We start from the raw sequence: 98,999 nt of genomic DNA, 5'->3' as shown, positions 1-98,999 counted from the left end.
AGGCCCAACTGGCCGCTGCCCAGGCCGACGTCAGCGTCGCCCGGGCCGCGATGCTGCCGACCGTGACGCTCACCGCCGAAGTCGGCTCCGGTGCCGACCGGGCCGACGATATCCTGCGCAGCCCCTTCTATAACCTCACCGCCGGGCTGCTCGCGCCGGTGTTCAACAACGGCCGCCTCGGTGCCCAGCGCGACAAGGCCACGGCGCGCCAGGAAGAACTGCTGGAGACCTATCGCGGCGCAATCATCAACGGCTTCGCCGACGTCGAAAAAGCCCTCAACAGCATTCGCGGACTGGATGAACAGCGCCAGTGGCAGAGTGAAGAACTGAGCCAGGCGCAGACCGCGTTCAACATCGCGCAAAGCCGCTACCGGGCCGGGGCCGAGGACTTGCTGACGGTACTGGAAACCCAGCGCACGCTGTATGCGGCACAGGATTTGAACGTGCAACTGCGGTTGTCGCGGATGCAGGCCAGTATTGCGTTGTACAAAGCGTTGGGTGGGGGGTGGCAGGTTCTGTAATTTCTGTTGTCAGTGAGTACGCCTTCGCGAGCAAGTCGGATCGCCGCACCGCCGCTCCCACACTGGATCTTCAGTGAACACAAAACCTGTGTACGACCAAGATCCAGTGTGGGAGCGGGCTTGCTCGCGAAGAACGATAACGCGGTATCAAGCCAGGCTCTGTTTAGCCTTAAGATTGCGCGCATACCAAGGCCGCTGTGGCACCTTGCGCAACAGCCCCGCCAGTTTTTTCTCGTCCTCACCAAAGGTAATGCGCAACGCCAGCTTCATGGTTTCCGGGTCCATTTCCACTGACTTGCCCGCCTGCAACCCCGGGGTGGTGCTGCAGCCGTGAGTGACCGGGCCGAGCCAAGGGTCATCGATCTCCACCCAGCGCCCAGGCGCAAACCATTGCACACCGTTGACCCGGAGCCGGCTGACCTGCCCCGGATGGAAGCGCTCGTGGGCGCGGAACCAGTCCTCCAGGCGGTCGTCGATCCAGCCGTGGAAATGCCAGAAAACCGGGTTCACATGGGAGGAAAACGGGTCGCCGAGGAAGTCGTTTTCCGCGGCGAACCAACGTGCGGAAAAGTCCGCCGGATCACGGGCAAACGGCACTGGCTGACCGTTCGACGGATCACGCGGCACCGAAGCCCAGCGCATGTGCAGCCAGTCGTGCAGGCCCAGTTCGACCTCCGAGCCGAACTGGCCGAGGGTCAGCGTCGACAGGTAGCGTGGATCACGGTAGCGCGATTCCCAGACCTGGAAATTGCTGTGATACGTCTCAGCGGTCTTGATGTCGCTGACCCACTGCGTGTACTCGTCATCGTCCTCGGCCAGCCAGGTCGGTGGCAGCGCGGTGCCGTCGTGGTTGTCGAAATAACGTGCAAAGCCGGACCGGTCCCGGGCCAGTTCCGGCTGCGGCAACGGGAAATGCGTCCAGGAGGGCAAGTCCTGCATCGAACGTGCAGTGCCGAGCATGTGCCGGTGCATGAAGAAAAAGTCCACGCCCGAACCGTTGCGATCCTTGCGCGCCCCTCGGGCGTCGCGCTCCTTGTCCCGTGGGCCGGGCTGCCAGCCAAGCCCGCGCAAGGCGCCGCGCTGGTCTTCGGACAGCTTGTGCCATTTGTCCCGGGAGGCATGCCAGAGCTGGTGGAACAACCGGTGCTCCGGCGATACCAGCCAGGCGAGCAGGGCCGGATTCAGGCCGGTGCGCTCGCGGGCTTCGGGGAATACCCGTTTGACGGCAATGAAGCGATTGTCCTGGGCAGGCAGCATCAGTGGCCGCTTCAGGTCCAGCACGCGCCCGCTGAGACTGCCGCTGCCAGCGTTGCCGAAACCGGCCCAGACCTCGTCCAGGGTCATGTCGAACTCGTACTCACAGCAGCCGCTGGCACCCAGCAGTCGCCAGGCAAGTTGCTTCGGGTTGGCCCCGGACAGATCGCCCAGCACCCGGTAACGGGGCTCTTGCGTGGAGCGCAAACGCTCGGCGGTGTCGAGATAACCACTGACTCCGCGGCCCTTGTGCCCGATATCGAGGAACACTTCCAGCCCCTCCAGCGGCAAGCCTTCGATACCGGCGTCACGACCTTCGAAGCGAATCTGCCAGACCCCGCGCAAGGTATCCGCCAACCGCTGGCCGGCAACATCCGCCACGTCGAACGAGGCTTCGCCGGGGGTGATCGTCGGGTCCGGCCTGGTCAGTTCGCGATGCCCGTAATACACCGCCGGCACGGCGGCACCGGTCAGCGCCAGACCCGCGAGGAACCATCGTCGAGAAATCGTCATTGCCCTACCTGTGTCAGCCATGGAGCAGGCTTTATCCAAGCTAGAACGGTCAGTACTGCTGAAAATTTAAGAGCTTCGCTGGCAAGCCAGCTCCTACAGGGATTGTGTGATCCCCTGTAGGAGCTGGCTTGCCAGCGAAGAGGCCGGCACAAACAACTAAATTCTCAGCCCAGCCACTCGTTCCCCCCAGATAGCAAAGGCCCCTGCGCCTGATCCCCGACGGCGAACCTGACTGAGACGGCAATGACAAAACCACGTTCGAAAAAGGCTCTTTTCATCGGCCTGCCGCTGGCCCTGGCGATCAGCGCGGGTGCAGGCCTTGCCGCCTGGGATTACTGGTTCAAGGACAATCCCGGCTACCCGGTCAAGGTGATGAAACAGGCCGATCAATTGCAGGAGCGCATCCTCTCGTTCGACAGCCACATCACCGTGCCCATGGACTTCGGCACCGCCGGCAACGAAGTCGACAAGGACGGCGAAGGCCAGTTCGACCTGGTCAAGACCGGCCGCGGGCGCCTGTCCGGTGCGGCGCTGACGATCTTCGGCTGGCCGGAAATATGGAACGGCGCCAACGCGCCCCATCGGCCTACTGCCGGCTTCGTCGACGAGGCCCGGCACAAGCAGGAAACCCGCTACAGGATCATCAGCGCGATGGTGCGTGACTTCCCCAATCAGGTGGCCATCGCCTACACCCCCGACGACTTCCGGCGCCTGCATGGCGAAGGCAAGTTTGCGATCTTCATCAGCATGCTCAACGCCTACCCGCTGGGCAATGACCTCAACGCCCTGGACAAGTGGGCAGCGCGAGGCATGCGCATGTTCGGCTTCAGCTACGTGGGCAACAACGCCTGGGCCGATTCGTCGCGGCCGTTGCCGTTCTTCAATGATTCGCGCGATGCCCTCGGCGGGCTGTCGGACATTGGCAAGCAGGCGGTCCATCGCCTCAATGACCTGGGCGTGATCATCGATGTGTCGCAGATGTCGACCAAGGCCCTGGAGCAAGTCGCGCAACTGAGCCGCACGCCGATGGTCGCCTCCCACTCGGCACCCCGAGCGCTGGTGGACATCCCGCGTAACCTCAGCGATCCGGAAATGCAGTTGATCAAGAACAGCGGCGGTGTGGTGCAGATTGTCGGCTTCCCGACCTACATCCGCCCGCTGAGCCAGGCCACTCTGGACAAGCTCAACGCCCTGCGCGCGCGCTTCGACCTGCAACCGTTGCAAGGCCTGGAGATGGCCCTGATGCCCGGCGATCCGGTGATCACCGTCTGGCCCGAGCAGCGTTTCGGCGAATACGCCAGCCAGCTCTATTCGATCCTCGACGAAGAACCCAAGGCCTCCCTCAAGGACTACGGCGATGCGATCGATTATGCCGTGAAGAAAATCGGCATCGACCACGTCGGCATCAGTTCCGACTTCAACGACGGCGGCGGCCTCGACGGCTGGAAAGACGTCAGCGAGGCCCGCAACGTGACCGCCGAACTGATCAGCCGCGGCTACAGTGAAGCCGACATCGCCAAGCTCTGGGGCGGCAACTTCCTGCGGGTCTGGGACCAGGTGCAGAAGTCTTCCCGGCCTGTGGTGCAGAACTGATTTTTCCTTTTGCCAAAGCGAACCGAACCCATGACCAACCGTCGTTCATTCCTCAAGCAGGCCGGCATTCTGGCGGCCGGCATTCCCCTGGCCTCGGCCGTCAACCTGCCCGCACAGGCCGCAAGCCCAGCGCTGTTGCCCGGGGACAAATGGGACCAGCTGCGCCAACTGTTCACACAGGACCCGAACTACCTGCACTTCGCCAACTTCCTGGTGACCTCGCACCCGCGCCCGGTACGTGAAGCCATCGAGATGCACCGCGCCAACCTCGATCGCAACCCCGGCCTGGCCATGGACTGGCATCGCGGCGAAACCGAACGCCGTGAAGAAGACGTGCGCGTGTGGGCCGGTCGCTACCTTAAAGCCAAGCCGTCGCAGATCGCCCTGACCGGCAGCACCACCGAAGGCCTGGCGATGATCTACGCTGGCATCCACGTGCGCCCGGACCAGGAAATCCTCACCAGCGAACACGAGCACTACGCCGCCAACAGCGTGTTCGAATACCGCACCCAGAAGGACGGCACCAAGGTTCGCAAGATCAGATTGTTCGAAGACCCGTACAAGGTCTCGACCGCCGAAGTGCTGGCCGCGATCGAACGCAACATCCGCCCCGAGACCCGCGTACTGGGCATGACCTGGGTACATTCCGGCAGCGGCGTGAAGCTGCCCATCGGCGAGATCGGCAAACTGGTGGCCGAGAAAAACCGTGGCCGCGCCGACAAGGACCGCATCCTCTACGTGATCGATGGCGTACACGGCTTCGGCGTGGAGAACGTCGATTTCCCGGACATGCACTGCGACTTCTTCATCGCCGGCACCCACAAATGGATGTTCGGCCCACGGGGCACCGGGATCATCTGCGCCCGTTCCGACGAGCTAAAGGACGTGACCCCGACCATCCCGACCTTCTCCGAAGCCACCCAGTTTTCCACCGTGATGACCTACGGCGGCTACCACTCGTTCGAACACCGCTGGGCGCTGACCGAAGCCTTCAAGCTGCATCTGGAACTGGGCAAGGCCGAGGTCGCGACGCGCATTCACGACATCAACAGCTACCTGAAGAAACGCTTGCAGGCACACCCGTCGGTGGAACTGGTCACGCCGCTGTCACCGGAGCATTCCGCCGGTTTCACCTTCTTCCGCATCAAGCACCAGGACTGCGAGGAAGTCGCCAATTTCCTGATGGATCGTCGTGTCGTGTGCGATGCCGTGGACCGTGATGTCGGGCCGATCATTCGTGTATCGCCGGGGCTGCTCAATACCGAAGCGCACATCGACCAGTTGATGGAGCTGATGGCCAGCAAGCTCTGAACCGCCGATTCCCTTTAGCGAGAACCCTCATGAAAAACACCCTGTACAGGCTGCCCCTTCAACGCCTCGGTGCCCTGATGCTGCTGGCATTGCTCGGCAGTGCCGTACCGAGCCTCGCCCAGGCGTACACGGCACCGCTGCCGGGCAAGGTCTTCAAGGATTGCCGCAACTGTCCGGAAATGGTGGTGCTGCCCGCCGGCACCTTCACCATGGGCACCCCGGAAGGCGAAGTCGGCCGCGAGCCGGATGAAGGCCCGATGCATGAGGTGACATTCGACAAACCCTTCGCCATGAGCCGTTACCAGATCACTGCCGGCGAATGGGCCCAATACATGAAGGAAACCGGGATCACCCTGCCCGATGGCGATACCCGTCCCGGCCGGGCATGCACCAATGGCAAACCGAGTTACCCCCAAGGCCCGCGTCAGCCGGCGGTGTGCATGAACTTCGCCGAAGTCACGGCGTATGTCGCCTGGCTGTCGCGCAAAACCGGCCAGCATTACCACATCGTCAGCGAGGCCCAGCGCGAGTACGCGGCCCGTGCCGGGTCAACGGGACCGTTCCCCTTCCCGTTCGACCCCGGCACCGAGTACAGCATCGCCACCCACGCCAACACCTACGGGCCCGCCGATGGCTACAGCCATACCTCTCCGGTCGGTAGCTATCCAGCGAATGCCTTTGGCATGTACGACATGCATGGCAACGTCTACGAATGGATCGCCGATTGCTACCACCCGGACTATGTCGGCGCGCCCACCGACGGCAGCGCCTGGACCGAACCCGATTGCGACACCCTGCGCATCCGCGGCAACGACTGGGGCGAAGCACCGGTGTTTTCCCGCTCGGGCAACCGCAATGACATCGACCCGCAAACCCGTGGCGACTGGATTGGTTTCCGCGTAGTACGCAATCTCTGACTACCCCCTGCCCTTGTGGGAGCGGGCTTGCTCGCGAAGGCGTCGTGTCAGCCAACATCAACTTTGCTGATCCACCGCTTTCGCGAGCAAGTCGGATCGCCGCACCGCCGCTCCCACAGGTTTTGTGTCGCCCATCCTTTAAATAAACCCCCTCACCAGACGTTCTACTGGGTATCTGCCTCAAGACCCAAGGAACCCTCTGCTCATGACCCAGCCATCGCGCGGTGCAATTCATGAATTGTTCACCCTCCTGAAACCGTTCCGGCTCGTCGTCAGTCTGTCGATCCTTCTGGGCATGGTCGGCGGCCTGAGCGTGACGGTGCTGCTGGCGACCATCAACAACGCGCTGCACTCGCCGGACGGTCTGACCCAAGGCGTGGTTGCCCTGTTCGGCGGTCTGTGCCTGCTCGCCCTGGGCAGTTCGATCTGCTCGGATATCGGCACCAATTACGTCGGCCAGCACATCATCGCCAGGCTGCGCAAAACGCTTGGGGAGAAAGTCCTTTCGGCGCCCATCGAGCAGATCGAGCGCTACCGCAGCCACCGGCTGATCCCGGTACTGACCCACGACGTCGACACCATCAGCGACTTCGCCTTCGCCTTCGCGCCGCTGGCGATTTCCCTGACCGTGACCCTCGGCTGCATGGGTTATCTGGCGCTGTTGTCGTGGCCGATGTTCCTGATGATGGTCCTGGCGATTGTCATCGGCACCGGCATCCAGTTCTACGCGCAGGGCAAGGGCATCCAGGGTTTCATGGCCGCCCGCGACGCCGAAGACGATTTGCAAAAGCACTACAACGCCATTGCCGGCGGCGCCAAGGAATTGCGCATCCACCGCCCGCGCCGCCAGCGCATGTTCGTCAAGGGCATCCAGGGCACTGCCGATTTCATCTGCGACACCCAGGTGCGTTCGATCAACACCTTCGTGATCGCCAAGACCCTGGGTTCGATGCTGTTTTTCGTGGTCATCGGCCTGGCACTGGCCCTGCAATCCCTCTGGCCCAGCGCCGACAAGGCGGTGATGAGCGGCTTCGTGCTGGTGCTGCTGTACATGAAAGGCCCGATCGAACATCTGGTCAGCACGTTGCCGATCGTGAGCCGCGCACGGATTGCCTTCCGCCGTATCGCCGAGCTGTCGAGCCAGTTCTCCTCGCCCGAGCCACACCTGCTACTCAACGACAACGGCATCCGGCCAACCGTGGTCGACAGCCTGCAGTTGAACAACGTCAGCTACGCCTTCCCCGCCGCACCCGGCAGCGATGCGTTTCGCCTGGGGCCGGTGAACCTGACCATCGAGCAAGGCGACATCATTTTCATCGTCGGCGAAAACGGCTGCGGCAAGACCACGCTGATCAAGTTGCTGCTGGGGCTCTACGCGCCACAGCAGGGTTCGATCCTGCTCAACGGCCAAGGCATCGATGCGCAGAATCGCGACGACTACCGCCAGTTGTTCACCACGATTTTTGCCGACTACTACCTGTTCGATGACGTGGTACAGGGCGACCGCCACATTCCCGAAGATGCCAACGCCTACCTGCAACGGCTGGAGATCGCACACAAGGTCAGCGTCAGGGACGGCAGTTTCACCACCACCGACCTGTCCACCGGCCAGCGCAAGCGCCTGGCGCTGGTCAATGCCTGGCTGGAAGAACGCCCGGTGCTGGTGTTCGACGAATGGGCTGCCGACCAGGACCCGACCTTCCGCCGCATCTTCTACACCGAGCTGCTGCCGGACCTGAAACGCCTGGGCAAGACCATCATCGTCATCTCCCACGACGACCGCTATTTCGACATGGCCGATCAACTGGTGCGCATGGAATCGGGCCGGGTCGTCACCGAGCGCGCAACGGCCTGACGGTCAGTGCCGCGCGCAGATCATTGTTTTTTTGAAGTTTGTTTTCCGGTTTAGCCAAAGCGGTCCGTCTAATAATAATTATCATTAACTAAAAAACTGCACACACCATTCTGGAGCGATTCGAGCAATGCAAAGCCCTACCCTGTCCCGCGCGCCGTTGGCATTAGCCATCGAACGGCAAAAGAAATTCCGAACGGTCGTGCCGGGCGCGCTGTTGACCCTGTTGCTGCTGGGAACTACCCAGGTCGAGGCTGCTCCGGTGAACGTCAATGTGCCGTCCCAGTCGCTGGCCAGTGCATTGCGCCAGCTGGGCCAGCAGACCAATCTGCAGATTCTCTACAGCCAGGACCTGGTCAACGGCATCAAGTCCACGGCGGTGTCCGGCAACATGGAACCGGAACAGGCACTGAAAACCTTGCTGCTGGGGAGCGGCATCAATTTTCAGTTGAATGGCAACACCGTGTCGCTGGTGCCGTCGGCCGGAGACTCCAGTGCATTGCAGTTGGGTGCGACGTCCATTACCGGCCTGGCGCTGGGGCCGACCACCGAAGGCTCGCACTCCTATACCACCAATGAAGTCAGCATCGGCAAGGGCAACATCAAGCTCAAGGACATCCCGCAGTCGGTGTCCGTCGTCACGCGCCAGCGCATGGACGACCAGAATTTGAACAGCCTGCAGGACGCCCTGCGCCAGGTCACCGGCGTGACCGTCAAGACCTACAACTCCGGCTCCAGCCTCAACGACATCTTCATGCGCGGCTTCCTCGTTGACCAGGTGCAGGTCGACGGCGTCTCGCAGCCGACCGGCCAGGGCGACATGGGCACCAGTTTCGACCTGGCGATGTACGACCGTATCGAAGTACTGCGTGGCCCGGCGGGCCTGTACCAGGGCGCTGGCGAACCCGGCGGCACGATCAACGTGGTGCGCAAGCGCGCCCTGAGCAAATTCGCCCTCGGGGGTGAACTGGCCGCCGGCTCCTATGATCGCTACCGTTCTTCGGTGGACGTCACCGGCCCGTTGAACGACGAGGGCACCGTGCGCGGTCGCTTCATCACCGCCTACGAGAACAACAAGTCCTTCGTCGACTACGCGAAGAACGAACGCCCGATGGTCTACGGCCGCCTGGAATTCGACCTCGACCCGGTCACCACCCTGTCGGTTGGCGGCGCCTACCAGAAGAACAACTCCACCCCGGCGTTCGGTTTGCCGGCCTACGCCGACGGCAAACTGCTCGACGTTCCTCGCTCGACCTTCGTCGATGCCAAGTGGAACACCCTCAACGAAAAAGTCTGGGAAACCTTCGCCGAACTCGACCACGAACTGGACAACGGCGGTCAGTTCAAGACCACCCTGACCTACCGCGATGCCGAAACCCCGCAGCGTAACTTCACCTGGGCCGACGGCGCGGTCGACCCGGCCACCGGTGACAGCTGGGCCGTGGCCTACGACTACTACACCCACATCAAGACCATCGGCGTCGACAGCTTCGTGACCACGCCGTTCGAGTTCGCCAATCGCCGGCACGAGTTCACCCTGGGCGCCGAGTACCAGCACCTGGACAAGGACTTCACCTACGGCGGCGGCGAGTACTTCCCGATCAACGTGTTCGATCCGGGCAGCATCGACATTCCCCGCAAAGACTATGCGCACGTCAACGGCAACTGGTCCAAGTCCGATCAGTATGGCGTCTACACCCGCGCCAAGTTCGACGTCACCGACTGGCTCGATGTCATCGGCGGCAGCCGTGTGACCTGGTACGAAAGCGACGCGAAGAACGCCAACGCCTTCTTCAACAACTTCGGCCAGGCCCACACCAGCATCAACCGCAAGGTCGTGCCGTACGGCGCCGTCATCGGCAAGATCACCCCGGAACTGTCGACCTACTTCAGCTACACCGGCGTGTTCAAACCGCAGAGCGAAATCGGAACGAACGGCGAGCCGGTCGGCCCGCGCGAAGGCAAGCAGTACGAGATCGGCCTCAAGCGCGAGTTCTACGACGGCCGCCTGAACGCCAGCATCGCCGCCTTCCGCATCTACGATGAAAACCGCGCCGAATACGACAACAACTCCGGTGCCTACATGACCGAAGGCAAGGCACGCAGCGAGGGTTGGGAAACCGAGCTGAGCGGCAACCTGACCGATAACTGGAGCATCGTCACCGGTTACGCCTACACCTCCACCAAGTTCCTGGACGGCGACCAGGCCAACAAAGGCAAGACCTTCAGCACCATCACGCCCAAGCACAACTACAACCTGTGGACCAAGTACGAGTTCACCGACGGTCCGCTCAAGGACTTCAGCGTCGGCGGTGGCGTGCGTGTGGTCAGCGAAACCTACTTCCAGCGTGACGTGAAGTTCCGGCAAGGCGGTTTTGCCGTCACCACGGCGCAGGTCGGCTACAAGTTCAACGAAAACCTGTCGTCGACACTGACCGCCAACAACCTGTTCGATCGCAAGTACTACGACCGCGTCGATGCCTCCTGGGGCACCAACTTCTACGGCGACCCGCGCACCGTAACCCTGAGCCTGCGCGCGCAGTACTGATAACTGAGTGCCCCCACCTGTAGGAGCGAGCTCGCTCGCGATGGTCGTTAACGATTACGCGTATTTACTGGTTAAACGCGGCGCCTGTGAGTTCATCGCGAGCGGGCTCGCTCCTACAGTGGCTGCGCGGCGGCCCCGGGTTGTCCGGTATCGACGGCTGACTGCTTCCACCTGTAGGAGCGAGCATGCTCGCGATGGTCGTTAACGATAACGCGTGCTCACTGGTTAAACGCTGCGCCTGTGAGTCCATCGCGAGCGAGCTCGCTCCTACAGTGGCTGGCGCGGCGAACCCGATGGCTGACTGCTTCCACCTGTAGGAGCGAGCATGCTCGCGATGGTCGTTAACAATAACGCGTGCTTACTGGTAAAACGCTGCACCTGTGAGTCCATCGCGAGCGGGCTCGCTCCTACAGTGGCCCGGTTCCGTTTTCTGCTTGCGCGGCGGCCCTGAGTTGTTCGGTATCGGCGCGGACAAAGATGGAGTCCCCGACAGCGGTCAGGACATCCCCGGCGAAAACTTCGCAAATGACCCGGCTTTTGCGTCCGACATCGCCCTCGACTTTTGCACGCAGCGTCAGGCGTACCCCCATCGGGGTGGGCTTGATGAACTTGATGCCCAGGTTACCGGTGACGCAGGTGATGTGGGGCAAACTGCCTACCTCGCGCTGTTCTGCCCGATAGTGATAAGCCATTGCCGCCCAGTTGGAGTGGCAATCGACCAGCATCGCGATCAAACCGCCGTAGACCAGGTCCGGCCAGCCGCAGTACTTGTCATCGGGCATATGCTCCGCCATGACATGCACCCCGTCTTCATGCCAGAAGCTCTTGATGTGCAGCCCGTGCGGATTCTGGCTGCCGCAGCCATAACAAACACCCTCTGGCGCGGCGATGTCTTGTAGTGAAGTGTTCTGCGTGGTCATACCGTGTCCATCCTTAATACTGGCGGCGAATCGTCGTGGTTCAAAGCGGCTGATCAATAAGGAGGAGATGCTTTCACCTTTCCCAGCGGGACCGAGCGGCGGGCAGCATCGGGCCGTAATGATCATACACAGCGGTTACCGGGCGAAAAAGTAGGTCAGGCACTTCAAAAGCGATGTCCCATTTTCTATGGGACATCCACCAACGACTTCATATGCGTCGCAAAATCATCCTGTATCGGCCGGAACCCGCAGCGGAGGTAAAAGGCAGCGCCCTCGGGTGTGTCCGTGGACAGTCGCACAATGCGAAAATACTCAGACGCCACTTCCAGCAGGTGCTGCACCAACGCTTTACCCACGTTCTGGCCCCTTGATGCACGTGCGACGTAGACCCGCCGTAATCGCCCTACATCCGGTTCGGCAAATGGGTCTGATGAAAGACCTCCCACGGCAATCAGCCGCCCGTTCCGGAACACTCCGAAAAGACACTCACCCTGCTGATCGAATCGATTGGCACCGCTTTCCCATTCCTCGATCAATCGGGAGAGGAACCTGAAGCCTTCGGCAACGGCCTGCGTTTCCAGCTCCCGGATTTGCGGTGTAATCCCTGAGATTTTAATAATTGCCAATGGGTCCGTTGACGTGACCACTTGCAGGTTACTGCCAGACTTGTCTGTGAGGTTCGCTCCGCACCCGGCTTTCAAGACTCACTCTCGGTAGCGTTTACGGGCGTGCACAGCTCAACCAGCGTTCCGTCAGGGCATCGAACGTAAGACACGGTTTGCCCCCAGGGCTTGGTAGTCGGAGCAGCGATTTCGCTGGCGCCTGCTTGAATCGCTTTGGCATGGGCCGCCGGGACATCCCCGGTCACCAGCCCGACTTCGATGCCTAACGGTTTGAGGGATGAGTGCGCCGGGACATGACCGGTGCTGAAGTTCGATGCGGCCAGTTCATCGGCGGCGAATGCCAGCGCAGTTTCGCCGGTTTCCAGTTCGCCATAGGTGCCAGACTCATGGATGAACCGAACGCTGAGCCCGAAGGCCGATGAGAAGAACTTGAGAGAGGCTTCTACATCCTTGACGTAGATGATCAGGTAGCCAAATTTCATGAACGAACATTCCTTGTCGTGCCAATCGAGCGGTGAATCTAGCAGTTTTGAGTGAAGTGTCGAGGGACATCAATCCGAAAATCCCATCAGACGTTTCCCGTTTATTTGTTCGAAACACAATCGGTGCAGAAATCAGATCGTCGCTGACAAACACCAGTCAGTAGCACTTGTTTAAGCGCCCTACAGGTTGCTTCGTGAAAGCCACAACACCTTGCGTCGTTGCCTACAGGTACGCCAGAATCCGCCGGCTTGTGCGCCTTGGGGGTCGTCGGTAACTTGATTCGGGTCACTGATTGTCAGTGATCGGGTTTAGTAGCCCGTGGTCTTATCAGCAAGGTGTAGAAGCGCTATCAGTCAGGCCTGACTGAATTTGATGGTGGCTGTACGCAGGGCGCTTCGGCGCGCCGGTAAATGCTGATCTCCCCGGTCTACTAACCTGCGTCCAGCCGCCACCCTTCTTTTAGTAGAGAAGAATGAGCGGCTCCATTCAGGAGTAATCAGCTTATGTTCAAGGTCACACCCAATCCGCCGGATTCCGACCCGGCCTCCCCGCACGAAAGCCTCGATCACCACCTCAACCCGGGCCCCAACATCATGGCCACACCGCGCGCACCCTGCACGATGTTCATCGTCAATCCCGAACTCAGTACCGAAACCCTGCTGGTGCATGCGTGCGAATCGCTAGCGTCGGCCAATGTCATGGCCAACGATCTGGTGGATCATCTGCAGGGGACAAGCCGCAATGCGCTGTTGGGGATTGCGCAGGTGATCATGCTGGGGGAACTGGCGGTGAATCGGGCGCTGGATCGGCTTGATCCGCCCTAGTTATCTGAGTCGGCGCAAAACAAACTGTAGGAGCGAGCTTGCTCGCGATGGATTCAAAGGCGCTGCGTTTAGCCAGTAAACACGCGTTATCGTTAACGACCATCGCGAGCAAGCTCGCTCCTACAGGGGGACGGCGTGGCTGATCACCACGCCACGCGTCAGGCCAGACTCTCGCCGATCTGCGCCGCCAGTTGCGCCAGCATCCCCGGCACTTCCTGGACCATTTCGCCCATGCGCGCAAAGTCGTGGGTCATGCCGGTCTTCACGTCCAGCACCACGGGTTGCCCCGCGGTACGCAGTTTCTCGGCCCAGGCCAGGCCTTCATCGAGCAACGGGTCGTACTCGGCCAGCCACAGGACGGTGGGTGTCAGACTATGCAAACGCTCGGCGTACAGCGGTGAAAAACGCCAGTCGCTGCGGTCGGCTTCGCTGCGTTGGTATTGCTGGTAGAACCACTCCAGCGTCGTGGCCTCCAGCAGATAGCCTTCGGCGAATCGCGCAAGAGACGGGCGTTTTTTTACCGCGTCGATCACCGGATACAGCAGCACTTGCAGACGCGGCACAAGCGGCCATCCCAATGGGTCATGGGCGATGGCGATACACAGCGATGCCACCAGACTGCCGCCGACGCTGTCCCCGGCCAGTGCGATCCGTCTCGCGTCCAGGCCCAACGCTTTGGCGCCGGTAATCGCCAGCCAACGGGCGATGTCTTCGGCGTCGTTGAAAGCCGTTGGAAAACGGTGTTCAGGTGCCAGCCGATAATCTGCCGACAACACGGCAAACTCCCCTGCCAGCGCCAGACGCCGGCACAGGGTGTCGTGGGAATCGAGGCTGCCCACCACGTACCCGCCGCCATGGAAGTACAACAGCACCGGGCGCGGCTCGTTGCCCGGTTGCGGTCTGGCGTACAGCCGCGCGTTGAGCATATGCCCGTCCCGCGCCGTAATGCTGAGCGCAGATACCGTCAGCGCCCCTGCCGGAGCCGCATCGAGAAGCTGTGACGTCTGTTCGAATTGCTGCCGCGCTTCGCTCGGGCTCAGCTCATGCATGGGTTGGCTTTTGCCGCTGAGGCGGCCGAACTCGGCCAGCTCTAGAAATCCCTCGATGTCCGGGTGCAGTGCCATGGGCGGTAGTCTCCAAAAATAAACAGGCTCGCCCAATAAACGAACCGTGAGGACCGTTCATTAGGGCGAGCCTGTTTTTGTCGCGGGCAAGCCCTAGAGCTGCGGTACCACCTCCCGGCCAAGCAGCGCCACCACGGCGTCCAGGCATTCGTCCTGTTGCAGGATATCGAAGTGGCCCGCCGTTACAGTCTGCACCTTGCGCAGCCGTGGTTGCTGACGCTCCAGGGTCGCGCGTTCGGCCGTCGGGTTGCCATCGGCCCACCAGCAATGCAGCTCGGCCTGTGGTATCGGCAAGGTCTCGACCTGCCGCGACAGCGCCTTCAAGCGCGTGCTGACCATGAACGTCTGGGCCAACTCATCGGCACCGAGCAGCGCGTACCCGCTGGCCTGATCACTTTCGCTGTCGATCACCGCGCGAATGATCCGCGCCACCGCGTCGTGGTCGCCCGCCGACTCGCTACTCAACGCCTGGTCAATCACCTCGCCATCCATGCCCAACGTTGCACCCAAGAACTCGGCCAGATCCACACGCCACTCATCCGGGCTGGCGACGGCATTGGCCTGGGTTGGCACAAAACTGTCCACCAGGCCGACGAATGCCACCCGCTGGCCTTGCTGTTCGAACAAATCACTCACCAGCAACGCCAACGCCCCGCCCAGCGACCAGCCCAGCACGTGGTACGGCCCCTGAGGTTGCCGGGCGCGGATCGCCTCGACGTAGTCGGCGGCCATCTGCGCAAGCGAGGTGTCGTGCCACTGCCGGTCGAGCAGCATCCGGCATTGCACGCCGTACACCGTGCGCTCGCCATCCAGGCGCCGGGCCAATGGCTCGTAATCGAACACCGTGCCGAAACCGGCGTGCAGGCAGAACAGCGGCGGCTGATCATCGACCACCTGATTGAGCAACAGCAGCGGTTGCGGGCGCTGCCGCAGCGGCTGCTCATCGACACCGGACAGCCCGGCAATCGTCGGCCTGGCCATCATGTCGCGCAGTTTCAACTGGAAGCCCGGCTGATTCAGGGCACGGACTTTCGAGATCACCTTGAGGGTGCGCAGCGAATCGCCACCCAACTCGAAGAAGTTGTCGGTGATACCGACCTTGTCGATGCCCAGCACCTGTTGCCAGATGTCCGCCAACGCCCATTCCAGTGGCGTGCGCGGTGCCACGTAGTCACGGCCGGTGAAGGCCGGATCCGGCAAGGCCTTGCGGTCGAGCTTGCCGTTGGGGGTCAACGGGAAGCACGGCAGCACCACGACCTGGGTCGGCACCATGTAGTCGGGTAGGCTCTCGCGCAATGCCGCCTGGCAACGCGGGCCGAGGCCCTCGTCCTCAGCCGCCACCACATAGCCCACCAGTTGCGGCCCCTGGCCGTTGTCACGCACCACCACCAGCGCATCGTTGACCCCGGCGTGCTCGCGCAAGCGCGCTTCGATTTCGCCCAGCTCGATGCGGAAGCCGCGTACCTTGACCTGATGGTCGATACGCCCGACGTAATCGAACACGCCATCCTCGCGGCGGCGCACCAGGTCGCCGGTGCGGTACAGGCGCCCGCCTTCGGTGCTGAAAGGATCGGCGACGAAGCGCTCGGCGCTCAGCCACGGGTGACGATGGTAGCCGCGCGCGACACCCCGTCCGCCAATGTACAGCTCACCGACCATGCCCACCGGCAGCGGGTTGAGGTCCATGTCCAGCACGTGCAGGCTGCGGCTGCCGACGCGTTGGCCAATCGGCGCGTACATCGCCTGGCAATGGCCGTCGGCGGCGATTTTCCACAGCAGCGGCGTGACCACGGTTTCAGTCGGCCCGTAGCCGTTGACCAGGTATTGCGGCTTGAGCCTGTGTTTGACCCGCTCGAACGTCGCGTCCGGCACCGCATCGCCACCGAAGCAATAGATGCGCACCGGCGGCGGCTCACCGCCCTGCAATTCGGCGTGCTCGGCCAGTTGCAGCAGGTACGCCGGCGGGAAGCAGGCGACGCTGATGCGCTGGCGGTGCAGCACGGCCAGGGTCTGTTCGGCGGTCCACAAGGTGTTGTCGCGGATCACCAGGGTGGAACCGCTGATCAGCGCGGTGATCCAGCGTTCATGGGCGCCATCGAAGGCGAACGACATGAAATGCAGTTCGCGATTGTCCGGGTCCATTTCGTACAGCTCGGCGATGGCTTGCACGTGCATGCTCAATGGCCCGTGGGCCACGGCGACGCTTTTCGGTTTGCCGGTCGAACCGGAGGTGTAGATCAGGTAGGCCAATTGCTCGGCGTGCACAGTGCGTTGCGGCGTCGGCACGTCGATGTCGAGGTCCAGGCGGTCCACCGCGACCATGGCCGTGCCGGGATCAAGCTGCGCCGAATCGCGCAGCCGTTCCTGGGTCAGCAGCAAGCGCATGTCGCTGTCGGCCATCATGTAGCGCAGGCGTTCCTGCGGGTATTGCGGGTCCAGCGGCACATAGGCGGCACCGCACTTCATCACCGCCAACAGCGACACCACCAGCTCCAGCGAACGCTCCATGAACACGCCGATCACGTCTTCGGCCTGCACGCCTTGTTCCAGCAGATGCACCGCCAAAGCATCGGAGCGCCGGTCCAGCTCGGCGTAGCTCAAGTGTTCGGCATCGCGGTCGGCATGGCTCAGGACCAGCGCCGTGTGATCCGGTTGTCGGCGCGCACGCTGACGGATCAGCTCGTGCACCGGCGTCTCGTCACCGTCGGCCACTACCGGCCGTTCGCCGTCCAGCGCCCGGCCTTCGTCCAGGGTCAACAGGCCCAGCTCGCCGACGGCGCGTCCGGCGTTGTCACACAGGCGCTGCAGCAGGCTTTCCATGTGGCTGCGCAGGATTTCGACGGTCGCCAGATCGAACTGATCGCGCTGGTGCATGTACTCGATGCGCAGCCCCTCGTCGAGGCTGACCATCAGGTCCATGGCAAAGCTGGTCAGGCCGAAGTCGCTGACGTCTTCGAAGCGCAGCGAGTCGCCGTTCCATTCGCGCAGGGTGCGGTCCACCGGCTGGTTTTCGAAGACGATGATGCTGTCGAACAACGCCTGCCCGCCCTGCCCGGCCCAGCGCTGGATATCGCTGAGCGGTGTTTGCTGGAAGTCGCGGATGTCGAGGTTATAGGCCTGGATCTCGCGCAGCCAGTCACCGACGTTCATGTCGGTCGGCACCGTGTTGACCACCGGCAAGGTGTTGATGAACAACCCGAGCATGTTTTCCGAGCCGTTGAGGGTTTCCGGACGTCCGGACACGGTGGCGCCGAACGTCACCGTGCGCTGGCCGGTGTAGCGCTGCAACAGCAACAGCCACGCGGCTTGCACCAGGGTGTTGAGCGTCACTTGCTGTTGCTGGGCAAAGGCCTGCAATCCTGCGGTCTGCCCGGCACTCAGATGCGTATAGATCGCGTGGTAACCCGCTTGCGGCGCCTTGACCGGCAAGGCGCGGGCCAGATGCGTGGCGCCTTCGAGGTTACTGAGTTTGCCTTTCCAGAACGCCTCGCTGGCCTCCGCTGCTTGCTGACCGAGCCAGTCGATGTAGTCGCGATAAGCGGCCACCGGCTCGTGCTCATCACCACGGTAATGGCGCAGCACTTCACCGATCAGGCGCGACACGCTCCAGCCGTCCATGAGGATGTGGTGGTAGGTCCAGATCAGGCGATAGCGGTCGTCTTCCATACGCACCAGCAACAGGCGCAGCAAGGGTGCACGGTTCAGCGAGAAGCCGCGTTCGCGTTCCTCCCGGGCCAGTTGGCGGACGCGCCCAGGCTGATCATCCAGCCCGCGCCAGTCCAGTTCGGTCAACAGCGAAGGCGCATCGCGCCGCACCACTTGCAGCGGCTCCTTATCGCCTTCCCAGAGGAATGCGGTGCGCAGAATTGCATGACGGCGGGCGGCATCGGCCCAGGCTTCACGGAAGCGCGTACCGTCAACGCCGCGCACGCCCACTTCGATCTGGTTGACGTAGAGCCCCGATTCGCCGTCCTGCACCGAGTGAAACAGCATGCCTTGCTGCATCGGCGACAGCGGATAGACGTCTTCGACTTCGTCCGCCGTCAAATCCAGCGCTTGATACTGCGCGTCACTCAGCTCGATTTTCGCTGCCGGTGCAACCAACGCCAGCCCGGTTTCATCCGCCACGACCGGTTGGGCCACCGTAGCCAGCTCGGCCAGGGTCGGATGGCTGAACACGTCCTTGGGGGAAATGCTCAAACCGGCCTTGCGTGCGCGGCTGACGGCCTGGATCGAGACGATAGAGTCGCCGCCCAGTTCGAAGAAGTTGTCGTGCATGCCCACCTGCGGCACTTCGAACAACGCTTGCCACACCCCTTGCAACGTCGATTCCACGGTATTGCGCGGCGCGACGTACTCGCGCACTTGCTGGTCCGGTTGTGGCAGCGCGCGGCGGTCAAGCTTGCCGTTGGGCGTGACCGGCAACTGATCGAGCAGCAGCACGTGGCTCGGCTGCATGTGTTCGGGCAGCGCCTGACGCAGATGTTGTTTGAGTGGCTCGATGGCGGCATCACCTACGACATAGGCCACCAACTGTTTGGATTTGCCGACATCGAGGGCGATCACCACCGCTTCGCGCACCGACGGATGCTCCAGCAGGCAGGCTTCGATTTCCCCCAGCTCGATACGCAAGCCGCGGATCTTCACTTGATGGTCGATGCGCCCGACGTATTCGATCACGCCGTCTTTGCGGTAACGCGCCAGGTCGCCGGTGCGATACAGGCGCCCACCCTGCTCGCCAAACGGGCTGGCGACGAAACGCTCGGCGGTCAGGTCCGGACGGCGATGGTAACCACGAGCCAGGCCGATGCCACCCAGGTACAGCTCACCTACGCAACCCGCCACTTGCGGTTGCAGGCTGTCGTCGAGGATGTAGGTCACCAGGTTGGCAATCGGCTGGCCGATCGGCACGCTGATGCCGCCGTCGTCGACGCAGGTCCAATGGGTCACGTCGATGGCCGCTTCGGTCGGGCCATACAGGTTGTACAGGCCAACGTTCGGCAGCACTTGGAACAGGCTGCGCTGCAAATCCGCCGACAACGCTTCGCCGCTGCACAGGATCTGGCGCAGGCTGACGCACCGTTCGAAAGCTTCGCCCTGGACAAACGCCTGCAACATCGACGGCACGAAATGCAGGGTGCTGACCCGGTACTGCTCGATCAGGCTGACCAGTTGCGCCGGATCGCGATGGGCACCCGGTTCGGCCACGGCCAGGCGCGCGCCGGTCATCAACGGCCAGAAGAACTCCCAGACCGACACGTCGAAACTGAACGGGGTTTTCTGCAGCACGGTGTCGCGTCCGTCCAGCGGATAGGCGCCCTGCATCCACGCCAGACGGTTGTACAAGGCATCGTGACGGTTGGCCGCGCCCTTGGGTTTCCCCGTGGAGCCAGAGGTGTAGATCATGTAGGCCAGCGATTGCAACTCGACCACGCAGGGCAGGTTTTCTTCGCTCAGGCCATCGAGCAATCCGCCCAGGTCGTCGAGACAAATCGCCGTGGTGGCGGCCGGAATCGGCAACTGCGCAAGCAGATGACGCTGGGTCAACAGCAAGTGCACGCCACTGTCGTCGAACATGTGCTCCAGGCGTTCGCGTGGGTAGTCCGGGTCCAGCGGCACGTAGGCGCCACCGGCCTTCATGATTGCCAGCAGACCGATGACCAGCTCCAGCGAACGTTCGGCCGCGATACCCACCAACACCTCGGCGCCCACACCCTGGCTGCGCAGCAGGTGCGCCAGGCGGTTGGCCCGTTGGTTGAGCTCGCGATAACTCAGGGGCTGGCCGGCAAACACCAGGGCCGGGGCCTCGGGGGTTTGCAGTACCTGGGCTTCGAAGCACTGGTAGACCGGGCGCACATCCGCCCAGCTCCGCGCAGTGCGGTTGAAGCCTTCGACCTGCTGCGCGGTTTGCGCGGCATCGAGCAGGCTCAAGCGCCCCAATGGCTGTTGCGGTGCACTGACCATGGCATCGAGCAACGCAACCAAACGTGTGCCCAGACCTTCGATTGCCTCGGCGCTGAACAGCGCCGTGTCGTAGTTGAAACGCAGGTCCAGGCAGTCGCCCAGCTCGGCGGCAATCGCCAAGGGGAAACTGGTCTGGTCGTGATGAGTGATCCCGGAGAATTTCAACGCGCTACTGTTGCCCTCCTCCAGCGCTTGCGCCACCGGGTAGTTTTCGAACACCAGAAGGGTGTCGAACAGCGCCTCGCCGGAGTGACCGGCCCAGCGCTGCACGTCCGCCAGCGGTGTGAATTCGACTTCGCGCAACCGCAGGTTGAGCGCCTGGACTTCATCGATCCATTGGCTGACCGTGCGCTCGGGGTGCGGTGTGGCGATCACCGGCAAGGTGTTGATGAACAGACCGATCTGCTGCTCGATGCCTTGCAATTCGCTCGGGCGCCCCGACACCGTGGCGCCGAACGCCACGGTTGGCTGCCCGGTGTGGCGCTGCAATATCAACAGCCATGCCGCTTGCAGCAGGGTGTTGGGCGTGACGCGGGCCTGGCGGGCAAACCCGTTCAGACGCTCGGTGGCCGCGCGGCCCAGGCTCAGGTGCAGGGTGCGATGACCACCCTGCCCTGCAACCGACCCCGGCAAGGCACCGGCCAATCGCGTTGGCTCGGTGAACGACTGCAATTGCTCCAGCCAGAAGGCTTCGCACGCGGCACGGTCGCGAGTCCCCAGCCACGCCATGTAATCGCGGTAACGGCCAACACCCGGCGCGGGCAGGACGCCGGAGTAGCGCTGCAGCACTTCACCGAACAACTGCGAGGTGCTCCAGCCGTCCAGCAGGATGTGGTGGTTGGTGAAGATCAGGTGATGGTTGTCACCGGCAGTCTGCACCAGGGTCAGGCGCAGCAACGGCGCCGCCGTCAGGTCGAAACCGCGCAGGCGGTCATCCTCGGCCAGACGCTCCAGCGCCTGGGGCAGATCAGGCCGGTCGCGCCAGTCGAGCACGGTCAGCGGCAACGTGGCGTCGGCCAGGATCACTTGCAGCGGTCGCGAGCCATTGCTCTCGCTGAAGAACGCCGCGCGCAGCACTTCATGGCGCTCCAGCGTCTGCTGCCAGGCATTGCGGAAGGCCTCGACGTCCAGCCCCTGCACATCCACGCGCATCTGCGGGACGTAGGCACCGGCATCCGGGGCGAACAGGCTGTGGAACAACATGCCCTGTTGCATAGGCGACAACGGCAGGATGTCTTCGATCTGGCTGGCCGCCAGCGGCAAGGCATCCAGTTGCACCTGATCGACGTGCACCAGCGGCACGTCGCTCGGGGTCAACCCGCCGGCACCGCTGAGGCAATGTTCGATCAGCTGTTGCAGTTCAGCGGTGTAGGCATCGGCCAGGCGCTGCACCGTTTGCGGTTTGAACACTTCGCTGCTGAAGGTCCAGCTCAGGCGCAGTTGCCCGGCATACACCTGGCCGTTGATGCTCAGGCCCCGGTCCAGTTCGGCCGACGCGCCCTGCTCGGCGCCACCGCTTTCCCTGGCCGGACGCCACGGCGCCTGCTCGTCGAAGCTGGCGTCGAACTGGCCCATGTAGTTGAAGGTGACTTGGGGTGACGGCAAATCCTCAAGGCCGGCATCGGCCAGATAACGCAGTATGCCGAAGCCGATGCCTTTGTCGGGCACGGCGCGCAGCTGTTCCTTGACGGCCTTGATGCTGCCGGCCAGATCGCCAGCCGGGGTGAGTTTCACCGGAAAAATCGAGGTGAACCAGCCCAGGGTGCGGGTCAGGTCGATGTCGTCGAACAGGTCTTCGCGGCCGTGGCCTTCGAGCTTCACCAGCGTCGACGACTGGCCGGTCCATTGGCCCAGCACCCGCGCCAGGGCGGTCAACAACAGGTCGTTGACCTGGGTGCGGTAAGCCGCCGGAGCATCTTGCAGCAGTTGGCGGGTGAAGGTGCTGTCGAGCACGGTTTCCACACTCACCGCATGCTGGCTGGCCAGGCTGCCGTCGGGGTTGTCGGCGGGCAGCTCCAGTGCGACTTCGTGGTATTGGGCTTGCCAGTAAGCGGCTTGCGCCTCCAGTTCCGGGCTGCGGGCATGCCGTTGCAAATGTGCGGCCCAGGCCTGGTAGGCGCTGGTCTTGGCCGGCAGGCGCAACGGCTCGGCCTGACGTGCTTGAGCGTAAGCGGTTTGCAGGTCTTCAAGCAGCAGACGCCAGGACACGCCGTCCACCGCCAGGTGGTGCACCACCAGCAGCAGGCGTTGGCCTGCGGCGCCCATGTCCACCAGCAAGGCACGCAACAGCGGGCCGTCCTGCAAGCTCAGGCTGGCTTGCGCGTCGTTGCACAGGTCAAGCAGCTCATCGGCGTTTGCCGCCTGACGCTGCCACAGCACCTCGGCGCTGCTCCAGTGCTCGGCTTGTGCCTGATGCCACACGCCATTTACCTGATGCCAGCGCAAACGCAGGGCATCGTGATGTTCCAGCAACGCCGCCAGCGCTTGTTGCAGGCAGCCGCTGTCCAATGGCTCGTGCAGTTCCAGCAATACCGACTGGTTCCAGTGATGACGGGCCTCGATGGCTTGCTCGAAGAACCAGTGCTGGATCGGCGTCAGCAGCACTTCGCCGCGCACCGGACCCTGATCGATGACCAGCCCGGCACTGCGTACCGCGACCTTTGCCAGGCTCTGTACGGTCTGGTGCTGGAACAGATCGCGCGGGGTGATGCGGATCCCGGCCTGACGGGCGCGGCTGACCACCTGGATCGAGATGATCGAGTCGCCGCCCAGTTCGAAGAAGTTGTCGTCGATGCCGACGCGCTCGAGCCTGAGCACGTCTTGCCAGATCGCCGCCAACCCGGTTTGCAGTTCATCCATCGGCGCCGTGTAAGCCTGCTGCAGCAGCACCGCGTCGGGCTTGGGCAATGCACCGCGATCGAGTTTGCCGTTGCTGGTCAGCGGCCAGTGATCGAGTTTGATCAGGTGCGCCGGCACCATGTAGTCCGGCAAACCGGCCTGCAAATGTTCGCGCAGGGACTGGCGCAGATCGCTGTCGTTGTGGCTAACCGTGAACCACGCGACCAGTTGCGGGCTGCCATTGACCTCAGGTGCCAACACCAATGCTTGCTCGATGGCCGGATGGCTTTGCAGGCGGTCCTGGATTTCCCCCAGCTCGATGCGAAAGCCACGGATCTTCACCTGATGGTCGATACGCCCGGCGTACTCGATGCTGCCATCGGCGCAGTAACGCGCCAGATCGCCGGTTCGATACAGACGCGCGCCCGACTCGGCGGCGAACAGGTCCGGCACAAACCGCGTGGCGGTCAGATCGGCACGCTGGTGATAACCCCGGGCCAGGCCGGCGCCGCCAACGTAAAGCTCACCAACGCAGCCCTTGGCCACCGGGTTCAGGCGCGGGTCGAGCACGTACCAGCGCAGGTCGCCGATCGGTTCCCCCAGCGGCGAGCTGTTGGCGCCATCAAGGTCAGCGCGGGACAGCGGTCGCCAGGTCACGTGCACCGTGGTTTCGGTGATGCCATACATGTTGATCAGCAACGGCTGCCGGTCGTCGAAGGCGTCGTACCACGGACGCAGGCTGGCCACGTCCAGCGCCTCGCCCCCAAACACCACATAACGCAGGGCCATGTGTGGCGCGTTGGCGCAGGCGAACGGCATCAGTTGACGGAAGGCCGAAGGGGTCTGGTTGAGTACCGTGACACCCTCATCACTGAGTAAACGCGCGAAGTCCTCCGGGGAGCGGCTGACCGCGTGGGGCACCACCACCAGCTTGCCGCCGTAGAACAACGCGCCAAAGATTTCCCACACGGAAAAGTCGAAGGCATAGGAGTGGAACAGGCTCCAGACATCGTCCGCGTTGAAACCGAACCAGTGCTCGGTGGCGCTGAACAGGCGCGTCAGGTTGCTGTGGGGCAGCAGCGTGCCTTTGGGTTTGCCGGTGGAACCGGAGGTGTAGATGACGTAGGCCAGGTTCGCGGGAACGGTGAGGTTGGGCAGGTTGTCGGCACTGGCTTCCAACAGCCAGTCGCTGGCGTGATCGAGGCAGATCACCTCAACGCCCTGGTTCAACGGCAGGCGCGGCATCAGTGCCGAATCGGTCAGCAACAGGCGCGTGCCGCTGTCGGCGAGCATCCAGGCCAGGCGATCCTGCGGGTACTCTGGGTCCAGCGGCACATAGGCGCCACCGGCCTTGAGAATCGCCAGCAGGCTGACAATCATCTCCAGCGAACGCTCCAGAGCGATGCCCACCAACACGTCCGGGCCGACGCCGCGCTCGCGCAGACGATGGGCGATGCGGTTGGCGCGGCTGTTCAGTTCGGCGTAAGTGAGGGTGATGCCGAAGCAGGTCACGGCAATGTTGTGCGGGTGCGCGGCGGCCTGGGCTTCGATCAGTTGATGGGCACACAACAGGTTCGCCTGATCGCCGCTCAACACCGCACTGCGATTCCAGTCCAGCAAGGTGGCCTGCTGCTCGGCGGCGTCGAGCATGGACAGGTCCGCGAGGGCAACCGTGCTGTCAGTGCAAATCGCCTGCAACAGGTTCAGCCAGTGCCGGCCGAGACGCTCGATGGTCGAGGCGTCGAACAGTTCGGTGGCGTAGACGAATGACGCATGGATGCCCGCGTCACCCTCGACGGTGTCGAGCATCAGGTCGAACTTGGTGGTTTTCTCATCCCAGATCAGCGGTTCGACGCTCAGCCCCGGCAAGTCCCAGCGTTGCACACCGCCGCTGTCGCGCAGGTGGTTGAACATCACCTGGAACAGCGGCGTGTGGCTCAGGCTGCGTTCGACGCCCAAGCCATCGACCAGTTGCTCGAACGGCAGGTCCTGATGGGCCTGCGCGCCGAGTGCCGCGGCCTTGATCTCGGCCAGCAATTGCACGAATGGCTGGTCGGCCCGGGGCTGGCTGCGCAGCACTTGGGTGTTGACGAAAAAGCCCAGCAGATTTTCCACGTCCTGGCGGGTGCGGTTGGCAATCGGCACGCCGACGCGAATGTCCTGTTCACCGCTGTAACGATGCAACAACGCCTGCAACGCGGCCATCAGCACCATGAACAGGGTGCAGCCTTCACGGCGGGCGAGCTCACGCAGTCGAGCGGTCAGTGCGGCAGAGATGTCCAGCTCGACGCTGGCACCCTGCTGGCTCGGGATCGCCGGGCGACGACGGTCGGTCGGCAGGTTCAGTGGCGGGTGTTCGTTACCCAGCTGCCGGCGCCAATAGTCGAGCTGGCGCTCAGCCTCGCCCGCCTCCAGCCACAGGCGCTGCCAGCGGGCGAAGTCAGCGTATTGAATGCCCGGCTCCGGTAGCTGCGCGTTCTGCCCGGCGCTCAATTGCCCGTAGAGTTGGGTGAATTCCTGCAACAGGATCGGCAGCGAGCCGCCATCGGTGACGATGTGGTGCAAGGTCAGCACCAGTACATGTTGCTGCGCATCGAGGCGAATCAAGCGGCAACGCATCAACGGGCCGTGCTGCAGGTCGAATGGCTGCCCGGCGTTGAGGGCGATCTGGCGTTGCAGTTCGACCTCGTTGGCCGCCGTGGCCTCGACCAGCGGGGTGTCCATCTGCGGGTGGATGTGTTGCAGCACTTGCCGGTCATCGAAGACAAAGGTGGTGCGCAACACTTCATGACGTTGCACCAGAGTCACCAGGGTTTGCGCCAGCGCATCGCGGTCCAGCTCACCGCTCAGGCGGAAGGCTCCGGTCAGGTTGTAAGCGGTGGCCTGGGGTTGCATCTGCCAGAGGAACCACAAGCGCTGCTGCGCGTAGGACGCTGGCAACGTGTCGACGATGCGGTCCCGTGGCGGAATCGGCAGCAATTCAAGGGTCAGCCCCTGAGCGTGCATCTTCTGTTGCAACGCACGCCGGGCGTCCGTGCTCAAGCCGCAGAAACGCTGGGCCAGGGTCATCATTCTGTCCGGTGCGGCACTCATTGCGCGTGTTCCTCATCCACTTCGTCGAACAACGCTTCGAGGGCGTCTACATCGTTTTCCTGGTGTTCACTTTGCTGGCGGAACTGCTCGATTTCCGCCGCCAGACGTTCCAGGGTGTCACCGTCGAAAAACAGCTTGAGCGGGATCGCCAGGTTCAGTTCCTCCTGAATCCGCGCACGAATGCGCGTGACCAACAGCGAGTGCCCGCCGAGTTCGAAGAAGCTGTCGTGTACGCCGACGCGCTCCACGTGCAACGCTTCGGCCCAAATCGCCGCCAGGGTTTTTTCCAGGTCGTTGCGCGGTGCAACGAAGGCGCTGCGACGCACGTCGAGATCGAGCAGGGCCTGGCGATTGAGTTTGCCGTTGGGCATCAGCGGGAAACGCTCCAGCACCTGCAAGCGCGCCGGCTGCATGTGCTCGGGCAGAGCCTCGGCCAGGTGGCTGCGCAACTCGTTGAGGCGGATGTCGGCGGTGTCGGCCGGGGACACCGCAAAGCCCAACAGCTGCGGGCCGGTCGGGGTTTGGTCGGCAATCACGGCGGCGTCCTCGATACCCGGCGCACTGCGCATGGCCGCTTCGATCTCGCCCAACTCGATGCGGAAACCACGGATTTTCACCTGGTGGTCGACCCGGCCCAGATACTCCAGCACGCCATCGGCGCGATAGCGCGCCAGGTCGCCGGTGCGGTACAGGCGCTGGCCCGTGCTCGCGGTGAATGAGTCCGGAACAAAGCGCTCGGCCGTCAGCGTGGCGCGCTGCAGATAACCCCGGGCAATGCCGGTACCACCGACATACAACTCGCCTTCGACGCCCACGGCCACCGGTTGCAGGTCCGGGCCGAGCACGTGGATGCGCATGCCGGCAATCGGCTGGCCGATGGGAATGCTGTCGTCGTCATTGCCCAGGGGCAGTTCCCAGGCCGAACACCACACGGTGCCTTCGGTCGGGCCGTATTCGTTGACCAGCGCCACCCCTGGCAGTGCCTCGCGATGTCGCTGCAGCAGCGCGTTGCTGCAGGCTTCGCCGGCGACAATCACACAGGCCAGGGCGTGGCGGTCGAGGTGTTCGAGTATCTGCGCGTGATAGGAGGGCAAGGTCAGGTAGTGGGAAATCTCTTCCTGCTTGATCAGCGCCGCCAGTCTGGCCGGATCCTTGTAGCTGTCTTCGTCCGGCAGGCACAGGGTCGCGCCCTGCCCCAGCGCCCAGAAAACCCCGGCCACCGAGCTGTCGAAGGAGAACGACGAGAGCATCAGGAATGCGCGCAGCGGCTGGCGGTAAAAAGCATTGCGCGCCAGGGTCGAGGCCAGGGCGTTGGCATGACTGATCATCACGCCCTTGGGTTTGCCGGTGGAACCGGAGGTGTAGATGACGTAGGCCAGATTGGCGCTGTCGCCCTGAGGCGAAGGTTCGGTTTGTGCGGCGGACCAGACTTCGGCCCCCGGCATCAGGGAAATGGTCCGCTCACTGTGCAACGCTTCGGGCAACGGCTGACAGGCCAGCACCTGGCGCGCGCCGGTGTCGGCGAGCATGAACGCCAGACGCTCGATCGGGTAGTTCGGGTCCAGCGGCAAGTACGCCGCACCGGCCTTGAGCGTGCCCAACAACGCAATGACCATTTCCAGCGAGCGTTGGCCGTAGACCGCAACGATTTCATCCGGGGTCACGCCTTGGGTGCGCAAGGTATTGGCCACCTGGTTGGAGCGTGCATCCAGTTCGGCATAAGTCAGGCGTTGGCCGTTGACGCTCAGGGCAATGCGTTGCGGATGCAGGCGCGCCTGTTCGCTGAACAACTCTTGCAGGAAACGGCACGGCAATGCCTGCTCGGTGGCGTTCGGGTTGAAGCCTTCGATCAGACGGGTTCGTTGCGCCGCACTGACCAGATCCGCCTGAGCCAGGGTCAATTCGGACGACGTCAACAACTGGCGACTGAACTCGGCAAACTGCTCTAGCCACTCGGTCAGCATCGATTCTGGCAACGCTCCGTCAAGACACGACAACTGCAACTGATCGCCCTGCACGCGCAGGCGCAGGACTTCGGGGTTGGCGTCGTCCACCTCGATACCGCTCTCGATACTGGCCTGATAGACGAAGCCGTAGCGCAATGGCGCGGTGCCTTCGGCGCTCAACTCGAACTCGTTGAGGCAGTCGAGCCAGGACAGCGACTGCTCGACGTTGGCCACAAAGGTTGCCGATGCTTGTGCCAGTGTCTGCTGGCTACGGTGCTCGAACGCCACCGGCAAACGTCGGGCGAAACGGCCGAGGGTGGCGGCGGTTTGCTCGTTGCGACCGTCCACCTGCCAGCCCATCAGCAACTTTTCCTGTTGGCCGATGCGCGCGACGAACGCGGTCCACAGCCATAACGCCAATTGCTCTGCCTCTACGCCAGTTTCACCAGCAGCCCGTTGCACTGCGGTGCACCAGTTGGCGTCGGTGAGTGCAGCCTGATGGCGAGCCAGGGATACTTCGGCAGCCTTTTCGAACGGCAAACGATGGGCCACGGCGAACTGCTGTTGCAGGTTGCGCCAGAACGCCGCGCCCTGGTGGCCGATGTCTTCTTCACGCAGCTCTTCCTGCCACGCGCTGTAGTCCAGGTATTGCAGTGCATCCTCGTCGTCGGCCAGGGTTTCGCCGCGCAACAGGCTGGCCAGTTCGGCCGACAGCACCCGCAGAGAGGCCTCGTCGAAGCTGCATGCCGGGGTCAGCAGGGTGATGAAATGCTGCCCTGCTTCGCCTTCGACCGGCGCCACCACCAGCCCTTGATTCGAATCTTCAACCATGACTTCACGGCTGCGGCTCAAGGCCTCGGCCACCGAAGGCTGGTTGCCCAGCAGCGTGACCGGCAGCGCATCGCACAGGCTCTGCACCGGCCATTTCATGCCCGGCAGACGGCGGTACACCGTACGCAGAATTTCATGGCGCCGGCCGAGTGTTTCCACGGCTCTGCACAACACCTGAGCTTCCACCGGCCTGGCGAGCGGCAATGTCAGTGCGGCGAACAGCGGCCGGGCACCCAGCTCCTGGGCACGCAAATAAAAGGCCTGCTGGGCCGAAGTCTGGAATACGTCTACCGAGGGTTCGAGGGCGGTGGTGTTCATGTCGGGTGTCCTTATTCCTGATCCAGGTCGGCGCTTTTCTGCGCGATGGCCATGGCCGTGAGGATTTTTCTGTAGCCGGTGAATTCGTTGCGCGCATGCACGCTGAGGATGTTGTCGAGCAGGACCACGTCGCCTTTCTCCCAGGCGAACTCCACCATCACCTCGCGGTAGATGCCTTGCAGGTGGCGGATCACCTCGTCGGGAATCGGCGAGCCGTCGCCGAAGAAGGTGTTCTGCGGCAAATCCTGCGGGCCGAACTCACGCAGCAGGTTGTCGCGGATACTGTCCGGCAGGGTCAGTGCATTGAAGAAGGTGCCGTGGTTGAACCAGATGCGCTCGCCGCTCAGCGGGTGGCGCACGATGGCCGGACCGTTCTGCCGGGTGCGCAGGCGGTTGCCGGATTTCCACTCGGCCAGGATGCCGATTTTGGCGCAGTAGGCTTCGACCTCGGCGCGATCCTCGCTCTGGAACACGGTCTGCCACGGCAGCCCCATGCCGTCGCCGTAGTTGCGCACGTACATGATGCGTTTACGGGCAAACTCTTCGCGCACCGCCGGGTCGATCCGCGCCAGGATCTGGCGGGTATCACCGAACGGCGTTTCACCGCCGGTGGTCGACGGGGTGTCGCAGTAGAAGTACAGGTGACGCGGGAACACCGGCGAATACGAGTGTTCGTTGTGCGGGAAGATCTTCTCCGGCGCCGGGTAATCGGTGGAGCTGTAGATCTTGAACTGACCGCTGATCTGGGTCCGTGGCGAGGCGCGGAACAGGTACTCCAGGGCACCGCCGGAAATCGCGTCGACGCAGCGGTTGAACTCACCGATATCGGCCACCTGGAAACCACGGAACAGGATCACCGCATGTTCCAGCAGCTTGCTTTCGATCAGCGCGCGATTCTGGCTCGCCCATTCCACCAGGCTCACGCCAGACACGGCCGGACGGCACACCAGCGGCATGCTGTGGCCTTCGAACATCGGCGCAAAACTCACCAGTCGCGTCGGATCGGTGGACAGGCTTTTGCGGGCACCACGACCCATCTTGGGAATGGACTTGGTCGTTGAAACGGTCATAAACCCCTCCAGAAAATGATGACGGCGGCGCGCAAAGGCGCCGCCGGCTGAATCAGTCCGCTGCGATTTGTGGTGCCGGCGCGCTACGGTTCGCCGAGCGACGCTTGATCGCCATGGCGCCGCCGAGCAAGGCCTTGCGTTGCTCGCTCAAGCGCGCATCGGCGCGGCGTTGCACGTCGCTGGCCAGGTTCAGCAATTCGCCCACCTGCAACTGATCACTGCGCAACAGCGTCTCCAGTACCGCCTGAATCTGCTCGAACAGACTTTCCAGCGTGCTCGGCAGGTACTGGCCGGCCGGTGTCTCGAAGCTCAGGTGGATGTGCTGTGCGTCGTTGTAGAACGCAGCGACCATGCCGATCTCGGCGGCCTGTCGCCCGGACGGGAAGTCCTCGACTTGCAGGCCCTCCATCGACGGCAGGCGACCAACGCCTTCCTGGTAAATCAGCTTGATGTCGAACAGCGGCGAACGTCCGGCGCGGCGCGGCAGGCGCAAGGCCTCCACCAGACGCTCGAACGGCAGGTCCTGATGGTCCGAAGCCTCCAGTACCGCCCGGCGACAGGCGTCCAGCAACTGCGCCGCCGACTGTTCGGCATCGACCTCCACTTGCAGTACTAGTTGGTTAACGAAGAAGCCGACCATTTCTTCAAGCCCGGCTTGATTTCGGTTGGCGATATCGGTGCCGATGCGCACACGACTGACCTCGGTACGCTGGCGCAGGACCAGGGTAAAACCGCTCAGCAGCAGCATGAACAGCGACACATCGCGCTGCTGGGCAAAGTCGCGCAACTGCTGGCTCAGTTCGGCACTGAAGGTGAAATGCGCGCCGGCACCTGCTTGCGCGGTGCGCTGGTCACCATCGGCGGGCAACGCCAACACCGCTTGTGGCTCAGCGAGGCGCTGCTGCCAGTAATCGAGCTGGCGCTGCAGTTCACCGCCCTGCTCCAGCCACTGGCGCTGCCATTTGGCGAAATCAGCGTACTGCACGCTGTGCGCCGGCAGTTGCGGAGTTTCGCCACGGCAGAGGGTTGGATACAGCGTGACGAATTCATTGATCAGGACACGGAACGACCAGTCATCGGCGACGATGTGATGCACCGTCAGCAACAGCACATGCTCATCCTCCGCGACCCGCAGCACTCGCACCCGCAGCAACGGACCGTGGCGCAGGTCGAATGGCCGGGCGACTTCTTCGCCGGCCAGCTGTTGTGCTTCGGCGTCCGGCGCCGGCAGGTGCCGCAGGTCGCTGTCGACAAAGCTCAACGGCAGTTGCGGATGCACCCGTTGCCAGGTCTGGCCGTCTTCTTCGTAGAACGTGGTGCGCAATACCGAGTGACGCTGCACCAGGGTTTCGAAGGTCTGGCGCAGGGCGTCGAGGTTCAACTCGCCCCGCAGGCGCAAGGCACCCGGCATGTTGTACATCGAACTGTCCGGTTCCAGGTTCCACAGGAACCACAAGCGCTGCTGGGCAAAGGACAACGGCTGGCGTTCGCCAGAGGTGTCGGCCACCAGCGCCGGGCGCTCACAGGTGTGTTGCAGCGCCTGCACCTGTGCGGCGAAATCCACAAGGCGCGGATGTTCGAACAGGCTGCGCAGGCTCACCGCCAGCCCCAGGCGCTGGCGGATCTGCGAGACGATTTGCGTCGCCAGCAACGAATGCCCGCCCAGTTCGAAGAAGCTGTTTTCGCGATCGACGCGAGTGACCTGGAGCACCTGCTGCCAGATCAGCGCCAGTTCGACTTCCAGTGCACCCTGCGGCGCGCTGCCGGCTTCGGCTTCCCAGACCTGTGGGGCCGGCAACGCGGCGCGGTCGAGCTTGCCGTTGCGGTTGAGCGGCAACGCGGCCAGCAACACCAGTTGCGCCGGGAGCATGTAGTCCGGCAGGCGCTCGCCCAGGGCGCGACGCACGGTGTCGGTGAGTTGCCGCGCATCCGCGTCCAGCAGTTCATCTGAAGCTGGCACCACATAGCCGATCAACTGCTTGCCGCCGACGCCCTCGTGCACCAGCACCGCGGCTTCGCTGATCATCGGCAGGCCTTGCAGGTGCGCTTCCAGCTCACCCAGCTCGACCCGGAAACCACGAATTTTCACCTGATGATCGATACGCCCCAGGTATTCCAGCGCACCGTCTTCGCGATAACGCGCCAGGTCGCCGCTGCGGTACAACCGCGCACCCGGTGTGGCGGAAAACGGATCGGCAATGAAACGCTCGGCGCTCAACCCAGGACGCTGGTGATAGCGCTGGGCGAGGCCGGCGTCGCCGCCGATGCACAATTCGCCGACGCAACCGCTCGGCAGCAGGTGCCCTTCGCTGTCCATCACATACAGCGCACGCCCCGGCAGTGCTTTGCCGATGGGCACGCCGATGTGATTGCGGGTATCGGCCAGCGTGCATTCGTGGGTACTGGACACCACCGTGGCTTCGGTCGGTCCATAGGTGTTGAGCAGTCGCACATCGCCCAGACCCGCGGCGTGCCACAGTTTCAAACCTTCCAGCGACATGGCCTCGCCACCGACGTGGACCTGACGCAGACGGCCCTTGTCACGCTGCGGTTGCGCCGCCCACTCCTGAGACAACAGGAACCAGTAGGCCGCCGGCAAATCCGCCAGGGTCACGCCATGCTCGATGATCTGGCGATAGAGGGTGTGGGTGTCCCATAGCTCATCGCCGCGCATCACCAGTGCCGCGCCCACGCACAGCGGCGGATAGCACTGTTCGACAAAGCCGTCGAAGCTGAACGTGGCGAATTGCAGTACGCGGTCTTCAGGGACCAGTTGTGAATAGTCCGCCGCGATCACGCAAAACTCGCGCAGCGCGGCGTGGGCCAGGCATACGCCTTTCGGGCGTCCGGTGGAGCCGGAGGTGTAGATCAGGTAGGCGAGGTCTTCGGCGCTGGCGAGGTTTTCCGGGTTTTCCGTGGAGTACCCATCGGCGCTCGCCTCCAGTGCCAGGCGCGGCAAGCCTGGCGGCAGCGCTACATCGGTCAGCAGCCCCGATTGCGCCAGCAGCAGGTCCATGCCGCTGTCTTCGATCATGTAGGCCAGGCGCTCGGCCGGGTAATCCGGATCGAGCGGCACGTAACCGGCGCCGGCCTTGAGGATGGCCATCAGGCTGACGATCATCTGCGCATTGCGCCGCACCGCCAGGCCCACCCGCTGCCCCGGCGCCACACCTTGGGCGCGCAGGCGATGGGCGAGCTGGTTGGCTTGCGCATTGAGTCCGGCATAGGTCAGGCGTTCGTCACCGACGATCACGGCCAGCGCGTCAGGGGTGCGTGCCGCTTGTTGCTCGAAACGCTGATGGGCCAGCAACGGGCTGTCGATTGCCGGCGCAGGCGGACGGGCACACGCCAGCATCTTGGCCCGGGCGTCAGGGTCCAGCAGGCTGACCGCACCCAGTGCCTGTTGTGGCTGCGTGACGAACTGCTCCAGCACCTGCAACAGGCTGGCGCCCAACTGGCTGATCTGCGCGGCACTGAACAGGGTTCGGTCGAAACTGAAGTCCAGGCGCAGGGTGGCGCCGACTTCGATGCCGAGGGTCAGCGGATAGCTGGTGATTTCGTGATTGTGCAGCGCGCCGAAGGTCAGCCCCGCCGGCGCCCCTTGCTTGAGGGCTGCGGCCACCGGGAAGTTCTCGAACACCAGCAGGCTGTCGAACAGCGCCCCCTGCTGTCCGGCCCAGCCCTGAATGTCGTACAGCGGCACGTGTTCGAATTCACGCAGGCTCAGGTTCAGGGCTTGCAGGTCGTTGAGCCACTGGGCCACGGTCTGGCCCGCTGACGGACTGGCGATGATCGGCAAGGTGTTGATGAACAGCCCCAACTGCTGCTCGATGCCCGGCAGCGGCGCGGAACGTCCGGCAATGGTGGCGCCGAACGCCACACAGGACTGGCCGGTGTAGCGCTGCAACAACAGGCCCCAGGCGCCTTGCAGCAGCGTATTGAGGGTGACTTTCTGATGGCGGGCGAAATCGCTCAGGCGTTGCAGCGCGGCGCTCTCAAGGGTCAGTTGATGTTCGCCCATGCCCCGCCCTTCGGCGGGCGTCGGCAAGGCTTGCGCCAGCCGCGTCGGCGTTTCCAGCGGCGCCAACGCTTGTTTCCAGAACTGCTCGGCGGCCAGCAGCGGCTGCTGTTGAATCCAGCCCAGATAATCGCGGTATTGCCCCAACGGCTTGGCCAACGTCTGGCCGGCATAATGCTGGAGCACTTCGCCGAGCAACTGGGCGTTGCTCCAGCCGTCCATGAGGATGTGATGGCTGGTGTAGATCAGGTGCCAGTCTTGCGCACCCTGACGCACCAGCATCAGACGGAACAACGGCGCGGCACCGAGCTCGAAGCCACAGCTGCGCTCCTCGGCGGCCAACGCATCGAGGTCAACGTCGGCCGCTTCGATCACTTGCAGTTGCAGGTCGACCTGGCGATGAATCACCTGGTGCGCAGACTCCAGTCCCAGCCAGTGGAAGCTGCTGCGCAGGATGTCGTGACGGTTGATCGCCGCCTGCCAGGCCCGGCCGAATGCCGCCAGTTCCAGCCCCTGGATATCCAGGCGCAATTGATTGATGTAGGCCTCGGCCTGGGGTTCGTACAGGGTGTGGAACAGCATGCCCTGTTGCATCGGCGTCAGCGGGTAAACGTCCTCGATAGCCGGTGCCGGGACAGGCAAGGCATCGAGCTGGGCCTGAGTGATGCGCGCCAGCGGGAAGTCCGACGGTGTGACCTGGCCTGCCGCTGTCGTGCAGCAATGTTCGATCAGCGCCTTGAGCTCTTCGGTGTAAGCGTCGGCCAGTTGCTGCACCGTGGATTCGGCAAACATGTCGCGGCTGAAACCCCATTGCAGCGAGAGCTGCCCGCCATACACCTGGCCTTCCACCGTCAACCAGTTGGCCAACGGTGCATCGTCGCCCTGAGCCTGGCCGCCGCTTTCCGCGGCCGGTACGAACAGCGCAGCGTCATCGAACTGACGGTCGAACTGCCCCAGGTAGTTGAAGGTGATGCGCGGTGCCGGCAAATGTTGCAAGGCTTCGCGCTGCGCCGGTTCACCGAGGTAACGCAGCACGCCGTACCCCAGGCCTTTACCGGGAATGGCGCGCAGCTGCTCCTTGATCGACTTGATTGAACTGGCCGCCCCGGCCTCGGGTTGCAGGCGCACCGGAAACAGGCTGGTGAACCAGCCGACGGTGCGGCTCAGGTCGAGGTCGTCGGACAGGTCTTCGCGGCCGTGGCCTTCAAGCTGGATCAGCGTCGAGCCCTGCCCGCTCCAGCGGCAGATGACCCGCGCCAACGCTGTGAGCAACAGATCATTGACCTGGGTGCGATAGGCCGCTGGTGCCTGTTGCAGCAACTGGCGGGTCAGTTCGGCGTCCAGTTGCGATTCGATCCTGTGCCCGTGGCGATACTGCAAACTGCCCTGCGGGTTGTCACACGGCAGGTCCCGGGCATCCGCCAATTGCGCCTGCCAGTACGGCATTTGCGCACCGACTGTGCCGGCATGTTGTTGCAGATGAACGGCCCAGGCTTGATAAGCGCTGGTTTTCTCGGGCAACGCCACTTGCCGGTAAGCCTGTTGCAAATCTTCGAGCAACACCCGCCACGACACCCCGTCCACCGCCAGGTGATGGACCACCAGCAGCAGTCGTTGGCTGCCATCGTCGAGGCTGACCAGCAAGGCGCGCAGCAGCGGCCCGCTTGCCAGATCGAGGCTGCGTTGCGCCTCATCGCACAGGGCGGTCAAGGCTTCGCTCGAAGACGCCCGACGCAGCCACAATCCAGCGCACTCGACCGGCGCTGCATGGCGTTGCTGCCAGCCTTCGGTACCGTCGATGAAGCGCAGGCGCAAGGCATCGTGGTGGTTGATGACGGCGACCAACGCCCGTTCCAGTACTTGCGGATTCAGCACTTGCCGGGGTGTCAGCAGTAGCGACTGGTTCCAGTGCTGATGCTGGGCGATGGCCTGTTCGAAGAAGTAATGCTGCGCCGGGGTCAGGATCACCTCGCCACTGACCGGGCCTTGATCGATGGTGCTGCGGCTGTCGAACGCCGCGACCAGCGCCAGGCTGCGTACGGTCTGGTACTGGAACAGGTCACGCGGACTGAGGCGAATGCCAACCTGGCGGGCGCGGCTGACCACCTGGATGGAAATGATCGAGTCGCCGCCGAGCTCGAAGAAATTGTCTTCAAGGCCCACACGTTCTGCGCCCAGTACGTCCTGCCAGATCTGCGCCAGCGCGGACTGCATCGCATCTTGCGGCGCGACGAATGCCTGCTGTGGCGCGGCGTCGGGTTGCGGCAAAGTCTTGCGGTCGAGCTTGCCGTTGGCGGTCACCGGCAAGGCGTCCAGCGGCATCAGGTAGGTAGGCACCATGTATTCCGGCAGGCTGCCGAGCAGCCAGGCCTTGAGGGTTTGTGGCCACTGCGGGTCGGCACTGGCGTTGTCCAGCACCAGATACGCCACCAGATGCTTGCCGCCCTGCACCAGCACCACGGCCTCGCGCACCAGCGCATGCTGCATCAGCCGAGTCTCGATTTCCCCCAGCTCGATGCGCAGGCCGCGCATTTTGACTTGATGGTCGAGACGCCCGAGGTATTCGATCACCCCATCGGCGCGCTGCCGAACTCGGTCGCCGGTGCGGTACAAGCGCGCGCCGTCATGGAACGGGCACGGCACGAAACGCTCGGCGGTGAGCGCCGGACGCCGGTGATAACTGCGCGCCAGGCCGGCGCCGCCAAGGAACAACTCACCCGCCACGCCGGCCGGAACCGGCAGCAATTGCGCATCCAGCACATGGGTGCGCAGGTTGGCGATGGGCCGGCCGATGGGCACGCTGGCGGCACCCTCGTCGATGCAGGTCCAGTGGGTGACGTCGATGGCCGCCTCGGTCGGCCCGTACAGGTTGTACAAGCCGGCGCCCGGCAGCTTCTTGAAGACCTGCAACTGGGCATCCAGCGGCAAGGCTTCGCCGCTGCACACGATGCGCTTGAGGCCAGTGCAAGCCTCGACACCCGGCTCGTGGATGAACGCCTGGAGCATCGACGGCACGAAGTGCAGCGTACTGATGTCGCAGCCACCGATGAGGCGGATCAACTGCGCCGGTTCACGGTGCGCCCCCGGCGGCGCCACCACCAGGCGTGCGCCGGTCATCAGCGGCCAGAAAAACTCCCAGACCGAAACGTCGAAACTGAACGGGGTTTTCTGCAGCACCGAGTCGCTGCCGTCGATTGAATAAGCCTGTTGCATCCAGCACAAGCGGTTGACCAGCGCCGCGTGACTGTTGCCGGCACCTTTGGGCTTGCCGGTGGAACCAGAGGTGTAGATCACATAGGCCAGGTTCAACGGATGCACGTCAACCTGCGGGCAAGTCTCGCTGTAGCCATCGAGCCAGTCTTGCGCCTGGTCCAGAGTGATAACCTTGACGCCGTCGGTGGGCAGTGCGCCGAGCAAGGTACTTTGCGTGAGCAGCAAGCCAATCGAGCTGTCGTCGATCATGTAGGCCAGGCGTTCGGCCGGGTACTCCGGATCCAGCGGGACGTAAGCACCACCGGCCTTGTGAATCGCCAGCAGGCCGATGACCATGTCCAGCGAACGCTCGACACAGATGCCCACCAGCACATCCGGGCCGACGCCCTGCTCGCGCAGGCCGTTTGCCAGTTGACTGGTGCGGGCATCGAGTTGCGCGTAGCTGAGCTGACGCTCGCCGAATACCAGCGCCGGCGCGTCAGGGGTGCGTCGGGCCTGGGCCTGGATCAACTGATGCAGGCACTGATCGACCGGATACACCTCGGCGGTGCGGTTCCAGTCTTGCACCAGTACTTGCTGCTCATCCGTCGTCAGCATCGGCAACTCGCCGATTTTTTGCGTCGAGTCGTCGACTATCGCCTGCAACAGGCGCGTCCAGTGCCGGGCCATGTGCGCGATCGTCTCGGCCTTGAACAGGTCGCTGGCATACGTCAGCGCGGCGTGCAGCTTGCCGCCCTTCTCCCAGGTGTCGAGGGTCAGGTCGAACTGGGTGGTACGGCTTTGCCAGTCGATGCTGCCCAGCACCAGGCCGGACGCGGTGCTGACCGAGGCCATGTCGGCCACGTGCGGCTGGTGGTTGTACATCACCTGGAACAAAGGCGTGTGGCTAAGGCTGCGCTCCAGTTTCAGCGCTTCGACCAGGCGCTCGAACGGCAGGTCCTGATGGGCCTGGGCACCGAGGGCGGTTTCCTTGATGGCGCGCAGCAGGTCGTCGACCCGAGTCTGGCCGTCCAGTTGGGTACGCAGCACCTGGGTGTTGACGAAGAAACCGATCAGGCCTTCGATTTCCGCGCGGTTGCGGTTGGCGATGGGCACGCCGACGCGGATGTCGGTTTGCCCGGTGTAGCGATGCAGCAAAGCGTTGAAGGCACCGAGCAACAGCATGAACAGGGTGATGTTGTGCTTCTGCGCGGTGCTGCGCAGTTGCTCGGCCAGTTGCGCCTCGACCGCGAACTCGTAACGGGTGCCGCGATAGCTCGGCATCGCCGGGCGCGAATGGTCCAGCGGCAATTCCAGCACCGGATGTTCATCACCCAATTGCGCCTGCCAGTACGCCAGTTGCCGCGCCTGCTCGCCCGCCTCCAGCCAGCGGCGCTGCCACAGGGCATAGTCGCTGTACTGGATCGGCAACGGTGGCAGATGCGGCTGAGTGCCGGCATCGAAGGCGTCGTAACAGCGGATGAATTCGTCGATCAGCACGTTCATCGACCAGCCGTCGGAGACGATGTGGTGCAGGGTCAGCAACAGGACGTGCTCTTGTTCGGCGAGCTTGAGCAAGGTGACCCGCAGCAGCGGACCGGTCGACAGATCGAACGGCAGCAGCGATTGCTGTTCGGCGGTTTGCACCACGGCCCGTTCGCGTTCCTCGGCAGGCAGTGCGCTGAAATCTACCTGTTCGATCAGCAGCGGCGCCGTGGCAGGCACTTGCTGCAAGCGGTCATCGGCCTGACGCTGGAACACCGTGCACAGGGTTTCATGCCGCGCCACCAGGCTGGCGAACGCCTGTTCCAGCGCCGGCAGGTTCAAGCGCCCGGTCAGCCGTACCGCGCCCGGCAGGTTGTAGGCGCCGCTGTGCGGGTCCAGTTGCCAGAGAAACCACATGCGTTGCTGGGCGTACGACAGCGCCTGGCGATTCTCGGCCTCGATGCCGGCCGGAATCGGAAAACGGGCGAAATCCACGCCCTCCTTGTGCAAGGCCGCAAGGAACAGCTGGCGCTTTTCCAGGGGCAACCCGATAAACCGGCGAGCAAGTTTCAAGGAGTCTTCAGCATTCATCTATCAGCATCCGCATCAGTAGGCAGGAGGCGCAAAGGCGCGTCGTCCCTATAAAACGAATGCAGGCGGGAAAAATTAGCGGAGGGGAACAAGTATCAGGAGGGCTGTAGAACGCGGGTTACAAGAACACCACCCCCCCTTGTGGGAGCGGGCTTGCTCGCGAAGGCGGTTCATCATTCAACATGGATGTTGGCTGAACCACCGCTTTCGCGAGCAAGCCCGCTCCCACAGGAATCAGGTTAAATTTGCGAGCGGTGTCAACCAACAGCTGCCATGGAATGCCGCCGATGATGCACCTCCAGCTGATCCTTGATCACCCGCAGCACCCTGGCCTCTTGCTCATGGATGAAGAAGTGTCCGCCAGCCAGCATGTCCACCGAAAAGCTGCCACGGGTTTCCTGGCTCCAGCCGATCAACTGCTCGGTGGTGGCGCGATCGGCCTTGCCGCCCAGCACGTGCACCGGGCACTTGAGCAACGGGCGCCGGACCGGTTCGAAACGTCCGCACAACAGGAAATCCGCACGCAATACCGGCAGGGTCAGGCTCATCAACTCTGCATTGGCCAGGATCTCTTCGCTGGTGCCGTTGAGGGTGCGCAATTGCTCGATCAGTTCGGCGTCGGTCCTGGGCTGGGCAAAGCCCCGATCGTAGTCGGCGCGCATCGTCGGTGCGGCGGTGCCCGAGGCGAACAGCGCTACCGGTTCCGGGCAACCCAGCGAGCGGAACGCGTGGGCCATCTCGCAGGCCAGCAGCGCCCCCATGCTGTGCCCGAACAATGCGTACGGCGCCTTGAGCGTGGCCTTCTGTTCGTGGGCCAATTGCAGCGCCAGACGGCGCATGTCGGTGTGCAAGGGCTCGCCGTACCGTGCGCCACGACCCGGAAGCTCCACCGGTTGCAGCGTGAGCCACTCCGGCAGCTTGCGCCGCCAGCGGCTATAGACCATGGCACTCGCGCCCGAATAGGGCAGGCACAGCAATGTCAGCGGGGTCACCGGGCTTTCCTCGAAGTTTGTCTGTCTGGAAAACGGATGGGGTGCCCAAAGAATTAGCCATATGAATAACTCTGTAGGAGCGAGCTTGCTCGCGAAAGCGCTATGTCAGGCACTGATGATGTCGACTGACACACCGCTTTCGCGAGCAAGCCCGCTCCCACATTTGATTGGTGCAGGTAGTCCTTTGTGGGAGCGAGCCTCCCTCGGAATACCTTGTTGCCAGCCATGACATCCCCACCTAACATCCTTGATGAACGGGTACAGCGGAGCTGTGCAGAACCACCCGAATTCAAGGAACCAGAATGACCCAACGCATCCATCGCAGCATCGACGCCCCTCTCCGAACCGGTTTGAACCGCGAAGAACTCTGGGAGGCCGACGACAAGGGCCTGATCAAATGCTGGGAAGTCGGCCGCCAGCGTGCCGCCCGCTTCCCCGACCTCGCCCGACAGTGCCTCGCCGGCGAGTTGCCGGTACTGGGCTGGAAAGGTGGCGTCAGCCGCAGCCTGAAGAAACTCGAAAAATATGGCTCCCTCAAATACCTCGCGCAGTGGCAAGGGCTGCGCGGGGAAGATCTGGATGTTGATTTGAACCAGGAGCGGGCGCTGACTTGCTCGCGTACCGGGATGGTGGTGACGTTTACACCGGATCGGGCGAAGTATTTCAATCAAATAGCGGAAGTTGAATCCTAGGAGCAGGGACGATGGTCGATTTGCATCAGGAATTTCAAAACAGTGGATTCTTCCACGAAGCACGCATTGATAGACGTTCAGCCGACGCGTTGGTCGGCATTACGGCTGGACTCGCTGCCGATGGCCAGATCAACCAGCAGGAAGCGGAGTTTCTCAAGAGCTGGATTGAAGTTCATTTGTGTCATTTGGGTGATCCGGTCGTGAACATCCTCTACAAACGCCTCTCCGATATGCTGAGTGATGGTGTGCTGGACTCCGAAGAATCGGCTGAGCTACTGGATATGCTGCACCAGTTTGCAGGTCTGCCGGTTGGCTCTGACCAGATCTTCACAACACCTTGCAGCCTTCCACTCGACAACCCTGCCCCCACACTGGACTGGATTGATCGGGTTTTCCTGTTCACCGGAGTCATGGCTTACGGTCCGCGCAAGGAATGTGAATCGCTGATCGTCGAACGCGGTGGCCTGATCGGTGGTTCGGTCAGCAGAAAAATCAACTATCTCGTGGTGGGCAGCATCGGAAACGATCAGTGGCTTCATAGCACTTATGGAACCAAGATCAAAAAAGCCGTTGAGCTACGAGAGAGCGGTGTTCCTATCGCGATCATCAGTGAAGAACACTGGCAAAGGATGCTGTTCGGGTGACCGTGGGGTAACTGCATCAGGCTCAGGCTAAAAGATGCTCAACGCTCCACTGGATCTGCACCAACACTGACCGAAAACCGCTCCCGATAAGCCTGCGGCGTCACGCCCATGGCCCGCAGGAAGCTGCGGCGCAGGGTTTCTTCGCTGCCGAAGCCGCATTGCACTGCCACCCGCTTGATCGGCACGCCGGTATCGCTGAGCAGACGCCGTGCGGTTTCGACGCGGATCAGTTCGATGGCCCGGGCCGGGGTCTGGCCGGTGTCGGCGCGGTAGTGGCGTACGAAACTGCGTTCGCTCATGCCGGCCTGCAAGGCCAGGGTCGGGATGCCAAGGTCCTGGGTCAGGTTTTCGCTGATCCAGGCGTGAAGTTCGTCGAAACGGTTGCCTTCCTGTTGCAGTGACAGGGTAACGCTGAATTGCGACTGGCCACCCGGGCGCTTGAGAAACACCACCAGTTGCCGGGCGACTTCGAGGGCCATGGTGCGCCCGAGGTCTTCTTCGACCATGGCCAACGCCAGGTCGATGCCGGCCGTCACCCCGGCCGAGGTCCAGACCGGGCCGTCATTGATGAAGATCGGGTTGGGCTCGACGTGCAGTTGCGGGTGCTGCTGCGCCAATTGTTCGCAGCGGGTCCAGTGGGTGACCACGCGCCGGCCATCGAGCCAGCCGCTGGCCGCCAGCAGAAACGCACCGGTGCACACCGAGGAAACCCGCCGGCAGCCACGGGCATGTTCGCGCACCCAGGCGACCAACGGCGCATCTTGCGCCGCTGCGTAAACCCCCCAGCCACCGGCGATGATCAGGGTATCGGTGCCCTCATCCGGCAACGGCTCGGCCAACAGCGCCAACCCCGCCGACGACATCACCGCCCCGCCGCCGCTGGTAATCACAGTCGGTGCGTAGGGTGGCGGCAGGCCTTGCTGACGGGCTATGTCGTTGGCCGAAGCGAAAACCTGCAACGGCCCGGTGACGTCGAGTATTTGCACGTTGGCGAAAGCGAGTACATGGATGGTTTTCGACATTTGGCGTAATTCGTGGGGATATTGGCGTATACGCCAAAGCCTACGGGCCTACAGTCAAACCGTCCACCCACTTCACGAGAAAAACACCATGACGCTGCAGATCGGTTTTCTGTTGTTTCCACAGGTTCAGCAACTGGACCTGACCGGCCCTTATGACGTACTGGCCTCTCTGCCGGATGTGAAAGTGCATCTGGTCTGGAAAGACCTGGTGCCGGTCACCGCCAGCACCGGCCTGCTGTTGAAACCGACCACCACCTTTGAAGACTGCCCGGCGCTGGACGTGATCTGCGTGCCCGGCGGCAGTGGCGTCGGGCCGTTGATGGAGGATGACCAGACCCTTGGCTTTCTCAAGGCCCAGGCGGCCAACGCCCGATACATCACTTCGGTGTGCACCGGCTCGCTGGTGCTGGGCGCGGCGGGATTGCTCAAAGGCAAACGCGCCACCACTCACTGGGCGTATCACCCATTGCTCAAGCCGCTGGGCGCAATCGCTGTGAACGATCGGGTGGTTCGTGACGGCAATCTGTTGACTGGTGGCGGCATCACCGCCGGTATCGACTTCGCCCTGACCCTGGCCGCAGAGCTGTTCGACCAGGCCACCGCCGAACTGGTGCAGTTGCAACTGGAATACGCCCCGGCCCCACCGTTTACCGCGGGCAGCCCCGAGACGGCCCCGGCCAGTGTGCTGGATGAGGCTCGCCGGCGGGCTGCCGGCTCATTGAAGCTGCGGGCGGAGATCACCGAGCGCGCGGCGGCGAAACTCGACCGACAGTGAAAAATGGCGGCAAGAACAGGGTTCCTGCCGCCACGACTTTTCCTGCGCCCACAAAAAAACCCGCCGAAGCGGGTTTTTCCAAGACCATGACGACTCCTTGTCGCAGCGTTCCTTGCATATGGTCGATCATCCATGATCCTGAGCACATCCTGTGCTTCAGTGGGTGAGGCCAGAATACGCATCGGATCCAATTTGTAACAGGCGATATCGCTACCATCGCGTGTAAGACATTGGCTATAAACCACCTTCCGAAAACCCTTGGACGCCTCAGGCCAGGAGGCCGCGAGTTTCGCTCAAACACCCTGATGTTCGTGTGCCTTGGCCAGTAGAAACTGTTCGATATTGCTCATTTGTTCATCCCAGCCGCGACTGTCCATACGGAATGCCTTGAGGCGGCGATGCTGGGGAACATGGTCGAAACCGGACTCGGAGACGTGGAGCAACGTGCCGTCGTCCATATCCTCAAGTTCGAATTTCACCAGTGTGGTGGGCTCCTGGGAGTAATCGAAATCAGGCTCTACCGCATACGGATGCCAGCGAAACGAAAACAGCCGTTCCGGTTCGACCCGCTCTACCAGTACATTCCAAAGCAAATGCTCATAACCGGGATAGGTAATCTGCCCCTGGGTCCACTCGCCTGCCACAAAGCGCTTGCCTTCCAGCGCCACGCCAAACCACTGTCCGAACATTTCGGCATTGGCCAGCGCACGCCAGACCTGTGAACGCTTGGCTTTAAGCAGGACTTTCCTTTCAATGCGATCAGATGCTGGGTTCATAAGTCACCTCCTGTACTTGAACAGTAGGTCAGTAAGACCACAAGACCAACCCTAAAGTTGTACCAATCGGGATGAGCAATCAACCATACCTGAGATATTCGGTTGCATTTGCGGTGATAAGTTCTGGGGCAATCACAAAGTCAGAGGGACGAAGCTGCTAACGTTCTCCCTCGAAACAGCATCGAAAAGGATAGCTACATGACAAAACTGCGCGGCAGTTGCCTGTGCAAGGCCATCGAATACCAACTTGATAGCCTCGACATGCCCATCAGCCACTGCCATTGCCAAACCTGCCGCAAGGCACACGCAGCGGCTTTTGCATCGACTGCCGGGGTGATGCGCGAGCACTTTCGCTGGATCAAGGGGCAAGACCGGCTGACGAGCTACGAATCGTCACCGGGCAAGTTTCGGCATTTCTGTTCGGCCTGCGGTTCACACCTGATGGCGGAGCGTTCGACCCAGCCCCATGTGATTGTTCGGGTGGCGACACTGGACGATGACCCGAAACTGACGCCACAGGCGCATATCTGGACATCCCATGAGCAGCCTTGGCTTGAATATGAGTCGGTAAAAAAGTACCCGCAATGGCAGACGTAGATGACTGAACTTTCCACAGCGCTACACTGCACCCCCAAACTTCCCCTGTCACAGCGAGTTTCTGCCATGCACGCACGTTTTCTCCTGGCACTGACGCCTTTGTTGTTCACCTCCCTGGCCCATGCTGCCGTGAACTGCGACAACGCCACCGACCAGACCACGATGAACCAGTGCGCGGCGCAACAGCATGCGGCGGCGGACAAGGAATTGAATGCGCTTTACCAGCAAATCACTTCGCGCCTGAAGGGCAATCCCGACAGCAAGAAGTTGCTGGTGGGAGCGCAGCGGTCGTGGATTGCGTTTCGCGATGCCGAGTGCAGGTTCTCGGCGTCAGGGGTGGAAGGCGGGAGTGTGTATCCGCTGATCTACGGCAATTGCGTGACTGAGTTGACCAAGGCGCGGGTGGAGACGTTCAAGACTTACCTGAAGTGTCAGGAGGGAGATTTGGCGTGTCCGGTGCCGGGGGTTTGATTCTCTAGCGTCTGTCAGGGCCTCTTCGCGAGCAAGCCCGCTCCCACAGTTGACCGGGTTCTTTCAGCAAGAAAGCGATCAAAATGTGGGAGCGGGCTTGCTCGCGAAGGCATCAGCTCAGTCGCTGCAAATTACCGGACAAACACCTGCGCCGTGGTAATCGCCATGTCCCCGCCCGGCATCTTGATGCTGCCGATCTGCTTGAGGCTGTCGGCATCGAAGATCGCCACGTCGTTGAACGTCCCGGCCAGGTAGATTTTGCTGCCGTCCTTGTTGAAGGAAATGCAGTAGTAGGAATGATCGAGCGTGGCGGACTGAAGCATTTTCTTCTGCTTGATGTCGTACTTGGCCAGTCGGTTGAGCACGCCAAACATCAGGTTCGGGTCCTTGGGCGAGCGCATGCCGCTGAAGTAGATTTCCGTCAGGGGCCCGAAATCGGTGGTTTCGGTCTTGCCGGTCTTCAGATCGACGCTGAACAGGCCGTACAGGTATTCAGCGGTGGCCGGATCCTGCTTCTTGTCCTTGAACTTCGCCGCGGTGTACAGCAGCGAGAAGTCATGCCGGTACGTCTGCTGGTTCCACACGTAGAGCACGTCCGGCGCGCTGTAGTTCGGGCGTTTCCAGTGCCGGCTGGGGATCAGCACGTCGAACTTGCCGGTCTGCACGTTGACCTTGTAGACATCCGCCCCCGCCACGTACAGCGTGCCGTCGTCACCGCTCTGCATGATGGTCAGCTGCCGCGGCGCCGGGAAACTGCGCACGGGTTTGGCGTCCATGCCACCGTCGGTCTTGTACACATCGAGTCGAGGCTGCTGCACTTCATAGTGATCGTTCATCATCAGCGTCGGATTGGCGATGGTGAACAGTTCCTTGCCGTCATGGCTGAGGGTGAAGGCGAACATGGACCGCGCTTTCTCACCGGGCTTCTGGGTGATGCTGGCGTGGAACACCTGTTTGCAGTTGTCCAGTTCGACACCGTAGACATCCGCATAGTGATTGTTCAGCACGTAGGCGGTCTTGCGGTCCGGCGACAGTTGCACGGTGCCGGGGCCGAAGGCGTCGGGCATCTTGCAAGTCTTGAACAGGGTGTCGGTGGCCAGGTCGATCACGTGCAGGTTGTTCGGGTAATTGGTGGTCAACATGTACTCGTGACCATCCTGAAGAGCAGTGTTTTCGTCAGCCAGAGCATTGACCGAACAGGTGCTCAGGACGGCGAACGCGGCCAGGCCGCAGGCTTTGATGCTGTGCATGCTGGAATCCTTCTTCTTATCTGATCACTTGTCTTTGGGGAAGACAGTGCCGAGGTTGCGCCAGTTGTCGTTGGAGGCTTGCGCATCCTTGTTCCAGTCCGGGTAGGTGCTCATCATGTCGGGCACCTGGGCCGGCCACCAGCACGGGTCGGAGCAGCCATACAGGTCGGCCTCCATCGGCTGGCACAACGACGACACACCGCCAAACGCATCGATTTCCCAGCCCGGGTCGGTGGTCGACGCACAGCCCGCCACGGAGCTCATCGCCACCACTTCTTCAATGCGGTTCTCGTCCGCAGCCTGATCCAGCTTCAACGCTTTGTTATTGATTGCCTTGAGATGTTTCATATCAGTGAGCCTTGCGCGGAGTGATGTAGCTGCTGATGAACGCAGGGTTATTGGCCATGATCCGGGTGTAGACCTCGATGCCGAAGTCGACCCAGTCACGCATCAGTTCGCAGTAGTGATAGGTCGGGTGCGTCGGATCGCCGTAGCGGGCGTAGCTTTCGTGGTAACAGCCTCCGGAGCACAGGTTGCGGATCTGACAGTCTTCGCAGCCAGTGTTGGTGCGGTCCAGGCGCTGGGACAGGAAGTCGTTCAACTCCACCTGCTTCACACCGCTGTGCACGTTGCCGAAGGTCGGCAGGCTCGAACCGGTAAAGCGGTGGCACAGGTTCAGCTCGCCCTTGTGATCCACGGCCAGCATTTTCAGGCCAGCACCGCAGGGCAGGGCTTTCTTGTGCCCTTCGTGGATGTCGGTGATCAACTGGTGCAGGTTGGAGAAGCCGATGTTGCGGTGCTCCAGCGCCGCCTCCAGGTAACGCTTGCCGAGTTTTTTCATGTTGGCGAACACCTGCACCAGTTCATCGCTGGTGAGGTTGAAGCTGCTGATGTCGCCGGAGGTCACCGGGGCGAAGCCGACTTCGGCGAAACCCAGTTCGTTGAACAGGTGATCCCAGATGGTTTCGACGTCGGTCACGCCGGTGGTCAGGGTCACCCGCGCACCCACCGGACGGCTGTTGTAGCGCGACAGCAGCATTTCGGCCTTGCGCCGCACCACGTCATAGGTGCCCTGCCCGCCCACGGTGATGCGGTTGCGGTCGTGCACGGTTTTCGGACCGTCGATGCTCACTGACAAGCCAAAGCGGTGGGCGTTGAGGTAGTCCACGGTTTCTTCGGTGAGCAGCGTGGCATTGGTGGTCATCACGAATTCGACGAACTTGCCGGCCTCGCGAAAACGCTTCTCACAGTAATCGACCATGTACTCGATCAGCTTGCGGTTGCTCAGCGGTTCGCCGCCGAAGAACACCACGGTGAAACGCTCTTCGTCCGGGGATTCGCGCAGCAGCATTTCCACCGAAGCAATCGCCGTTTCGACATCCATCTTCTTGCCCGCCGACGGCTTGTCGAGGTCTTCCTTGTAGCAATACGTGCAGCTCAGGTTGCAGCCCGTGTTGACGTTGAGCACCACGGTGTTGATCGCCGTGCGCTCGACCCGCTTGGTGGCGATGTCCGGGGTCAGTGGCGAGCCGTCGCTGACCAGTTCCAGAGCCATCAGCTCGCGCAGGGTCTCGGTGATTTCCTCGCCGTTGAAACGCGCGGCCAGGCGCTGGATCAGGTCGTCCGAGGAGCAGCCGGGGCCGCGCAGGGTATCGATGATGGTGCCCGTCAGTTCATCGCTGGCGAACAGCGAACTGCTGGGAATGTGAAACAGCATGCGGTCGGCATCGACCTGCACTTCGTGCAGGTTGCGTTCGACCAGATTCAAGATAGCGCCCATGGCAAACCTCCTGTGCAGGCCCCGTTTTGCGGGGCTTGCGATCATTCCGAAAAGTGTCTGATGCGATTGACGTTCAGCCAACTCATGGAATGGGTGGATTGTTCCAGCGTTGCACGGTCACGATCATATGGCCCTCGCCGGTCAGGGATTTTCCTGCGTCGTCAACGGCGGCGATCACCTTGAGGTTGCCGGCATTGTTGGTGGACATCTTGCGTGCCGGGTTCGGCCCGGCATCGCCCGGGGTGAACACGCCAGCGTCGGCCTGCATGGTGCCGGCGAACTTGACGTCTTCGTCTTCCTTGGCGCGGTCGTCGAAGGCCTCGACCTTCCACTGCGCCGGGAACACGCCGATGCGATACGGTTTGCCATCGGTGCCCTTGCCCCAGGCTTCCGCGTCAAAACGGCCCTGGACTTTCGGTGTCGAGCCACCGCCCTCGCCAATCCGCGCCACCGAGAACTCAGGCACGACCTTGACCGCATCGATCTTGCTGTAGACCGAGAGCTGCGGGCCTTTCAGCGTACCGATAGTGACCGCGCGCGCGCCCGGTTGGGCATTGGCCGCAGCCTTGAGTTTGACTTTGATCTGCTCCGGACTCTGCGAGACGACTTCGAGCACTTCCACGCCTTTGCCGAAGTTCGGTTTGCCGGTCAGGCCACTGCCGATCAGGGTCACTTCGGTTTCGCTGCCGGCCTTCACGTAGCCCGGTTGCACCGCCAGCAAACGCTGGGAACCCTGTTTGGCGGCGACGAAGTCCAGGCCGCGCTCGTCGTGCTCGGCCTCGAACATCCGGCCCTGCATCGCATTGCCCTGGGCGGCGAACACCTGGCGCATGGTCACGCCATCGATGGTCACGTTGCCGCGCCATTCATAGCCGGTGTAGAGAATCGCGCTACCGTCGCCATTGAACGGGCTGCCGTCGGCGTACTGGCCTTTGACGCTGACCTTGAAGGTGTCGTTGCCATCGGCACTCACAGTCATGACACCGGCCAGTTCACCCTTGCCCGGCAAGTGACCGCTGAAACTCCAGTCGCCCACCAGCGCATCGGCCTTGGGCGCCACGCTCTGCCATTTTTTCCAGGCCGGGTTGTCCAGCGGATAACGCTTGGCCAGCAACGGCACCATGTCTTTGCGGGCGATGTCGAACCAGTCGCGGTCGCGAGCCAGCGCCTGATACTCCAGGGACGGCCACTGACCGAGGTGGAAGTTCACCAGGCGTTCCCACTCCTGCGCCGGGCGCCGTTGCAGGGCCACCCGCGCACCGGAGTGGCAGCGGCCGCACATCTGGCTGTGCTGGTCGTCAAATTTCTCGACCGTGTTGAGCCGCCGTTCCAGCGCATAGCGCACGCCATCGGTTTCGCTCGGCGCCAGGCCCTGGGTATCGGCCAGGTACTTGACCAGCGTGCGCCGGTCGTCATCGCTGACCTGCAAACCGTGCATGGTCTGCATCCGGGCAATGCTCATCAGCCAGCCTTCCGGCGTCTTGCGCTGATGGCTGATGCGACTGAGGGCGTTATCGGCTTCGGGGGTGTGACAGCCCTGACAGGTTTCCTTGAGGATGGTCTGGGCGTCGCGGGCTGCCAGGCTATGAGGCGAATGCAGCGCTACACAAGCGGCTACGGCCAGCAGGCTGGCGCTCATGCCTGATCGGAGTTTTCTCTTCATCAACGTCGAACCTCGCACGGTGCGTTCTTATTGTTGTGGCTTATCGTTTTTATGGTTTCTGCCGTCGGCTTTGATTCGCCGACGGAGGCAAGAGAAACGTCTGAGATGTGCAATACACAGAGCGTGCCAGCTTGCTGATAAGCTTTTTTATCAATCACTTGCGTTGATTTGACCGCATTGGGCCATGCCTGGACGCGATGAACGGCGTCTAGTTTCGCGACAGCTGTTGCAGTCTGAGACAGCATAGTTGCCCGGCCAGAATCGGCTCGGCGCCCGCCGATTGACGGGGCTTGTCCAGCCAGCAGGGAAAGGATGCAGGGCGAATGCCGGGGAGGATTTTTCAAAAGCGGGCGCCGCACCACGTGCGTGGTGCGGCCTGACCCCGGTTCAACTGTAAAACGTCGGGTGCACGCCTTTGTGCGCGTTGATTTCCTGTTGCATCTGCACCACCAGCGTTGCAATCGCGTGGGGCGTGTCCAGCTCCCACAGCGGAACGCGGGTCGCCACCAGGTCCACTTTGCCGGTCATGCAATCGCACACGCGAATGGTCAGGGACTGATCCGGCGCCACGCTGCAGGTGCATATCGATGGCAGGAAACTGTGTTCAATGATGTTTTGGATTTCCAGGGTTGAAAGGATCATCGCTGTCTCCCTCACGCCAGAGGTACTGCCGGGAAAATGCTCCGTCATTTCACCCGCCTAACCAGAAAATTCTAATCCTCGCCAGGGGTGCTCTCAAGATCGCGAACCGGTTGCTCGTCGTCTCACCGGGTGTCGCGAATTGCGACAAATACCCCCACACGCCCGCCTTCACCGGCAGCCGAAAAAACCCGCCCGGCAACGGCCGACCGGCGCTTTGGAGGACTTGGCACAGCCATTGCGAAAGCCCGGTTCTCACGAACAACAAGAGGCCTCGCCAATGTCGCTCCCAAACGTGCTTCCCGCCACTTCGGCGTTCATCCAACGCGCTCCGCGCATGCTGATCGGCGGTGACTGGGTCGAGGCCACCGACGGCCAGACCATGCCCCTGCACAACCCGGCCACCGGTGAGGTGCTGTGCGTGGTGCCACGGGCAACGCCAGAAGATGTCGACCGTGCGGTACTCGCCGCCCGCCAGGCGTTCGACGATTCGGCCTGGACCCGCACCCGTCCCCGGGAGCGGCAGAACCTGCTGTGGAAACTCGCCGACCTGATGCAGCGCGACGCCGAACTGCTGGCGCAACTTGAATGCCTGAACAACGGCAAAAGCGCGGCGGTGGCCCAGGTGATGGACGTGCAACTGGCCATCGACTTCCTGCGCTACATGGCCGGTTGGGCGACCAAGATCGAAGGTTCCACGGTTGACGTATCGGCACCGCTGATGCCCAACGACCAGTTCCACAGCTTCATCCGTCGCGAAGCGGTGGGCGTGGTCGGCGCCATCGTCGCCTGGAACTTCCCGCTGTTGCTGGCCTGCTGGAAACTCGGTCCGGCCCTGGCCACCGGTTGTACCGTGGTGCTCAAACCCGCCGACGAAACCCCGCTGACCGCGCTGAAACTTGCCGAACTGGTGTTGGAAGCCGGGTATCCCGAAGGCGTGTTCAACGTGGTCACCGGCACCGGCATCACCGCAGGTTCCGCCCTGACCCACAACCCGCTGGTGGACAAGCTGACCTTCACCGGCTCCACCGCCGTGGGCAAGCAGATCGGCAAGATCGCCATGGACTCCATGACCCGGGTCACCCTGGAACTGGGCGGCAAATCGCCGACCATCGTCATGGCCGACGCCGACCTGAAAACCGCCGCGGCCGGGGCTGCCAGCGCGATTTTCTTCAATCAGGGCCAGGTCTGCTGCGCGGGCTCGCGGCTGTATGTACAGCGCAAGCATTTCGACAATGTGGTGGCGGACATCAGCGATATCGCCAACGCCATGAAACTCGGCAACGGCCTGGATCCTAGCGTCGAAATGGGGCCGTTGATCTCGGCACGACAACAGGAGCGCGTCTATGGGTACATCGAAAAGGGCCGGGACAGCGGCGCGACCATCGCCTGCGGCGGTGAGCAGTTCGGCCCGGGGTTCTTCGTCAAGCCGACGGTGATTGTCGACGTCGATCAGAAGCACTCTCTGGTGCAGGAAGAAATCTTCGGTCCGGTGCTGGTGGCCATCCCGTTCGACGACGAAGCCGATGCCCTGCGCATGGCCAACGACAGCCCCTACGGTCTGGGGGCGAGCATCTGGTCCAATGACCTGGCAGCGGTGCACCGGATGATTCCGCGCATCAAGTCAGGCTCGGTGTGGGTCAACTGCCACAGCGCCCTGGACCCGGCGCTGCCGTTCGGCGGCTACAAAATGTCCGGGGTCGGGCGTGAGATGGGGTATGCGGCGATCGAGCATTACACTGAGTTGAAGTCAGTGTTGATCAAGCTGTGATTTGCGCCGTTCTTTAGGCCGCCTTCGCGGGCGGCAATTCCAGCCACTACGCCGCTGTTTCGCGGTCCAGTGGGTGACCCACCCGATTTTTTGCGCCGGTCCGGAGCGCGTGACGAAGCTTCAGGGCCGGCCGTTCGACGCAATAGTACGAAACGCCGCTGAGCAGCAACGACAAGGCCAGCACTGTTGCAACAATGATCTCATCGTAGGCAACCGACCAGATAGCGTGCAGGAAGTACATCACCACATAGTGATTCAGGAACACGCCGTAGCTGATATTGCCGAGGAACTCGTCAATCCGGTGAAACTTGAGCTTTGTCAGCAGGTACACGGCGGGCACGCCCAGCGCTATGCCGGCGGTCACTTCGGCATTGAACGGTCGGCGCTCTATCCATCCCGCCATGATGGCCGCGAACATCAGAGCCGCAGCCACGGCGGTGCCGGCAGCGATCGCCAGATCCTTCGGCTGCGCTTTGTACAGGTAGCTGCCGCACAGGAACATGAACAGCACACCCGGCAATAGACGGTAGCCATACAGGTCGGTGTTGATGAACCCCAGGCACGCGGCCATGAAGACGACGACGGATAGAGCAAACGCAACGCCCCGCGCCCTGTAGATGATCAGGAAAGGGATCACCAGGTAAAAGCACATTTCAAGCCCCAAAGACCAGGCCGGCGGCAAGATCCACGATCCCGCCGCTCCGAACATGTAGAAGCCGAGTGGCACAATAGTCAGGCTTGCGGCGATGTTGCGCAGCGTCAGCTCGGCGGCTTGAGGCGTGCCGGGCAGCAGGAAATAGATCACCGCACAGGAAACTGCGAAGTAGAGCAGGAATTGAGGATAGAGCCGCAGGGCGCGGTCCAGGTAGAACAGGCCGACTTTCTCCGGCGCCGTGTAGTTGCGCTCGATCAGCGAGGTCATCACGAAACCGCTGATGATCAGGAAGGAAATCACGGCGATCACGCCGGGGTTTAGCCCCATGAACGTCTTGCCCATATGAGAAACGGCCACCAGAACGGCCAATAGCAGACGATAGACTCCCACTTACACCCCAAAAAACCTTGTCGTTATGGCGCGTAAATTACGATGCTTTGCGCTGGGAGAACAGGCTTTTTCGCCGGATCCAGACGTTCTTCATTCAGGGTTTGAAACCCTGCCCCAGTAACCAGCTGCGAACCATACGCCCCTGCTCCACCGTCAAACCGGCCAACGCCTGCTCCGCCGGCTCGCTACGCAATCGCCGCACCAACGGCGCCACCTCAACCCCCTGTACATGCCAGATGCCCAACGGCTGATCCGCCGTGATCACCACCTCGGCCTCGTCGACCAGACCATCACGCAACACCGGCGCCCGTTCGATCCTCAGCGTGTTGAAATCCGCCTCGGCATGGGCCACCTCGGCATCCGGCCAGCGCCGTCGTGCCTGCCAGAATGGCTGGTCCGGCCAGCGCTGCTCATCGGCATAGAAATCCCGGCCGACCCGCGCAAAACGCAAAAACAACTGTTCCACCCGCTGTTGGTGGAAACGATGGGCCAGGGCTGCTCGTTCGGGCTTGCAGAGCAGTGTGTTGATCACCACCGGCGCCTGCAATGCCGAAGACAGGGATTGAAAGATGCCATTGCCCGACAGCGGGTCGACGGCCATCGCCGCATCGCCGACCCGAATCCAGTTTTCACCACACACCTGCGGGCTCAGAATCGCCGTGCTGCTGCGGGCGTTCAGTTGCAGATCAGATTCCGCCAGGCCTGCAAAAAATGCGGCGGCCAGTGTCGAACCCTGGCGCCGCTGTCGGCAGTAGTCGAGCAACTGCGTCTTGCCCGGCAATCCGGCACTGGCCACGTCCACCGTCCATTGCCAGTAACACTGGCCGTCGGCGCGCCGCGCCATCCACGCCCAGCCGTCCTCGAGGCTTTCCACGGCGCTGGCGGTGCTGCCCGGCAAACCCTGCCAGCGATTGAGCAAGCTGACCGTCTCAGGTCCGCGCAAGCCTTTGCCGGTAGCCGGAGCCTGACGTCCGCGGGCTTCGACGAGAAACGCTGCAAGCAACGGTTCGCGGCCGTCGATTTCGATTCGATGGCCATTGGCCGATGACTGAACCGCCAGCACCCGGCCTTCGATCAGCTCAACCCCCGCCAGGCGCAGATCCTCGCGCAGGCCCCGGTCAAAAACCGGACGGTCGAGCAGGTATTCGACGTTCTGCGCATGCTGCTGGCCATTCCACGAGACCTGGCGTTGTGACGGCAACGCCGCATCCGCCAATGCGTGCTGCAGGCCAGCGCTGCGCAAGGCTTCCAGCACCCGTACGGACACGCCTTCGAGTGCCGCAAACCGGCGCCACTCACTGATCAGCGTGACGCCATGGCCCAGCCGTCGCAACCCCAGCGCGACAGCGGCGCCCGCCGGCCCGGCACCCAGAACGACGATGTCGGTCATGGCCCGAATCGCCGTTCAGGGCCACGGTAACGGGCATGTTCGCGCAACCACTCGATGACTTGCTCATTGCTGGCGCCGGGCTGTTCGGCGAGGAACCCGGCAATGTGCCCGCTCAACGCGGCGCAACCGAGGCTCGCCCCGGATTGCCCCGGATAGGTGCCCTGCACACACGCGGCGAAATCCGCCTGGGCGCTGTTGAGCCACGACCATTCCTGCTCGGCGCACCGCGCATCGCCGGTCACCCGCAATACTTGTGGATAGTTGGCCGGAAACACCCCTTCGCCCTGGGCCGGACTCGACGCACACAGCAGCACACCCCGTGCCACCGCCGTTGCGCAAGCCGCGCGTAACAGGCTGCGATCCTGACGCAAGCCAAGGCTCAAATTGATCAGTCGCACGTCCTGCGTCAGCAACCAGTCAATGGCCGTGGCGATCTGCAAGGCGCTGGTAACTCCCCGCTGGTCGAACACCTGGGCCACGCAAAACAGTGCCGAGGGTGCACGCCGGCCGATGGCCTCGATCACCGCACTGCCATGCCCTAGCGGATCGTCGCGCAAGTCGCCTTCGGCCAGGCCACCTTCAAGCAATGAAAAGCGCCGACCGGCGACCACTTGCAGCCGTTGTGCCGCCGAATGGCCGCTGTCCACCACACCAATGCGCAACTCAGGTTTCATGCAGCACCGTTTTCGAGGTCAGCACGCCGTCGAGCAACTCGAAACGCAGATCGGCATCGGCCAGCGTTGAAGGACGATGGCTGATGAGGATGCGCGTGCGTCCGGCAAACAAGCGGTCGATGGCGTCGATGACTTCGCGCTCGGTGGCTTCGTCCACTGCGGATGTGGCTTCATCGAGTACCAGAATCAAAGGGTCCTGCAACAGCGCCCGGGCAATCGCGATACGCTGCTTCTGCCCACCGGACAACTGCTGCCCCCGCTCGCCCAGCGGACTGTCGAGACCTTCGGGCAAGGACTCGATCAGGCTGTCGAGTTGCGCCAGCCGCGCCACTTCGGCAATCGCCTCGCGGCTGGCGTCCGGCACCGCATAGGCCAGGTTGTCGGCGAGGCTGCCGCGAAACAGCACGATGTCCTGGCTGACCACCGCAATGCGCCGCCGCAGCTGGAACAGATCCAGTTCGCGCACATCGACGTCGCCCAGCAGCACCCGGCCCGATTGTGGATCGTGATGACGCTGAAGCAGGTCGATCAGGGTCGATTTTCCAACGCCCGAGCCGCCGCTGAGGGCCACTTTCAAACCGTAGGGAATCCGCGCTTCGATGCCGCGCAGGGTCGATTGGCGACCGGGATGGGCGAAGTGCACGCTGTCGAACCAGAGATCGCCGCCAGTGGGCATCGGGCGCGGCCTGGCGGGCGTCAACACGGTCGGTTGTTCGCCGCGCAATTCCATGACCCGGCCGAGGCTGACGGTCATCCGCTGAATCGCGACGTAGAGCCCGAGCAGGCTCTGTACCGGCCCCACGGCCATGCCCAGGTAGGTGGAAAACGCAATCAGGGCACCGAGCTGCCAGGTGCCCTGCACCACCCAATATCCGCCGATCAGGAATGCGCAGGCCCGGGACAGCGAGGTCAGCGTACCGGGCACGGCCTGGGTGAAAAACTCGGTGACCTGCAGGCGCAGCAACTGGCTCATGTAGCCCTGCCCCAGCGTCTCGAGGCGCCGCGCTTCGCGCTGTTGCTGGCCGGCGGACTGGATGAACTTCATGACTGGCAACGTCTCGACCATGAACGACGACATGTCCGCCGAACGCTCGCGCAACTGCCGTACATCGCGCTCGACCTTGCGTCGCATCCAGCGCAGCCAGAGGACATCGAGGGGAATCAGCACCAGGGCCAGCAACGAGAGCTTCCAGGACAACGTCAACAGCATCGCAATGGCAACCACCAGGCCGATCACGCTCGACACCGCCGAGAACAGCGAGTCCACGGCGAACCGCTGGATTTCCGCGACGTCGCCATCAAGGCGCGACATCAGGTCACCAATGCGCCGCTGGCCGTAAAAGCTCGGCGACAGCGTTTGCAAATGCCGATACAGGTCATCGCGCAGGGCAAACAGCATGCGCCCGGAGAGGCGCGTGTGCAGGTAGCGGTTGATGCCCGAAAGCGCCGTGCCCAGCAACCCGGCGACGATCATCAACCCGGCGATCATGACCAGCATCGGGAAGTTGCGCGCCAGCAGGCCGTCGTCGATCAACAGTTTGGTCAGCCAGGGTTGCACCAGCACCAGCAGCGAGGCGCACACCGACAAACCCAGCAGCCCGGCAATCGCCAGGCGATGGGGCCGCACAAAACTGTACAGCCAGCGCAGCGACGCTTGCAGCGCCTCGGGGTTCTGGCTGTCGATCAGCCGAACGATCAGGCGCAGCATCACGAGCGCAACTGTTTGAGCTTGCGATACAGGGTCGCGCGGCTGATGCCCAAGGCGTCGGCGGCGGCCGAGACATTGCCCTGATGGGTGTCCAGGGACTGGCGAATCAGCTCCAGTTCGTTTTCGCGGATGCTGCCGGCCTGGGGCCGTTCGCTGGCGGTCAATTCGTCGAGCATGCTGTCGGGCAAGTGATCGAGGGTCAGCACGGTTTCACCCGGTTCGCGCATGGCCAGTGCGGTGCGCAGGACCATCTCCAGTTGGCGGATGTTGCCCGGCCAGTGATAACCGCCGAGCAAGCGATTCAGATCGTCGTGCAGGACAACGGTGGGTGCACCCAGTGTCGTCAGCATGCGACTGATCAGTGCGCCGAAATCTTCGCGTTCGCGCAGGGCCGGGAGCATCACGCTGATGCCGTTGACCCGGTAGAACAGGTCCTCGCGAAAGTGTTTTTCTTCCACCAGGCGCTTCAGGTCGCGATGGGTGGCGCAGATCAGCGCGACGTCGATGTCCTGCTCTTCGCCAGCGCCCAGGGGCGCGACCTTGCGATCCTGCAACACCCGCAATAGCCGGGCCTGCAAGGCCAATGGCATGTCGCCGATTTCATCGAGGAACAAGGTGCCGCCGTGAGCCTGTTGCAGGCGGCCGACCATGCCGCCCCGGCGTGAACCGGTGAACGCGCCTTCGCGATAGCCGAACAGTTCGGACTCGATCAGGCCTTCGGGAATCGCCGCGCAGTTCACCGCCACGAAAGGTTTTTCGCTACGGCTTCCGGCCATGTGCAGGGCGCGGGCGATCACCTCTTTACCGGTGCCGGTTTCGCCCAGCAACAGGACCGGCAGTTCATTGGCCAGGCCTTGACGGGCCATGCGCAAGGCGCGGGCGTAGCGGGTATTGCTGCCAGCCAGCGCTTCCAGATCCGGTTGCGCCTTGGCCGGTTTCGCAACAGTGCGCGGCGGGCTGCCGACATTGATCGAGCGTTGCGGCGCACGCAGGGTTTTGTAGAAGAATTCGCCCTTGGCGGTTTGCAGGCTGCCGGTCCCGCCCTGATGCAGGCGCGCCAACAACTGCAGGCCATCGACTCCGAGAAACTCCTCGCAGCGCCGGCCGACCAGGGCCGAACGCTCGGCGTGGAGCAACTGGCAGGCCTGGGCACTGACCGCGAGGATCTGCCCGCCGAGGCTCACGGCCAGCAAGCCTTGCCACGGGGATTCCAGATATTGCCGGCGGCTGTGAAAGGCCAGGACGATTTCGTCCGGATAGCTGGCGTTGAACACCCGGCTTTCGATCTGGCTGACCGCCATCGCCAGCAGCGCAGTGCTGTCGTGGGCGCGGCCGAGCGGGCCTTCGCGGGTCAGGTCGAGGACGCCAAGAATGTCGCCCTGGGGGCAATGGATCGGCACCGAAGTGCAGGAAAAATCACTGAGGCGGTCCAGGTAGTGTTCGCCACAATCGATCAGGGTCGGCCGGGCTTCAACCAGTGCCGTGCCTAGGGCGTTGGTGCCGCGTACGGCTTCGCTCCAGCAGGCGCCGAGGGTGATGTCCTGCAGGCCGCTGCCCTTGAGGCGGTCGGCGCGGCCTTCGACGGCGAGGATGGTGGCATCGGAGTTGGCCAGGATGATCAGCCCTTCCTTGCCCTGACGCTCGGCCAGGTAATCGATCGACGGCAAGGCGGCGTCGATCAGCAAGCGGTTGCTGGCCAGCAGCACGTCGAGGCTGGCGCTCGATTCCAGCGCCAGCTCATGCTTGGCATTGAAATGCACGCCATGGCTGAGGCTGCGTCGCCACGAGGCATCGATTTCGGCACGCAGGACGCCATCCGGCACTTCGCCTTCCAGGTGCAGCTTTTCCCGGGCCAGCCGGGCTTCGCGATGCAGTTTGGGGGAGTTTGTTTTTATTAGCGTCATCAAGCGCTCCGGGTCATCCGCCCTGCGCCTTCATACGTCGGCGCCCTGCCGCAATCTTTACGTTAACGTAAGGGCTATGGCAAGTGCCTTACGGCGCTTGTGTTCCGTCAGGTGGACCGGGTTATCGTTCTTCGCGAGCAAGCCCGCTCCCACAGGTTTCGCGTTGTCCACAAATCTGCGGTTCTACTCGGACACTGTGGGAGCGGGCTTGCTCGCGAAGGCGTCATCCCGGACACCAGATAATCAGAGCTGCCACACCTCAGGGCTCACAAAAAACGCCTTGGCATTATCCTCCAGACTCTCCAGGTGATAGCCACCCTCCTGCACGATCAGGCACGGCAACCCGAGGCTGCGAATCCGCTCGCCGAGTACGGTAAACCCTTCGCGGGTCACCGCCACTTTGCTTTGCGGGTCCAGTTCGAAAATATCGAAGCCCAGGGACAGCACCAGCACCTCGGCACCGAAGTCCGTCACCGCCCTCAGTGCCAGATCCAGGTGCTCCAGGAAATCCGCCTCGCTGGCGCCATGGGCCATCGGCAGGTTGAGGTTGAAACCCTCTCCTGCGCCGATACCGCGTTCTTCGGCAAAGCCTGCGACACCCGGATAGAAGTTGGTCGGATCGCCGTGCACCGAAACGTACAGCACGTCATCCCGGTCGTAGAAGATCTCCTGAATCCCTTGCCCGTGGTGCATGTCGGTATCCAGCACCGCCACCCGGGAAAAACCGGCGCGCAACACCTGGGCCGCCACCGCCGCGTTGTTCACATAACAGAAACCACCCGCCGCTTCGGCCCGGGCGTGGTGACCCGGTGGACGGCACAAGGCATAGGCTGCCGGCTCACCATTGAGCAACGCCTGGGCGCCGGCGATGGCGCTTTGCGCCGACCAGTAGGCCGAACGCCAGGTTTGCTGGCCCACCGGGCAACTGCCGTCGGCGAGATAGCGCGCAGCCTGGGCGAGAATCCCGCGCAGGGCATTGGGCTCGCGGACAAAGATGTTCGACATCACCTCGTCGCCCCAATCCTCGGGAATCTCTTTCCAGCGCTGATGGGCTTCCTGCAGGAACGCCAGGTACGGTGCGCCATGCACCGCCAGCAGCGGAGCGAGACCGGCATCGGCCGGTTGTTCAACGGTAAAACCCAACGCACGGGACGCCTGCACCAGGCGCTGCACACGCTCCGGCACCTCCTGCGGCGTACGCATCTGGCCACGGGAGTAGTAGCTGCGTGGATGGTGGAGCAATTGTTCGGGATGGAAAAAACTGCGCATGGAGTGAATACCTGTCAGTTAACTTGGATCTTGAACCCGGCCGCGTCCTACTGTGGGAGCGGGCTTGCTCGCGAAGAGGGAGTGTCAGTTGACATCAATGTTGTTTGACACGACGCCTTCGCGAGCAAGCCCGCTCCCACATTGGCTGCGTTTATTCAGTTTTTACCGCGCGGGCCAGCACGGCATTGAGCAGCACATCGGTGCCCTGGCGCACATCTTCGGGCAACACGTCTTCGGCTTCGTTGTGGCTCAGGCCGCCCACGCACGGGATGAACACCATGGCTGTCGGGCAGAACCGCGCCAGGTGGATCGCGTCATGCCCGGCACCGCTGACGATCGACTGCTGAGCGTAGCCCAACGCATCCACGGCCTGTTGCACCGCCGCCACGCAATCAGCGTCGAACGGCGTCGCCGGGCTGATCCAGTGCGGGGTGATCGTCAGGTGCAAACCGCGATCGTCGGCTATTGCCTGAAGCCGCGCACGGACGTGTTGCTCCATCGCCTCGATGGTTTCATCACGGTGATGACGCAGGTCGACGGTGAAGTTCACAAGACCCGGAATGGTGTTGCGCGACGATTTGTTGATGCTCAATTCACCGACCGTGGTCAGGCCTTCAGGGGCGAAGTCCGACGCCAGGCCTTCGATGGCCTGGATCATCTGTGCCACACCGTACAAGGCATCCTTGCGCAGCGGCATCGGCGTGGTGCCGGCGTGGGCCGCCATGCCTTCGACCCGCACGTCGAGCCAGCGAATCGCCTGACCGCCGCTGACCACGCCGATGCTCTTGGCGTTGTCTTCAAGGATCGGCCCTTGCTCGATGTGCGCTTCAAAATACGCATCCACCGCACCGCCCAGCGGGCGCTCGCCGGCATAGCCGGTACGTTGCAGCGCCTCGGCGACGCTGATGCCATCGATGTCGCGCACCGCCAGCGCAGCGTCCAGATCCATGATGCCGGTGAACACCGCCGAGCCGAACATGGCCGGGGTGAAGCGTGCGCCTTCTTCGTTGGTCCATACCGCCACTTCCAGCGGCTTGCGGGTCTGGATGCCCAGATCGTTCAGGCAACGCACCACTTCCAGGCCGGCGAGCACGCCGTACACGCCATCGAACCGCCCGCCTTCGGGCTGGGTGTCGAGGTGGCTGCCCATCATCACCGGTGCAGCATCAGGATCAGTGCCGGCGCGGCGGGCGAACAGGTTGCCAATGGCATCCACGCTCAGGGTCATGCCGGCTTCGCGGCACCAGTGGGCAAAGAGTTCGCGACCGGCCTTGTCCTCGTCGCTCAGGGCCAGGCGGCAGCTGCCGCCACGGGCGGTGGCACCGATTTCGGCCATCGCCATCAGACTCGCCCAGAGGCGTTCGCCATTAATCTTCAACATGAGTTTCTCCAGGAAAATCAGGATCAAGCGCGGGCCAGTTCGACGCGTTCAGCGCTGGCATGGCGACGGGCAAGGGACAGGACACACAGCAGCGAAGTCGCGGCGATCAGGCTGTAGAACACCGCCATCGGCCACCACTGGCCGGCGAACCTGTGCGCCAGCAGGGTGCCGATCAACGGCGTCAGGCCACCGGCTACCGCGCCGCAAATCTGGTACGCCAGGGAAATCGCCGTGTAGCGCACGCGGGTCTCGAACATGCCACTGACATAGCCGGCGATCACTGCATAGAACGACGCCATGCACACCACCGCCAAAGCAATGCCAAGGATGATCAGCGGCGCCTGGGCCGAACTGACCAGCACGAACATCGGGTACGGTGACGCCATGGCCAGCAACGACACCAGGCACAGGAAGCGGGTCGCGCCGATCTTCTCGGCGACCCAGGCCGCCAGCGGCTGAATGCAGAACTGAATGATCGCGACAAAGAACAGGCACTCCAGAATCAGGGAGCGTGGAAGTTCGAGCTGCTGGGTGGTGTAGGCGATCATGAAGGTGTTGGTGAAATACACCCCGGCGATCCCCAGCGTGTTGGCGCCGATGCACAACAGCAGCGGACGCCACGCGGTACGCAGCACCTCCATGACCGGCGCCTGCTCCTTGCGCTGGCTTTTGCTGGCCTGCTCGCGGCTGGCCAGAAACTCTGGCGACTCATTGACCCCCAGGCGAATCGCCAGGCCCACCAGCAGCAACAGCGAACTGGCGAGGAACGGCAAGCGCCAGCCCCAGCTCATCAGGTCTTCTTCCGGCAGACGGGTGACCGCACTGAAGGCCAGCAGCGACAGGATCAAACCCGCCGGGCTGCCCAATTGCGCAAACGAAGCGAAGAAATTGCGCCGACCTTTCGGTGCATGCTCGCCGGCCATCAACACCGCCCCGCCCCACTCGCCACCCACGGCGATGCCCTGGACGATGCGCAGCAGAATCAGCAGCACCGGGGCAGTGGCACCGATTTGCGCGTAGGTCGGCAGCAAGCCGATGCACACCGTGACCACGCCCATCATCAACAAGGTGATGATCAACGACTTCTTGCGGCCGATGCGGTCACCAATATGGCCGAAGACAATCCCGCCCAACGGCCGCGCAAAGAAACCCACGGCGAACGTACCGAACGCGGCCATGGTGCTGAATAGTTTGTCGTCGGAGGGGAAGAACAGCGCACCGAACACCAGCGCGGCGGCGGTGGCGTAAATGTAAAAGTCGTACCACTCGATCATCGTGCCAATGAAGGCAGCGGCTGCCGCACGGCGCGGCTGGGACGAAGCGGGAGGCTTCATGGGGGGACTCCTTTGGTTATTTTTCTGGCAGGAGAGAAACGGCAAATCCGCGGCGCTCTGGCGGCGCTGGTCTGGGGATGATTTTTCGTTCCCGGACCATGATTAGTCAATTTTCTATTTATTATTCGAAGTATTACGGCACCTTATAATTGAGGGCAGCAGCAACAGCCGAACGCGACGTGCCGTAGGCGTTCAGCAGAAAAAAACCAATTCACCAGAAATTGAAATGAGCTGTCGCCACCTAAACTGCAAATCGTCCGGGTTTACAGCGGAAGGCCTCTATACCAGCGAGATGGCACGGGCCGAGGCTAACGACTTTTCTATTCGATAAGACTGCATGAGCCACAGTCGTCCAAGCGATCAATTGGAAGGCATGGAAATTGGTTGGGCGCGGTTACCCGCAGTTGGCTGCGAAACAGAGGCATTGGAGTGGCAGTGATCAGAGTAGGATAAGATGCCTGCAATTCAGGCTCGCTGTGAGTAGCCCCGCATGACAGATAACAGTCGGAACACCACCCGTCTGATCAAGAAGTACCCGAATCGCCGTCTGTATGACACGCACACCAGCAGTCATTTGACCCTTGCGGATATACGCCAATTGGTCGTCGATAGAATCCCGTTCGAGGTGGTCGACGCCAAGACTGGCGAGGATCTGACCCGAAGTATTTTGCTGCAGGTCATTCTGGAAGCCGAAAGTGGCGGTGAGCCGATATTCTCCAGTGAGATGCTCATGGGGATTATCCAGTTCTACGGTCCCTACCAGAGTGTCCTCGGCAGCTACCTGGATAAAAGCATCCAGACGGTCATCGACATCCAGTCTCAGACCGGCGCTCAGTCCTCTGAAGCCTGGAGCGCATTCATGCACCAGCAAGCACCGGTCATGCAGGATTTGATGCGCCAGTATGTCGACCAGTCAAAAGCCCTCTACATGAACACTCAGAACCTCTTCGGCCTGTTCGGCGCCATGCCGGCAGGCAAGCCGGGGGCCGGGGGCGGGCCAAAAAAAAATGACGATGGGGAATAAACCCATCGCCATCATGTAACCGTTCCAATCCGATTTATTTGCTATCGCTTGTAGCCTTGGCACCATGAGCGGTTTTGCCGGCTGCGGCGGTCGCTGCGCCAAAACCGCTCTGGGCAACGTCAGCAGCCTGTTTTACGGCTTTCTGTGCACTTTCAAAAACGGTACTGGCATTCGCCAGCGATGACTTGAATCCGGCCACAACAGACTCGGAGCCAGCCGGTGCATTCTTGCTGATCTCTTCAACGAACTCTTGCACCTGCTTGCTGCCCGCCTCGACCTGACGCGTGGTCAGTTGGGCAATTTCCGATTGGGTGCCAACAATCAGCGCGTGTACTTGACGATTGAACTCAGCCAGGCGTTCGGCTTGCACATTAGGCTGGGTGAAAGAAGCCTGGAGCTCAGCGAACCCTTGTGGATCACGCACCGCCAGCAGTTTGCGAAAACCGTCGAACTGCTCCTCGGTGGAGGCCTGCAGGGTCTTGAACTGCAATTGGCTGAGCTGTTCAACACTGGAGAAGATTTTGCCGCTGATTTGCTGCAGGAGGTCTAGGTTGGCTTTCTGAGCGTCTTGCAATTTTTCCAAGTTGAAAAAAGACATACTTGAATCTCCTGATTCTGAAAGGCCGACGTGGGCCTGAGGACGCGATAGCGATCCTGCCGGTCATCGCGCTAGCCTTGATATTGCAGTGCACAAATTCGTTTGGCAATGTTTTTTTGTGCGGCGCACAAAAATCTTTTACCTCCCTCCGCCATTCGCTATAGACTCCTGAAAGGCAAACGGCCGGCCAAGCACCTCTTTGATGATGAGATGCAGGCGAGCTGCTTCTCATGCATAAAACCAGGAGATCACCATGGGCCAGGAAGATATTATTGCATCGCAATATGACAGACTTTCCTCTCAACGCGGCCTGTTCGAACACCTGAGCCATCTGCAGCGCCTCAATACGCTGAACTTCCTTTTTGCTTTTCGCCAGCGCCAGGAAAAAACCCTCGCGCCTCTGAAGCGGGGTCAACTCAGACAACCTACGCCCGCTGAATGGCAGGAATATGTCACGGACCTCGGCCAACGCTGCCTGCTGTTTTGGGACACCCTGCGCCAGCGCGGCGACAATACGCTGGCCCATGAACGCGCCGGGTATCCGCTGCTGCTCAAGTTCGATCATGAAACCCTGATCGCAGGCCCCGAGCTCCCACACCCGGTCAACTATTCACTGCTGCGAATCCTCCCCGGACCAGAGCAAGAAATCGACAGCAACGCCCAGCCGGTGGTCATCATTGACCCACGCGGCGGCCACGGCTCGGGAATCGGCGGTTTCAAACAGGATTCGGTATTGGGTGAAAGCCTCAGAGCCGGCCACCCCACCTATTTCATCTCTTTCAGTCACTCACCACAGCCTGGGCAAACCCTGGCCCATATCGCCGAAGCCCAGGCCCGGTTCATCGAAGTCGTCGGCGCCCGTCACCCGGCCAACAGCAAGCCGATCATCATTGGTAACTGCCAAGCCGGCTGGGCCTTGATGGGACTGGCGGCAACACGACCGGAACTGCCGGGATTGATCATTATCAATGGTGCCCCCCTGTCATACTGGGCCGGTGCCAATGGACGCAATCCGATGCGCTATACCGGTGGCCTGCTGGGTGGCGGCTGGCTGGCTCGCCTGGGCAGCGACTTGGGCAATGGCCGTTTTGACGGTAGCTGGCTGGTCAGCAACTTCGAAAACCTGGACCCGGCCAACACCTATTGGGGCAAGTACTACCAGTTGTTCAGCCAGGTCGACAGCGAGGCCGCGCGCTTCCTCGACTTCGAACGCTGGTGGGGCAGCCCGACTCTGCTCAATGGCGAAGAGATCGAGATGATTGTCGATGATCTTTTCATCGGCAACCAATTGTCCGGCGGGCTCGACCGCAAGAGCAGCGGTATTGACCTGAAACGGATCGAAGTACCGGTGGTGGTGTTCTGCTCCTACGGCGACAACATCACCCCTCCCCAGCAAGCATTGAACTGGATCGCCGATGTCTATCCCAGCGATCTCGCTTTGCATGAGGCAGGACGTACCATCGTCTACCTTCGGCACGCCAGCATCGGCCATTTAGGCATTTTTGTCTCCGCCAAGGTGGCGCGGCGTGAACACCGGGGGTTGCTCGGCGCGGTCGAAGCCATCAGTGCGCTGCCGGCTGGGCTGTATGAAATGCTGATTGACGATCTGCCGGCCTCTCCAGGCAGCAATGACGTGCAATACCGAGTGCAATTCGAATCAAGGCGAATCGCCGATATCCATGATGACATCGAGCCGGCCCGTGATGACGATCGCGAATTCTCTCTGGTAGAGCGCATCTCTGAAATCAACAGCGCGTTTTACGACGGGTTCATACGTCCGTGGCTGCGTCCGATGGTCAACGAGCCCATTGCCGAATTGATGCGCAGGACGCACCCCTTCCATCAGCAGCAATTGCTATGGAGCAGCCTGAATCCGGCGCTGTGGTGGTTAGCCGCAAGCCTATCCAGAATCAGCAGTGATCGTCGTCCCGCACGCAAAGACAACCCGTTGCTGGCCTGGCAGGAACTGTTCTCCAACCAGATGCAAGACACCCTGAATGCGTACCGCGATGCGCGTGATGCCACTCAGGAGCTGTGTTTTTACGGGATTTATGGCGCACTGAATGCCCTCACCGGCAACAAGCCTGCGCGAAATCTCCAGGCACATGCCGACCGGCAGGACCAGGCCCTGATCGAACGCCTGCAGGATTCGCTACCCCATGGTGGCCCCCTGGAAGCGTTGGTGAGGATTCTGTTTTTGCTGGGCCGCGACAACGACAAGGCGTGCAAGGAGAGCATCGAAAAACTGATCCAGCAGGTGCATCGGCTGGTCCAGGACTACAGTGATGAGCCTACAGCCCTGCGCGAAGCCATCCGCTTGCAGAACCTGCTGGTTTTTGCCCACCCGCAAGAAAGCTTGCGCACCCTGCCCTTGTTGCTATCAGAGGCAAAGGAACGCCAACAGGTCCTGACAGCCGTTGGACAAATGATGCCTGAACTGTTAGCGACAACTGGAACAAAAGGCGAATTCTGGCGTGAGCTCCACGCGCTGCTCGAAGTCCCCCTGCCGGGCTTCAGCTTGACCCAACCGTCCAGTGAAACAGTTGTCATCCCGCAGGACACCCCTGCGCAGCCATCTCCGCTTGCAGCAACGCTGCCGCCGCAGATCACACCGACGCCCGCTCCCGCCATCGTAGTTAAAGCCCCGAAGCGCAAAGCGAGCAGAAAGACAAAAGGCCCCAAACCTCAATAAACCTTCACAAGGGATTAGCGGTGTATCCGTTCGGCGAAGCCTGTGACCTTATGATCTCTGTACAGACCGACGGGGTTCATGGGTCGAACCGGCGCGACTTCTTCGACCACAGGCGACAACTCGTCGGTTCGATACTGACCGGGGGTCATACCGAACCAACGGATGCATGCCTTATGGAAGCTGCTGTGATCATGGAAGCCGAGCAGGCAAGTCACATGTTTCATGTTGAAATGAGAATGGCGCAAATAGAAGTCAGCCATCTGCCGGCGCACATCGTTCAGGACGTCCTTGAATTGCGTGCCATCCTTCTCAAGGCCTCGTTGAAGCGTTCGCTTGCTGATGTTCAGTGCCGCCGCAATCGATTCCATATCACACGGCCCTTGGCCTTGCCCCAGGCTCAAGCGCTCGGTAATCAGCGAGCGAATCCTGCCAATGATAGAGCAACCGGACAACAGGTCCAATTGAGCCACGGCAAAACTGTCATGGAGTGTGGCCAACGCCTCGTTGGCCATGCTCAAAGGACTCAGAAGCTCCTGGCCATCAAACAGGATGCTGTCATACGCTGCCCCGAAACTCAGCGGACAGCCAAAAAGCCGCTGATGCTCCGACGTGTCTTCGGGTTCGGGATAAGTGAACTCCACACTCAAAGGTTGCGGTGACTTGCCACCGGCCAGCCAATGGCAGAAACCCAGCAGCGAAGCCAAGGCTGCATCCGTATATTGCCGGGGTTTGACCGAGCCAGGTTGCTGATGATCGAGGCTGGCCAGTCGGTAATGCTGCTGCTCCTGGACAAGGAAAAGGCTGAATCCGGTACCGATCAACGGGCTGAAACGAACCAGACGTTCAAGCGCCCTTTTCAGGTTCGAACTGGACATCATCGTGTAGCCCACGATCTGAAAACTGCTGGGATGGAATTCCCCGTAGGCTTTCAAACCGATATTCGGGTCATCCGAAGCCTGAGCAGCCAGATCCCAAAGACGATAGATAATACTTCGATCGCAGAATGCTCCCGGTTTATTCACGAACTCGACATCCAGTCCAGCCTCCTGGCACAGACCGGCAAGGTCCAGTCTTTGGGCCAAAAACGTATTCGCCAGCATGCTGGCATAACCTGAACTCATTCTATACATGGCGTCCTCATTGACCTGTGGAACCGAACGTCCTGTCCGGAGCCGATACTGACATGCGTTGAACATATTTCAATAATGTTTCAAGAATATTAACTATCCATTCAGTTCTAAGAATTGATCCCAGTAGGGTTACTCCTCATTTTTTTGCCATCAGGCCAGAACACCCGCGTGGCACCGATGGACAGGAAATCGTCACCTTCAAACACTTCCGCACGACCCGTCGATATCGAACAATCTTCTCTCCTGCAGCGCAAAAAAATGGAGTAGATGTATGGAATCGCGTAGTCGTATTGCTGTGGTAACGGGTGGTATGGGCGGTATCGGTACGGCAATCAGCCAACGTCTATACAAGGAAGGATTCAAGGTAATCGTCGGCTGCAGCTCTGATTCCAGCCGCAAGAACGACTGGATTGCCAGCCAGCTGGAGGCGGGTTATCAGTTCGAGTGCATCTATGGCGACGTCACCGATTGGGAGACGACCCGCAAGGCTTTCGAGATGGCTCGTGAACAATTCGGCCCGATCGATGTGCTGGTCAACAACGCCGGCATCACTCGCGACGCCTCTTTTCGCAAGCTCACTCCGGAAGACTGGAACAGCGTGATCGGGACCAACCTGACGGGCTTGTTCAACACCACCAAGCAGGTCATTGAAGGCATGTTGGCCAAGGGTTGGGGGCGGATCATCAATATCTCCTCGATCAACGGTCAGCGTGGCCAGTTCGGTCAGACCAACTACTCCGCCGCCAAGGCTGGCATCCATGGTTTCACCATGGCACTGGCCCGGGAAGTCTCCGGCAAGGGCGTGACCGTCAATACCGTTTCCCCAGGCTACATCCAGACCTCCATGACTGCGGCAATTCGCCCGGACATTCTCGAAGGCATGATCGCGGGAATACCGGTTGGTCGCCTTGGCCAACCCGAAGAGATCGCCTCGATCGTGGCCTGGCTGGCGTCCGATGAGTCCGCCTACAGCACCGGTGCCGACTTCTCCTTAAACGGCGGCATGAACATGCAATAACCCTGATCAGGGCAGGAATGCCCTGGTTTGCTCGACGAATTTTGTCTTTTCCATGAGGTCCCGCATGAACGAAGTCGTAATCGTTGCCGCTACTCGTACCGCCATTGGCAGTTTCCAGGGTTCTTTGTCTGCAATTCCCGCGACCGAGCTGGGTGCCGCAGTGATTCGCAACTTGCTGGAGCAGACGGGTCTCGATGCTGCCCAGATTGATGAAGTGATCCTGGGCCAGGTACTCACTGCCGGCGCTGGACAAAACCCGGCACGCCAGACAGCGATCAAGGCCGGCTTGCCAAACACCACACCTGCCCTGACCTTGAACAAGGTTTGCGGCTCCGGTCTCAAGGCGGTCCATCTCGCCGTCCAGGCAATCCGTTGCGGCGACGCGGAACTGGTGATCGCTGGCGGTCAGGAAAACATGAGTCTGGCTCCCTATGTTCTGCCCAAGGCACGTACCGGTCTGCGTATGGGCCATGCGCAACTGCAAGACAGCATGATCCAGGATGGCCTGTGGGACGCCTTCAACGACTACCACATGGGCATCACCGCCGAGAATCTGGCGCAGAAGTACGAGATCTCTCGTGAAGCACAGGATGCCTTCGCTGCCGCCTCGCAACAGAAGGCCGCCGCCGCCATTGAGGGCGGGCGCTTCCAGAGCGAAATCACCCCGATCCTGATTCCTCAGCGCAAGGGTGAACCACTGGTCTTCGACACCGACGAGCAGCCGCGTGTCGACAGTACCGCGCAAGCCTTGGCGAAACTCAAACCGGCATTCCAGAAAGACGGCAGCGTGACCGCCGGCAACGCTTCGACCCTCAACGATGGTGCTGCCGTGCTGTTGCTGGCCAGCGCAGCTAAAGCACAAGCGCTGGGCCTTCCGGTACTGGCACGGATCAAAGCCTATGCCAGCGCCGGTGTGGACCCGTCGATCATGGGCATTGGCCCGGTCCCGGCTACACGCCTGACCCTGCAAAAGGCCGGCTGGAGCGTCGAAGACCTCGACCTGATCGAAGCCAACGAAGCCTTCGCCGCCCAGGCGCTGGCGGTTGGCAAAGAGTTGGGTTGGGACACCAGCAAAGTCAACGTCAACGGCGGTGCAATCGCCCTTGGCCATCCGATCGGCGCGTCGGGGGCACGGATTCTGGTGTCGCTGGTGCACGAACTGGTCCGTCGCGACGCAAAGAAGGCGCTGGCCACGTTGTGCATCGGTGGCGGACAAGGCGTAAGCCTGGCTATCGAGCGCTAACCAACGGCATCTGAATAGCCAATACGCGGACTTGGGCCCCTTGCTCCGCGCATCAGGTTGGCGTGAAACAACGCTGCCCGCATTCCTGCCGTCGCTATGCCGGAGTCCGGCAAAGCGCGGCTTTTTTCTGCCCGGCTCATCTGTATGGGCAAGGAACTTTATGGACAATAACGCGCATACATTCACAACCTATTGGTCAGGCCAGGTTCCGTTCATCGCGTCCTATGCAGTGCAACAATTGCGCCTGTGGGTCAGCACTAATCCTTGGTTTTCCGGGCATGAGCACGGCGCCTGGTTCGATCTGCCTCGCGAAACCCTGGACAGCCTTCAAATGGACTACCAGGTTCAATGGGGCAAACTCGGCCAAAAATTGCTGACCGGCCAACCCTTCAGCTTCGATGATCGACGCTTCGCCAGCGGTAACTGGAGTGATCCACTGTTCGGCTCCCTCGCTGCGTTTTACCTGCTCAACTCCAGCTTTCTCCTGAAACTGCTCGACAAACTGCTGATCGACGAAAAGAAACCGCGCCAACGCCTGCGCTATCTGGTCGAGCAAGCCATTGCCGTCAGTGCGCCAAGCAATTTTCTGGTCAGTAACCCTGACGCGCTCCAGCGTGTGGTTGAGACTCAAGGTGCCAGCCTGCTCACAGGTATGCAGCATCTGCTCAGCGACATGAACGAAGGCAAAATGCGTCAGTGTGATAGCGACGCCTTCAAGGTTGGCGTCGATCTGGCCAGCACCCCTGGCGAAATCGTCTTCGAGAATCACCTGTTCCAGCTGATTCAGTACTACCCGCAAAGCGAAACCCAGTACCGGCACCCGGTATTCGTCGTACCGCCTTCGATCAACAAGTACTACATCCTTGATCTGCGTCCGGACAACTCGATGGTCCGCCACCTGCTGGAAAAGGGACATCCCGTATTCCTGATGTCCTGGCGCAACTTTGACCAGGAACACGCTGGCACCACCTGGGATGACCTGATTGAGCACGGGGTGATCGACGCCCTGCAAGTGGCCCGCGAGATCAGTGGCCAGCAGCGACTCAATTGCGTGGGTTTCTGCATCGGCGGCACCCTGTTGAGCACTGCACTGGCCGTACTGGCTGCACGTGGCGACAGAGAGATCGCCAGCGTGAGCCTGTTCACCACGTTCCTTGATTACCTCGATACCGGCCCCATCGACGTCTTCGTCGACGAAGAACTGGTGGCCTACCGCGAGCGCACAATCGGCGGCATAAATGGTCCCATCGGTCTGTTTCGTGGAGAGGACATGGGCAATACCTTCTCCTTGCTGCGCCCCAACGAATTGTGGTGGAACTACAACGTCGACAAATACCTTAAGGGGCAAAAGCCGATTCCGCTTGATCTGCTGTACTGGAATAACGACAGCACCAACCTTCCGGGCCCGATGTACTGCTGGTACCTGCGCCACACCTATCTGCAAAACGATTTGAAATCAGGCGAGCTGGAATGCTGCGGGGTCAAGCTGGATTTGCGTGCAATTGACGCTCCCGCTTACATCCTCGCCACCCATGACGATCACATCGTGCCCTGGAAAAGCGCCTACGCCAGCACCAACCTGCTCTCCGGGGCCAAGCGTTTTGTATTGGGAGCTTCAGGGCATATCGCCGGCGTCATCAATCCACCGGCCAAGCAGAAGCGCCATTACTGGACCAATAATCGGGTCACGAAAAACCCGGAGACCTGGTTCAAGAATGCTGAGCAGCAACCCGGTAGCTGGTGGAATGATTGGTTCAACTGGCTGGCGGGACACTCCGGCGAGCGCCAACCAGCGGTTGCGCACATAGGGAATGACAAATTCCCGCCTCTGGAACCGGCGCCAGGCAGTTATGTAAAACAATGAAAAACTGCTGTGGGCCAGAGCGCGACACTTTCTGGTACGTGACTCTCGACTTCCTGGATGACGGCAGCGTCGAGATATTGTCGATTGTGCCAAAACAGGACCGGTAAGCCCACCCGATGGCACATCATTTGTTTGGGTACAAGGAGAGACGCCCCATGAGCACCCCGTTCCGTATCAACGAAGCACTGTTGATTGCCGGCCACGCATTCGAACCTTTTCAATGCGTCGCCTGGGCTCCGCAAGACGGTAATGGCGAACTGAGCCTGACCATCATCGACCGGGCCAACACTCGCATTTGTCGCAAACAGATTCCAAGCAGTGCCTATTCCGACCCGGCGCAACTGGAAAGCCTGCTGGAAGAGGTGCGAGCCCAGTTGAGCCAGGAGGGCTACAAGCTACAATCCTGGACAATGCCAGAGTAAGTATTCTCGCGGATCGCTCCCTGTGATCCGCCTAATACTCCACTCTCACGATCACGATAATACAGATGAATTTAAATTTTATTGAGCCCCCGTTCGGCCATCGTAAGGTGTTGTTTTTCTGTACCCCCCGTTTTAGTTTCTGGAGAACGCTTATGCAACGCGTAGGCGTTCAGCAGAAAGTCATACGGGGTCAGCCGGCTCTGAGAACGAGCCGGCTAAAGCGTGCTGGAATGGTATCCAGGCGGGCAATACGGTTCGGGTTCACGGGCTCGCCCAAGCGGGCATTGCTGATCAGGCTTGATGGGATGCTACGGGACGTCACCGAATGACGGTGACGGACAGCCCGTTGCAGACCGTCGTTCCCACAACAGGGTGATCAGGGTTTACGCGCAATGATCACCTGACTTTTCGCCACCACGGCATCCAGCGCCTGCTTGATCTGGGTGCCCCGTGGCGAGGCCAGAATCGCCTGCCAGGTATCCGCCCAGTGGTTGAGCAACGGATGGTCCGGGTTGCTGAAATCGACCTTGGCTTCCCAGAACAACAGCATCCACATCGACCAGTAGAATCCGTACTGGCTGTGACTGATCACTTCCAGGCCGGCATCGCTGACCATGGCCTTGAACTGCTCTTCGCTGATGATGCGAATGTGGTTGGGCTTCTGGAAATACTCGGCCGCCGCGATATCTTTCTGCAGGTCTTCGGAGCTCGGATGGGGGACGCTCAGCAGATACAAGGCGCCCGGTTTACCGACGCGTACCAGTTCAGCGAGGAACTGGGCTGGATCGTCCACGTGTTCGATGACCTCGGTCGACACCACCCGCGTGGCGGTCGCATCGGCAATCGGCAGCGGGTTGCAGTCGGTGACGTGGCATTCGACGTCGCGGGCCGGTGTATCGCTCAGGCGCTGACGGGTCGCTTCGACCTTGGCCGCGTCGATATCGGCAATGATGATCTTTGCCCCGCGCATCCCGCAGAAATGCACGTTGCCGCCGTCACCACAGCCCACGTCCAGCAGCGTGTCCTCGGGGGTCACCGGGAATCCGCTGAACAGTTCGCCGGTTTGCTGATTGAACCAGCCGCTGAGCATCGCGTCGTGCAGGCCGAGCATATAGGGGTCGACCTTCTCCGCCACGGGTGGCGCAGGCGGTGTCTCTGGCTGCACAGGCACGGGCGTGCCCGCCGTGAGTTTCTTCAATAGGCTCAGCATGAGGTGGCTCCAGAGGATGGGACGGCGATACGGGACGGGCTCAGGCGTTGTACCAGCGAGGCACCGCGCTGGCGCATGGGCATTTCGATGAAGCGGTAGTTGAGTTCGCTCAACAGGGCGATCAATCCGAACGCGATGAGCAACGTCGGCAGCGGATGACCCGCCGGGTTCGGCAGGTTGGCTTCCTGCAACCGAAAGGTGAATTCGCGGACCAACAGATAGGCCGGAATGTGGATCAGGTAGATGCCGTAGGAGCGGCTACCGATCCAGGTCATCACGTTCTTCAACGCGCCTTTGGGCATCAGGTAATCGCGGTTGTAGGACGCGATCCACACCAGCAGCGCACACAACAGCCCAATCACGCCGATCCGGTAATGGGTAAAGGTGAAGCGGTCCGTCGCCATGAAACCGAGCACCAGTGAAACCCCGACCAGTGCCGACAGGCCGGCCCATGGGCGACCCAGGAAGGTCGGCTCCCAGCGTCGGTACGAAGGCTGCACGCTCCACATCGCCAACAGCACGCCAAGGGCCAGCGCGTCGGTGCGCACCACCATCAGGATCGGCGTGCGCAAGGTAAACAACTGCACCGCAACCAGCGCCAGCAAAGCCCACACCAGGTGTTTGCGAAACAACACGATCAACAACGGAAACAGCAGGTAGAACTGCTCTTCAAGCGACAGGCTCCAGTACACGAAACTGGTGCCGTACTCGTAGCGATAAAAACTGTCGGCAAAGCGGAAATTGGCGTACTGCGCAATGCCGGCCAGGGTCGCCTGAATGTTCGCGTGCAGCGTGCCGAACGCGCCGGAGCGGTTGAGAAAAAGGCATGCCAGCAACATCAGCGCCAGCCATAACCAGGCCGACGGCAGCAAACGAAAAGCCCGGCGCAACCAGAAATTGCGCGTCTGTTGCCAATAATCCCGACCGGTAGTGCAACGATGCAAGGCCGGGATCAGGCTGCGGGCAATGACGAAGCCCGAGATCGCGAAAAACAGATCCACGCCCCACCACGGCTGGTTGTACAGCGTGATGCTCTGCAGCAATGGCACGGCCGCCGCGAACAGGCTGTCCTGCAGGTGATGAAACAGCACGCCAAGCACCGCAATGCCGCGCAGCAATTCGATGTCCATGATCCGTTTTTCGTTACTCATTCGCCCTCCTGGACATGAGGTTTGCGAGCAATGATCACCTGGCTCTTGGGCATGAACTGATCCAGCATCCGCTTGATCGCCAACCCGTCGGGCTGGGCCAGCAAGTCCTGCCAGGTTTTCGCCCAGCTTTCCATCAGCGGCGGGTACGGCGCCTGAATCCGGTCACGCACCGCACCGCCCAAATCCCGGCCGGCGGCCCGCTCACTGGCCCAGAAAAAGATCATGCCCATGACCCAGAAAAACCCGGATGCCTGACGATGCTCGATGACCAGGCCGGCGTCCTCCACCAGCGCGGCGAATCGCTCGGGGCTGAAAATCTGCACGTGATTGGGCGATTGAAAGTAGCTGGCCGGGGCGATGCCTTTCTGCAAATGCTCGCCCACCGGGGATGGCACGCTCAACAGGTACAGCGCACCGGGGCGGCCCATGCGCACCAGTTCGGCCATGAAGGGCTCTGGCTGATCGATGTGCTCGAGCACTTCCATGCACACGACTTTGCTGGCGCAGCCTTCGGCCAATGGCAGCGGCAAACTGTTGCTGACCAGCCCCAGGTTCGGTTTGTCTGATTGCGCGGCCACTTGCCGGGCAAGGTCATGGACCTTGTCGTATTCGCTGTCAGTGAAGATCACCGAGGCGCCCTGGCGGATCGCGAACAACGTCGCCACGCCTTCGCCGCATCCGACATCCAGCAGGGTGTCGTCGGCGGTGATGGCAAACCCTTTGAGCAATTCGCCGCTGTCGCCCGAAAACCAGCCGTCATGCATCGCATCGTGCAAGCCCACATCTCTTGGCGACACACGGGATTGCTCGACCGGCAGCGGCGCGGGCCGGGGCTCGGGTTTCGTCTCCGGAAAGAAACGTCTGACCAATGCGCGAATCATGCCTCGGGGGTTTCCACGGCACCACTCTCGAACAGGCGCTCGAAAAATACGCCAAGCCGCTGCTCGGCGGTGGCCTGGCTGCAGAATTTCCTGAGGCTGGCCACTGCGTGCACGGACATCTGTGCATAACGTTCGGGATCACCCTTGGCCACGTCATAGCTTGATTGGTAAGCCCTGCACAACGACGCCCAATTGGTGACGTAGCGCAAGGTCCGAAACGCCCTGCGCGGGTCATGTGGCCAGGCCGTCAGCTCATCGGTGGAGTCAATCAGGAATGCATTATCGGCATCCAGGTAATCGATCATCGCCGTGGTCCGTGGCGCCACGGCCGGTTTGCCACAGGACATGAACTCCATCAGCGGAAGGCATTGGCCTTCGCCGTAGGAGGTGTTGACCACGTAACTCGTGGCTTGCACCAGCTGCTCATAGTCCGCGTCAGCCAGATAGCCGTAAATCAACACGACCCGGCAGCGGTAGGACTGGTTCTTGTACAAGTGGTGAAGGATATCAGTCAGCGCTTCTTCGGCATCGTGGTGCGTCAATTTAAGCACCAGCGTTGCGTCGTCCACCTCGCGAAACGTCACGCAAAAGGCACTGAGCATGTCTTCCCAGTTCTTGCGCCCGTCACCGGGGTTGAACACCGAAGTGTAGATCACGCCATCGAGGACCAACTCGTGTTCACTCGGCGGGGCCTGGAAATCAATCCCCACACCTTCGCGAGTTGCCACGGGGCCGAAGGCTCGCAATTCGAGTTCGCGGCTGTCTGCCAGCAACCCCTTGAGCGTCAACCGCACCTGACGGGCCAGGGGCTGACGTTGCAACTGGGCGCCGCGCTCGGAAAACCGGTCCCATACCGGGGCAGGTACCGCGATGATCGGGTAATCGGCGCCCATCGCCTCGCGTACCGCATTCACGGTGTAGCTGGAATGTGTAATCGCCGCACCCGCTGCCCGCAACACCGTGCGCCAGTCATTGAGCGGGTCACCGGCGAAGGGTTCGTTGGGGATGGTGCTGAATTCCCACGCGAACACCGGCAGCGTCGGGCAGGTCAAATTGACCGGCGTGCGATGAGGCGGTGAGAACGACAGGAACACGCACGCTTCACCACGAGACAAACAGTCCAGGTACAAGGCATCGACTTCGGTCTGCGGGTCGCTGACTTCTACCACTCGCCCCAGCCGTTCCAGCACGGGACGGTACTCCTTGAGTACGAAGTAATAGCTGTACTCCGAGCGGCCAAGGTTCTGGGCAATGGTGTGCTGGTTGGTTTCCGAATGAATGATGATCAGCATGGGGCGTTATCCGTCACGGTTGCTGTCGGCAAAGCCTGTGGCGCCAGCCCGAAGAAATCCGCCATGCGTTTCTGCACCGGGGCGAAAGCGCAGTAATCGTGCATACGCTCGACGGCGGCGTGGGACATGCGCTGATACTCCAGCGGTTGTTCCTTGGCCAGACGGTAGCTGTTTTCGTAAGCGGTTTTCAGCGAACCCCAATCCGGCCGGTAACGCAGGGTGCGGTAGATGATGCGAGTGTCCTGCGGCCAGATGGTCAGCTCTTCGCTGGACTTGACCACAAACGCCACACGCTCGTCGATGTAGTCCTCCATGGCCGTGTGATCAGGAGCAATCACCGGTTTACCGCTGGCCATGAACTCCATCAGCGGCAGGCACAGCCCTTCGCAGCGTGAGGCATTGACGTAGTAACTGGCGGCTTCGTACAGCCGGGCGTATTGCGGATCGTCCAGGTAGCCGTGCATGACCACCACCCGACAGGCGAACGGCGAAAGCTGCGCGAGCAACGTCATCAGTTCGTCGTGGTAGGACGACAGATCGCTTTGGGTAATCTTCAGCACCAGCGTCGCGTCAGACGTTTCGCGGAACGCCCAGCAGAATGCAGTAATCAGTTGATGCCAGTTCTTGCGACCGTCACGCGGGTTGAACACGGTGACGTACACCACTCCGTCAACCTGTGTTTCAACCCGGGCGGTGGTGTCCGGCCACGCTCGCGGCTCTGGCTCGGGCACTGCAATCGTCTGCGGGCCGGCGATGGCCGGCAACCACTCGGCGAGGCGCTCATGGGCGGCTTGCGACAACAGGTCGCGAATCCCTTCCCAATACCACTGGCTCAGAAAATGGGTGCGATGCACCGGGATCGGCAGCGATTTGCCTTTGTCCAGGCGCCACATATGCAGATAATGGCGAGCAATCACGAAGCGGCGCTTGAGCGTCAGCGGCGGTGGCTTCAATGCCTCCAGCTCGGCCTCGAGTGCCGCCAGTTCCTCGGCGGTCGGCACGACAGGAATCAGTGCATCGGCGCTCAGCCCGAGTGTGCGTGTATCGAAGATGCAGCCCTTGATGTCCAGGGTCGAGCCGGCGCTGATCGGGGCGCTGGTGTGGCGACTACGAATGTCGGCGAAGTTTTCCCACAACGGCGTCGGTAACACCAGCACCGGAAAGTCTTCGCCCATGCTCCGGCGAATCGCCCGGGCGGTATGGCTGGAGAGCGTGATCACCCGGCCCTGCCGCGCCAGCATTTGCGTCCAGTCCTGGCGCGGATCGTTATCCCATTGCTCATCGGGAATCGAATCGAACTCCCAGGCCACCACGCAGATCGTCGGGCACTCAAGGTCGTTCGGTGTTTTCTGCGGTGGCGTAAATGACAGGAACAGACTGTCTTCGCCGGCGGCCGATAATTGTTTGTAGAGCGGATCGACCTCGGCGGTGGAGGACACCACATGCACTCGCCCAAGGCTTTCGAGTACAGGGCGATACGCCTTGAGCACGAAATAGTAACTGTACTCGGGACGGCCGAGACTCTGGCTGATGGAGCTGTCGTTGACGTCGGAGTAAAGAATAAAATTCATGGTATCCCACGGTGACGCCGCCATCCCGGCAGCCTCACGCCATGACGGGGAGGACACGGTTCGAGTCAGTGTTTACTGGCGCTCGTCCATCGTCTTCCTGCCCGCCTTCGTTCTTGTTTTAGTGGTCAGTTTCCCGCAGTTTCGAAGCGACGCTGCCGAACCCCGGATAATCGTGACGAGGGGCATTCTAACCACATCCGTTGAGGATTCGTGAACCGCCCGACGAGAATAAATCGGGCTACGCTGACGAGAACTGACCGGTCACGATTGGACCTGTTGAAATTGCCGAGCAAATGGCACAGATTGGCTACCAAACAACTACAACAAACATTTCACCTGATTTTCGAGCGATCATTTCGACTCGTGAAACCGTTCCATAAAGCCTGTGGAAAGTGGATGAAATGCATGACCAAGGGGTCGCTGTTTGAAAAAACGTCTGTTTGTCACGGGTCTGAGCGGATTCGTCGGACAACACATCCAGTCGCGTTTACAGGCTGATGCCTCGGAATGGGAGCTTTTGCCTGTTCCTTGCCGCTACGATCTCGCTGTGCCGGACAGTCTCGAAGGCTTGTGGCCGGAAATGCCCGATGCGGTGATTCACCTGGCCGGCCAGACTTTCGTCCCGCAAGCCTTTCGTGATCCGGCGGGCACCCTGAATGTCAATCTGCTGGGCACCCTGAACCTGCTGCAAGCCCTCAAGGCACGCGGATTCAGCGGCACGTTTCTGTATGTCAGCTCCGGTGATGTCTATGGCCAGGTCACTGAAGCCGATCTGCCCATCACTGAATTGCAGCCACCCTGCCCGCGCAATCCCTATGCCGTCAGCAAACTGTCGGCAGAGTTCCTGAGCTTGCAATGGGGCCTGAGCGAAGGCTGGCCCGTACTGGTCGCCCGCCCGTTCAACCACATCGGCAGCGGGCAGAAAGACAGCTTCGTCATCGCCAGCGCCGCCCGTCAGATCTGCCGGATCAGGCAAGGCCTGCAAGCGCCACAACTGGAAGTCGGGGACATCGACGTCACACGCGATTTCCTCGATGTCGGGGACGTGGTCTCGGCCTACCTGGCCTTGCTGGAAAAAGGTACGCCGGGGCAGGTCTACAACATTTGCTCGGGGCGCGAGCAGAGCATTCGCAGTTTGATCGCACAACTGGCAGATCTTGCCCAGGTCGACCTGCAACTCGTCCAGGACCCTGCGCGACTTCGCCGCGCGGATCAGCGTCGGGTGTGTGGCAGCCCTGAAAGGCTGACCCGGATCACCGGATGGAAGTCTGAAATCACAACACAACAATCCCTGCGGGCGATCCTGTCCGACTGGGAGAAGCGAGTACGACAAGAATGACTAAAAGTGCATTGATCACAGGTATCACCGGCCAGGATGGCGCGTATCTGGCCAAACTGCTGCTCGACAAAGGTTACAAAGTCCACGGCCTGGTCGCGCGTCGCAGTAGCGATTCGCGCTGGCGTCTGCGTGAGATGGGGGTCGAAGCGGACATCGTCTACCTGGACGGCGACATGGCCGATGCCTGTTCAGTGCAGCGCGCGGTGATCAAGTCGGCACCGGACGAGGTCTACAACCTCGCCGCGCAAAGCTTTGTCGCGGCCTCCTGGGATCAACCGGTGACCACCGGCATCGTCGACGGCCTGGGCGTTACCCACTTGCTCGAAGCGATCCGCCAGTTCAGTCCGCACACGCGTTTCTACCAGGCGTCCACCAGCGAAATGTTCGGCCTGATCCAGGCCGAACAGCAGGACGAGAACACACCGTTCTATCCGCGCAGCCCTTATGGCGTGGCCAAGTTGTATGGCCACTGGATCACCGTGAACTACCGCGAAAGCTTCAACCTGCACGCCAGCAGCGGGATTCTGTTCAACCATGAATCGCCGCTGCGCGGCATCGAGTTCGTGACGCGCAAAGTCACCGACGCCGCCGCCCGGATCAAGCAGGGCAAACAGCAGGAACTGCGCCTGGGCAACATCGACGCCAAGCGTGACTGGGGCTTTGCCGGGGACTACGTCGAGGCCATGTGGCTGATGCTGCAACAGGACAAACCCGACGACTTCGTGGTGGCCACCGGCGTGACCACCACCGTGCGCGAGATGTGCCGGATCGCCTTCGATCATGTGGGCCTGAACTACCGCGACTACGTGAAGATCGACCCGGCGTTCTTCCGCCCGGCCGAAGTGGAAGTGTTGCTCGGCAACCCGGCCAAGGCCCAGCGTGTGCTGGGCTGGAAGCCAAAAACCGATCTGGATGCCTTGATCCGCATGATGATGGATGCGGACATGAAACGCGTTGCCAAGGAGTAGGCCATGCTGATTCCCGTGATTCTCTCCGGCGGTGCCGGGACAAGGTTGTGGCCGGTGTCGCGTGAAGGCCATCCCAAACCGTTCATGGCATTGCCTGACGGCCAGTCGCTGCTGGCCAAGACTTATCGGCGTGCCGCGGACCTGCTCGACGGCTGGGGCGATATCGTCACGGTGACCAACCGCGAGTATTACTTCCAGAGCAAGGATCACTTTCGGGACGCGCACCTTGGCCGCCATCGCGGTCACTTCCTGCTGGAGCCGACGGGGCGCAATACGGCGCCGGCCATTGCCGCCGCCGCCCTCTCGCTCCAGGCCCTGCATGGCGACGACGCGATCATGCTGGTCATGCCCGCCGACCATCTGATCGTCAATGTCGATGCGCTGAAGGACGCCGTCGAGCATGCCGTGACATTGGCCAAGGGCGGTCACCTGGTGACCTTCGGTGTGGTGCCGACCGCTCCGGAAACCGGCTTTGGCTACATTGAAGCCGGCACATCACTGGACGATAAAGGCGCTGCCAGGGTGCGGCGTTTCGTCGAAAAACCCGACCTGCAAACCGCGACTCATTACCTGGAAAGCGGCAACTTCCTGTGGAACTCCGGGATGTTCTGCTTCTCGGTCGCCACCCTGCTGGCCGAACTGCAAACCCATGCGCCGGCTTTGCTGGAGCAGACACAAACCTGCATGGCCGCCAGCGCCCCCGTGGAAAACGCCGGGAGCGTGCAACAGGAACTGTCACCGGCCCTGTTTGGCGAAATCATGGACATTTCCATCGACTACGCATTGATGGAGCGCTCCGACAAGGTGGTTGTCGTGCCCGCCCGTTTCGACTGGAGCGATATCGGCTCCTGGGGTGCGGTGGCCGCGCTGGTGCCGGCGGATGCACAGAACAATCGCGCCGTCGGCGAGTCGATTTTCATCGACAGCCACAACAATTTCGTCCAGAGCGATAACCGTCTGGTCGCGACCGTGGGTGTGGATAACCTGATCATCGTCGACACCGCCGACGCGGTGCTGGTGGCCCACGCCGACCGCGCCCAGGATGTGCGCCGGGTGGCCCGGCAACTCAAGGATAAAGAGCACGAAGCCTATCGCCTGCACCGGACGGTCAGCCGGCCATGGGGCACCTACACAGTGCTTGAGGAAGGCCCGCGTTTCAAGATCAAGCGCATCGTGGTCAAGCCCGGCGCCAAGTTGTCGTTGCAGATGCACCACCATCGCAATGAACACTGGGTGGTGGTCGAAGGCATGGCCAAGGTCACCAACAATGGCACCGGCACTCATCTGGTGGCCAAGAACGAATCGACCTTCATTGCTGCCGGTCACAAGCATCGCCTGGAGAATCCCGGCGTGATCGACCTGGTGATCATCGAAGTGCAAAGCGGCGAATATCTGGGAGAGGACGACATCGTCCGCTTCGAAGATCAATACGGCAGGACGGTTTGAATGCTGCTTTCCCTTTACCGCACGCTGGGCAGCTATCGAGGGTTCATCCTCGGTAGCGTCCAGCGAGAGTTTCAGGCGCGTTATCGCAATTCGTTGTTCGGTGCCCTGTGGACCGTGCTCAATCCACTGTCGATGATCATTGTCTACACCGTGATTTTTTCCCAGATCATGCGCGCGCGCTTGCCTGGGGTAGATGACGGCATGGCCTACAGCATCTACCTCTGCGCCGGGTTGCTGACCTGGGGCTTGTTTGCAGAAATCACGGTGCGCAGCCAGAACATGTTTCTGGATAACGCCAACCTGCTGAAAAAAATCAGCTTTCCACGGATCTGCCTGCCGGTGATCGTGCTGTTGAATGCCGGTATCAACTTCGCGATCATCATCGGCCTGTTCCTCGGCTTTCTGTTGATCACCGGTCGCCTGCCGGGCCTGGCGCTGTTGGCACTCATTCCGCTGCTGGCGTTACAGGTGATGTTCTGTGCCGGGCTGGGGATTATTCTTGGCGTATTGAATGTGTTTTTTCGCGATGTCGGGCAATTTTTCGCCATCTGCCTGCAATTCTGGTTCTGGCTGACGCCAATCGTTTACCCGATGAGCATCCTGCCCGACTGGGTGCAGCGCCTGCTGCAACTCAACCCCCTGACCAACCTGATCACCAGCTATCAGAACATCTTCCTGTACGGCCAATGGCCCGTCTGGAGTTCGCTGCTGCCGATCATGGTCGCCAGCGTATTGCTCCTGGTCATCGGACTGCGGCTGTTTCGGCAGAGGGTCGGTGAAATGGTGGATGAACTCTGATGGGGCACATACGCGTCACCGGCCTTGGCAAGGCCTATAAACAATACCCTACCCGCTGGAGTCGACTGGTTGAATGGCTGGTCCCGTTCTCACCGATCCGCCATCGCCAGCACTGGGTGCTACAGGACGTGTCCTTCCAGATTGCCCCCGGAGAATCGGTGGGTATCGTCGGGGTCAACGGTGCCGGCAAAAGCACCTTGTTGAAGATGATCACCGGCACCACCCAACCCACCTGCGGCACCATCGAGCTCGAAGGCCGCGTCGCTGCCCTGCTGGAATTGGGCATGGGTTTTCATGCGGACTTTACCGGCCGGCAGAATGCGGTCATGGCCGGGCAACTGCTGGGCATGCAGGTCGAAGAGATAGAAGCGCTGATGCCGGAAATCGAACGTTTCGCGGAAATTGGCGACGCCATCGACCACCCGGTGCGCACCTATTCCAGCGGTATGCAAATGCGCCTGGCGTTCAGCGTGGCCACCGCGCGGCGCCCGGACATTCTGATCGTCGACGAAGCGCTGTCGGTGGGCGACGCCTACTTCCAGCACAAAAGTTTCGACCGCATCCGCGGCTTTCGCAAAGCTGGTACCACGCTGTTGATCGTCTCCCATGACCGCTCGGCGATTCAGTCGATCTGCGACTCGGCGATCCTCCTGGAAAACGGCTACATGGCCATGCACGACACCCCCGAATCCGTCATGGACTACTACAACGCCCTGCTCGCCGAGCGTGAAGGACAGACCGTGCGCCAGGAAGCCCTCGCTGGCGGCCAGCTCAGTACCATTTCGGGAACGGGTGAAGCCAGGATTCTGAACGTTCGCCTGCTCGACAAACATGAACGCGCCATCGATGCCGCCGAAGTCGGCCAGCCGGTGGTGCTGGAGGTGAATGTCGAAGTTCGCCAGGACATCGAGCGGCTGGTGCTGGGCTTCATGATCAAGGATCGCCTTGGCCAGGCCATGTACGGCATCAACACCCATCGCCAGGATCAGGCGCTGACCGATCTGCAGGCTGGCGAGCGTGTGACCTACCGCTTCGCTTTCGTCATGGGCTTGGGCAAGGGTAACTATTCCGTGGCGTTGAGCCTGTCACGCCTGGATTCGCACCTGGACCGCAACTTCGAGTGGCGCGACTACGGGTTGGTGTTCCATGTGATCAACAACCGGCAGGAAGATTTTGTCGGCTGCTCGTGGCTGGCCGCGAAGACCACCGTCACGCGCTTGAGCGCGCCGGTCACCTCGGAGGGCACGCCATGACGCGTCTTTTGGTGGAGTGCACCCACGTATTCCAACACCCCAAGGTCAATTCGGGCATTCAGCGGGTGGTGCGCAACGTCGTCAACCAGCTACCGGATTCGGTCGACGGTGTTGAATGCATCCCTGTGGTGTTGCTGCAGGGCAAACTCTATCGGGTACTGAAACTCGGCGCGCTGAACATCCCGTTTTTCGATGCCTTGATGACCTTTGGTGGACGACTTGGGCGCTTGGCTCACCGCTTCTGGCAACTGCATCAGCGCTTGCATAACCGAAGCAACTCGCGGGCGATCAAGCGTTTGCTGCACGTGGCCTACCGGGTGACCGCGATCACCTGTTTCAGCCTTCCACTGCGTGCGATCGAGGGCATCAACCAGTATCAACTGCCCAAACGTTGCGCACCGTTGCAGCATCAGCCGGGAGATCAACTGGTGTTGCTGGATTCATCCTGGCACACCGACTTTTTTCCGTTTGCCGAACAGCTCAAACGTGAAGGCGTGGGCATCGTTTCAGTGATCTACGATTTGATTCCCCTGACTCACCCACAGTTCTACGACACACGGCTGGTGCAGGTATTCAACGAGTGGTTCGACTGGATCACCCAAACCGCCGATGGCTACGTGGCCATTTCCGCAACAGTGCGTGACCAGGTGCGCGAGGAGGTTCAGCGCCGCCTGGGCCCTGCCAAGGCCAGCGAGTTGTGGTTTGATTATTTCCACCTGGGCTCCGAACTCGACCTGAGCGAAGTCAGCGCTGACGTAGAACCGCGTCTTGCCCAACTGTTCGCGACGCCGGAACCGGTGTTCCTGATGGTCAGTACCATCGAGCCGCGCAAAAACCACGCCTACCTGCTGGACGCCTTCGAACGGGCCTGGGCGGCGGGCTCCAAAACCCGGCTGTGCATTGCCGGGCGAGTCGGCTGGAAATGCGATGCACTGCTGGCCCGCATACGCAATCACCCGCAGCTGAACCAACGCCTGTTCATGTTCAATGACCTGAGCGACACCAGCCTCGAACATGCCTACATCCACGCCAGCTCACTGGTGTTTCCGTCTTTTGTGGAGGGCTTCGGCCTGCCGCTGGTAGAAGCCATGCAGCGTGGGCTGCCGGCCATGGGCAGCGACATTGCAGTCTTTCGTGAAATCGGCGGCGAGTTCATGGCGTACTTCGATCTGGCCGAGCCACAAAGCCTGGCTGATCTGGTCATGGGGTTCGAGCGCAGCGGTCAGTTCCCGGCCACTCGCGACATCGCGCACTGGCGCTGGATCGGCTGGCGTGAAGCCAGTGCGCAATTGGCCGAACGCACCCTGCGCAATCTCCCGGACGTGCCGCTCGTACAAGAGAGGCAACATGCGCATTGCTCTTAACGCCCGAATTCTCCAGGCGCCGCGCACCGGCATCGGCCACTACGTCGCCGAACTGGCAAACGCCCTGGTGGGTCAACCGGATATTGAACTGGCGCTGTTTCATGGCTGGGGCTGGAGCACTGTGCTGCCTGAAGCGGCCATGCCCGGTTATTCCCGACTGACGCCATTGCTGCGGCAGATTCCGGGGGCCTATCAGGCCCGACGGTGGCTGGAACAGAAACGCTTCGATCAAGGCAGCGCGCAAGCCATCGACCTCTACCACGAACCGAGTTTGTGGCCGCTGTCGTTCGACGGCCCGACAGTCATCACCCTGCATGACCTGACTCACCTGCACTACCCTGAAACGCAGCCACCGGCGCGCTTGCGAGAAATCGAACGGCGCGTAGCCGACGGCGTGCAACAGGCCAGCCTGATTCTTACCGACTCGCAATACATTGCCGACGAAGCCCGGGCATATTTCAGGCTACCGGCGGAGCGGTTTGTTGTTGCACCGCTGGGTGCAGCCGCGCGTTTTCACCCGCGGCCCCCCGAGGCTATCGACGCCGTACTCAAGACCCATGGCGTCGAAGCACGGGAATACTTCCTCTGTGTCGGAACCCTGGAACCGCGCAAGAATCTGTCCCTCGCCCTGCTCGCCCACGCCCGATTGCCGGAATCAGTCCGTCAGCGTTTTCCATTGCTGATCGTCGGCATGGCGGGCTGGCAGCGCGAGCAGTTCAGCGAAGAATTACACCAGGCCCTGGCCAGCGGTCATGTCTGTTTGCTGGGCTATCTGCCTGACGAGCACGTTGCGCAGCTGTTGGCCGGCGCCCGGGCATTGATTTTTCCGTCGCTATACGAAGGCTTTGGCCTGCCGGTGCTGGAGGCCATGGCCTGCGGCACGCCGGTCATTCTGACTCGACGCTCGGCCATGCCCGAAGTGGCAGGCTCTGCGGGCAATTACATTGAACCTGATGACCCCGACGGCTTGCGTAATGCAATGAGCCGTCTGATTGAGGATCCAGCGCATTGGCAGGCATGCCGGGAAGCCGGATTGCTACAGGCAAGGCTTTTTACCTGGGAACGCTGCGCGCAAGTCACGGCCAGCGCTTACCGCCAGGCCATGGGAGATTGAATGCGAGTTCTTCATTTTTTCAAGACGTACCTGCCTGACTCGGTCGGCGGGATCGAACAGGTGATTTTCCAGTTGTGCGAAAGCGGTGCCCTGCACGGCGTTGAAGGCAAGGTGCTGACACTCAGTGCCGATCCGACCCCCGCGGCGATGCAGATCGCTCACCATGAAGTCCATCGGGCCAGACTCGACATTCAGTTCGCTTCCACAGGGTTTTCCTGGAGCGTCTTCAAACAGTTCCGCGAGCTGGCGGCCGAGGCCGACGTGGTCAACTACCACTTTCCATGGCCGTTCATGGACCTGGTGCATTTCGCCAGCGACCTGAAAAAACCCAGCGTGGTGACGTACCACTCGGACATTATCCGCCAGAAACACCTGCTCAGACTTTACCGGCCGCTGATGAACCGCTTTCTGCACAGCGCCGACCGGATCGTCGCTGCATCGCCCAATTACCTGCACACCAGTGATGTGTTGCAACAGTTTCAGCACAAGACCCAAGTGATCCCCTATGGATTGAACAAGGCAGGCTACCCACTGCCGGACAGCGATCGAATGGCTCACTGGCGGCAAAAGCTTGGCGACAAGTTCTTTCTGTTTGTGGGTGTGATGCGCTACTACAAAGGTTTGCACATCCTGCTCGATGCCCTGAAGGACCTGGATTACCCGACCGTGATTGTCGGTGCCGGCCCGCTGGAAGCAGAGCTGCATGCCCAGGCGGCTGCCTTGGGTCTGCGCAATGTGCACTTCCTCGGACGCCTGGGGGACGAGGACAAGGTGGCGCTGCTGCAACTGAGCTACGCCATCGTGTTCCCCTCGCACCTGCGCTCCGAAGCCTTCGGCATTTCGCTGCTTGAAGGTGCGATGTATGGCAAACCGATGATCTCCAGTGAGATTGGCACGGGCACCAGCTACATAAACATCCATGACGAGACCGGGCTGGTGGTGCCGCCGAGCAATCCATCAGCGTTTCGCGAGGCGATGCGCACGCTTTGGGAAAACCCGGTGTTGGCGGCGCAAATGGGCGAGAAGGCGCAGGCCCGTTATCAGAACCTGTTCACGGCGGACGAAATGGGTCGCAAATGGACGGCGTTGTATGAGGAACTGCTGGAAGAGAAAGCCCTCGCCTACGCATGACGCTTTTTTTGCAGGAACCGACTTGCCTCTGCCACTGAGTTCCAACAGTGTTACGATCCCGCGACTGTAGATGTCCATGGCTTGCGCACTGTGTGTGCAAGCCGCCGACTCTCCCCATTGGCCCCTGACTTGCTGCTGAACGCCTATGCAACGCCTGCTCAATGACCGCCTGGACTGGAACCTGCTGCGCACCTTTCGGGTGATTGGCCAGGAGCTGAGCATCAGCCGCGCCGCCGCCCGCCTGCACCTGACTCAACCGGCAGTGAGCCAGGCCCTCAAGCGCCTGGAAGAACAACTGGGCCGCCAACTGATTGCCCGTCGCGGGCCACGCTTTGCCCTGACCGAAGTCGGTGAGCAGATCTTCGCCCTGGCCGGGGAAATCTACGGGCAAATGTCCCAGGTCAGCAGCGTGCTGGAACAACCGGCCGACGAGGTGATCGGCAAAGTGCGGTTGCTGATCATCAGCCGGATCTTCTCCGAGCGCTTTGATGACTTCCTCGCCGACTTCCATCGCCAATACCCGCGAGTGGATCTGGAAGTCGATGTGATGCGCAGTTCCGACATCGTCAGCGCACTCCAGGAAAAAACCGCGACCCTCGGCCTGAGCCTCAATCGGCGCCCGCAGCCACGCCTGGAGCAGCGCTTGTTCCTGCGGCAACGCTATGCGTTTTTCTGCGGCAAGCATCACGCCATGTTCGGCCAACAGGACGTCGCCGAAGGGGATTTGCAGCGGGAGAATTTCGTCAGCTTCACCAGTGACCAGATCGGCGGCATGCTCTCGCCACTGACGATTTTTCGCGATCAGCAGGGTTTCAGCGGCCGCATCGTTGCATCGTCACCGAGCCTGGAAGAAGTCCGGCGACTGGTCATCGCCGGCTTCGGCATCGGCTGTTTGCCCGAGCACGTGGTGGCGGCCGACGTCGACGCCGGATTGCTCTGGCGCCTGCCGCCCCACGAGGGCATTGCCGATGTGGACATTCATTTGCTGTGGAACCGCGAACAGCGCATGAGCCGGGCCGAGACGATCTTTCTCGAAAGCCTGCAGCAACGGCTGACGGACTAAACGCGCAGGACTTGCGCCACCGGCTCACCGGACCGCAAGCGTTCGAGCAAGCGTGGCTCGGTACGATCCGAGGCCAGCGCCTGCTCGATGACCGCCTGCGCCGCTGCCGTGTCGAGAAACAACACGCCGTTGTCGTCCGCCAGCACCCAATCCCCCGGTTGCACCGTCACGCCGGCGCAGTGGATGGGCTGGTTGATGGCGCTGTCGCCGCGCCCGTGCAGCTTGGTGGTCAACAGGCTGGTGCCGCGGGCGAACACCGGTAACCCGGCCTCGCGCAACTCCAGCAGATCGGTCACCGCACCATCTACCACTATTGCCACCGCCCCGGCACAGTGTGCCGCGCAACTGGTCACCGCACCGACCGGAGCGTGCCGATGATCGCCACTGGTGTCGATCACCAGCACGTCACCCGGCCTGATTTGCGCCAGGGCCTGGTTGACGGCGATGGCATCGGCGCCCACCAGCTTCAGGGTCAGCGCACGGCCAACGACTTTCACATTGGGCACCATGGCCCGTAGTTGCGGGTCGGCAAAACCCTCTTCGAGAAAATGCCCGAGGGTCGGAAAGCTCACGGCCTTGAGTTGTTCGATCAGTAGCGACTCATCCATGTTGCGCCTCCCCGGCAATCAGTTCGGCGACACAATCGATTTCCAGCGACACGCCCCACAGGGCCACGCACACCGTGGTGCGTGCCGGTGGCGCATGGCCGAGGAACTCGCGGTACACGGCGTTGAACGGCTCCAGTTGTGCGGGATCGGTCAGGTAGGCATTGACTTTGATCACGTGGCTGAAACCGGACCCGGCTTCAATCAGGATCGCTTCGAGGTTGTGCAAGGTTTGCCGCACCTGCTCCCGGAAATCAGCAGGTTGTTCGTCGAGATTGTTCCGGGCCGGAATTTGCCCGGCGGTAAACACCAGGTGACCGCTGACCACGGCCTGGGAGTAAGGGCCGACCGGGCCGATGTAGCCCGGGGCCGATTGAATTCTGCGCATGTTGTAGAACTCCAGGATTCAGGCCGTAGCCGATTTGAAGGGTTTGCCGGGGGTCGGGGCGTCTGTCGGGACGATGCTCGGGATTTCGCTGATGTCTTTCTTGAAGGTCTCGGTCAGGAGCAACAGCGCCACCAGCGAGATCAACGCTGCGCCGATCATGTACCAGGCCACTGAAGAGCCTTTGCCTGTCGCGGCCAGCAAGGCCGTGGTGACAATCGGTGTTGCCGCGCTACCGAGCAGGCCAGACAACATGTAGCTGATGGACAACCCGGAATAACGCACCCGGGTGCCGAACAGTTCGGCGAGGAAGGTCGCGATCGGCCCGTAGTTGGCGGCGAACGCCGTCATCAACAACAGATAACCGAAGACCACCATCGACAGCTCTTTGGTGTCCATCAGCCAGAACATCGGGAACGCCACCAGCGCTTCGGCGATGATGCCGCCGACAATGATTGGCTTGCGTCCGACACGGTCCGAGAGCGCGCCGAATACCGGCAGCATGACGATGCACCAGGCACAGGAGAGCAGCACCACACCAAGCATCACGCTGCGGCTGAAGCCGAGATTCTGTGTGCCATAAGTCAAACCAAACGCCACGATGATGTTGAACGAAGCGCCCGTAGACATGGTGGCAATCCCACCCAGCACCACTTGCTTCCAGTACTTGCGGAACACTTCCGCCAGCGGCATTTTCACTTGCACCTCGGCCTCCTTGACCTTGTTGAAGGCCGGGGTTTCCGAGATGTTCAGGCGGATGTACAAACCGACGGCGATCAGCAACACGCTGGCCAGGAACGGAATACGCCAGCCCCAGGCCAACAGGTCCTCAGGGGACAGCCACGCCGCGATCAACAGGAATGCCAGGTTGGCAATCATGGTCCCGGCCGGCACGCCGATCTGCACCCAGGAACCGTACAAGCCACGCTTGTTGGCCGGCGCATGCTCCACCGCCATCAACACCGCCCCGCCCCATTCGCCACCCAATGCCAGGCCTTGCACGACCCTGAGCAGCAACAACAGGATCGGCGCCCAGATACCGATGGTTGCAAAGTCAGGCAACAAGCCGATGGCGAAGGTCGCTGCGCCCATGGTCAACAGCGAAATCAACAGCATCGACTTGCGCCCCAGGCGATCACCGAAATGCCCGAACAATGCCGCACCGACAATCCGCGCCAGATACGCCGAAGCGAACGTGCCGAAAGCCAGCAGCGTTCCGATCAGCGGCACGAAATCCGGAAAGAACACTTTGTTGAACACCAGCGCCGATGCCGTAGCAAACACGAACAAGTCGTACCACTCCACGGTGGTGCCAATCACACTGGCCACCGCGACTTTTTTCATGCTGATTGCAACTTCCGGTGGTGCGCCGGACTTTTCTGCGGACGATAGATCGCTCATCACTGTCTCCAGGAATTTATTTAATTGTTTTGAACTGGCAGTAAAACGGTTGAGGCGAAGGTTGTTGTTATGGCTTACGGGAAGCTGGTTCCTGTAGGAGCGAGCCTGCTCGCGATGAACTCAAGAACACCGCGTTTAACCGGCAAACACGCGAAATCGTTAACGACCATCGCGAGCGGGCTCGCTCCTACAAGGGGTGTGTTAGTTCAATATCCCAATACTCGGTCGGCACAGTTGAGTAACGGCTCCCCAGCATTCAGGCGACGGAAGTTCTCCGCCACTTGTTCGGCAATACAGTCATGGGAAGCCGCCGAAGCCATATGCGGGGTGATGCTGACACCGGGCATGGTCCACAGCCGGTTATCGACCGGCAGCGGCTCCTGTTCGAAGACATCCAGCAAGGCGCCGCGCAAGTGCCCTTTCGCCAATGCCTGTTCGAGGTCATCGATGTTCAAATGACCGCCCCGGCCACAGTTGACCAGTGCCGCGCCGCTGGCGAGCCGCTCGAAAGTGGCTCGTCCGAGAATCCCGCGGGTTTCGCTGGTGAGCGGCAACAGGTTGATCAGCAACTCGACGCCGTCGAGAAACGGATGCAACGCATCAGCCCCGGCGAACGTATGCACACCCGGCAAGTCCTTGCTGCGCCGCGCCCAGCCGCGCACGTCATAACCTGCTGCGGCCAGGTCCAGAGCAATCGCGCTGCCCAGCGAGCCGAGCCCCATCACACCGACCTTGAACTGGCCCGCCGCCCGTTGCAGCGGCCGCTCCCAGCGTTGCTCCCGTTGTTGCGACAACACCTGATCGAATCCACGGTGATAGTGAATCACCGCCCAGCGCACGTACTCGGTCATGCCCTGGCGGTGACCCGGATCGACCACACGGCAGATCGGCAGCTCCGGGCATGACGGATCGTGATCGAGGTGATCGATACCGGCGGCCACCGAGTGAATCACCTGCAGGTTCGACAAGGCGCCAAGACTGCCCGGCAAGGGAAACCAGCACGCCGCCATCTGTGCATTGGCTGCCCGCGAATCATCGGCCAGCACGGCGGTGAGCTGCGGCGCACTGCGGGCAAACGCAGCCTGCAACTGCTTGAGCAGCAAGGTGTCGCGGGATAGCAGAACCACGGTGTTGATGACCGCGTTCATGACAAATAGGACTCGCGCTGGGACTCGATCAAGGTCAGGGCGGCCTCCCAGGCCAGGTCGATGATGTTGTCCTGCTCATCACGGTCAAACTGCTCGGCGGTGTGCGCGCAGACTTCCGGCGATGGGTAATGCAGTGCCGAACCACCGGCCAGCGCCTGCACCTGGGCCTGACAGGCGCGCTCCAGAAAATGGATCTCCTGGAACGCCTGGGCCACGCCCGAGCCACCCACCAGCAATCCGTGGTTGCGCAGAATCATCGCCCGGTGCGGGCCGAGGTCGGCAATCAACCGCTCGCGCTCATCCAGCGACAGCGCGATGCCCTCATAGGTGTGATAGGCCAGCTTGCCGTAGAACTTCAGCGCGTGCTGACTGATCGGCAGCAAGCCTTGCTTCTGTGCCGCGACGGCCATGCCCGCCGCCGTGTGGGTGTGGATCACACAGTTCAGATCGGGCCGCGCCATGTGGATCGCCGAGTGAATCACGAAGCCGGCGGCGTTGACCCTATGGCCCGCGTACTCTGGATCGACCACCCGCCCTTCCTGATCGATACGCACCAGGTCCGAGGCCCGCATGCGGTCGAAGATCACCCCGTAGCGGTTGATCAGGAAGTGGTGCTCGGGCCCCGGAATCCGCAGGGTGATGTGGGTGTCGATCAGGTCGGTCATGCGAAAGTGCGCGACCAGTCGATACAGCGCAGCCAGTTCGCAACGGGCTTGCCATTCAACCGGGTCGATGTGTGCAGGTTTACTCACGAATACACCTCTTTAGCAGCGTGGGTGACGACCGGGTTGGCGCGCAGGCGGGCCAGGCCGCAAACACCGATCAAGGACAGCGCCGAAAGCAAGGTGAAGAACACCGCCAGCGGCAACCATTGTCCGGAAAACTTGCTGGCCAGCAGGGTGCCGATCAGCGGCGTGGTGCCGCCGGCCACGGCGCAAGCCAATTGGTATGCGATGGAAATGCCCGAGTAGCGCAGGTGCACCGGGAAGGCCTGGGTCATGTAGCCGGCGATCACCGCGTACAGGGCCGAAAGAATCACCACGGCCAACGCGATACCGAGCGTCATCAACAGAATGTTCTGCGTACCCACCAGCAGGAACATCGGGTACGGCGTGACCATGCACAGCAGCGCGACCCATTTGAGAAAACGCCCTTCGCCGATACGTTCGGCCAGCAACGCCGAGACCGGTTGCGAGAGCAACTGGATGATGGTCACCAGAAACAGGCAATCGAGAATCGTCGAACGGGCAATGCCCTGGTATTGGGTGACGTAGGTGATCATGAAGGTGTTGGTGAAGAAGAACCCGGCCGAGCCAATGGTCACTGCCGCAGCAGCGAACAGGATCTGCCGCCAGCAGGTGCGGATCACATCCATCACCGGGTATCTGGCGGTCTCGTTGTTGTCCTGGACCTTGGCGAACTCCGGCGACTCGTGAACTCCGGAACGGATCAACAGGCCGACCATCATCAACACGCCGCTGGCAAGAAATGGCAGGCGCCATCCCCAGGCGAGGAACTCCTCTGGCTCAAGGGACGTCACCAGGCGGAAAGCGATCAGTGCCAGCAACAAACCGGCCGGGCTGCCGAGTTGGGCGAACGACGCGTAGAACGTCTTGCGCCTGGCCGGCGCGTGTTCGCTCGCCATCAACACCGCCCCACCCCACTCGCCACCGACCGAAATGCCCTGGATCAAACGCAGCACGATCAGACCGATTGGCGCCCAGATGCCGACGCTGGCATAGCTCGGCAACAGGCCAATGCCGGCGGTGGCGATGCCCATCAAGGCCATGGTCACCAACAGCATTTTCTTGCGCCCCAGACGATCGCCCAGATGACCGAACACCATCCCGGCCATGGGCCGCGCAATAAAGCCGACAGCGAAACTGCCAAATGCCGCAAGGGTACTCATGACCGGGTCGCTGCTGGGGAAGAACACCTGCCCGAGGACCAGCGCCGCCGCGGTGGCGTAGATGTAAAAGTCGTAGAACTCGATGGTCGTGCCAATGAAGGCCGCGGCCGCGGCTCGGCGCGGTTGGGGAGTAGTGTGCATGCAAGGACCCTGTGTACTTATAGTTTTGGGCAGGTGTTAAGGCTGGTGACGGTTGCGCTCTGTGGCGCTTGTGGGCTTTATCGCTTTCGTGCCAGGATTAGTCAATTTTCATATTCTTATCTTTACTATTAGCACTGCTACTACGTGAGGTTTTATGCCCTCCACTTCCAACCCGTGGGTCGGCCGACGCTTTCTCAATGACCGCCTCGACTGGAACCTGCTGCGCACCTATCTGGTCATTGGCCAGGAAGGCAGCATGAGCCGCGCGGCCGCGCGCTTGCACATCACCCAGTCGGCGGTCAGCCAGGCATTGAAACGGCTGGAGGAACAACTGGAATGCGTGTTGATTGCCCGCAGCGGACGACGCTTTGACCTGACGGAAACCGGGGAAGAAGTCCTGCGCATAGCGGCGGATATCTACGGTGATATTTCACGCTTGGGAACGGTGGTGGAGAGCCGTCACGACGACGTGGTGGGCAAGATCCGCATCCTCACCGTCAGCGGTGTGCAGGCGCGGCATTACGATGATTTCCTCGCTGACTTCCATGAAACTCACCCGAAAATCGAGTTGGAAGTCGAGGTGATGGGCAGTTCGAACATCATCAGTTCGCTGCTGCAAAAGACTGCGACCATCGGCGTCGGCCTGTGTCGTTTGCCACAGCCGAGACTGGAACAGCGGGTGCTGTTTCGCGAGACCTACGCTTACTTTTGTGGCCCGCGTCACCGATTGTTCGGTCAAGAGAACCTGGCCCTGGAACAACTGGCGGCGGAAAACTTCGTCAGCTTCACCAGCGATCAATTGGGCGGCAATCTTTCACCCCTGACACTGTTCCGCGATCAGCAGGGTTTCACCGGCAAGATCGTCGCCTCATCCACCAGTTTCGAAGAAATTCATCGCCTGATCTGCGCAGGCTACGGCATCGGCGCCTTGCCCACGCACCTGGTGCGCCGGGATGTCGAGCAAGGTCTGCTCTGGCGCTTGCCGCCGGAAGACGGCGTGGTGGATTTCGATATCCAGTTGTTGTGGAATCGCGAACAGAAGATGAGCCAGGCCGAAACGGTGTTCCTCGAGAGCTTCCAGCACATGCTCAGCATCCGTGAGCCTGTGCTGTGAGCCACGATGATTCAGACGTGAGGATCGCCCGGCGCCTTGCTCGGCGCTGCGTATTGCGGCTTCAGGTGTCCGTCCTGATCGAGTAGCCAGGCGTCCATGATCTCCCGTACGACCGGCCCGGCGACACGACCACCGGCCTCGCCGTTTTCGATCATCACCGAAATCACGATCTTCGGGTGCTCGGCCGGTGCGAAACCGACGAACAAGGCATTGTCGCGGTTACGCTCACGGGTTTTCTCCCGGTTGTAGCGCTCGCCCTGCTTGATCGCCACCACTTGCGCGGTACCACTCTTGCCGGCAATACGGTACTGCGCGCCCGCCGCTGCAGCCCGGGCAATCCCACGGGCGTCGTGCATCACCATCTGCATGCCATGGTTGACCTGCTCCCAGTCGCGTGGGTCCTTGAGCAGAATGTTCGGCATCGGATGCTCATCCACCGGTGCGACGCCGTCCACGGTCTTGGCCAGGTGCGGGCGGTTCCACACGCCTTTGTTGGCAATCAGCGCCGTGGCCTGGGCCAATTGCAGCGGCGTGACTTGCATGTAGCCTTGGCCGATACCGAGAATCACCGTCTCGCCAGGAAACCAGGCCTGACGACGCGTGGCGCGCTTCCAGGCTTGGGATGGCATCAGGCCGGGGGCTTCTTCATTCATGTCCAGGGAGACTTTCTCACCCAGTCCGAACATCGCCATGTAGTCGTGCAGGCGATCGATACCAAGCTTGTGTGCGAGGTCATAGAAATAGGTGTCGTTGGAACGCATGATCGCCGCATCCATATCCACCCAACCATCGCCGCTGTGGTTCCAGTTGCGGTACTTGTGATCGAAATCCGGCAGCTGGTAATAACCGGGGTCGAACACACGGGTCTGTGGCGTGACGACACCCGTATCGAGGCCGGCGATTGCGACTTCCGGCTTGATGGTCGAACCCGGCGCGTAGAGCCCGCGCAGCACACGGTTGAACAGCGGTCGGTCAATGGAGTCGCGTAGCGTGGAGTATTCCTTGGAGCTGATGCCGGTGACGAACAGATTGGGATCGAAACTCGGGTTGCTGACCATGGCCAACACTTCACCGGTCGACGGATCGAGCGCGACCACGGAGCCACGACGATCGCCCAGGGCTTGCTCGGCGGCTTCCTGAAGCTTGACGTCGAGGCTCAGGACAATGTTTTCGCCTGGCACCGGGTCAGTGTGCTTGAGCACTCGCAGCACGCGGCCCTGAGCATTGGTTTCGACTTCCTCATATCCGACATGGCCGTGCAGTTGCGCCTCGTAGAATTTCTCGATCCCGGTCTTGCCGATGGATTGGGTGCCTCGGTACTCGACCGTATCCAGCGCCTTTGACTCTTTCTCGTTGATACGTCCGACGTAGCCGACTGAATGAGCGAAGTGCTCCCCCAATGGATAGTGACGAACGAATTGCGGCTCGACATCGAGGCCGGGCAAGCGGAACTCGTTGACGGCGAGTACGGCAATCTGTTCTTCGCTCAGTTCGTAGAACAGCGTCACGGGTACGAAGGGGTGACGTGCCTGCTTCATCGCCTTGTCGAACTGCGAGCGGTCTTCAGCGGGCAGGTGCAGGAGATTGACCACTTCGTCCAGTTCGGCGTTCACATCGGTGGCGCGCTCGCGGGTGATGGTCAGGTTGAAGCTGGGACGGTTGTCCGCGAGGAGTACACCGTTGCGGTCATAGATCAATCCGCGGGTAGGCGTAATCGGCAGGACGTGTACGCGGTTGTTTTCGGAGATGGTCGAGTGATAGTCGAACTCGACTACCTGCAGGACGTACAGGCGTACCACCAAAGCACAGGTAATGGCGGCAACGAACAAGGCGCAGGCCATGAGTCTCTTGTTGACCAGGCGTGTTTCTTTTTCGTGGTCCTTGATGGGAATCGGTTCGGGCACTTGTGCAGCAACTCTTTGAAAAGAATGCCGATCCGTGGGCGCAAACTCAGTCCATTAAAAATGAGCTGCACCTTAGCAAAACCGTGGAGTCACGTTCGTGTGATTTTTTTCACAATTGACTTTGTAGGAGCGAGCTGGCTCGCGATGGACGTTAACGATGACGCGGGAAACCTGAGGCCCCGCAGCGGTCTCGGGTTTTTCGCGAGCAAGCTCG

General features: G+C 61.5%; 68 protein-coding genes. 29 read left to right on the top strand and 39 right to left on the bottom strand.

Features of this window, described 5'->3' with window-relative positions; genetic code table 11:
* A partial coding sequence (locus ACCD00_RS05365; RefSeq protein ID WP_413422577.1) for a TolC family protein occupies window positions 1-521 on the top strand: 521 nt, incomplete at its 5' end.
* Window positions 522-668: 147 nt separating this feature from the next.
* On the opposite strand, the gene ACCD00_RS05360 is transcribed toward ACCD00_RS05365, so the two are convergent.
* Window positions 669-2,288 carry a PvdJ/PvdD/PvdP-like protein gene (locus tag ACCD00_RS05360; protein ID WP_413422575.1) on the bottom strand — a complete coding sequence of 540 codons (1,620 nt, stop codon included), beginning with the start codon at window positions 2,286-2,288 and terminating at the stop codon, window positions 669-671.
* A gap of 243 nt (window positions 2,289-2,531) precedes the next feature.
* Here ACCD00_RS05360 and pvdM point away from each other — a divergent pair, with 243 nt between their 5' ends.
* The 5 genes from pvdM to ACCD00_RS05335 all read left to right on the top strand — a co-directional run bounded on the left by pvdM (window position 2,532) and on the right by ACCD00_RS05335 (window position 10,509).
* The gene (gene pvdM / locus ACCD00_RS05355; RefSeq protein WP_413422573.1) at window positions 2,532-3,881 is read left to right on the top strand and encodes a pyoverdine-tailoring dipeptidase-like protein PvdM; all 1,350 of its coding nucleotides are present in this window, start codon (window positions 2,532-2,534) and stop codon (window positions 3,879-3,881) included.
* Window positions 3,882-3,911: 30 nt separating this feature from the next.
* Window positions 3,912-5,192, top strand: a complete 1,281-nt coding sequence (locus ACCD00_RS05350) for an aminotransferase class V-fold PLP-dependent enzyme (protein ID WP_413422571.1) — start codon at window positions 3,912-3,914, stop codon at window positions 5,190-5,192.
* Window positions 5,193-5,221: 29 nt separating this feature from the next.
* Entirely contained in the window at window positions 5,222-6,109 is an 888-nt protein-coding gene (locus tag ACCD00_RS05345; RefSeq protein WP_413422569.1) for a formylglycine-generating enzyme family protein, read from the top strand.
* A gap of 205 nt (window positions 6,110-6,314) precedes the next feature.
* Window positions 6,315-7,964: a cyclic peptide export ABC transporter gene (locus tag ACCD00_RS05340; protein ID WP_413422567.1), complete on the top strand. Its 1,650-nt coding sequence runs from the start codon at window positions 6,315-6,317 to the stop codon at window positions 7,962-7,964.
* A gap of 127 nt (window positions 7,965-8,091) precedes the next feature.
* A complete protein-coding gene (locus ACCD00_RS05335) occupies window positions 8,092-10,509 on the top strand; it encodes a TonB-dependent siderophore receptor (protein ID WP_413422565.1) in 2,418 nt (805 codons plus the stop codon).
* A 407-nt stretch (window positions 10,510-10,916) separates the two neighbouring features.
* On the opposite strand, the gene ACCD00_RS05330 is transcribed toward ACCD00_RS05335, so the two are convergent.
* The 3 genes from ACCD00_RS05330 to ACCD00_RS05320 all read right to left on the bottom strand — a co-directional run bounded on the left by ACCD00_RS05330 (window position 10,917) and on the right by ACCD00_RS05320 (window position 12,534).
* Window positions 10,917-11,429, bottom strand: a complete 513-nt coding sequence (locus ACCD00_RS05330; RefSeq protein ID WP_413422563.1) for a PaaI family thioesterase — start codon at window positions 11,427-11,429, stop codon at window positions 10,917-10,919.
* A 185-nt stretch (window positions 11,430-11,614) separates the two neighbouring features.
* On the bottom strand, window positions 11,615-12,076 hold the full coding sequence (locus tag ACCD00_RS05325) for a GNAT family N-acetyltransferase (RefSeq protein ID WP_413422579.1): 462 nt from the start codon (window positions 12,074-12,076) through the stop codon (window positions 11,615-11,617).
* 50 nt (window positions 12,077-12,126) lie between these two features.
* Window positions 12,127-12,534: a VOC family protein gene (locus ACCD00_RS05320; RefSeq protein ID WP_413422561.1), complete on the bottom strand. Its 408-nt coding sequence runs from the start codon at window positions 12,532-12,534 to the stop codon at window positions 12,127-12,129.
* A 504-nt stretch (window positions 12,535-13,038) separates the two neighbouring features.
* On the opposite strand from ACCD00_RS05320, the gene ACCD00_RS05315 reads away from it, so the two are divergent.
* Window positions 13,039-13,359, top strand: coding sequence for a DUF6124 family protein (locus ACCD00_RS05315; protein ID WP_413422559.1), 321 nt, complete (start codon window positions 13,039-13,041; stop codon window positions 13,357-13,359).
* A 158-nt stretch (window positions 13,360-13,517) separates the two neighbouring features.
* Here ACCD00_RS05315 and ACCD00_RS05310 read toward each other — a convergent pair whose 3' ends face one another.
* The 6 genes from ACCD00_RS05310 to ACCD00_RS05285 all read right to left on the bottom strand — a co-directional run bounded on the left by ACCD00_RS05310 (window position 13,518) and on the right by ACCD00_RS05285 (window position 40,821).
* Complete coding sequence (locus ACCD00_RS05310) at window positions 13,518-14,483, bottom strand: alpha/beta hydrolase (RefSeq protein WP_413422557.1); 966 nt, start codon at window positions 14,481-14,483, stop codon at window positions 13,518-13,520.
* Window positions 14,484-14,576: 93 nt separating this feature from the next.
* Window positions 14,577-26,378, bottom strand: a complete 11,802-nt coding sequence (locus ACCD00_RS05305) for an amino acid adenylation domain-containing protein (protein ID WP_413422555.1) — start codon at window positions 26,376-26,378, stop codon at window positions 14,577-14,579.
* Window positions 26,375-29,473, bottom strand: coding sequence for a non-ribosomal peptide synthetase (locus tag ACCD00_RS05300; protein ID WP_413422553.1), 3,099 nt, complete (start codon window positions 29,471-29,473; stop codon window positions 26,375-26,377). The genes ACCD00_RS05305 and ACCD00_RS05300 overlap by 4 nt, the downstream gene beginning before the upstream one ends.
* A gap of 11 nt (window positions 29,474-29,484) precedes the next feature.
* The gene (locus ACCD00_RS05295; RefSeq protein WP_413422551.1) at window positions 29,485-30,543 is read right to left on the bottom strand and encodes a TauD/TfdA family dioxygenase; all 1,059 of its coding nucleotides are present in this window, start codon (window positions 30,541-30,543) and stop codon (window positions 29,485-29,487) included.
* Between the two features lie 52 nt (window positions 30,544-30,595).
* Window positions 30,596-39,829 carry an amino acid adenylation domain-containing protein gene (locus ACCD00_RS05290; protein ID WP_413422549.1) on the bottom strand — a complete coding sequence of 3,078 codons (9,234 nt, stop codon included), beginning with the start codon at window positions 39,827-39,829 and terminating at the stop codon, window positions 30,596-30,598.
* Between the two features lie 257 nt (window positions 39,830-40,086).
* Window positions 40,087-40,821, bottom strand: a complete 735-nt coding sequence (locus ACCD00_RS05285; RefSeq protein WP_413422547.1) for a thioesterase II family protein — start codon at window positions 40,819-40,821, stop codon at window positions 40,087-40,089.
* Between the two features lie 302 nt (window positions 40,822-41,123).
* Between ACCD00_RS05285 and ACCD00_RS05280 the strand changes: the two genes are divergently transcribed.
* Together ACCD00_RS05280 and ACCD00_RS05275 are read left to right on the top strand one after the other, a co-directional pair.
* A complete protein-coding gene (locus tag ACCD00_RS05280) occupies window positions 41,124-41,513 on the top strand; it encodes a hypothetical protein (protein WP_413422545.1) in 390 nt (129 codons plus the stop codon).
* A gap of 11 nt (window positions 41,514-41,524) precedes the next feature.
* The gene (locus ACCD00_RS05275) at window positions 41,525-42,157 is read left to right on the top strand and encodes a BRCT domain-containing protein (protein ID WP_413422543.1); all 633 of its coding nucleotides are present in this window, start codon (window positions 41,525-41,527) and stop codon (window positions 42,155-42,157) included.
* A 38-nt stretch (window positions 42,158-42,195) separates the two neighbouring features.
* Here ACCD00_RS05275 and ACCD00_RS05270 read toward each other — a convergent pair whose 3' ends face one another.
* On the bottom strand, window positions 42,196-43,179 hold the full coding sequence (locus ACCD00_RS05270; RefSeq protein ID WP_413422541.1) for a GlxA family transcriptional regulator: 984 nt from the start codon (window positions 43,177-43,179) through the stop codon (window positions 42,196-42,198).
* 88 nt (window positions 43,180-43,267) lie between these two features.
* Here ACCD00_RS05270 and inhA point away from each other — a divergent pair, with 88 nt between their 5' ends.
* A complete protein-coding gene (inhA, locus tag ACCD00_RS05265; protein ID WP_413422539.1) occupies window positions 43,268-43,954 on the top strand; it encodes an isonitrile hydratase in 687 nt (228 codons plus the stop codon).
* Between the two features lie 293 nt (window positions 43,955-44,247).
* On the opposite strand, the gene ACCD00_RS05260 is transcribed toward inhA, so the two are convergent.
* Entirely contained in the window at window positions 44,248-44,730 is a 483-nt protein-coding gene (locus ACCD00_RS05260; RefSeq protein ID WP_413422537.1) for an SRPBCC family protein, read from the bottom strand.
* A 198-nt stretch (window positions 44,731-44,928) separates the two neighbouring features.
* Here ACCD00_RS05260 and ACCD00_RS05255 point away from each other — a divergent pair, with 198 nt between their 5' ends.
* Both ACCD00_RS05255 and ACCD00_RS05250 read left to right on the top strand, forming a co-directional pair.
* Complete coding sequence (locus ACCD00_RS05255; RefSeq protein WP_413422535.1) at window positions 44,929-45,327, top strand: GFA family protein; 399 nt, start codon at window positions 44,929-44,931, stop codon at window positions 45,325-45,327.
* Between the two features lie 66 nt (window positions 45,328-45,393).
* On the top strand, window positions 45,394-45,798 hold the full coding sequence (locus tag ACCD00_RS05250; RefSeq protein ID WP_413422533.1) for a lysozyme inhibitor LprI family protein: 405 nt from the start codon (window positions 45,394-45,396) through the stop codon (window positions 45,796-45,798).
* A 131-nt stretch (window positions 45,799-45,929) separates the two neighbouring features.
* On the opposite strand, the gene peaD is transcribed toward ACCD00_RS05250, so the two are convergent.
* From peaD to ACCD00_RS05225, 5 genes are all read right to left on the bottom strand, one after another.
* Complete coding sequence (gene peaD, locus ACCD00_RS05245; protein WP_413422531.1) at window positions 45,930-47,048, bottom strand: quinohemoprotein amine dehydrogenase subunit beta; 1,119 nt, start codon at window positions 47,046-47,048, stop codon at window positions 45,930-45,932.
* Between the two features lie 24 nt (window positions 47,049-47,072).
* Complete coding sequence (gene qhpC / locus ACCD00_RS05240; RefSeq protein WP_008016081.1) at window positions 47,073-47,396, bottom strand: quinohemoprotein amine dehydrogenase subunit gamma; 324 nt, start codon at window positions 47,394-47,396, stop codon at window positions 47,073-47,075.
* 1 nt (window position 47,397) lies between these two features.
* Complete coding sequence (peaB, locus tag ACCD00_RS05235; protein WP_108231965.1) at window positions 47,398-48,828, bottom strand: quinohemoprotein amine dehydrogenase maturation protein; 1,431 nt, start codon at window positions 48,826-48,828, stop codon at window positions 47,398-47,400.
* An 82-nt stretch (window positions 48,829-48,910) separates the two neighbouring features.
* Complete coding sequence (gene peaA / locus ACCD00_RS05230; RefSeq protein ID WP_413422528.1) at window positions 48,911-50,491, bottom strand: quinohemoprotein amine dehydrogenase subunit alpha; 1,581 nt, start codon at window positions 50,489-50,491, stop codon at window positions 48,911-48,913.
* Window positions 50,492-50,878: 387 nt separating this feature from the next.
* A complete protein-coding gene (locus tag ACCD00_RS05225; protein WP_413422526.1) occupies window positions 50,879-51,133 on the bottom strand; it encodes a DUF1652 domain-containing protein in 255 nt (84 codons plus the stop codon).
* 277 nt (window positions 51,134-51,410) lie between these two features.
* On the opposite strand from ACCD00_RS05225, the gene ACCD00_RS05220 reads away from it, so the two are divergent.
* Window positions 51,411-52,901, top strand: coding sequence for an aldehyde dehydrogenase family protein (locus ACCD00_RS05220; protein ID WP_413422524.1), 1,491 nt, complete (start codon window positions 51,411-51,413; stop codon window positions 52,899-52,901).
* Window positions 52,902-52,947: 46 nt separating this feature from the next.
* Here ACCD00_RS05220 and ACCD00_RS05215 read toward each other — a convergent pair whose 3' ends face one another.
* From ACCD00_RS05215 to ACCD00_RS05180, 8 genes are all read right to left on the bottom strand, one after another.
* Window positions 52,948-53,946 carry an acyltransferase family protein gene (locus tag ACCD00_RS05215; RefSeq protein WP_413422522.1) on the bottom strand — a complete coding sequence of 333 codons (999 nt, stop codon included), beginning with the start codon at window positions 53,944-53,946 and terminating at the stop codon, window positions 52,948-52,950.
* A 94-nt stretch (window positions 53,947-54,040) separates the two neighbouring features.
* Window positions 54,041-55,336: an NAD(P)/FAD-dependent oxidoreductase gene (locus ACCD00_RS05210; protein ID WP_413422520.1), complete on the bottom strand. Its 1,296-nt coding sequence runs from the start codon at window positions 55,334-55,336 to the stop codon at window positions 54,041-54,043.
* Window positions 55,333-56,010, bottom strand: a complete 678-nt coding sequence (locus tag ACCD00_RS05205) for a S8 family serine peptidase (RefSeq protein ID WP_413422518.1) — start codon at window positions 56,008-56,010, stop codon at window positions 55,333-55,335. The genes ACCD00_RS05210 and ACCD00_RS05205 overlap by 4 nt, the downstream gene beginning before the upstream one ends.
* Window positions 56,000-57,718 (bottom strand): ABC transporter ATP-binding protein, encoded by a 1,719-nt coding sequence (locus ACCD00_RS05200; protein ID WP_413422516.1) that lies wholly within the window; start codon window positions 57,716-57,718, stop codon window positions 56,000-56,002. The genes ACCD00_RS05205 and ACCD00_RS05200 overlap by 11 nt, the downstream gene beginning before the upstream one ends.
* Window positions 57,718-59,622 carry a sigma-54-dependent Fis family transcriptional regulator gene (locus ACCD00_RS05195; protein WP_413422514.1) on the bottom strand — a complete coding sequence of 635 codons (1,905 nt, stop codon included), beginning with the start codon at window positions 59,620-59,622 and terminating at the stop codon, window positions 57,718-57,720. Before ACCD00_RS05195 ends, ACCD00_RS05200 begins: the two co-directional genes overlap by 1 nt.
* 243 nt (window positions 59,623-59,865) lie before the next feature.
* The gene (locus ACCD00_RS05190) at window positions 59,866-60,891 is read right to left on the bottom strand and encodes a histone deacetylase family protein (protein WP_413422512.1); all 1,026 of its coding nucleotides are present in this window, start codon (window positions 60,889-60,891) and stop codon (window positions 59,866-59,868) included.
* A 151-nt stretch (window positions 60,892-61,042) separates the two neighbouring features.
* Entirely contained in the window at window positions 61,043-62,272 is a 1,230-nt protein-coding gene (locus tag ACCD00_RS05185) for a Zn-dependent hydrolase (protein WP_413422510.1), read from the bottom strand.
* A gap of 23 nt (window positions 62,273-62,295) precedes the next feature.
* Window positions 62,296-63,606 carry an MFS transporter gene (locus ACCD00_RS05180; RefSeq protein ID WP_322615306.1) on the bottom strand — a complete coding sequence of 437 codons (1,311 nt, stop codon included), beginning with the start codon at window positions 63,604-63,606 and terminating at the stop codon, window positions 62,296-62,298.
* 490 nt (window positions 63,607-64,096) lie between these two features.
* Here ACCD00_RS05180 and phaR point away from each other — a divergent pair, with 490 nt between their 5' ends.
* Window positions 64,097-64,630, top strand: coding sequence for a polyhydroxyalkanoate synthesis repressor PhaR (phaR, locus tag ACCD00_RS05175; protein ID WP_223531605.1), 534 nt, complete (start codon window positions 64,097-64,099; stop codon window positions 64,628-64,630).
* 34 nt (window positions 64,631-64,664) lie between these two features.
* On the opposite strand, the gene phaP is transcribed toward phaR, so the two are convergent.
* A complete protein-coding gene (phaP, locus tag ACCD00_RS05170) occupies window positions 64,665-65,228 on the bottom strand; it encodes a TIGR01841 family phasin (protein WP_413422507.1) in 564 nt (187 codons plus the stop codon).
* A gap of 253 nt (window positions 65,229-65,481) precedes the next feature.
* Between phaP and ACCD00_RS05165 the strand changes: the two genes are divergently transcribed.
* The gene (locus ACCD00_RS05165; RefSeq protein WP_413422505.1) at window positions 65,482-67,920 is read left to right on the top strand and encodes a DUF3141 domain-containing protein; all 2,439 of its coding nucleotides are present in this window, start codon (window positions 65,482-65,484) and stop codon (window positions 67,918-67,920) included.
* A 14-nt stretch (window positions 67,921-67,934) separates the two neighbouring features.
* On the opposite strand, the gene ACCD00_RS05160 is transcribed toward ACCD00_RS05165, so the two are convergent.
* On the bottom strand, window positions 67,935-69,050 hold the full coding sequence (locus tag ACCD00_RS05160; RefSeq protein ID WP_413422503.1) for an AraC family transcriptional regulator: 1,116 nt from the start codon (window positions 69,048-69,050) through the stop codon (window positions 67,935-67,937).
* A gap of 271 nt (window positions 69,051-69,321) precedes the next feature.
* Here ACCD00_RS05160 and phbB point away from each other — a divergent pair, with 271 nt between their 5' ends.
* The 4 genes from phbB to ACCD00_RS05140 all read left to right on the top strand — a co-directional run bounded on the left by phbB (window position 69,322) and on the right by ACCD00_RS05140 (window position 73,597).
* Window positions 69,322-70,068, top strand: a complete 747-nt coding sequence (gene phbB, locus ACCD00_RS05155) for an acetoacetyl-CoA reductase (RefSeq protein ID WP_413422501.1) — start codon at window positions 69,322-69,324, stop codon at window positions 70,066-70,068.
* Between the two features lie 64 nt (window positions 70,069-70,132).
* Entirely contained in the window at window positions 70,133-71,311 is a 1,179-nt protein-coding gene (locus ACCD00_RS05150; protein ID WP_413422499.1) for an acetyl-CoA C-acetyltransferase, read from the top strand.
* A 160-nt stretch (window positions 71,312-71,471) separates the two neighbouring features.
* On the top strand, window positions 71,472-73,175 hold the full coding sequence (phaC, locus tag ACCD00_RS05145) for a class I poly(R)-hydroxyalkanoic acid synthase (RefSeq protein ID WP_413422497.1): 1,704 nt from the start codon (window positions 71,472-71,474) through the stop codon (window positions 73,173-73,175).
* Between the two features lie 155 nt (window positions 73,176-73,330).
* Window positions 73,331-73,597, top strand: coding sequence for a hypothetical protein (locus tag ACCD00_RS05140; protein WP_413422495.1), 267 nt, complete (start codon window positions 73,331-73,333; stop codon window positions 73,595-73,597).
* Window positions 73,598-73,973: 376 nt separating this feature from the next.
* Here the strand turns inward: ACCD00_RS05140 and ACCD00_RS05135 are convergent, their stop codons facing one another.
* From ACCD00_RS05135 to ACCD00_RS05115, 5 genes are read right to left on the bottom strand one after another with little or no spacing between them, the layout of a single operon-like run.
* Window positions 73,974-74,807 carry a class I SAM-dependent methyltransferase gene (locus ACCD00_RS05135; RefSeq protein WP_413422493.1) on the bottom strand — a complete coding sequence of 278 codons (834 nt, stop codon included), beginning with the start codon at window positions 74,805-74,807 and terminating at the stop codon, window positions 73,974-73,976.
* Window positions 74,801-75,958 carry an acyltransferase family protein gene (locus ACCD00_RS05130; protein WP_413422491.1) on the bottom strand — a complete coding sequence of 386 codons (1,158 nt, stop codon included), beginning with the start codon at window positions 75,956-75,958 and terminating at the stop codon, window positions 74,801-74,803. Before ACCD00_RS05130 ends, ACCD00_RS05135 begins: the two co-directional genes overlap by 7 nt.
* Window positions 75,955-76,839 (bottom strand): class I SAM-dependent methyltransferase, encoded by an 885-nt coding sequence (locus tag ACCD00_RS05125; protein ID WP_413422489.1) that lies wholly within the window; start codon window positions 76,837-76,839, stop codon window positions 75,955-75,957. Before ACCD00_RS05125 ends, ACCD00_RS05130 begins: the two co-directional genes overlap by 4 nt.
* The gene (locus tag ACCD00_RS05120) at window positions 76,836-78,131 is read right to left on the bottom strand and encodes a glycosyltransferase (protein ID WP_413422487.1); all 1,296 of its coding nucleotides are present in this window, start codon (window positions 78,129-78,131) and stop codon (window positions 76,836-76,838) included. Before ACCD00_RS05120 ends, ACCD00_RS05125 begins: the two co-directional genes overlap by 4 nt.
* Complete coding sequence (locus ACCD00_RS05115) at window positions 78,125-79,702, bottom strand: glycosyltransferase (protein WP_413422485.1); 1,578 nt, start codon at window positions 79,700-79,702, stop codon at window positions 78,125-78,127. The genes ACCD00_RS05120 and ACCD00_RS05115 overlap by 7 nt, the downstream gene beginning before the upstream one ends.
* A 424-nt stretch (window positions 79,703-80,126) precedes the next feature.
* On the opposite strand from ACCD00_RS05115, the gene ACCD00_RS05110 reads away from it, so the two are divergent.
* The 9 genes from ACCD00_RS05110 to ACCD00_RS05070 all read left to right on the top strand — a co-directional run bounded on the left by ACCD00_RS05110 (window position 80,127) and on the right by ACCD00_RS05070 (window position 90,178).
* The gene (locus tag ACCD00_RS05110; RefSeq protein ID WP_413422483.1) at window positions 80,127-81,041 is read left to right on the top strand and encodes a GDP-mannose 4,6-dehydratase; all 915 of its coding nucleotides are present in this window, start codon (window positions 80,127-80,129) and stop codon (window positions 81,039-81,041) included.
* Window positions 81,038-82,009, top strand: a complete 972-nt coding sequence (gene gmd, locus ACCD00_RS05105) for a GDP-mannose 4,6-dehydratase (protein ID WP_015094126.1) — start codon at window positions 81,038-81,040, stop codon at window positions 82,007-82,009. The genes ACCD00_RS05110 and gmd overlap by 4 nt, the downstream gene beginning before the upstream one ends.
* Window positions 82,010-82,012: 3 nt before the next feature.
* Window positions 82,013-83,455 carry a mannose-1-phosphate guanylyltransferase/mannose-6-phosphate isomerase gene (locus ACCD00_RS05100; protein ID WP_413422480.1) on the top strand — a complete coding sequence of 481 codons (1,443 nt, stop codon included), beginning with the start codon at window positions 82,013-82,015 and terminating at the stop codon, window positions 83,453-83,455.
* Window positions 83,456-84,253 (top strand): ABC transporter permease, encoded by a 798-nt coding sequence (locus ACCD00_RS05095; protein WP_085718594.1) that lies wholly within the window; start codon window positions 83,456-83,458, stop codon window positions 84,251-84,253.
* On the top strand, window positions 84,253-85,506 hold the full coding sequence (locus ACCD00_RS05090; RefSeq protein ID WP_413422478.1) for an ABC transporter ATP-binding protein: 1,254 nt from the start codon (window positions 84,253-84,255) through the stop codon (window positions 85,504-85,506). Before ACCD00_RS05095 ends, ACCD00_RS05090 begins: the two co-directional genes overlap by 1 nt.
* Window positions 85,503-86,870, top strand: coding sequence for a glycosyltransferase family 4 protein (locus tag ACCD00_RS05085; RefSeq protein ID WP_413422476.1), 1,368 nt, complete (start codon window positions 85,503-85,505; stop codon window positions 86,868-86,870). The genes ACCD00_RS05090 and ACCD00_RS05085 overlap by 4 nt, the downstream gene beginning before the upstream one ends.
* Window positions 86,854-87,984 carry a glycosyltransferase family 4 protein gene (locus ACCD00_RS05080; protein ID WP_413422474.1) on the top strand — a complete coding sequence of 377 codons (1,131 nt, stop codon included), beginning with the start codon at window positions 86,854-86,856 and terminating at the stop codon, window positions 87,982-87,984. The genes ACCD00_RS05085 and ACCD00_RS05080 overlap by 17 nt, the downstream gene beginning before the upstream one ends.
* Window positions 87,985-89,115 (top strand): glycosyltransferase family 4 protein, encoded by a 1,131-nt coding sequence (locus tag ACCD00_RS05075; protein WP_413422472.1) that lies wholly within the window; start codon window positions 87,985-87,987, stop codon window positions 89,113-89,115.
* Window positions 89,116-89,260: 145 nt separating this feature from the next.
* On the top strand, window positions 89,261-90,178 hold the full coding sequence (locus tag ACCD00_RS05070) for a LysR family transcriptional regulator (RefSeq protein WP_057397602.1): 918 nt from the start codon (window positions 89,261-89,263) through the stop codon (window positions 90,176-90,178).
* On the opposite strand, the gene ACCD00_RS05065 is transcribed toward ACCD00_RS05070, so the two are convergent.
* The 6 genes from ACCD00_RS05065 to ACCD00_RS05040 form a co-directional block, all read right to left on the bottom strand.
* Window positions 90,175-90,786 carry an RraA family protein gene (locus tag ACCD00_RS05065; RefSeq protein WP_413422470.1) on the bottom strand — a complete coding sequence of 204 codons (612 nt, stop codon included), beginning with the start codon at window positions 90,784-90,786 and terminating at the stop codon, window positions 90,175-90,177. The genes ACCD00_RS05070 and ACCD00_RS05065 overlap by 4 nt on opposite strands.
* Complete coding sequence (locus tag ACCD00_RS05060; protein ID WP_413422468.1) at window positions 90,779-91,171, bottom strand: RidA family protein; 393 nt, start codon at window positions 91,169-91,171, stop codon at window positions 90,779-90,781. The genes ACCD00_RS05065 and ACCD00_RS05060 overlap by 8 nt, the downstream gene beginning before the upstream one ends.
* Window positions 91,172-91,189: 18 nt before the next feature.
* Complete coding sequence (locus tag ACCD00_RS05055; protein WP_413422466.1) at window positions 91,190-92,569, bottom strand: MFS transporter; 1,380 nt, start codon at window positions 92,567-92,569, stop codon at window positions 91,190-91,192.
* A gap of 206 nt (window positions 92,570-92,775) precedes the next feature.
* On the bottom strand, window positions 92,776-93,717 hold the full coding sequence (locus ACCD00_RS05050; protein ID WP_413422464.1) for a 2-hydroxyacid dehydrogenase: 942 nt from the start codon (window positions 93,715-93,717) through the stop codon (window positions 92,776-92,778).
* Entirely contained in the window at window positions 93,714-94,469 is a 756-nt protein-coding gene (locus ACCD00_RS05045) for a class II aldolase/adducin family protein (protein WP_007988289.1), read from the bottom strand. Before ACCD00_RS05045 ends, ACCD00_RS05050 begins: the two co-directional genes overlap by 4 nt.
* Window positions 94,466-95,767, bottom strand: coding sequence for an MFS transporter (locus tag ACCD00_RS05040; RefSeq protein ID WP_413422461.1), 1,302 nt, complete (start codon window positions 95,765-95,767; stop codon window positions 94,466-94,468). Before ACCD00_RS05040 ends, ACCD00_RS05045 begins: the two co-directional genes overlap by 4 nt.
* Before the next feature lie 154 nt (window positions 95,768-95,921).
* Between ACCD00_RS05040 and ACCD00_RS05035 the strand changes: the two genes are divergently transcribed.
* The gene (locus tag ACCD00_RS05035; RefSeq protein ID WP_413422459.1) at window positions 95,922-96,881 is read left to right on the top strand and encodes a LysR family transcriptional regulator; all 960 of its coding nucleotides are present in this window, start codon (window positions 95,922-95,924) and stop codon (window positions 96,879-96,881) included.
* An 11-nt stretch (window positions 96,882-96,892) separates the two neighbouring features.
* Here ACCD00_RS05035 and mrdA read toward each other — a convergent pair whose 3' ends face one another.
* Window positions 96,893-98,785 (bottom strand): penicillin-binding protein 2, encoded by a 1,893-nt coding sequence (gene mrdA, locus ACCD00_RS05030; protein ID WP_413422457.1) that lies wholly within the window; start codon window positions 98,783-98,785, stop codon window positions 96,893-96,895.
* Between the last annotated feature and the right edge of the window lie 214 nt (window positions 98,786-98,999).

The sequence above is a fragment of the Pseudomonas sp. Pseusp3 genome (assembly GCF_047304225.1).
Classification (GTDB): domain Bacteria; phylum Pseudomonadota; class Gammaproteobacteria; order Pseudomonadales; family Pseudomonadaceae; genus Aquipseudomonas; species Aquipseudomonas fluorescens_CD.
Note: the sequence above shows the minus strand (reverse complement) of the source record. Positions and strands in the feature narration are given on the sequence as shown.

Coding starts and splice junctions, on each gene's coding strand:
- ACCD00_RS05360 (WP_413422575.1), bottom strand. CDS start 2,288: ATGACGATTTCTCGACGATGGTTCCTCGCGGGTCTGGCGCTGACCGGT.
- pvdM (WP_413422573.1), top strand. CDS start 2,532: ATGACAAAACCACGTTCGAAAAAGGCTCTTTTCATCGGCCTGCCGCTG.
- ACCD00_RS05350 (WP_413422571.1), top strand. CDS start 3,912: ATGACCAACCGTCGTTCATTCCTCAAGCAGGCCGGCATTCTGGCGGCC.
- ACCD00_RS05345 (WP_413422569.1), top strand. CDS start 5,222: ATGAAAAACACCCTGTACAGGCTGCCCCTTCAACGCCTCGGTGCCCTG.
- ACCD00_RS05340 (WP_413422567.1), top strand. CDS start 6,315: ATGACCCAGCCATCGCGCGGTGCAATTCATGAATTGTTCACCCTCCTG.
- ACCD00_RS05335 (WP_413422565.1), top strand. CDS start 8,092: ATGCAAAGCCCTACCCTGTCCCGCGCGCCGTTGGCATTAGCCATCGAA.
- ACCD00_RS05330 (WP_413422563.1), bottom strand. CDS start 11,429: ATGACCACGCAGAACACTTCACTACAAGACATCGCCGCGCCAGAGGGT.
- ACCD00_RS05320 (WP_413422561.1), bottom strand. CDS start 12,534: ATGAAATTTGGCTACCTGATCATCTACGTCAAGGATGTAGAAGCCTCT.
- ACCD00_RS05315 (WP_413422559.1), top strand. CDS start 13,039: ATGTTCAAGGTCACACCCAATCCGCCGGATTCCGACCCGGCCTCCCCG.
- ACCD00_RS05310 (WP_413422557.1), bottom strand. CDS start 14,483: ATGGCACTGCACCCGGACATCGAGGGATTTCTAGAGCTGGCCGAGTTC.
- ACCD00_RS05305 (WP_413422555.1), bottom strand. CDS start 26,378: ATGAGTGCCGCACCGGACAGAATGATGACCCTGGCCCAGCGTTTCTGC.
- ACCD00_RS05300 (WP_413422553.1), bottom strand. CDS start 29,473: ATGAACACCACCGCCCTCGAACCCTCGGTAGACGTATTCCAGACTTCG.
- ACCD00_RS05295 (WP_413422551.1), bottom strand. CDS start 30,543: ATGACCGTTTCAACGACCAAGTCCATTCCCAAGATGGGTCGTGGTGCC.
- ACCD00_RS05290 (WP_413422549.1), bottom strand. CDS start 39,829: ATGAATGCTGAAGACTCCTTGAAACTTGCTCGCCGGTTTATCGGGTTG.
- ACCD00_RS05280 (WP_413422545.1), top strand. CDS start 41,124: ATGACCCAACGCATCCATCGCAGCATCGACGCCCCTCTCCGAACCGGT.
- ACCD00_RS05275 (WP_413422543.1), top strand. CDS start 41,525: ATGGTCGATTTGCATCAGGAATTTCAAAACAGTGGATTCTTCCACGAA.
- ACCD00_RS05270 (WP_413422541.1), bottom strand. CDS start 43,179: ATGTCGAAAACCATCCATGTACTCGCTTTCGCCAACGTGCAAATACTC.
- inhA (WP_413422539.1), top strand. CDS start 43,268: ATGACGCTGCAGATCGGTTTTCTGTTGTTTCCACAGGTTCAGCAACTG.
- ACCD00_RS05260 (WP_413422537.1), bottom strand. CDS start 44,730: ATGAACCCAGCATCTGATCGCATTGAAAGGAAAGTCCTGCTTAAAGCC.
- ACCD00_RS05255 (WP_413422535.1), top strand. CDS start 44,929: ATGACAAAACTGCGCGGCAGTTGCCTGTGCAAGGCCATCGAATACCAA.
- ACCD00_RS05250 (WP_413422533.1), top strand. CDS start 45,394: ATGCACGCACGTTTTCTCCTGGCACTGACGCCTTTGTTGTTCACCTCC.
- peaD (WP_413422531.1), bottom strand. CDS start 47,048: ATGCACAGCATCAAAGCCTGCGGCCTGGCCGCGTTCGCCGTCCTGAGC.
- qhpC (WP_008016081.1), bottom strand. CDS start 47,396: ATGAAACATCTCAAGGCAATCAATAACAAAGCGTTGAAGCTGGATCAG.
- peaB (WP_108231965.1), bottom strand. CDS start 48,828: ATGGGCGCTATCTTGAATCTGGTCGAACGCAACCTGCACGAAGTGCAG.
- peaA (WP_413422528.1), bottom strand. CDS start 50,491: ATGAAGAGAAAACTCCGATCAGGCATGAGCGCCAGCCTGCTGGCCGTA.
- ACCD00_RS05225 (WP_413422526.1), bottom strand. CDS start 51,133: ATGATCCTTTCAACCCTGGAAATCCAAAACATCATTGAACACAGTTTC.
- ACCD00_RS05220 (WP_413422524.1), top strand. CDS start 51,411: ATGTCGCTCCCAAACGTGCTTCCCGCCACTTCGGCGTTCATCCAACGC.
- ACCD00_RS05210 (WP_413422520.1), bottom strand. CDS start 55,336: ATGACCGACATCGTCGTTCTGGGTGCCGGGCCGGCGGGCGCCGCTGTC.
- ACCD00_RS05205 (WP_413422518.1), bottom strand. CDS start 56,010: ATGAAACCTGAGTTGCGCATTGGTGTGGTGGACAGCGGCCATTCGGCG.
- ACCD00_RS05200 (WP_413422516.1), bottom strand. CDS start 57,718: ATGCTGCGCCTGATCGTTCGGCTGATCGACAGCCAGAACCCCGAGGCG.
- ACCD00_RS05195 (WP_413422514.1), bottom strand. CDS start 59,622: ATGACGCTAATAAAAACAAACTCCCCCAAACTGCATCGCGAAGCCCGG.
- ACCD00_RS05190 (WP_413422512.1), bottom strand. CDS start 60,891: ATGCGCAGTTTTTTCCATCCCGAACAATTGCTCCACCATCCACGCAGC.
- ACCD00_RS05185 (WP_413422510.1), bottom strand. CDS start 62,272: ATGTTGAAGATTAATGGCGAACGCCTCTGGGCGAGTCTGATGGCGATG.
- ACCD00_RS05180 (WP_322615306.1), bottom strand. CDS start 63,606: ATGAAGCCTCCCGCTTCGTCCCAGCCGCGCCGTGCGGCAGCCGCTGCC.
- phaR (WP_223531605.1), top strand. CDS start 64,097: ATGACAGATAACAGTCGGAACACCACCCGTCTGATCAAGAAGTACCCG.
- phaP (WP_413422507.1), bottom strand. CDS start 65,228: ATGTCTTTTTTCAACTTGGAAAAATTGCAAGACGCTCAGAAAGCCAAC.
- ACCD00_RS05165 (WP_413422505.1), top strand. CDS start 65,482: ATGGGCCAGGAAGATATTATTGCATCGCAATATGACAGACTTTCCTCT.
- ACCD00_RS05160 (WP_413422503.1), bottom strand. CDS start 69,050: ATGTATAGAATGAGTTCAGGTTATGCCAGCATGCTGGCGAATACGTTT.
- phbB (WP_413422501.1), top strand. CDS start 69,322: ATGGAATCGCGTAGTCGTATTGCTGTGGTAACGGGTGGTATGGGCGGT.
- ACCD00_RS05150 (WP_413422499.1), top strand. CDS start 70,133: ATGAACGAAGTCGTAATCGTTGCCGCTACTCGTACCGCCATTGGCAGT.
- phaC (WP_413422497.1), top strand. CDS start 71,472: ATGGACAATAACGCGCATACATTCACAACCTATTGGTCAGGCCAGGTT.
- ACCD00_RS05140 (WP_413422495.1), top strand. CDS start 73,331: ATGAGCACCCCGTTCCGTATCAACGAAGCACTGTTGATTGCCGGCCAC.
- ACCD00_RS05135 (WP_413422493.1), bottom strand. CDS start 74,807: ATGCTGAGCCTATTGAAGAAACTCACGGCGGGCACGCCCGTGCCTGTG.
- ACCD00_RS05130 (WP_413422491.1), bottom strand. CDS start 75,958: ATGAGTAACGAAAAACGGATCATGGACATCGAATTGCTGCGCGGCATT.
- ACCD00_RS05125 (WP_413422489.1), bottom strand. CDS start 76,839: ATGATTCGCGCATTGGTCAGACGTTTCTTTCCGGAGACGAAACCCGAG.
- ACCD00_RS05120 (WP_413422487.1), bottom strand. CDS start 78,131: ATGCTGATCATCATTCATTCGGAAACCAACCAGCACACCATTGCCCAG.
- ACCD00_RS05115 (WP_413422485.1), bottom strand. CDS start 79,702: ATGAATTTTATTCTTTACTCCGACGTCAACGACAGCTCCATCAGCCAG.
- gmd (WP_015094126.1), top strand. CDS start 81,038: ATGACTAAAAGTGCATTGATCACAGGTATCACCGGCCAGGATGGCGCG.
- ACCD00_RS05100 (WP_413422480.1), top strand. CDS start 82,013: ATGCTGATTCCCGTGATTCTCTCCGGCGGTGCCGGGACAAGGTTGTGG.
- ACCD00_RS05095 (WP_085718594.1), top strand. CDS start 83,456: ATGCTGCTTTCCCTTTACCGCACGCTGGGCAGCTATCGAGGGTTCATC.
- ACCD00_RS05090 (WP_413422478.1), top strand. CDS start 84,253: ATGGGGCACATACGCGTCACCGGCCTTGGCAAGGCCTATAAACAATAC.
- ACCD00_RS05085 (WP_413422476.1), top strand. CDS start 85,503: ATGACGCGTCTTTTGGTGGAGTGCACCCACGTATTCCAACACCCCAAG.
- ACCD00_RS05080 (WP_413422474.1), top strand. CDS start 86,854: ATGCGCATTGCTCTTAACGCCCGAATTCTCCAGGCGCCGCGCACCGGC.
- ACCD00_RS05075 (WP_413422472.1), top strand. CDS start 87,985: ATGCGAGTTCTTCATTTTTTCAAGACGTACCTGCCTGACTCGGTCGGC.
- ACCD00_RS05070 (WP_057397602.1), top strand. CDS start 89,261: ATGCAACGCCTGCTCAATGACCGCCTGGACTGGAACCTGCTGCGCACC.
- ACCD00_RS05065 (WP_413422470.1), bottom strand. CDS start 90,786: ATGGATGAGTCGCTACTGATCGAACAACTCAAGGCCGTGAGCTTTCCG.
- ACCD00_RS05060 (WP_413422468.1), bottom strand. CDS start 91,171: ATGCGCAGAATTCAATCGGCCCCGGGCTACATCGGCCCGGTCGGCCCT.
- ACCD00_RS05055 (WP_413422466.1), bottom strand. CDS start 92,569: ATGAGCGATCTATCGTCCGCAGAAAAGTCCGGCGCACCACCGGAAGTT.
- ACCD00_RS05050 (WP_413422464.1), bottom strand. CDS start 93,717: ATGAACGCGGTCATCAACACCGTGGTTCTGCTATCCCGCGACACCTTG.
- ACCD00_RS05040 (WP_413422461.1), bottom strand. CDS start 95,767: ATGCACACTACTCCCCAACCGCGCCGAGCCGCGGCCGCGGCCTTCATT.
- ACCD00_RS05035 (WP_413422459.1), top strand. CDS start 95,922: ATGCCCTCCACTTCCAACCCGTGGGTCGGCCGACGCTTTCTCAATGAC.